At 74.4% G+C, this 109,379-nt stretch carries 106 protein-coding genes, 1 pseudogene and 1 riboswitch (2 of these 108 running past the window's edge); of the genes and pseudogenes, 50 read left to right on the top strand and 57 right to left on the bottom strand.

What is annotated here, in order from left to right:
• The gene (locus ABFY03_RS35595) for an IS5 family transposase (RefSeq protein WP_428838199.1) occupies positions 1-288 on the top strand; it begins 533 nt to the left of the window's first position. Within the gene, positions 1-288 belong to an annotated coding region that runs on past the window's edge; the region does not span the whole gene.
• Here ABFY03_RS35595 and ABFY03_RS35590 read toward each other — a convergent pair.
• Entirely contained in the window at positions 278-634 is a 357-nt protein-coding gene (locus ABFY03_RS35590) for a hypothetical protein (protein WP_346171672.1), read from the bottom strand. The two genes, ABFY03_RS35595 and ABFY03_RS35590, sit on opposite strands and share 11 nt — an antisense overlap.
• Before the next feature lie 195 nt (positions 635-829).
• Between ABFY03_RS35590 and ABFY03_RS35585 the strand changes: the two genes are divergently transcribed.
• Positions 830-1,501 (top strand): beta-glucanase, encoded by a 672-nt coding sequence (locus tag ABFY03_RS35585; RefSeq protein ID WP_319007758.1) that lies wholly within the window; start codon positions 830-832, stop codon positions 1,499-1,501.
• 30 nt (positions 1,502-1,531) lie between these two features.
• On the opposite strand, the gene ABFY03_RS35580 is transcribed toward ABFY03_RS35585, so the two are convergent.
• On the bottom strand, positions 1,532-2,224 hold the full coding sequence (locus ABFY03_RS35580; RefSeq protein ID WP_346171927.1) for a substrate-binding domain-containing protein: 693 nt from the start codon (positions 2,222-2,224) through the stop codon (positions 1,532-1,534).
• 177 nt (positions 2,225-2,401) lie between these two features.
• On the opposite strand from ABFY03_RS35580, the gene ABFY03_RS35575 reads away from it, so the two are divergent.
• From ABFY03_RS35575 to ABFY03_RS35535, 9 genes are all read left to right on the top strand, one after another.
• Complete coding sequence (locus ABFY03_RS35575) at positions 2,402-3,169, top strand: IclR family transcriptional regulator (protein ID WP_346171926.1); 768 nt, start codon at positions 2,402-2,404, stop codon at positions 3,167-3,169.
• Between the two features lie 114 nt (positions 3,170-3,283).
• The gene (locus ABFY03_RS35570; protein WP_346171925.1) at positions 3,284-4,498 is read left to right on the top strand and encodes a 4-hydroxybenzoate 3-monooxygenase; all 1,215 of its coding nucleotides are present in this window, start codon (positions 3,284-3,286) and stop codon (positions 4,496-4,498) included.
• 106 nt (positions 4,499-4,604) lie between these two features.
• Positions 4,605-5,636, top strand: coding sequence for an amidohydrolase family protein (locus ABFY03_RS35565; protein WP_346171924.1), 1,032 nt, complete (start codon positions 4,605-4,607; stop codon positions 5,634-5,636).
• Positions 5,637-5,661: 25 nt separating this feature from the next.
• Positions 5,662-6,351, top strand: coding sequence for a 4-carboxy-4-hydroxy-2-oxoadipate aldolase/oxaloacetate decarboxylase (gene ligK, locus ABFY03_RS35560; protein ID WP_319007763.1), 690 nt, complete (start codon positions 5,662-5,664; stop codon positions 6,349-6,351).
• Positions 6,352-6,353: 2 nt separating this feature from the next.
• Positions 6,354-7,271, top strand: a complete 918-nt coding sequence (locus ABFY03_RS35555) for an amidohydrolase family protein (RefSeq protein WP_319007764.1) — start codon at positions 6,354-6,356, stop codon at positions 7,269-7,271.
• Between the two features lie 26 nt (positions 7,272-7,297).
• Entirely contained in the window at positions 7,298-8,602 is a 1,305-nt protein-coding gene (ligA, locus tag ABFY03_RS35550; protein WP_346171923.1) for a protocatechuate 4,5-dioxygenase subunit alpha, read from the top strand.
• Position 8,603: 1 nt separating this feature from the next.
• The gene (locus tag ABFY03_RS35545; RefSeq protein ID WP_346171922.1) at positions 8,604-9,578 is read left to right on the top strand and encodes a Gfo/Idh/MocA family oxidoreductase; all 975 of its coding nucleotides are present in this window, start codon (positions 8,604-8,606) and stop codon (positions 9,576-9,578) included.
• Positions 9,575-10,606 (top strand): aldo/keto reductase, encoded by a 1,032-nt coding sequence (locus ABFY03_RS35540; RefSeq protein WP_346171921.1) that lies wholly within the window; start codon positions 9,575-9,577, stop codon positions 10,604-10,606. The genes ABFY03_RS35545 and ABFY03_RS35540 overlap by 4 nt, the downstream gene beginning before the upstream one ends.
• 158 nt (positions 10,607-10,764) lie before the next feature.
• Positions 10,765-11,409 carry a hypothetical protein gene (locus ABFY03_RS35535; protein ID WP_346171920.1) on the top strand — a complete coding sequence of 215 codons (645 nt, stop codon included), beginning with the start codon at positions 10,765-10,767 and terminating at the stop codon, positions 11,407-11,409.
• 206 nt (positions 11,410-11,615) lie between these two features.
• On the opposite strand, the gene ABFY03_RS35530 is transcribed toward ABFY03_RS35535, so the two are convergent.
• The 4 genes from ABFY03_RS35530 to ABFY03_RS35515 all read right to left on the bottom strand — a co-directional run bounded on the left by ABFY03_RS35530 (position 11,616) and on the right by ABFY03_RS35515 (position 15,477).
• A complete protein-coding gene (locus tag ABFY03_RS35530) occupies positions 11,616-11,933 on the bottom strand; it encodes an SH3 domain-containing protein (RefSeq protein WP_346171919.1) in 318 nt (105 codons plus the stop codon).
• Positions 11,934-11,988: 55 nt separating this feature from the next.
• On the bottom strand, positions 11,989-12,687 hold the full coding sequence (locus tag ABFY03_RS35525) for an aspartate/glutamate racemase family protein (RefSeq protein ID WP_346171918.1): 699 nt from the start codon (positions 12,685-12,687) through the stop codon (positions 11,989-11,991).
• Between the two features lie 124 nt (positions 12,688-12,811).
• The gene (locus ABFY03_RS35520; protein WP_346171917.1) at positions 12,812-14,272 is read right to left on the bottom strand and encodes an MFS transporter; all 1,461 of its coding nucleotides are present in this window, start codon (positions 14,270-14,272) and stop codon (positions 12,812-12,814) included.
• Positions 14,269-15,477, bottom strand: a complete 1,209-nt coding sequence (locus tag ABFY03_RS35515) for a M20 metallopeptidase family protein (protein WP_319008962.1) — start codon at positions 15,475-15,477, stop codon at positions 14,269-14,271. The genes ABFY03_RS35520 and ABFY03_RS35515 overlap by 4 nt, the downstream gene beginning before the upstream one ends.
• 79 nt (positions 15,478-15,556) lie before the next feature.
• On the opposite strand from ABFY03_RS35515, the gene ABFY03_RS35510 reads away from it, so the two are divergent.
• A complete protein-coding gene (locus ABFY03_RS35510) occupies positions 15,557-16,675 on the top strand; it encodes an Lrp/AsnC family transcriptional regulator (RefSeq protein ID WP_319008961.1) in 1,119 nt (372 codons plus the stop codon).
• Here the strand turns inward: ABFY03_RS35510 and ABFY03_RS35505 are convergent.
• Complete coding sequence (locus tag ABFY03_RS35505; RefSeq protein ID WP_346171916.1) at positions 16,658-17,266, bottom strand: ankyrin repeat domain-containing protein; 609 nt, start codon at positions 17,264-17,266, stop codon at positions 16,658-16,660. The two genes, ABFY03_RS35510 and ABFY03_RS35505, sit on opposite strands and share 18 nt — an antisense overlap.
• 125 nt (positions 17,267-17,391) lie before the next feature.
• Between ABFY03_RS35505 and ABFY03_RS35500 the strand changes: the two genes are divergently transcribed.
• Complete coding sequence (locus tag ABFY03_RS35500) at positions 17,392-18,261, top strand: maleylpyruvate isomerase N-terminal domain-containing protein (protein ID WP_346171915.1); 870 nt, start codon at positions 17,392-17,394, stop codon at positions 18,259-18,261.
• A 15-nt stretch (positions 18,262-18,276) separates the two neighbouring features.
• Here the strand turns inward: ABFY03_RS35500 and thpR are convergent, their stop codons facing one another.
• Both thpR and ABFY03_RS35490 read right to left on the bottom strand, forming a co-directional pair.
• A complete protein-coding gene (thpR, locus tag ABFY03_RS35495) occupies positions 18,277-18,858 on the bottom strand; it encodes an RNA 2',3'-cyclic phosphodiesterase (RefSeq protein ID WP_319008958.1) in 582 nt (193 codons plus the stop codon).
• 74 nt (positions 18,859-18,932) lie between these two features.
• The gene (locus tag ABFY03_RS35490; RefSeq protein ID WP_346171914.1) at positions 18,933-19,991 is read right to left on the bottom strand and encodes a hypothetical protein; all 1,059 of its coding nucleotides are present in this window, start codon (positions 19,989-19,991) and stop codon (positions 18,933-18,935) included.
• A gap of 113 nt (positions 19,992-20,104) precedes the next feature.
• On the opposite strand from ABFY03_RS35490, the gene ABFY03_RS35485 reads away from it, so the two are divergent.
• Both ABFY03_RS35485 and ABFY03_RS35480 read left to right on the top strand, forming a co-directional pair.
• A complete protein-coding gene (locus ABFY03_RS35485) occupies positions 20,105-20,476 on the top strand; it encodes a PadR family transcriptional regulator (RefSeq protein WP_319008956.1) in 372 nt (123 codons plus the stop codon).
• Positions 20,473-21,063 carry an HAAS signaling domain-containing protein gene (locus ABFY03_RS35480; RefSeq protein WP_346171913.1) on the top strand — a complete coding sequence of 197 codons (591 nt, stop codon included), beginning with the start codon at positions 20,473-20,475 and terminating at the stop codon, positions 21,061-21,063. The genes ABFY03_RS35485 and ABFY03_RS35480 overlap by 4 nt, the downstream gene beginning before the upstream one ends.
• A gap of 36 nt (positions 21,064-21,099) precedes the next feature.
• On the opposite strand, the gene ABFY03_RS35475 is transcribed toward ABFY03_RS35480, so the two are convergent.
• The 9 genes from ABFY03_RS35475 to ABFY03_RS35435 form a co-directional block, all read right to left on the bottom strand.
• Positions 21,100-21,270, bottom strand: a complete 171-nt coding sequence (locus ABFY03_RS35475) for a hypothetical protein (protein ID WP_319008954.1) — start codon at positions 21,268-21,270, stop codon at positions 21,100-21,102.
• A 76-nt stretch (positions 21,271-21,346) separates the two neighbouring features.
• Positions 21,347-22,753 carry a GH1 family beta-glucosidase gene (locus tag ABFY03_RS35470; RefSeq protein ID WP_346171912.1) on the bottom strand — a complete coding sequence of 469 codons (1,407 nt, stop codon included), beginning with the start codon at positions 22,751-22,753 and terminating at the stop codon, positions 21,347-21,349.
• An 86-nt stretch (positions 22,754-22,839) separates the two neighbouring features.
• Complete coding sequence (locus ABFY03_RS35465) at positions 22,840-23,931, bottom strand: DUF1996 domain-containing protein (RefSeq protein WP_319008952.1); 1,092 nt, start codon at positions 23,929-23,931, stop codon at positions 22,840-22,842.
• Between the two features lie 46 nt (positions 23,932-23,977).
• Positions 23,978-26,146, bottom strand: a complete 2,169-nt coding sequence (locus tag ABFY03_RS35460; RefSeq protein WP_346171911.1) for a discoidin domain-containing protein — start codon at positions 26,144-26,146, stop codon at positions 23,978-23,980.
• 89 nt (positions 26,147-26,235) lie between these two features.
• Positions 26,236-28,422, bottom strand: coding sequence for a discoidin domain-containing protein (locus ABFY03_RS35455; protein WP_346171910.1), 2,187 nt, complete (start codon positions 28,420-28,422; stop codon positions 26,236-26,238).
• Between the two features lie 213 nt (positions 28,423-28,635).
• Entirely contained in the window at positions 28,636-30,003 is a 1,368-nt protein-coding gene (locus tag ABFY03_RS35450; RefSeq protein ID WP_319008949.1) for a GH1 family beta-glucosidase, read from the bottom strand.
• 71 nt (positions 30,004-30,074) lie between these two features.
• On the bottom strand, positions 30,075-30,914 hold the full coding sequence (locus ABFY03_RS35445) for a carbohydrate ABC transporter permease (protein WP_346172360.1): 840 nt from the start codon (positions 30,912-30,914) through the stop codon (positions 30,075-30,077).
• A 34-nt stretch (positions 30,915-30,948) separates the two neighbouring features.
• Positions 30,949-31,941: a carbohydrate ABC transporter permease gene (locus ABFY03_RS35440; protein WP_319008947.1), complete on the bottom strand. Its 993-nt coding sequence runs from the start codon at positions 31,939-31,941 to the stop codon at positions 30,949-30,951.
• 11 nt (positions 31,942-31,952) lie between these two features.
• Complete coding sequence (locus ABFY03_RS35435) at positions 31,953-33,263, bottom strand: extracellular solute-binding protein (protein ID WP_346171909.1); 1,311 nt, start codon at positions 33,261-33,263, stop codon at positions 31,953-31,955.
• A gap of 171 nt (positions 33,264-33,434) precedes the next feature.
• Between ABFY03_RS35435 and ABFY03_RS35430 the strand changes: the two genes are divergently transcribed.
• A complete protein-coding gene (locus tag ABFY03_RS35430; RefSeq protein WP_346171908.1) occupies positions 33,435-34,787 on the top strand; it encodes an ROK family transcriptional regulator in 1,353 nt (450 codons plus the stop codon).
• An 18-nt stretch (positions 34,788-34,805) separates the two neighbouring features.
• Here the strand turns inward: ABFY03_RS35430 and ABFY03_RS35425 are convergent, their stop codons facing one another.
• Positions 34,806-35,573 carry an NPP1 family protein gene (locus ABFY03_RS35425; protein ID WP_346171907.1) on the bottom strand — a complete coding sequence of 256 codons (768 nt, stop codon included), beginning with the start codon at positions 35,571-35,573 and terminating at the stop codon, positions 34,806-34,808.
• A gap of 199 nt (positions 35,574-35,772) precedes the next feature.
• Between ABFY03_RS35425 and ABFY03_RS35420 the strand changes: the two genes are divergently transcribed.
• From ABFY03_RS35420 to argG, 4 genes are all read left to right on the top strand, one after another.
• On the top strand, positions 35,773-36,783 hold the full coding sequence (locus ABFY03_RS35420) for an endonuclease/exonuclease/phosphatase family protein (protein ID WP_386723800.1): 1,011 nt from the start codon (positions 35,773-35,775) through the stop codon (positions 36,781-36,783).
• A gap of 406 nt (positions 36,784-37,189) precedes the next feature.
• Positions 37,190-39,088 (top strand): ricin-type beta-trefoil lectin domain protein, encoded by a 1,899-nt coding sequence (locus tag ABFY03_RS35415; RefSeq protein ID WP_386723801.1) that lies wholly within the window; start codon positions 37,190-37,192, stop codon positions 39,086-39,088.
• A gap of 41 nt (positions 39,089-39,129) precedes the next feature.
• Positions 39,130-42,216 carry a glycoside hydrolase family 3 protein gene (locus ABFY03_RS35410; protein WP_346171906.1) on the top strand — a complete coding sequence of 1,029 codons (3,087 nt, stop codon included), beginning with the start codon at positions 39,130-39,132 and terminating at the stop codon, positions 42,214-42,216.
• Positions 42,217-42,325: 109 nt separating this feature from the next.
• The gene (argG, locus tag ABFY03_RS35405) at positions 42,326-43,774 is read left to right on the top strand and encodes an argininosuccinate synthase (RefSeq protein ID WP_319008942.1); all 1,449 of its coding nucleotides are present in this window, start codon (positions 42,326-42,328) and stop codon (positions 43,772-43,774) included.
• A gap of 154 nt (positions 43,775-43,928) precedes the next feature.
• Here argG and ABFY03_RS35400 read toward each other — a convergent pair whose 3' ends face one another.
• Positions 43,929-44,840 carry an SDR family oxidoreductase gene (locus tag ABFY03_RS35400; protein WP_346171905.1) on the bottom strand — a complete coding sequence of 304 codons (912 nt, stop codon included), beginning with the start codon at positions 44,838-44,840 and terminating at the stop codon, positions 43,929-43,931.
• 17 nt (positions 44,841-44,857) lie between these two features.
• A complete protein-coding gene (locus ABFY03_RS35395; RefSeq protein WP_346171904.1) occupies positions 44,858-45,637 on the bottom strand; it encodes an SDR family oxidoreductase in 780 nt (259 codons plus the stop codon).
• 78 nt (positions 45,638-45,715) lie between these two features.
• On the opposite strand from ABFY03_RS35395, the gene ABFY03_RS35390 reads away from it, so the two are divergent.
• The 4 genes from ABFY03_RS35390 to ABFY03_RS35375 are packed head-to-tail and all read left to right on the top strand — an operon-like array spanning position 45,716 to position 49,171.
• Complete coding sequence (locus ABFY03_RS35390; protein WP_319008939.1) at positions 45,716-46,474, top strand: enoyl-CoA hydratase family protein; 759 nt, start codon at positions 45,716-45,718, stop codon at positions 46,472-46,474.
• 14 nt (positions 46,475-46,488) lie between these two features.
• Entirely contained in the window at positions 46,489-47,340 is an 852-nt protein-coding gene (locus ABFY03_RS35385; protein WP_346172358.1) for a CoA transferase subunit A, read from the top strand.
• Positions 47,337-48,110 carry a CoA-transferase subunit beta gene (locus ABFY03_RS35380; RefSeq protein WP_346171903.1) on the top strand — a complete coding sequence of 258 codons (774 nt, stop codon included), beginning with the start codon at positions 47,337-47,339 and terminating at the stop codon, positions 48,108-48,110. The genes ABFY03_RS35385 and ABFY03_RS35380 overlap by 4 nt, the downstream gene beginning before the upstream one ends.
• The gene (locus ABFY03_RS35375; RefSeq protein WP_319008937.1) at positions 48,107-49,171 is read left to right on the top strand and encodes an NAD(P)H-dependent flavin oxidoreductase; all 1,065 of its coding nucleotides are present in this window, start codon (positions 48,107-48,109) and stop codon (positions 49,169-49,171) included. The genes ABFY03_RS35380 and ABFY03_RS35375 overlap by 4 nt, the downstream gene beginning before the upstream one ends.
• A gap of 71 nt (positions 49,172-49,242) precedes the next feature.
• On the opposite strand, the gene ABFY03_RS35370 is transcribed toward ABFY03_RS35375, so the two are convergent.
• From ABFY03_RS35370 to ABFY03_RS35355, 4 genes are read right to left on the bottom strand one after another with little or no spacing between them, the layout of a single operon-like run.
• On the bottom strand, positions 49,243-50,400 hold the full coding sequence (locus ABFY03_RS35370; RefSeq protein ID WP_346171902.1) for an acetyl-CoA C-acetyltransferase: 1,158 nt from the start codon (positions 50,398-50,400) through the stop codon (positions 49,243-49,245).
• A gap of 9 nt (positions 50,401-50,409) precedes the next feature.
• A complete protein-coding gene (locus ABFY03_RS35365) occupies positions 50,410-51,054 on the bottom strand; it encodes a TetR/AcrR family transcriptional regulator (RefSeq protein ID WP_346171901.1) in 645 nt (214 codons plus the stop codon).
• Positions 51,051-51,839 carry an SDR family oxidoreductase gene (locus ABFY03_RS35360; protein WP_319008934.1) on the bottom strand — a complete coding sequence of 263 codons (789 nt, stop codon included), beginning with the start codon at positions 51,837-51,839 and terminating at the stop codon, positions 51,051-51,053. The genes ABFY03_RS35365 and ABFY03_RS35360 overlap by 4 nt, the downstream gene beginning before the upstream one ends.
• Entirely contained in the window at positions 51,836-53,002 is a 1,167-nt protein-coding gene (locus ABFY03_RS35355; RefSeq protein ID WP_319008933.1) for an acyl-CoA dehydrogenase family protein, read from the bottom strand. Before ABFY03_RS35355 ends, ABFY03_RS35360 begins: the two co-directional genes overlap by 4 nt.
• 45 nt (positions 53,003-53,047) lie before the next feature.
• Between ABFY03_RS35355 and ABFY03_RS35350 the strand changes: the two genes are divergently transcribed.
• From ABFY03_RS35350 to ABFY03_RS35335, 4 genes are read left to right on the top strand one after another with little or no spacing between them, the layout of a single operon-like run.
• Positions 53,048-53,902 carry an enoyl-CoA hydratase gene (locus ABFY03_RS35350; RefSeq protein ID WP_346171900.1) on the top strand — a complete coding sequence of 285 codons (855 nt, stop codon included), beginning with the start codon at positions 53,048-53,050 and terminating at the stop codon, positions 53,900-53,902.
• Positions 53,902-55,071, top strand: coding sequence for an acyl-CoA dehydrogenase family protein (locus ABFY03_RS35345; protein ID WP_346171899.1), 1,170 nt, complete (start codon positions 53,902-53,904; stop codon positions 55,069-55,071). The genes ABFY03_RS35350 and ABFY03_RS35345 overlap by 1 nt, the downstream gene beginning before the upstream one ends.
• A complete protein-coding gene (locus tag ABFY03_RS35340) occupies positions 55,071-56,153 on the top strand; it encodes an acyl-CoA dehydrogenase family protein (protein WP_346171898.1) in 1,083 nt (360 codons plus the stop codon). Before ABFY03_RS35345 ends, ABFY03_RS35340 begins: the two co-directional genes overlap by 1 nt.
• Positions 56,150-57,259: an acyl-CoA dehydrogenase family protein gene (locus tag ABFY03_RS35335; RefSeq protein ID WP_346171897.1), complete on the top strand. Its 1,110-nt coding sequence runs from the start codon at positions 56,150-56,152 to the stop codon at positions 57,257-57,259. Before ABFY03_RS35340 ends, ABFY03_RS35335 begins: the two co-directional genes overlap by 4 nt.
• Here ABFY03_RS35335 and ABFY03_RS35330 read toward each other — a convergent pair.
• From ABFY03_RS35330 to ABFY03_RS35305, 6 genes and pseudogenes are all read right to left on the bottom strand, one after another.
• Positions 57,249-57,905 carry a DUF7691 family protein gene (locus ABFY03_RS35330; RefSeq protein ID WP_319008928.1) on the bottom strand — a complete coding sequence of 219 codons (657 nt, stop codon included), beginning with the start codon at positions 57,903-57,905 and terminating at the stop codon, positions 57,249-57,251. The genes ABFY03_RS35335 and ABFY03_RS35330 overlap by 11 nt on opposite strands.
• A 77-nt stretch (positions 57,906-57,982) precedes the next feature.
• On the bottom strand, positions 57,983-58,978 hold the full coding sequence (gene gap / locus ABFY03_RS35325) for a type I glyceraldehyde-3-phosphate dehydrogenase (protein WP_319008927.1): 996 nt from the start codon (positions 58,976-58,978) through the stop codon (positions 57,983-57,985).
• Between the two features lie 126 nt (positions 58,979-59,104).
• Positions 59,105-60,061 carry a GlxA family transcriptional regulator gene (locus ABFY03_RS35320; RefSeq protein ID WP_319008926.1) on the bottom strand — a complete coding sequence of 319 codons (957 nt, stop codon included), beginning with the start codon at positions 60,059-60,061 and terminating at the stop codon, positions 59,105-59,107.
• A gap of 60 nt (positions 60,062-60,121) precedes the next feature.
• Positions 60,122-60,420 (bottom strand): annotated as a pseudogene (locus tag ABFY03_RS35315) (NAD(P)-dependent alcohol dehydrogenase); the annotation flags it as partial.
• Between the two features lie 2 nt (positions 60,421-60,422).
• Complete coding sequence (locus ABFY03_RS35310; RefSeq protein ID WP_346171896.1) at positions 60,423-61,523, bottom strand: C45 family autoproteolytic acyltransferase/hydrolase; 1,101 nt, start codon at positions 61,521-61,523, stop codon at positions 60,423-60,425.
• Positions 61,524-61,639: 116 nt separating this feature from the next.
• On the bottom strand, positions 61,640-62,053 hold the full coding sequence (locus tag ABFY03_RS35305) for a Fur family transcriptional regulator (RefSeq protein ID WP_319008924.1): 414 nt from the start codon (positions 62,051-62,053) through the stop codon (positions 61,640-61,642).
• A 261-nt stretch (positions 62,054-62,314) separates the two neighbouring features.
• Between ABFY03_RS35305 and katG the strand changes: the two genes are divergently transcribed.
• From katG to ABFY03_RS35285, 4 genes are all read left to right on the top strand, one after another.
• Entirely contained in the window at positions 62,315-64,540 is a 2,226-nt protein-coding gene (gene katG / locus ABFY03_RS35300) for a catalase/peroxidase HPI (RefSeq protein WP_346171895.1), read from the top strand.
• 168 nt (positions 64,541-64,708) lie between these two features.
• A complete protein-coding gene (locus ABFY03_RS35295; RefSeq protein WP_346171894.1) occupies positions 64,709-65,416 on the top strand; it encodes a response regulator transcription factor in 708 nt (235 codons plus the stop codon).
• Between the two features lie 166 nt (positions 65,417-65,582).
• Positions 65,583-66,638 carry a glycosyltransferase family 2 protein gene (locus ABFY03_RS35290; RefSeq protein ID WP_346171893.1) on the top strand — a complete coding sequence of 352 codons (1,056 nt, stop codon included), beginning with the start codon at positions 65,583-65,585 and terminating at the stop codon, positions 66,636-66,638.
• 29 nt (positions 66,639-66,667) lie between these two features.
• On the top strand, positions 66,668-66,859 hold the full coding sequence (locus ABFY03_RS35285) for a hypothetical protein (protein ID WP_319012289.1): 192 nt from the start codon (positions 66,668-66,670) through the stop codon (positions 66,857-66,859).
• A gap of 23 nt (positions 66,860-66,882) precedes the next feature.
• Here ABFY03_RS35285 and ABFY03_RS35280 read toward each other — a convergent pair whose 3' ends face one another.
• Together ABFY03_RS35280 and ABFY03_RS35275 are read right to left on the bottom strand one after the other, a co-directional pair.
• Positions 66,883-67,719, bottom strand: a complete 837-nt coding sequence (locus ABFY03_RS35280) for a class II fructose-bisphosphate aldolase (protein ID WP_319012288.1) — start codon at positions 67,717-67,719, stop codon at positions 66,883-66,885.
• Positions 67,720-67,762: 43 nt separating this feature from the next.
• Positions 67,763-68,686: an SIS domain-containing protein gene (locus ABFY03_RS35275; RefSeq protein WP_319012287.1), complete on the bottom strand. Its 924-nt coding sequence runs from the start codon at positions 68,684-68,686 to the stop codon at positions 67,763-67,765.
• 309 nt (positions 68,687-68,995) lie between these two features.
• Between ABFY03_RS35275 and ABFY03_RS35270 the strand changes: the two genes are divergently transcribed.
• Positions 68,996-71,032, top strand: a complete 2,037-nt coding sequence (locus ABFY03_RS35270) for a phosphocholine-specific phospholipase C (RefSeq protein WP_319012286.1) — start codon at positions 68,996-68,998, stop codon at positions 71,030-71,032.
• A gap of 49 nt (positions 71,033-71,081) precedes the next feature.
• Here the strand turns inward: ABFY03_RS35270 and ABFY03_RS35265 are convergent, their stop codons facing one another.
• A complete protein-coding gene (locus ABFY03_RS35265) occupies positions 71,082-71,723 on the bottom strand; it encodes a DUF6197 family protein (RefSeq protein WP_346171892.1) in 642 nt (213 codons plus the stop codon).
• Positions 71,724-72,069: 346 nt separating this feature from the next.
• Positions 72,070-72,229, top strand: a riboswitch (cyclic di-AMP (ydaO/yuaA leader).
• A gap of 2 nt (positions 72,230-72,231) precedes the next feature.
• Here ABFY03_RS35265 and ABFY03_RS35260 point away from each other — a divergent pair.
• Complete coding sequence (locus ABFY03_RS35260) at positions 72,232-73,137, top strand: LysM peptidoglycan-binding domain-containing protein (protein ID WP_346171891.1); 906 nt, start codon at positions 72,232-72,234, stop codon at positions 73,135-73,137.
• On the opposite strand, the gene ABFY03_RS35255 is transcribed toward ABFY03_RS35260, so the two are convergent.
• The 3 genes from ABFY03_RS35255 to ABFY03_RS35245 form a co-directional block, all read right to left on the bottom strand.
• Positions 73,131-74,435, bottom strand: coding sequence for a phosphoribosyltransferase family protein (locus ABFY03_RS35255; protein WP_346171890.1), 1,305 nt, complete (start codon positions 74,433-74,435; stop codon positions 73,131-73,133). The two genes, ABFY03_RS35260 and ABFY03_RS35255, sit on opposite strands and share 7 nt — an antisense overlap.
• Before the next feature lie 130 nt (positions 74,436-74,565).
• On the bottom strand, positions 74,566-75,489 hold the full coding sequence (locus ABFY03_RS35250; RefSeq protein ID WP_319012282.1) for a universal stress protein: 924 nt from the start codon (positions 75,487-75,489) through the stop codon (positions 74,566-74,568).
• 141 nt (positions 75,490-75,630) lie between these two features.
• Positions 75,631-76,395: an alpha/beta fold hydrolase gene (locus ABFY03_RS35245; protein ID WP_319012281.1), complete on the bottom strand. Its 765-nt coding sequence runs from the start codon at positions 76,393-76,395 to the stop codon at positions 75,631-75,633.
• A 224-nt stretch (positions 76,396-76,619) separates the two neighbouring features.
• On the opposite strand from ABFY03_RS35245, the gene ABFY03_RS35240 reads away from it, so the two are divergent.
• Positions 76,620-79,130 (top strand): SpoIIE family protein phosphatase, encoded by a 2,511-nt coding sequence (locus ABFY03_RS35240; RefSeq protein ID WP_319012280.1) that lies wholly within the window; start codon positions 76,620-76,622, stop codon positions 79,128-79,130.
• A gap of 141 nt (positions 79,131-79,271) precedes the next feature.
• Entirely contained in the window at positions 79,272-79,526 is a 255-nt protein-coding gene (locus tag ABFY03_RS35235) for a type B 50S ribosomal protein L31 (RefSeq protein WP_319012279.1), read from the top strand.
• A gap of 85 nt (positions 79,527-79,611) precedes the next feature.
• Here ABFY03_RS35235 and ABFY03_RS35230 read toward each other — a convergent pair whose 3' ends face one another.
• The 4 genes from ABFY03_RS35230 to ABFY03_RS35215 all read right to left on the bottom strand — a co-directional run bounded on the left by ABFY03_RS35230 (position 79,612) and on the right by ABFY03_RS35215 (position 81,962).
• A complete protein-coding gene (locus tag ABFY03_RS35230; RefSeq protein ID WP_319012278.1) occupies positions 79,612-80,103 on the bottom strand; it encodes a peptidylprolyl isomerase in 492 nt (163 codons plus the stop codon).
• Positions 80,104-80,222: 119 nt separating this feature from the next.
• On the bottom strand, positions 80,223-80,441 hold the full coding sequence (locus ABFY03_RS35225) for a hypothetical protein (protein ID WP_319012277.1): 219 nt from the start codon (positions 80,439-80,441) through the stop codon (positions 80,223-80,225).
• Positions 80,442-80,564: 123 nt separating this feature from the next.
• Complete coding sequence (locus tag ABFY03_RS35220) at positions 80,565-81,428, bottom strand: YhjD/YihY/BrkB family envelope integrity protein (RefSeq protein ID WP_319012276.1); 864 nt, start codon at positions 81,426-81,428, stop codon at positions 80,565-80,567.
• A gap of 63 nt (positions 81,429-81,491) precedes the next feature.
• Positions 81,492-81,962, bottom strand: a complete 471-nt coding sequence (locus ABFY03_RS35215) for a winged helix-turn-helix transcriptional regulator (RefSeq protein ID WP_319012275.1) — start codon at positions 81,960-81,962, stop codon at positions 81,492-81,494.
• A 115-nt stretch (positions 81,963-82,077) separates the two neighbouring features.
• Between ABFY03_RS35215 and ABFY03_RS35210 the strand changes: the two genes are divergently transcribed.
• Positions 82,078-82,596: a PaaI family thioesterase gene (locus tag ABFY03_RS35210; RefSeq protein WP_319012274.1), complete on the top strand. Its 519-nt coding sequence runs from the start codon at positions 82,078-82,080 to the stop codon at positions 82,594-82,596.
• Positions 82,597-82,617: 21 nt separating this feature from the next.
• Here the strand turns inward: ABFY03_RS35210 and ABFY03_RS35205 are convergent, their stop codons facing one another.
• Both ABFY03_RS35205 and ABFY03_RS35200 read right to left on the bottom strand, forming a co-directional pair.
• Positions 82,618-82,983: a luciferase domain-containing protein gene (locus tag ABFY03_RS35205; RefSeq protein ID WP_319012273.1), complete on the bottom strand. Its 366-nt coding sequence runs from the start codon at positions 82,981-82,983 to the stop codon at positions 82,618-82,620.
• Positions 82,984-83,133: 150 nt separating this feature from the next.
• The gene (locus tag ABFY03_RS35200) at positions 83,134-84,258 is read right to left on the bottom strand and encodes a PP2C family protein-serine/threonine phosphatase (protein WP_346171889.1); all 1,125 of its coding nucleotides are present in this window, start codon (positions 84,256-84,258) and stop codon (positions 83,134-83,136) included.
• 188 nt (positions 84,259-84,446) lie between these two features.
• Here ABFY03_RS35200 and ABFY03_RS35195 point away from each other — a divergent pair, with 188 nt between their 5' ends.
• From ABFY03_RS35195 to ABFY03_RS35185, 3 genes are all read left to right on the top strand, one after another.
• Positions 84,447-85,316, top strand: coding sequence for an AAA family ATPase (locus tag ABFY03_RS35195; RefSeq protein ID WP_319012271.1), 870 nt, complete (start codon positions 84,447-84,449; stop codon positions 85,314-85,316).
• Entirely contained in the window at positions 85,313-86,710 is a 1,398-nt protein-coding gene (locus ABFY03_RS35190; protein WP_346171888.1) for a VWA domain-containing protein, read from the top strand. The genes ABFY03_RS35195 and ABFY03_RS35190 overlap by 4 nt, the downstream gene beginning before the upstream one ends.
• Positions 86,711-86,785: 75 nt before the next feature.
• Positions 86,786-87,373, top strand: a complete 588-nt coding sequence (locus ABFY03_RS35185) for a nucleosidase (protein WP_346171887.1) — start codon at positions 86,786-86,788, stop codon at positions 87,371-87,373.
• Positions 87,374-87,430: 57 nt separating this feature from the next.
• Here ABFY03_RS35185 and ABFY03_RS35180 read toward each other — a convergent pair whose 3' ends face one another.
• From ABFY03_RS35180 to ABFY03_RS35165, 4 genes are all read right to left on the bottom strand, one after another.
• A complete protein-coding gene (locus ABFY03_RS35180; protein WP_346171886.1) occupies positions 87,431-89,311 on the bottom strand; it encodes a CocE/NonD family hydrolase C-terminal non-catalytic domain-containing protein in 1,881 nt (626 codons plus the stop codon).
• A gap of 182 nt (positions 89,312-89,493) precedes the next feature.
• Positions 89,494-90,633, bottom strand: coding sequence for a PP2C family protein-serine/threonine phosphatase (locus tag ABFY03_RS35175; RefSeq protein WP_346171885.1), 1,140 nt, complete (start codon positions 90,631-90,633; stop codon positions 89,494-89,496).
• A 1-nt stretch (position 90,634) separates the two neighbouring features.
• Positions 90,635-92,068, bottom strand: coding sequence for an MFS transporter (locus tag ABFY03_RS35170; RefSeq protein WP_346171884.1), 1,434 nt, complete (start codon positions 92,066-92,068; stop codon positions 90,635-90,637).
• The gene (locus tag ABFY03_RS35165; protein WP_346171883.1) at positions 92,065-92,745 is read right to left on the bottom strand and encodes a TetR/AcrR family transcriptional regulator; all 681 of its coding nucleotides are present in this window, start codon (positions 92,743-92,745) and stop codon (positions 92,065-92,067) included. Before ABFY03_RS35165 ends, ABFY03_RS35170 begins: the two co-directional genes overlap by 4 nt.
• A gap of 292 nt (positions 92,746-93,037) precedes the next feature.
• Here ABFY03_RS35165 and ABFY03_RS35160 point away from each other — a divergent pair, with 292 nt between their 5' ends.
• From ABFY03_RS35160 to ABFY03_RS35150, 3 genes are all read left to right on the top strand, one after another.
• The gene (locus ABFY03_RS35160; RefSeq protein WP_319012264.1) at positions 93,038-93,622 is read left to right on the top strand and encodes a TMEM165/GDT1 family protein; all 585 of its coding nucleotides are present in this window, start codon (positions 93,038-93,040) and stop codon (positions 93,620-93,622) included.
• A 155-nt stretch (positions 93,623-93,777) separates the two neighbouring features.
• Positions 93,778-95,133, top strand: a complete 1,356-nt coding sequence (locus ABFY03_RS35155) for a M20 metallopeptidase family protein (RefSeq protein ID WP_346171882.1) — start codon at positions 93,778-93,780, stop codon at positions 95,131-95,133.
• Between the two features lie 52 nt (positions 95,134-95,185).
• A complete protein-coding gene (locus ABFY03_RS35150) occupies positions 95,186-95,506 on the top strand; it encodes a cupin domain-containing protein (protein WP_319012262.1) in 321 nt (106 codons plus the stop codon).
• Between the two features lie 99 nt (positions 95,507-95,605).
• Here the strand turns inward: ABFY03_RS35150 and ABFY03_RS35145 are convergent, their stop codons facing one another.
• Positions 95,606-96,940, bottom strand: coding sequence for a L,D-transpeptidase (locus ABFY03_RS35145; protein WP_346171881.1), 1,335 nt, complete (start codon positions 96,938-96,940; stop codon positions 95,606-95,608).
• Positions 96,941-97,086: 146 nt separating this feature from the next.
• Complete coding sequence (locus ABFY03_RS35140; RefSeq protein ID WP_319012260.1) at positions 97,087-97,575, bottom strand: SRPBCC family protein; 489 nt, start codon at positions 97,573-97,575, stop codon at positions 97,087-97,089.
• Positions 97,576-97,742: 167 nt separating this feature from the next.
• Here ABFY03_RS35140 and ABFY03_RS35135 point away from each other — a divergent pair, with 167 nt between their 5' ends.
• The 6 genes from ABFY03_RS35135 to ABFY03_RS35110 all read left to right on the top strand — a co-directional run bounded on the left by ABFY03_RS35135 (position 97,743) and on the right by ABFY03_RS35110 (position 102,268).
• On the top strand, positions 97,743-98,342 hold the full coding sequence (locus ABFY03_RS35135; protein WP_319012259.1) for a PadR family transcriptional regulator: 600 nt from the start codon (positions 97,743-97,745) through the stop codon (positions 98,340-98,342).
• An 89-nt stretch (positions 98,343-98,431) separates the two neighbouring features.
• On the top strand, positions 98,432-98,890 hold the full coding sequence (locus ABFY03_RS35130; protein ID WP_346171880.1) for a peroxiredoxin: 459 nt from the start codon (positions 98,432-98,434) through the stop codon (positions 98,888-98,890).
• A gap of 276 nt (positions 98,891-99,166) precedes the next feature.
• Positions 99,167-99,574, top strand: coding sequence for an SHOCT domain-containing protein (locus tag ABFY03_RS35125; protein WP_319012257.1), 408 nt, complete (start codon positions 99,167-99,169; stop codon positions 99,572-99,574).
• A 97-nt stretch (positions 99,575-99,671) separates the two neighbouring features.
• A complete protein-coding gene (locus ABFY03_RS35120) occupies positions 99,672-100,115 on the top strand; it encodes an RrF2 family transcriptional regulator (RefSeq protein ID WP_319012256.1) in 444 nt (147 codons plus the stop codon).
• 89 nt (positions 100,116-100,204) lie between these two features.
• The gene (locus tag ABFY03_RS35115; RefSeq protein ID WP_319012255.1) at positions 100,205-101,392 is read left to right on the top strand and encodes a globin domain-containing protein; all 1,188 of its coding nucleotides are present in this window, start codon (positions 100,205-100,207) and stop codon (positions 101,390-101,392) included.
• Between the two features lie 111 nt (positions 101,393-101,503).
• Complete coding sequence (locus ABFY03_RS35110; RefSeq protein WP_319012254.1) at positions 101,504-102,268, top strand: rod shape-determining protein MreC; 765 nt, start codon at positions 101,504-101,506, stop codon at positions 102,266-102,268.
• A 22-nt stretch (positions 102,269-102,290) separates the two neighbouring features.
• On the opposite strand, the gene ABFY03_RS35105 is transcribed toward ABFY03_RS35110, so the two are convergent.
• The 7 genes from ABFY03_RS35105 to ABFY03_RS35075 all read right to left on the bottom strand — a co-directional run bounded on the left by ABFY03_RS35105 (position 102,291) and on the right by ABFY03_RS35075 (position 108,479).
• Positions 102,291-102,662, bottom strand: coding sequence for a peptidase inhibitor family I36 protein (locus ABFY03_RS35105; protein WP_319012253.1), 372 nt, complete (start codon positions 102,660-102,662; stop codon positions 102,291-102,293).
• On the bottom strand, positions 102,659-103,375 hold the full coding sequence (locus tag ABFY03_RS35100; RefSeq protein WP_346171879.1) for a hypothetical protein: 717 nt from the start codon (positions 103,373-103,375) through the stop codon (positions 102,659-102,661). Before ABFY03_RS35100 ends, ABFY03_RS35105 begins: the two co-directional genes overlap by 4 nt.
• Positions 103,376-103,759: 384 nt before the next feature.
• Positions 103,760-104,542: a polysaccharide deacetylase family protein gene (locus tag ABFY03_RS35095; protein ID WP_346171878.1), complete on the bottom strand. Its 783-nt coding sequence runs from the start codon at positions 104,540-104,542 to the stop codon at positions 103,760-103,762.
• A gap of 223 nt (positions 104,543-104,765) precedes the next feature.
• The gene (locus ABFY03_RS35090; protein WP_319012296.1) at positions 104,766-105,143 is read right to left on the bottom strand and encodes a hypothetical protein; all 378 of its coding nucleotides are present in this window, start codon (positions 105,141-105,143) and stop codon (positions 104,766-104,768) included.
• Positions 105,144-105,218: 75 nt separating this feature from the next.
• On the bottom strand, positions 105,219-106,766 hold the full coding sequence (locus ABFY03_RS35085) for an ATP-dependent DNA ligase (protein WP_346171877.1): 1,548 nt from the start codon (positions 106,764-106,766) through the stop codon (positions 105,219-105,221).
• A gap of 50 nt (positions 106,767-106,816) precedes the next feature.
• Positions 106,817-107,938 (bottom strand): DUF6397 family protein, encoded by a 1,122-nt coding sequence (locus tag ABFY03_RS35080; RefSeq protein WP_346171876.1) that lies wholly within the window; start codon positions 107,936-107,938, stop codon positions 106,817-106,819.
• Positions 107,939-108,074: 136 nt separating this feature from the next.
• Positions 108,075-108,479, bottom strand: a complete 405-nt coding sequence (locus ABFY03_RS35075; RefSeq protein WP_319012248.1) for a roadblock/LC7 domain-containing protein — start codon at positions 108,477-108,479, stop codon at positions 108,075-108,077.
• A 169-nt stretch (positions 108,480-108,648) separates the two neighbouring features.
• Between ABFY03_RS35075 and ABFY03_RS35070 the strand changes: the two genes are divergently transcribed.
• Positions 108,649-109,074: a PPOX class F420-dependent oxidoreductase gene (locus ABFY03_RS35070; RefSeq protein ID WP_319012247.1), complete on the top strand. Its 426-nt coding sequence runs from the start codon at positions 108,649-108,651 to the stop codon at positions 109,072-109,074.
• Between the two features lie 30 nt (positions 109,075-109,104).
• Here the strand turns inward: ABFY03_RS35070 and ABFY03_RS35065 are convergent, their stop codons facing one another.
• A protein-coding gene (locus ABFY03_RS35065) for a GTP-binding protein (RefSeq protein ID WP_346171875.1) crosses the window boundary here: on the bottom strand, positions 109,105-109,379 show its 3' portion. 337 nt of this gene lie beyond the right edge of the window; 275 of the gene's 612 nt are visible here — the last part of the coding sequence; its start codon lies off the right edge, out of view; the stop codon is at positions 109,105-109,107.

Genomic DNA, 109,379 nt, shown 5'->3' with positions numbered 1-109,379 from the left:
CGTCGGAGGCCGGCGAAGCTGCACGCGGACAAGGGCTACGACTACGACCACCTGCGCCGATGGCTCCGCAAGCGGGGTATCCGCCACCGCATCGCCCGCAAGGGCATCGAGTCCTCGCAGCGGCTGGGCCGGCATCGCTGGGTGGTCGAGAGAACCGTGTCCTGGCTGGCGGGCTGCCGGCGCCTCCACCGGCGGTACGAACGCAAGGCCGAACACTTCCTCGCCTTCGTCGGCATAGCCGCGACCCTGATCGGCTACCGCCGATTGGCGGCCCTGCTCACGGCCTGAGCCGGTCCTGCTGCACGTCGAAGCAGACCAGTCCCATGGACTCCGCGACGGCCGCCGCGTAGGCCGACGCCTCCTCGGCCATGCTCCACCGCATGGCGAAGTAGATCAGCGGACCACTGGCCTCGTCGATCAACGGACCGGTCGACCAGGGCGAGGTGTCCTCCTCGTCCTCGGTGATGTCGCACCACCGCTCAAGCAGCGCGGCCACGTAAGCCGCAACGCGTTCGGACGGAGGCTCTTCCACCTCGCCGTCGATGTAGCGGTCGTAGAGGTCGCTGAAGACCTGGCCGGCGGTCTTGTCATCCGCCGGCCTCTCGCCTTCCCACACAGCAAGGTCATAGCTCATGACCGGAGACTCTCATGCCGCTCGGACAGCCATAAGAAACGACGTCTAAGGCGGCGGCCGCCAGCTCGTGTCGAGTTCTCGCCAGGGAGGCGGGGGTTCCGCATGTGAGGGGCGGGACGCGGGGAGCCATGGGGTGATCGATCTCGTCCCCCACCCCCGTCCGCGCGTTCGCCGCCTGATCCGTGAGGAGCCGCCATGGCCGCGCCACCCCTCCCCGACGATCCGGTCCTCACCGCCGACTTCGCGTCGCCCGCGCAGTGGGTCGCCGGCCGGAGCTGGGCCTATCCCGACGGCGGTCCGGTCAATCCCCTCGACAACAAGCTCGACCACCTCGTGGACGATCCCGCGTACAGCCGCTCCGGGGTCTTCCGCGCGACCCGCCGCCCGGACGGGTTGTGGGACAGCGGGCTGCTCACCACGGAGGGGAGCGCCGAGGGCTTCGAGGTGCGGACCGGTGACGTCCTGGAGGCGCGGGTCCGGCTGCCGGTGGAGGCCGGCGCCTGGCCGGCGATCTGGACCTGGCGCGACGGCGGTCAGGAGGTCGACGTCTTCGAGTACCACCCGGACAACCCCGACCTGCTCGAACTCTCCAACCGGGTACGGGGCACCCACCGCTACTACCGCTCCCCCGCCGTGCGTCCCGGCGGATGGGTGGACCTGCGGACGGAGTTCGGGGCACGGTCGGTGCGCTGGTGGGTGAACGGCTCCGAGGTGTTCGCGGACGGGCGGGGGGTGGGGCGGTCCTGGCACGCCTGCCTCATCGTCAACCTCTCGGTGTGCGCAGGCCGTTACCACCCGGCGCCCGACCCCGCGACGAACGAGATGTCCTTCGAGGTGTCCGGCCTGCGCGTCTTCCGCCCCGGCTGACCACCGCCGACCGCCCGGCGGAGCCTCAGCTCAGCGGGCCGGTGCCATCCCCCGGGCACCGGCGAGCCGCGACGCCTCCTCCGAGCCGAGGAGGCCGAGGACGGCGACGGCTGCTCCGGGGTCGGCGGCGGCGGTGAGGACGCCGCCGCTGAAGGCCGAGGTGATGGCCGTGTCGCCGGGCAGCGGGCCGAGGACGGTGACCCCCGGAAGGTCCATCAGTTCGCTGTGCTGCTGGAAGGCCAGGTCGGCGCGGCCGGAGGACAGGAGGCTGCCGGCGGGGACCCCGGGCGGGGCCTGGACGAGGCGGTCGGCGAGGGTGTCGGCCAGGCCGAGGCGGTCGATCAGGTCGAGCAGGGCCGTGCCGCTGGGCCCGGTGGAACAGGCGATGCCGCGCGCCGAGGTGAGGGCGGCGCGGAGGTCGGCGACGGTGCCGAGGGCGGGGGCCGGGGCGCCGGCCGGCACCGCGGCGACGACCTGGGAGATCCACAGCGGGCGGACGGAGCCGGCGCGCACGTGGCCCTCCCGCTCCAGGGCGGCCAGGGCTCCGGCGGCGAGGACGAGGAGGTCCGCCTCGGCGCCCTCGCGCACGCGGCGGGCGATCTCCACGCCGCCGGCGGACTCGAAGCGCACCGGCGTGCCGTGGGCGAGCCTGAGGTGCTCGGACAGGTCGGCGAGTATCGGGCGGGTGGCCATCGAGGACAGCCCTACGAGTTCACGGTGCACGTCGACTCCTCGGTCGTGATGGTCGTGATGGTCGTGATGGTCGTTTGGGTCGAACGGGTCGTACGGGGCGTACGGATCGTGAGGGGCGTGATGTCGGTGAAACGCCTGCAAGAGGCGGAAGGAGGTGGCCGGCACGCGCGGTCCGGTGGCTCGCCACCCGTCTGCGAGACTGACGGCGTGAGCACGACCCGGAGCACGGCGGCAGGAAAGGTCCTGGAGGTCCTCGCGGCCTTCGACCGCGAGCACCCCGCCCAGACACTATCCGAGATCGCCCAGCGGACCGGCCTGGCCCTGAGCACCGCGCACCGGGTGGTGAGCGAGCTGGCGGCCTGGGGGGCGCTGGAGCGGGGCGAGGACGGGTCGTGGCACGTGGGGCTGCGGCTGTGGGAGATCGCCGCCGGCTGTCCCCGGACGCAGATCCTGCGGGACGTCGCGCTGCCGTTCATGCAGGACCTGTACGAGGCGACCCACGAGAACGTGCAGCTGGCGGTGCGGGAGGGCACCGAACTCGTCTTCGTGGAGCGGATCGCCGGGCACCGCTCGGTGGAGCTCCTGACGGCGGTCGGGACCCGGTTCCCGGTGGGGTCCACCGGGATGGGGCGGGTGCTGCTCGCCCACGCGCCGCCGGACATCCAGGAGGAGGTCCTCGACGCGCCGCAGCGGGCGTGGACCCGGCACACCGTCACCGATCCGAAGACCCTGCGGACCCAGCTGGACAGGATCCGGCGCGAGCAGGTCTTCGTCAGCGACCGGCAGTTGTCGGAGAGCACGGTGGCGGTGGCCGCGCCGGTGCGGATCGGGCGGACGGGGCCGGTGAGCGCGGCGCTGGGGATCGTGATCACCGCACGGGGCGCGAGCAGGGCGCGGGCGCTGCGCGAACCGCTGCTGCGGGCCGCGTACGGGATCTCCGACGAGCTCGGCAGGCGGACCCGGACGACGGACTGAGTTCGGGACCGGCTTCCGCCTGACGGAAACACGGCAGACCAGGGGCCGGGCAGGCTGGCAGCGTTCGGGCCGTTCCGAACTGTTCGGATCGCTCACAGCTGCTTGGGAGATGCCATGGCCGACGCCCCCGTCGACTCCGTCGTCTCGGTTCCGGTCGCGGTGGTCGGTGCGGGGCCGGCGGGCCTCATGCTGGCGCACCTGCTCGGCCGCGCCGGGATCGAGACGGTCGCCGTCGACACCCGCACGCGTCACGAGATCGAGACGACCCAGCGGGCCGGCATCCTGGAGGCCGACGTCGCCCACGACCTGGTCGCGACGGGGGTCTCGGACCGGATCCTGCGGGACGGGCACGAACACGAGGGCATCGAGGTCCGCTCGGCCGGGCGGCCGTACCGGATCGACTTCAAGCAGCTCGTCGGCGCCTCGACCTGGCTCTATCCGCAGACCGACGTCTTCGTCGACCTCGCCGACGCCCGCGCACGCGACGGCGGCACCGTCCACTTCGGGATCCGCGACACCGAGGTCCTCGACGTCGCGACCGACGCCCCGCGGGTCCGCTACACGGCGCCCGACGGGACCCGGCACGAGATCCGGGCGCGGTACGTCGTCGGCGCGGACGGCTCGCGGAGCATGTGCCGCGACCTGGTGCCGGAGGACCGGCGGGTGCGGTACGGCACGGAGTACCCCTTCGCGTGGTTCGGGATCCTCGCCGAGGCGCCGACGAGCGCGCCCGAACTGGTCTACGCGCACTCCGCGCACGGCTTCGCCCTGATCAGCCAGCGCACCGAGGCGGTGCAGCGGATGTACTTCCAGTGCGCGCCGGACGAGTCCGCCGACGCCTGGTCCGACGACCGGATCTGGGAGACGCTCCAGGCGCGGGTGGCCGGCGAGGACGGCTTCCGGCTGATGGAGGGGCCGATCACCGAGAAGACGGTGCTGCGGTTCCGCTCCTTCGTGCAGGAGCCGATGCGCTGGGGCTCGCTGCTGCTCGCCGGCGACGCCGCGCACACGGTGCCGCCGACCGGCGCCCGGGGGCTCAACCTGGCGCTGCACGACGTGAAGGTGCTGGCCGAGGTGCTGCCGAGGGCGCTCGGCGGGGCGGGCGAGGCCGCGCTGGAGGAGTACGAGCCGCGGGCCCTCCGGCGGGTCTGGCGGGCGCAGCACTTCTCGTACTGGATGACGCGGCTGCTCCACACCGCGCCGGGGGCCTCCTCCTTCGACCTGCGCCGTCAGCTCGGGGAGCTCGACAACGTGGTGGGGACGCGCGCCGGACGCGCCTATCTGGCCGAGCAGTACACGGGCTGGCCCACCCGCGACCAGGCCCACTGACCCGGACGCCGCCCACCGCCCGGACGCTCCCCGCCCCGGTGGCTCACCTCCCCGGAGGCTCACCTCCCGGACGCTCACCTCCCCGGACGCTCACGAGGACGATTCCATGATCATCGATTGTCACGGTCACTTCACCACCGCCCCGCCGCAGCTGGCGGAGTGGCGCGACCGGCAGATCGCGGCGGCCGAGGGCCGCGCCCCCGCTCCCGACCCCGCCGAGCTGGTCATCTCCGACGACGACCTGCGGGCCGCGATCGAGGGCAACCAGCTGCGGCTGATGGACGAGCGCGGCAGCGACCTCACGATCTTCTCGCCGCGGGCCAGCTTCATGGCCCACCACATCGGCGACTTCGGCGTCTCCTCGGTGTGGGCACGGATCTGCAACGACCTGGTCCACCGGGTGAGCACCCTCTACCCGGGCCGGTTCGCGACCGGCGCGATGCTGCCGCAGTCGCCGGGCGTCGACCCCGCGACCTGCCTGCCCGAGCTGACCCGAGCCGTCGAGGAGCTCGGCGCGGTCACGGTCAACCTCAACCCCGACCCGTCGGGCGGCCGTTGGACGGCGCCACCGCTGACCGACCGCAGCTGGTACCCGCTGTACGAGGCGATGGTCGCGTACGACATCCCGGCGATGATCCACGTCAGCACCTCGTGCAACCCGGCCTTCCACACCACCGGCGCGCACTACCTCAACGCCGACACGACGGCGTTCATGCAGCTCGTCGAGGGCGATCTGTTCGCCGACTTCCCGACGCTGCGGTTCGTCGTCCCGCACGGCGGCGGCGCGGTGCCGTACCACTGGGGCCGGTTCCGCGGCCTGGCGATGGCGCTGGGCAGGCCGGATCCGGAGGCGCTGCTCGACAACGTCTTCTTCGACACCTGCGTCTACCACCAGCCCGGCATCGACCTGCTGACCGGCGTGATCCCCAGCCGGTCGGTGCTCTTCGCCAGCGAGATGATCGGCGCGGTGCGCGACGTCGACCCGCGCACCGGCCACCACTTCGACGACACGAAGCGGTACGTGGACGCCACCCCGCACCTGTCGGACCAGGAGCGCGCCGCCGTCTACTCCGGCAACGCGCTGCGCGTCTACCCCCGACTCGCCGCCCGCCTCGCCGCGGCCGGCGCCGGCCGCTGACCCCCGCCTCCCAGGAGAAGCACCCATGGAACACACCGAGATCGGCGTCGTCCACACGAAGATCGACCGGGCCGACCCGGAGGCCGTCGCGGAGCTGTCGCGGTTCGGCGTCGCGACCGTCCACGAGGCCATGGGCCGGGTCGGGCTGATGCGCCCCTACCTGCGCCCGGTCTACCCGAAGGCACGGACGTGCGGCACGGCCGTGACCGTGCTGCTCCAGCCCGGCGACAACTGGATGCTGCACGTCGCCGCCGAGCAGATCCAGGACGGGGACGTCGTCGTCGCGGCCTGCACGACGGAGAGCGAGGACGGCTTCTTCGGCGAGCTGCTCGCCACCTCCTTCCGGGCCCGCGGCTGCCGCGGCCTGGTCATCGACGGCGGCGTCCGGGACGTCGCCGACCTGGAGGGGATGGACTTCCCCGTCTTCTCCCGCGCGGTCAGCGCCAAGGGCACGGTCAAGGCCACCCTCGGCTCGGTCAACGTGCCCGTGGTCTGCGGCAACGCCCTGGTCCGCCCCGGCGACGTGGTCGTCGCGGACGCCGACGGCGTCGTCGTGGTGCCGCGCGAGCGCGCCGCCGAGGTGGCCGCCGCGTCGGCGGCCCGGGAGGCGAACGAGGAGGGCAAGCGCGCGCAGTTCCGCGCGGGGAAGCTCGGCCTGGACATGTACGGGATGCGCGGCCCGCTGGCCGAGCTCGGCCTGCGGTACGAGGACTGACGATGACCGCTTTCGAGAAGACCCCCGGCTGGCTGGACTGGTACGCCGGTCCGAGCCGTCCCGGGTTCCGGCTCCCCGAGGGCGCCGTGGACGCGCACTGCCACGTCTTCGGCCCGGGCACGGAGTTCCCGTACGCCCCCGAGCGCAAGTACACGCCCTGCGACGCCTCCAAGGACCAGCTCTTCGCGCTCCGCGACCACCTCGGCTTCAGCCGGAACGTCGTGGTGCAGGCGACCTGTCACGGCGCCGACAACACCGCCATGGTCGACGCGCTGCGGGCCTCCGGCGGGCTGGCCCGGGGCGTGGCGACGCTGCGGCCGGACGTCACCGACGCCGAGGTGCGGGAGCTGCACGAGGCCGGCGTGCGCGGGGTGCGGTTCAACTTCGTCCGGCGGCTCGTCGACGCGGCCCCGCGGCAGGACCTGCTGGACATCGTCGGGAAGATCGCGCCGTACGGCTGGCACGTCGTCGTCTACTTCGAGGCGGCCGACCTGCCCGACCTGCGGGACCTCTTCCTGTCGATCCCCGTGCCGCTGGTCATCGACCACATGGGCCGGCCGGACACTGCGAAGGACCCGGAGGGGCCCGACTTCGAGGCCTTCCTGAACCTCCTGCGGGCCCGGCCCGACATCTGGTGCAAGGTGACCTGCCCGGAGCGGCTGACGGTGAGCGGCCCGCCGGCCCTCGACGGCGAGCGGGCCGCCTACCGCGACGTGGTGCCGTTCGCCCGCCGCGTGGTCGAGGAGTTCCCCGACCGGGTGCTGTGGGGGACCGACTGGCCGCACCCCAACCTCACCGACCACATGCCCGACGACGGGCTGCTCGTCGACTTCGTCCCGCACATCGCGCCGACGCCCGAGCTGCGGCGGAAGCTGCTCGTCGACAACCCGACGCGCCTGTACTGGCCCGACGGCCACTGACCCCTTCCCTCGACAGGAGTGCCGACATGGCGCTGGACAAGACCTACAAGCTGGTTCCGGGGACGACCGTCTTCGACTCCGAGCAGTCGGCCAAGGGCTACCACCTCAACCAGTTCTGCATGTCCCTGATGACGGCGGAGAACCGGGCGGCGTACCTCGCCGACGAGCGCGCCTACCTGGACGCGTGGCCGCTGCGGGAGGAGCAGAAGCGCGCCCTGCTCGACCGCGACCTCAACGCGGCGATGCGCGAGGGCGGCAACATCTACTTCCTCGCCAAGTGGGGCGCCACGCTGGGCTTCTCGTTCCAGCAGATGGCGGGCTCGATGACCGGCATGACCGAGGAGGAGTACCGCGCCATGATGGTCGGCGGCGGCCGCTCCGTCGAGGGCAACCGCATCGACCACGCCGTCCTCGAAGCCGCCCACGCGCCGGCCCCGACGGCCGGGCACGCCACCGTCACCGGAGCCGTCTTCACCTCGCACGTCCCGGCGATCGGCGCGGCGCTCGACCACGGCAAGACCGACGAGCCCTACTGGCGGCCGGTGTTCGAGGGGTACGCGTACTCCAGGACGTGGGAGCGGGAGAACGTCCCCGACGTGATCTTGCTGGTCTACAACGACCACGCCAGCGCCTTCGACCAGTCGCTGGTCCCGACCTTCGTCCTCGGCACCGGCGCGTCCTACCCGATCGCCGACGAGGGGTACGGACCCCGTCCCGTCCCCGGCGTCGAGGGCGACCCCGACCTGGCCGCCCACATCGCGCACGCGCTGATCCGGGAGGACTTCGACCTCACCCTCGCGAACGAGATGGCCGTCGACCACGGGCTGACCGTGCCGCTGTCGCTGATGTTCGGCGACGTCGAGAAGTGGCCGTGCAAGGTCATCCCGTTCCACGTCAACGTGGTGCAGTACCCGGTGCCCTCCGGCGCCCGCTGCTTCCGGCTGGGCCAGGCGCTGCGCCGGGCGATCGAGTCGTACGACCGGCCGCTGAACGTGCAGGTCTGGGGCACCGGCGGCATGAGCCACCAGCTCCAGGGCCCGCGCGCCGGCCTGATCAACCGGGAGTGGGACAACGCCTTCCTCGACCGGCTGGTCGACGACCCGGCGGGGCTGGCCGAGGTCCCCCACCTGGAGTACGTCGAGGAGGCCGGCTCCGAGGGCATCGAACTGGTCATGTGGCTGATCGCCCGCGGCGCCCTGAGCGACGTCGACGGCTCGGGCGAGGTCGAGGTCAAGCACCGCTTCTACCACGTGCCCGCGTCCAACACCGCCGTCGGACACCTGATCCTGGAAAACCGCCCCCGGGCCGAAGAGCCCGCCGAGAAGGAGTGACATGACTGACGACCGGACCCTGCGGATCGCCCTGGCCGGCGGCGGCGCCTTCGGCGCCAAGCACGCGGCCGCGCTCCGCCGGATCGAGGGCGTCGAGGTGGCCGCCGTCGTGAGCAGCAGCCTCGAACGCGCCCGGAAGTTCGCCGCCGAGCAGGGCGTCGGGCGCGCCGTCGCCACGCTGGACGAGGTGCTGGCGATGGACGACGTCGACGCCGTCGTCCTCGCCACCCCCACCCAGATGCACGCCGCGCAGACCCTGGCCTGCCTGGAGGCGGGCAAGCACGTGCAGGTCGAGATCCCGCTCGCCGACTCGCTCGACGACGCCGAGGCGTGCCTGGCGGCGCAGGAGCGCACCGGGCTCGTCGCGATGGTGGGCCACACCCGCCGCTTCAACCCCAGCCACCAGTGGGTGCGGCGGCGGATCGAGGCGGGCGAGTTCCACATCCAGCAGATGGACGTGCAGACGTACTTCTTCCGCCGGCAGAACCTCAACGCGCTGGGCGAGCCCCGCTCCTGGACCGACCACCTGCTGTGGCACCACGCCGCGCACACCGTCGACCTGTTCGCCTACCAGGCGGGGGCGCCGATCGTGCAGGCGAACGCGATCCAGGGCCCGCTCCACCCCGAGCTGGGCATCGCGATGGACATGTCGATCCAGCTGCGGGCGGCGAACGGCGCGATCTGCACGCTGTCGCTGTCCTTCAACAACGACGGTCCGCTGGGCACGTTCTTCCGCTACATCGGCGACACGGGCACGTACATCGCCCGCTACGACGACCTGTTCACCGGCAAGGACGAGCCGATCGACGTGAGCGGGGTCGACGTGTCGATGGACGGCATCGAGCTCCAGGACCGCGAGTTCGTCGCCGCGATCCGCGAGGGCCGCGAGCCGAACTCCTCGATCGCCCAGGTCCTGTCCTGCTACCGGACGCTGGCGGGCCTGGAGGAGCAGCTGAACGCGGCCGCGGGCTCGTGACGGCGCCGAGCTCCGCCGGCGCGGGGCGCGCGGCCCCGCGCCGGATCGGGCCGTTCGAAGTGGCGGCGGTCGGCCTGGGCTGTATGAACCTGAGCCACGCGTACGACGTCCCGCCGACTCCGGAGGCCGCCGAGCGGCTGCTCCTGACGGCCGTCGAGGAGGGCGTGACGCACTTCGACACGGCCGCGCTCTACGGCTTCGGCGCCAACGAGGAGCTGGTCGGGCGGGTGCTCGCCGGGCACCGGGACCGGATCGTCCTGGCCGGCAAGTGCGGGATGACCGGGGTCGACGGCCGCCGGGTGATCGACGGGCGGCCGGAGACGATCCGGCGCACCGCCGACGCGGCGCTGGCCCGGCTGCGCACCGACGTCATCGACGTCTACTACCTGCACCGGCTCGACCGGGCGGTGCCCGTCGAGGAGAGCGTCGGGGCGATGGCGGAGCTGGTGGCGGCCGGCAAGGTGCGCGCCCTGGGCCTCTCCGAGGTGTCCGCCGCGACCCTGCGGCGCGCCCACGCCGTGCACCCGATCGCCGCGCTGCAGAACGAGTACAGCCTCTGGTCGCGCAACCCGGAGGAGGGCACGCTCGCGGCCACCCGTGAACTGGGCGTCGCGCTGGTGGCGTTCAGCCCGTTGGCCCGGGGCGTCCTCACCGGCGCGCCGCCGGACCCGGCGGGCCTCCCGGCCGCCGACATCCGCCGCGGCATGCCCCGCTTCGACGCCCGCCACTACCCGGCGAACCTGGCCCGCCGCGCCGAACTGGCGCGACTCGCCGAGCAGGCGGGCCTCGGGCTGGCGCAACTGGCCCTGGCCTGGGTCGTGTCGAGGGGCCCGCACGTCGTCGCCCTGCCCGGCACGCGGTCGGTGGACCATCTGCGGGAGAACCTGTCGGTGCTCGACCTCGACGTCCCCGACGAGGTCCTGGAGGCGGCGGGCCGGGTGCTGAACGCGTCGACCGTGCACGGCCCCCGCTACAACGAGGCGGCGCTCGCGGAGATCGACACGGAGCGGTGCGGGCGCGCGGGCTGACGGCGCCAGGTCCGCGTCCCGGCCGGGGAGGCCGTCCCCCTCCCCGGCCGGGACGCTCAGAAGTCGCTCAAGTCGCTTGCCGGACACGTCCGGTGAGCGGCAGAGTCGGTCACGCCATCGACCAGTGGCGATACGGGGGAACCACCACCATGAAGACCATGAAGAGCACGAAGCACTGGATGGCGGCGGGCGCCGTGGCCGCGCTGCTCGCCGGCACGGCCGCCTGCTCGTCCGGCGGCGACGCCCGGGCCACCGCGACCGCGCGGCCCACCGGGGCGACCGAGGGCGCGACGGCGACGGCGTGCGCGTCCGGCACGTACGTGTGGTTCAACGTCGACCAGCGGGACGTCCTGACCGGCATCGCCGAGAAGCAGGTCCTGGGCAAGGGCGGCGGCAAGCTCACCGAGCCGATCCGGCGCCTGCACACCCCGCGCGTCGCGGTCGACACGGAGACGGGCCCGAAGGTCGACGCGGCCGCGGCGCTGCGCTCCCTGGGCCGCCACATCGGGGGCGCGGGCGGGGACGCGGCCTTCTCCGAGGTCGGCCGGCCCGCGCCGGACGTCGACGGGAACGTCACCCACGTCGACGGGCCGGGGACGTTCGTGGAGTACACGTACGTACGGGAGGTCGTCGCCGACTTCCGCCTCACCTGCCCCGGCGGCGAGCCGTCCACCGGCCGCGCCCTCAGCCATCTCGTCGACGGCACGGGCATCCTCGACTGCGCCGAGCCGCAGAAGGCCCTCGAGGACGGCACGGTGGCGCAGGCGGCGGCCCGTCTGTCCTGCGGAGCCACGAAGGTCTGACCGGCCGGGCGCCCACGACCGGCTCGCGGGCCTCCCGGGCCGGGCTAGGTCGTTTCTTTCGGATCAGGCCGGATCAGGGAGCGGCGTCTGGTGCGTGCGCTCGCAAGGCGGAGGAGGGAGTCGACGCGGAGCGTCGGCGACTGACGACAACGCGGCGAGGGTGCGTGCCAGGCGTCGCGAGCCCGGCATGATCCGGAAGAGACGGCCTAGCCGTTCGGGCGGGGGCAGTCCCGCGGCCGGACGTGCCGCTGTGCGGTCCAGCCCTCCGTGTCGGCGCGGAGCCCCGAGCGGGAGCGGCGGTCGAGGCGCACGCGGTACCAGTCGCCGGACGCGCGGAGGACCGTGAGGTCGTCGCCGGCCCGGAGGAGTCCCAGGGACGGGCGGGCGGTGGCGGGGCCGGTGTGGAGCCGGGCCGTGCCGGTGGCCTCGTGGCCGCACGGATGGAGCCGCTCGGGGGCGGCGGGGGCGGGGGCGACCGCCGCCAGGAACACGGCGGTGAGCACCACCCCGAGCATCGACGTCATGCGCATGCCGAAGCAACGCGTCCCCCGGGCGGGTGTTACGGGTGCGGCGCGCCCGTCACCCCTTTGGCGTACCCCGCCGGGTCGGCTGTCCGAGCAGGAGCCGGAGCTCTCGCGCCGCGGCCGGGATCGGCCCGACGACCGGGACCGGGAAGCGGTGGCGGAGGGCTTCGGCGGCTTCGCCGAGCGGGCCGCCGCCGATGACGACGGCTTCGGCGCCGTCCTCGCGTACGCAGAGGTCGACCGCCTCGGCCAGACGCTCCGTCATGTCGGCCGGTCGCGCGGCGAGTCGGCGCGGGTCGCCGGAGGTGAGACGGAGGCCGGTGTACTGGGGAGACCAGCCCAAGGCGGTGACGCGCGCGTCGATCGCGGCGGCCAGCCGGGGCGTGGTGGTGGCGATGCCGAAGCGGCGGCCGTCCGCGCCGGCCGCCCGCAGGGCGGCCTCGGCGATGCCGACGACGGGGAGCGGGACGCGGGCGCGGAGTTCCTCGACACCGGGGTCGCCGAAGGCGGCGACGACGAGGGCGGCGACGCGGGCGCCGTCCGGGCCGGCGAGGAGGCGCCCGGCCGCGTCGAGGACGTGCCCGGCCGAGGCGCGCAGGGCCTCCTCGTCGACGAGCATCCGCGGGCCGGCCGCGACGGTGACGCCGCGGACGTCGTAGCCGTCCTCCGCGCGCAGGGTGCGGCGGGCGATGGCGGCCATCATCGCCGTGGTGGCCTCGTCGGTGTTGGGGTTGACGATCGCCACGAGGGTCATGCGTCGGCTTCCTTCCCGGTGGTGGCGTCGCCCGCCGTGGGCGTACCGAAGGGCTCAGCCGCGGGCGCGGTCGGTGGCGTGACCCGTCGTGAGCCGGGCGAACACGAGGTGTCGGGACATGGGGTCAGGGTGCCGGACTCGCGGCGGCGCCGCGAGCGGATTTCGCCGGGGCGCGCCGGGCGACGAGGGTGAGGGCGGCGGCCGCGGCGGCGAGGACCGCGCACAGGAGCCAGACCGTGACGTACGCCGATTCGCTCGGGGTGGCGCCTGCGTGCGGAGCCGAGCCGGCGAGGACGGCGGCCGTCACGCCGCCGGCCACCGCGCCGCCGAGCGTCTTGACGTTGTTGTAGAGCGCGGTGGTCACGCCCGTCCGGGAGGGGTCGCCGGCCTCCGCGATGACGGTGGGCATGGCGCCGAGGGCGACGCCCAGGCCGAGCCCCGCGAGGATCTTGGCGGTGACGAGCTGCCAGAGCGCGGTGTGCAGGGCGGCCGTGGTCAGGAAGCTCGCCGCGACGAGCGCGAAGGAGACGGCGAGGGCGGGGACGTAGCCGGTCCGGCCGGCGATCCGGGCGGTGAGGGAGGAGGTGACGACGGCGGTCGCCGCCGCCGGGAGCGCCACGAGGGAGATCGACAGGGCGGAGAGCCCGAAGCCGTAGCCGGTGGTGGCGGGGTCGGCGGCGAGGAAGGTGGCGTCGGGCGCCTGGCCGCCGAAGTAGACGACGCCGAAGACGAAGGCGCAGAAGAAGAAGGGGGCGACCCGGCGGTCGGCGAGGGCGCGGACGTCCACGAGGGGCTCCGGGGTGCGGAGTTCGACGCGGGTCCAGACGGTGCCGAGGACGGCGGCGAGGCCGAGCTGGGCGACGGCGGGGAGGCCGGGTCCGTCGTCCTTGGCGGCGGCGACGCCGGAGAGGAGCAGCAGCATCGTGGCGCTGAGCAGGACGGCGCCGGGCAGGTCGAGGCGGCCGGGGGCGAGGCGCCGCGTCTCGGGGATGGCGAGGAAGGAGACGGGGACGCAGGCGGCGGCGAGGGCGGCGGGGACGAGGAGGGTGAGGCGGACGTCGTCGGTGAGGGCGTGGACGGCCCCGGTGAGGACGCCGCCGAGGAGGGTGCCGAGGGCGAGGGCGCCGACCAGGCGGGCGATGGCGGAGCGGGCGGGGCCGAGCGGCAGCCGGTCGCGTACGAGGGCGATCTCCAGCGGCAGCAGGGCGGCGAGCGGGCCGGTGAGGACGCGGCCGGCGAGCAGCACCGGCAGGTTCGGGGCGAGGGCGACGAGGAGGCTGCCGACGGCGACGGCGGCGAGCGCCCAGCGCAGGACCTTGCGGTGGCCGTGGAGGTCGCCGAGGCGGCCGAGGATGGGGACGCTGACGGCGGCGGCGAGGAGCTGGGCGGAGATCACCCAGGTGAGGTCGGCGTCGGGGACGGAGAGCTCGCGGCCGATCTCGGGCAGCAGGGGCGCGATGCCGCCCTGGAGGAAGCCGCTGGTCAGCTCGAAGAGGACGAGGAGTCCGACGACGGCGCGGACGGATCCGGCCCCGCCGTCCCGGGAGGCGGCTTCGGGGGCGTCGGGGCGTTCGGTGGTGGTCATGCGGGCTCCTCGGCGGATTCCTGTAGGCGGCGGGCGGCGAGTTCGGCGAGCAGGACGGCGGCGTCGAGGACGGCGCGGTCGTCGAAGACGGCCTGGGGCGAGTGGTTCATGGGGGCGGTGGCCGGGTCGCGGTCGGGCGGGCAGGCGCCGATGCCGAGGTAGGCGCCGGGGACCTCGCGCAGCACGAGGGAGAAGTCCTCGGAGCCGGTGAGCGGGCGCGGTGCCTCGAAGGCCCGGTCGGGGCCGAGGAGCCCCTGGGCGGTGCGGAGCGCGAAGGCGGCTTCGGCGGGGTCGTTCGTGGTGACCGGGTAGTTCTCCCGGTAGTCGAGGTCGGCGTCGACGCCGTGGGCGGTGGCGATGCCGTGGACGACGCGCTCGAACCCGGCGCGGACGGCGGCCTGGGTGGCGGAGGAGAAGGAGCGGACGGTCGCCTCCAGGACGGCCTGCTCCGGGATGACGTTGCCGGCGGAGCCGGCGTGCAGGGAGCCGACGGTGAGGACGGCCGGGTCGAAGACGTCGACGGTGCGGGTCACCATCGTCTGGAGGGCGGTGACCATCTCGCAGACGGCGGGCACGGGGTCCTTCGCGGCGTGCGGCGAGGAGCCGTGGCCGCCGGAGCCGCGGACGGTGACGGTGACCGCGTCGGAGGCGGCGAGCATGGGGCCGGGGCGGACGGCCGCGTAGCCGGTGGGCAGCAGGGTCGAGGTGACGTGGAGGGCGTAGGCGGCGACGACGCGGGGGCCCGCCGCGTCGAGGACGCCCTCCTCGATCATCAGGCCGGCGCCGCCCATGCCCTCCTCGCCGGGCTGGAACATGAACACGACGTCGCCGGGGAGCTCGTCGCGGCGGGCGGCGAGCAGCCGGGCGGCGCCGACCAGCCCGGCGGTGTGCAGGTCGTGGCCGCAGGCGTGCATCCGGCCGGGGGTGCCGGAGGCGTACGGGACGCCGGTGTCCTCGTGGACGGGGAGGGCGTCCATGTCGCCGCGGAGCAGGACGGCGGGCCCGGGGCGGCCGCCGCGCAGGACGGCGGTGACGGAGGTGAGCCGCTTGCCGAGGGTGATCTCCAGGGGGAGTCCGGCGAGGGCGTCGAGGACCCGGCGCTGGGTGTGCGGCAGGTCGAGGCCGAGTTCGGGAGCGCGGTGGAGGTCGTGCCGCAGGGCGATGAGGGTGTCGGCGTGCGCCTGGGCGTCGCTGTGCGTGAACATGCCGGGTATAGTGCCGATCCGGCGGATGAACGGCGTCTGCTTGCAGGGATCCGCCGCGCGTGACTGATCGTTTGCGCGAATGAGCCGTTTCGGGAACGGGGTGGTGGGCGTGCTCGACGAGCTGGACTATCTGCTGGTGACCGCCCTCCAGGTGGCCCCGCGCGCCGACTGGCAGACCGTCGGAGAGGCCCTGGGACTCGACGCCTCGACCGTGGCCCGCCGGTGGGCGCGGCTGACCCGGGCGGGGAACGCGTGGATCAGCGTCCATCCGGCGGTACGGGCGCAGGCGCCGGCGGTGATCGCCTACATCGAGGTGGACTGCGCGGCCGGGCGGCTGCACGAGGTCGCGGCGGAGATCGCCGAGGATCCGCACGTGTTCAACCTGGAGCACGTCAGCGGCGGCCGGGACCTCCTGGTGACCGCCGTCTTCGCCGACCAGGCCGAGCTGGCCCGGTACGTGGGCTTCCGGCTGGGCGCGCTGGACGGGGTGGCGGCGTCCCGGACCCAGGTGGCGACCACCCTGCACACGGAGGGGAGCCGCTGGCGGCTCGACCGGCTGACCGAGGAGCAGCGGCGGCGGCTCGCCGGCCCCGACCGTCCGGTGCCGGCCCGGTCTGCGGGCGGGCGGGTCCTGGAGGAGCGCGATCTGGAGCTCGTGCGGGTGCTGAGCGAGGATCCGCGGCAGTCCGCGGCGCGGCTGGCGGAGCGGACCGGGCTCAGTCCGACGACGGTACGGCGGCGGCTCGACCGGCTGGAGGCCGAGCAGGCGCTGGTGTACCGCTGCGAGGTGGCGCGGGCGCTGTCCGGGTGGCCGGTGTCGGTGTCGCTGTGGGCGACGGTGCCGCAGAGCCGGGCGCCGTGGCTGGCGGAGCGGATCAGCGCGCTGCGGGAGATCCGGATGTGCGCCTCGCTGTCGGGGCCGTACAACCTGCTGCTCGCGGCGTGGCTGCGGTCGGTCGACGACATCGCGCCGTTCGAGTCGCGGCTCACCGAGCGGTTTCCCGAACTGGTGGTCACGGACCGGGTGCTGACGCTCTGGTCGATGAAGCTGGGCGGCCATCTCCTCGACCCCCGGGGCCGCCACCTGCGGGCGGTCCCGCTGGGCCGGTGGTCCGACGACCGCTCGGAGGCGTCCGAGGCGGCCCTCCTCGACCGGCTGCGCACACCGCGCCGGCCGGGGTCACCGGGCGGCGGCTGAGGCGGCCAGGGCGGCGACGATCTCCCGGAAGACGGCGACCCGCTCCGGGTTCCGCCCCGCTCCCCAGTGCACCGCGCGGTCCCGGGCCTCGAGGGTCGGGACGGCGCCGCGGGCGAGGAGGCGGCGGACGACGTCGGGGCGGGGCAGGCCGCAGGCCCATTCGAGCGGGGTCATGTCCCGCTGCCGTTCTTCGAGGTCAGCGCCGTGCTCCAGGAGCAGGTCGACGAGGGCGAGGGGGTCGCCGTGGGTGCCGGTGGCGGCGTGGACGAGGGGCACCCAGCCGAAGCGGGTCTGCGGGCCGGTGGGGGCTCCGGCGGCGAGCAGCAGCCGGACCACGTCGGTGTGGCCCCAGCCCACGGCGGCGGTGAGCGGGGTCTGGTCGCCGCCGTACGCGCCGATGGGCCGCCCGGGGTCCGCGCCGGCCCGCAGCAACAGCTCGACCACACGGGCGTGCCCGGCGTTCACCGCCCGGTCGAGGGCGGTGCGCCGCTCGGCGTCCGGGGCGTCGGCGTCGGCTCCTGCCGCCAGCAGCCGGGCCACCTCGGCCGTGTCGCCGTTCCGCGCCGCCCCGGCCAGTCGCTCCCCGTCCATGCGGATGATCATGCCCGAGGCGCGGCGCCCGGGACAGTGCCCTGTTCGTGAGGTGCGGAACTCTGTCCCCCGCACGCTACCGGGCGGTAATGTGCGGGCCCGTCCACAGCCTTGGGGGAGCGCGCATGGGTGCAGTCACGGCCTACGATCCGGCGGCCGAGCACGAGCGGACGCGGGTCGCGCTGGAGGCCGCGATCGGGCGGCTGGTCGAACTGGTCGGCGGGATCGACGACATGGAGGTGCCGTCCGGCGTCCCGCCGTGGTCCGTCGGGGACGTCGGCGCGCACCTCGCGGCGGTCTACCTCGCCTACGGCGCCGCGGTCCCCGGCGAACCGGGCGGCGAGGGCATCGACTGGGAGGCCGTACCGGGCGGGCAGGACGGGACGTTCGGCGAGCGGATCGCCGCCGTGAACGCCCTCTCCGTGGGCCTCATCGCCGGGGCGGAGCGGAAGCGGCTCGGCGCGATCCTCGCCGAGCGCGGCGCGGCCTTCCTGCGCGGGTCGGCCGGGCTCGCGCCCGACACCCCGGTCCCCGCGCCCTGGTACGGGCCGGGGCGCGCCGTACCGCTGGCGGCGGCCACGGGACTGATGCTCAGCGAGACCCTGCTCCACGGCCTCGACATGGCGCGCGGCGCGCGCCGGCCCTGGTCCCTCGGCGCCGAGGAGGCGTCGCTGGTGATCGGGCAGGCGATGGTCACGATGATGCCGCTCGCCCTCGACCCCGAGAAGGCGAAGGGCGTCCGGATCGCCTTCGACCTGGCCCTCAAGGGCGGCCCGCGCCTCGCCGTCGTGGTCGAGGACGGCGTCGCGACGGTGACGAGGGACGCGCCGCCGCGCCCGTACGACTGCCGCATCGCGGCGGCGCCGACGGCGTTCCTCCTCGTCTCCTTCGGCCGCATGCCGATCTGGAAGGCGATCGCCCTGGGCCGCATGCGCGCCGGCGGCCGCAGGCCGTGGCTCGCGACGCGCCTGAGCGAACTGATCACGGCGCCCTGAACCCACCGCCCGGGATCACGCTCCGGTGAACGGCCAGGAGGCGATGTCCTGGTAGCGGACCGGGGCCGGGCCGCGGGCGTCGTCGCTGCCGACGAGGTGGAGGCGGGCGGTGGGCCAGGGGCGGCCTTCGAAGCCGTCGAGGACGGTGGCGGCGTCCGGGACGCTGGTGAGGTCGCCGCGGCGGGCGCGGGCCAGGGTCAGGTGGGGGCGGAGCGGGCGGCCCTCGTAGGGGATGCCGGCTTCCTTCACGAGGGCGCGGACGTCGTCGGCGAGGCGGTGGAGGCCGGGCACGTCGCCGGCGATGCCGCTCCACAGGACCCGGGAGTCGAAGTGGCCGCCGCCCCGCAGGGCGAGTCCGAGGGGGCGGCGGGCCGCCGCCAGCGCCGCGAGGGGGGCGTGGAGGGCGGGTACGGCGGAGACGGGCAGTTCACCGAGGAACGCGAGGGTGATGTGCCAGTCCTCGATGCGGTTCCAGCGCATGCCGGGATGGGCCGCGTAGGCGGGCGCCAGGGCGCGGGCGAGTTCGTCCTTGGCGTCGTCGGGCGGTGCCAGGGCGATGAAGACGCGGATGGTGGCGGGCTGGGTCGAGTCGTTCACAGGGTCTTCGTACCGTGCCGGGGACGCGGCCGTGCGGGCGGGTCCCCGTCGGGCGTCCCCGGCACGGTACCGGGTCACCAGTCGCCGTCGGCGATCGGGGCGCCGGGCGGGGGCGGCGGCGGGCCGAGGGGCGTGATCTGGTGCGGGCCCGGCGGGGTCCACGGGTCGAGGTCGTCGCCCAGCCACTCCCCCACCGGCTTGACGTCGGCGAGGGTGCCGGACGGGGCGAGGTCCGTGCCGTCGGCGTCGAAGTAGTCGTACCAGGGCAGGCCCGCGCGCGTGTAGGCGGCGCGGTCGACGGGCGACGGCGGGGGCGCCTCGCCCGTGATGCGGCGCCACTCGGGCGGCGTCACCAGGTGGACGAAGACCCGCGCGTCGGCGGTGTCGGACCAGTCGCGGGCCGGCCGGTCGTCCCGGTACACCTCCTGCCGCATGGTGCCGCCGGCGCCGACGCCCATCGCCGCGCCGGCCGGCGGCGGGCCCGCCGGTGCGGCCATCGGCATCGGCGGCGGACCGCCGTGGCCGCCGAACCCCGGCCGGGCCGAGCGGGGCGCGGCGGCGAGCCGGCGGGCCCGCTCCTCGGCGAGGCGCCGCTGCTCCTCGCGCCAGGCGGCGCGGAGCTCCGGGGCGAGCGGGAACGCCTGGAGCTGGAGGCCGCCGACGGTCTCCTCCCCGGTGACCTGGCCCTCGACGGTGGCGCCCATGCCCAGCGGGACGGCGACGAACTGGCGCACGGTGCCCTTGCCGGAGTTGATGCCGTCGAGCCACGGCTGGCGGGGCAGCACGACGTAGTTCTGCGGGCGGCGCGAGAGCTTCCCCGTCCACTTCTCGCCGGAGATCGCGCAGACCTTGCCGACGCCGACCTGGAGCGCCGTGGGTTCGGGGCTCCCGGCGAAGCTGAGCCACATCGCCTCGCGGAGGTACACCGGCATCATCACGCCGCCCTTGGCGCGCCACTGCTCGGGCACGGTGTCGGGATGGTCCTCGACCCGGCGGAGCGGGAAGGTGCCCAGCCCCGGGGGCAGCCGGTGGGTGCCGGTCTCGGGCAGCCGGAGCGTGCGCATGAAACGCACCCGCACCCCGTCTCCCAGCAGCAGGGTGTCCCCCTCGATCCTCGCCTCGTTGGCGGCCACCACGTCTCCCCTCGTCTCGGCGTCTCCTCCCCCGTAACACGATCGGCCGGAGCGGCCGGTTCCCGTCGGGTCGCGGCTTGTCGGGGACGTCCCGCGGCGCTATCTTGCATTGCATGGTTCCTGGTAACGCAAGCAACGAGGCGGGGGGCAAGGTCTCCAGTCAGCTCCGCAAGGGAGTGCTGGAGTACTGCGTCCTCGCGCTGCTCAGGGACGAGCCGAAGTACGGCGTCGAACTCCTCGCCGAGCTGTCCGCGGTCAGCGTGATGTCCACCAGCCAGGGCACGATCTACCCCCTGCTGTCACGGCTGCGGCGGGAGGGCTTCGTCGACACCGAGCTGCGCGACTCCCCGAGCGGGCCGCCGCGCCGCTACTACGCGCTGACGGCCCTCGGGCGGACCGCGCTCGCCGAGTTCGCCGGGGCGTGGCCGCACTTCCGGAACGCCGTCGACCACTTCCTCAACGACCCACAGGGGGACACCGCATGAACGCCACCGACCACCCGCTCGTCGCGGCCTACCTCGACTCCGTGGCCCGCGAGACCGCCGAACTCCCGGCCGACCGCCGGGCGGAGCTGCTCGCGGACCTCCGCGAGCACATCGAGGTGAGTGAGGCCCAGGACGACGCCGGGATCCGCGCGGTCCTCGCCGAGCTGGGCGAACCGCGCACGGTCGCCGCCTCCGCCCTCGCCGAGGAAGGCCCGCAGACCCCCGCCACCGCACCCGCGCCCGCCGCCGCGCCCGCGCCGACCGGCCCGCTCGCCGGCCGGCAGGCGGCCCGGCTCGTCGCCGCGCTGCCCGCGCTCGGCGGCCTGACCGTCCTGGCCCAGCCCGTCCTCGGCGCCCTGGTCCTCGCGATCGGGCTGGCGCTGCTCTGGATGTCGCCGCTGTGGACGACCCGGCACAAGCGGATCGGCACCGCCACGGCGGTGGCCGTGCCGGTGGTCCTGCTGCTCGGCGGACTGATGCTCGCCGGAGGCCGGATCGGCCCCCTGGAGCTGCTGCTGATCGGCGTGTTCCTGGTCGCCGTGCCGGCCGTCGGCGCGGCGGTCCTGCTGCGGGCCCTCCGGGACTGACCCGGCGGCCCGGCGGAGCCGTCCGGGACGGCGGTGCTACTCCTCGCGCTGGAACTCGACTTCGGCGCGCTCCTCGTCGAGCGCCGCCTGCGCGGCGGTGTAGAGGTCGTGGACGAACGCCTTGGCGTCCTCCGGCGCGATGCCGGTCCCGAGGGCGAGCAGTCGTTCGGTCCAGGCGGCGAGCGGGTCGCCCCGGTCTTCGGCCATGACGTCTCCTCCGGTCCTTCTCGGCCCGCCCTTCCTCCATCGTCCGCCGCGCCGGGGCCGCCCGCAATCGCCGGGCTCACGCCCCTCCGCGCACCAGGAGGGCCGTGTCGCGGAGCCACCGGGCGCTGCGCTTGGGGATGCGCCTCCGGGTCGGGTAGTCGACGCGGACGAGGCCGAAGCGCTGGGCGTAGCCGTACGCCCACTCGAAGTTGTCGAGGAGCGACCAGGCGAGGTAGCCGCGGACGTCGGCGCCGGCCTCGCGGGCGCGGGCGACGGCGGCGAGGTGGGCGGAGAGGTAGGCGGTGCGGTCCCGGTCGTCGACGTAGCCGTCGGCGTCCGGGACGTCGTCGTAGGCGGCGCCGTTCTCGGTGACGACCATGGGGGTGCCGGGGTAGTCGCGGGCGATGCGGAGCAGGAGCGCGGTGAGGTCGTGGGGCATGACCTCCCAGCCGAGGCCGGTCACCGGCAGCCCGCCGTGCGGGAGGCCGCGGGTGATCGGGCGGCCCTGGGCGTCGGCGGTGGCGCCGTGCTCGTCGCTGCCCGAACTGCGCATCGAGCGGTAGTAGTTGACGCCGAGGGTGTCGATCGGGGTGGCGATGGCGGCGAGGTCGCCGTCGCGGACCGGGATCTCGACGCCGTGCGCGGCGAGGTCGGCGACGAGGTCGTCCGGGTAGCCGCCGCGCAGGATCGGGTCGAGGTAGCAGCGGAAGCCGAAGGCGTCGGCGCGGCGGGCGGCCTCGCGGTCGGCGGGGCTGTCGCCGGCCGGGGCGCTGGTGCCGAGGAGGTGGGTGACGGCGAGGTCGAGGGGGCGGCGGGCGTCGGCGCGCAGCCTGCGGGCGGCGAGGCCGTGGGCGAGGTGGAGGTGGTGCACGGCGGCGACGCCGTCGGCGAGGGACCGCCCGCCGGGCGCGTGGACGCCTTCGACGTGCCCGAGGACCGCCGAGCAGAACGGCTCGTTGAGCGTGGTCCAGTGGGTGACGCGGTCGCCGAGCCGGTCGTGGACGAGGGCGGCGTAGTCGGCGAAACGGTGGGCGGTGTCCCGGGCGGGCCAGCCGCCGGCGTCCTGGAGCTCCTGGGGCAGGTCCCAGTGGTAGAGGGTGAGCCAGGGGGTGATGCCGCGGCCGAGGAGTGCGTCGACGAGCCGGTCGTAGAAGGCGAGCCCCTTCGGGTTGGCCGGGCCGCGCCCGCCGGGCTGGACGCGCGGCCAGGAGACGGAGAAGCGGTACGTGTCGAGGGCGAGGTCCGCCATCAGGGCGACGTCCTCGGGCATCCGGTGGTAGTGGTCGCAGGCGGTGTCCCCGGTGTCGCCGTTGTCGACGGCTCCGGGCACGCGGCAGAAGGTGTCCCAGATGGAGGCGGTCCGGCCGTCCTCGGCCGCCGCGCCCTCGATCTGGTAGGCGGAGGTGGCGGCGCCGATGCGGAAGCCGGGTGGCAGGCGGGCGATCAGGGCGTCGTCGTCGGGGAAGCGGGCGTCGGCAGGCATCTGAGGAGCTCCGGTGGCGGCCGTACGGGGGGGCGGCCCGGGTGCCGCGGCGGGCGTCCGGGCCGCCCCGTACGGGGTGGGCGGGGTCAGGGCAGGACGTGGTCGGCGTTCAGCACCGCGCCGCGCTCGGGGCGGTACAGGTCGAAACCGCGGGTGTCGCACTGGAGGCCGCCGTTGATGCAGTGGTCGACCAGCGCCTTGAGGGTGCGCTCCTCCCACGCGTTGAAGAAGTCGTAATGGAAGGAGTAGCCGCGGCCGCTGGCCAGGCGGACCCGGCTCATGTCGCCGTTGACCGGCCACGCCATCTTGAACTCGATCATCGGCAGGGCGACCGGGTGCGAGGCCGGGCACATGTTGTCGTTGGTGCCGGGCTTCACGACCGGGTACGCCATGTGGCTCTTGTGGTCGGGGGTGTCGAGGTGCAGGCCGTTCCAGCAACTGGGCGCCTGCATGCGGAGGTTGAGCTGGACGTCGGGCCGGCTCGGACAGCTCGCCGGGAAGTCGGTGTTGAAGAAGCTGTCACCGCACTCCCAGCCCTCGACGAAGCCCTTGTGGGCGCGGAACTCCTGCTCGGTCTGCGTCGGGCTGCCGACGACGAAGCGAAGCCCCCTGGGGAAGGGGCGCACGCTGCGGTAGTCGGTGACGCCGGCCTTGTAGTAGATGACCTGCGGGCCGACGGGCAGGATCTTCCGGTCGCCGTCGTAGAGCGAGGGCATCCAGTACGCGGAGGCGTCCGCGGGCGCCTTGCAGGTGGTGGCGCCGCCGTAGAGGGAGGCGGTGGTGCTGGCGGCGTTCGTCGAGGTGTTGCCCATGAACGTGTGGTCGTGGGACGTGCCGAACTGGCCCGGGTAGACGATCGGGTCGTCGGGCGCGGTGTGGGAGGCCGCGCAGCCGGCCTGGAACTCGTGGTGGTAGGCCGGGGGCGGGACCTCCTGGGACGGCGTGACGCCGGTGACCGGCGGGTCGGCGGGGATGTACCCGTCGCCGTCGGCGTCGTCGCCCGACGCCTGCGTGGAGGCGGCCATCTGGTGGCCGGTGTGGTGGACGGCCGCGGCGACGGCGGGCGGGATGCCGCCGTCCGGGTCCGTGGCCTGGGCCATCGTGCCGATGCCGAGGGCGCCGGCGATGAGGGCCGTGCTGACGAGGAGTACGGAGAGCCGTTGCGGAGTCGATCTCATGGGGATCTCCTCAGGGGGGGGTGGGAGGGGGTGGTGCGGGCCGGTGTCAGGCGTGGACGCCGAACGTGTGGAGCGAGTAGCCCCAGCCGGTGCCGCGCGCGGTCATGTGCACGCGCACGTGCCGGGCGGTGGCCCCGGCCTCGATGGTGTCGACGTCGCCGTCGCCGGCGGTCTGGGTGTGGATCGTCCGCCAGTTCTGTCCGTCGTCGGAGACCTGGACCTCGTAGGCGCGGGCGTAGGCCGGGTCCCAGACGAGCTGGAGGCGGGAGAAGGTCCGGACGGAGCCGAGGTCCACCCGGATCCACTGGGGGTCGGACCAGTCACTGGCCCAGCGGGTGTGCGGGTCGCCGTCGGTGGCGTGCGCGGCCGGGCAGGGGCAGTCGCCGTAGGACGCCTGGAAGGAGGAGGCGGTGGTCGGGCGGCCCTGGGCGAGGTCGGTGCCGGGGACCGGCGGGGCGACGACCCGGACGGACTTCGTCTCGATGCCGGCGTTGCCGCGTCCGTCCTCGGCCTGGACGTAGACCTTCCAGACGCCGAGCTTCGCGGGGGCGGTGACGGTGAGGGAGCCGTCGGCGTTGCGGCGGTAGGGGGTGTCGAGGAGCCGCTTGTCGCCGTTGGCGTAGTTGCCGCTGAGGAAGACCTTCGTGGTGACGGGATCGCCGTCGGGGTCGCGGACGTCGGCCCGGACGGTGAACTCGCCGCCGGCCGGGGCCGATCCGGAGGGGGTGACGGTCATGTTCGTGATGACGGGCGGGGTGTTGTCGCCCGCGGTGCCGCCCGTGTACGCCTTCTTGAGGGCGTAGTACGAGAGCCGCTTGAGGCCGTCGGGCAGGAGGTTGAACCAGACGCCGCCGAAGTCGTGTTCGGTGCCGTAGTGGAAGACGGTGGCGCCGAGGGCGACGCCCCGGTGGCCGGTGACGCAGTTCCAGGCGCGGGTGTAGCCCTCCGCCTTCTGCACGTCGGTGGGTTCCTCGGCGACGCCGTTGGCGTCCTTCGGTGTCTCCCACTCCCCCGCCGGGCCGGTCTCGGTGATCAGGTAGGGCTTGGTGTAGCCGCCCTGTTCCCAGTCCTCGCGGACGCCGCAGATGTCGCCGTAGGCGTTCATCGCGTACAGGTCGAGGTCGGGTGCGTTGCGCTTGTAGTAGGGCCAGGCTCCGGTCCAGGCGTCGGTGGAGGTCACCGGGTGGTCGGGGTCGAGGGAGTGGATCTTCCGGGCGACGTCGTTGACGAAGCTCGTGTAGGCGTTGCGCTGGGCTTCGAGTTCGGCGCCCGCGTAGCAGTTCTGGAGGCCGAGGACGGACTCGTTGCCGACGTTCCACATCAGGGTGGCGGGGTGGGACCTGTACTCCTCGACCCACCTGGCGAACTCGTTCAGCATGTTCGTCTTGTACGTCGTGTCGGTGACGTAGTTCGCGCAACCGCCGGAGCCGGGGCCGCCGCCGGGCTGGAGCCAGAAGCCGTTCATGACGCGGATGCCCTGGGCGGCGGCCGCGTCGAGGAGCGTCCGGGTGGAGGCGTCGGTGCCCCAGGTGCGGACGGTGTTGGCGCCCAGCGCCTTCACGTCGGGCATGTACCGGCCGGCGTCGGCGACGGACGGGCCCCAGGTGACGCCCTTGACCGTGTACGGCTGGCCGCCGACGGTGAGCTGCCAGTTCCCCTGGCCGCCGGTGACGCGGACGGCGCCGCCGGGCGGCGGGGCGCCGCCCTCCTCGCCGTACACCTCGAACTCCCAGAGGGAGAGGCCGTATCCGCCGGAGCGGGTGACGCCCTTCAGTCGGACGTGCCGGCCGGTGCCGGAGACGGCGACCTCGTCGGTGCCGCCGTCGGAGCCGGTCACGGACCGCACGGTGCGCCAGGTGGTGCCGTCGTCGGAGAGCTGGAGGTCGTACGCGGTGGCGTGGGCGGCCTCCCAGTCCAGCACGATCCGGCTGACGGCGGCGGTGCGGCCGAGGTCGACCTGGAGCCACTGGCCGTCGGCCCACTGGCTGGCCCAGCGGGTGCCGGCGTCGCCGTCGACGGCGGCGGAGGCGGGGAAGGCGGGGCCTTCGGTGGAGGAGGCGGTGGCCGGCCTGCCCTGGGAGAGCAGGGTCTCGGCGGCGGAGGCGGGTGCGGCCGCGAGGGCGGTGAGGGAGGTGGCGAGCAGGGCGCCGAGGGTGGCGAGGGAGGTGGCGGTGCGGGTGCGCCGGAAGGGCGCCTGGGCGGTGCGCGGAGGCATGGCGGCTCCAGGACGAGGGGGGGGTTCCGGGCGGTGCGGGGCCGGGGGCCGGGGCGCGGCGGGGAGGTGCCGCGCCCCGGCCGGGGCGGTCAGGGGAAGTGGACGACGGTGGACGGGATGGTCGAGGTGCCCTCGGTGGGGGCGCCGACGTCGTTGATGACGTGGTTGAACTGGCCGTTGCCGCCGAGGGAGACGGTCAGCAGGCTGTGGAACCGCACGCCGGGCTTCACGGGGGCCTTGAAGCCGTGGTCCTGGCGGATGGTGGGGTCGACGTTGTAGTAGCAGTAGCTGCCGAGGCCCCAGCCCTCGTGGGTGTTCACCGAGTCGTCGACGCGGTAGGCGGCGTAGCCCTTGGTGGTGCCGTTCTGGATGGCGGCCTGGTTGGGGGCGTCGTACGCCTTCTCGTTCTGGAAGAAGATCGTGCGGCCGCGCTCGCCGTACCACTCGACGTCGTACTTGTTGAAGTGCTCGACGAAGAGGCCGGTGGCGAGGACGTCGTCGCCGTTGACGCGGACGCCGTAGTCGGCGCGGTTGGTCTCCCAGCCGACGCCCTCGCCGTGGTCGGCGCGCCAGACCCAGGTGTGGTCGACGATGACGTCGTCGCTGTTGACGACCATGCTGGTGGTGGCCTTGCCGGGGCCGGCGCCGCCGATGCGGATGTAGACGTCCTGGACGGTCGTCGGGTTGGCGGCGTGGTCGGCGCCGGAACCCTGCGGGCCGATTTCCAGGAGGACCGGGGAGTTGACCGGTCCGGCGTCGACGAGGAAGCCGGCGAGGCGGACGCCGTCCACGTCGGCCACCTTCATGGCGGCGACGCCGTTGTCCGGGATGATCGTGGCGAGGCCGAGGCCGAGCACGACGGTGCCCGCCCGGTTGATCTCGATCGGCCGGTCGACGTGGTAGACGCCGGGCGTGAAGAGCAGGTGGAGGCCCTGCTGGACGGCCTGGTTCATCGTCGCGGCGGTGGTGCCGGGCTTGACGACGTAGAACTGCGTGAGCGGGATCTTCTCGCCCTGCGGGGTGCCGTTCGCCCAGGTGGTGCCGCGGGCGTTGGTCCGCTTGGCCGGGGAGAAGACCTTGTACTGGTTGTCCTCCCAGATCAGGTAGGGCTTCTCGCGGGAGATCGGGGTGGTGTCGAGGGTGGTGTAGCGCGGCTCGGGGAAGGCGGTCGCGGGCGCGCCCTCGGTGCCGGAGAAGACCTGGTTCCAGACGCTGTTGGACCAGCCGCCGATCGAGCTGTCGCGGGTGTACCACTGCTGCTGCGAGTAGTTGCCGATCTGGCCGTCGATCTTGGAGTCGGCGATGTAGCCGCCGGAGGCCCAGCCGTAGCCGTTGGGGGCGAGGTTGAGGCCGCCCTTGACGTGCATGCGGCGGAAGGAGGACGCCTGGGAGACGGCCCAGCGGTCGGTGCCGTTCACCGGGTTGAGGGCGAGTCCCTCGGCGCCGCGCCAGAAGTTCTGGGTGGCGTTGCCGTTGAACCAGCCGGCGTCGACGGTGACGTCGCCGTTGATGGTGGTGTCGTCGGGGCGGACGCCGAGGCCGGCGATCTGGGTGTAGAAGCCGAGCTGGGCGTTGAGGCCGTTGTACGTGCCGGGCTTGAGGAGGAAGGCGTGGCGGCCGGCGCCGAACTGGGCCGACTCCTGCTCCTTGAAGACGGCGTCCAGCTTGGCCTGGAGGCCCGGCGTGGACGGGTCGAAGACGTGCACGTTGGGGCCGAGGTCGCCGCCGCCGGGCAGCTGCGGGCCGGTGGAGTCGGTGGAGCCGTACACCTGGAACTCCCAGAGGGAGTAGCCGTATCCGGTGCCCCGGGCGAGGCCGTTCATGCGGACGTAGCGGCCGGTGCCGGAGAGGGTGACCTCGTCGGTGCCGCCGTCGCCGGCGGTGACGGCGGTGACGGTGCGCCAGCTGGTGCCGTCGTCGGACGCCTGGATCTCGTAGCTCCGGCCGTAGGCGGCCTCCCAGGTGAGGACGGCCCTGCTGAGCTGCCGGCTCGCGCCGAGGTCGACCTGGAGCCACTGGGGGTCGGCCCACTGGCTGGACCAGCGGGTGCCGAAGTCGCCGTCGACGGCGGCGGAGGCGGGGAAGACGGCGCCTTCGAGGGTGGAGGCGGTGGCCGTCCTGCCCTGGGAGAGCAGGGTCTCGGCGGCCTGGGCCGCGGTGGTGGGGAGGACCGCGAGCAGGGTGCCGGCCAGGGCGGCGGCGAGCGCGCCGGCGGTGGGGCGGCGGAGTGCCGAGGCGGAGCGGCGGCGTGCGGGTGGGGACCCGGCGGAGGGCATGGGGATCTCCTCGGTGCGAGGGGCGGATGCGATGGGGGGAGCGCTCGCCGAAACCTTGCATGCGGCGCGAGTTGACGGTCAAGGCATGCGACACGACTTTTCTTTTGACTTGCATTAAGCATCGATCGCACCGGGCGCGGCCGGAACGCGGGCATGCCGAAGACCGGTCCGGGTGACCCGACGGACCGGTCTTCGGCAGGGGCGGGGCGGCGGCTAGCCGCGCTGCTCCCGGTGAGCACGGATGAGTTCGGCGTAGCGGCGGCCGCTGGTCTTCACCGTGCGGCGCTGGGTCGCGTAGTCGACGTGGACGAGGCCGAAGCGCTTGTCGTAGCCGTAGGCCCACTCGAAGTTGTCCAGGAGGGACCAGGCGTAGTAGCCGGCGAGCGGGGCGCCCTTGCGGACGGCGCTCGCGCAGGCGGCGAGGTGGCCCTCCAGATAGCGGGTGCGGTCGGGGTCGTGGACGGCGCCGTCGGGGCCGGTGGCGTCGGGGAAGGCGGAGCCGTTCTCGGTGACGTACAGCTCGCGGACGCCGTACTCCTCGGTGAGCCGCAGCAGCAGGCTCTCCAGGCCCGCCGCCTCGATCTGCCAGTCCATGCCGGTGCGCGGCACGTCGGGTAGGCGGACCTCGCGGGCGTACGGGACGGGGCCCCCGGGGTCGTCCTCGACGGTCACCGGGAAGTAGTAGTTGAGGCCGTGCCAGTCGAGCGGGGCGGCGATCGTCTCCAGGTCGCCGGGCCGCTCCGGGAGTTCGACGCCGTACAGCTCGCGCATGTCGGCGGGGAAGCCGCGGCCGTACACCGGGTCGAGCCACCAGCGGTTGCTGTGGCCGTCCATGCGGCGGGCCGCGGCGAGGTCCTCGGGGCGGCTGGAGGCGGGCTCGACGGTGGAGTGGTTGGTCACCAGGCCGACGCGGGCGCCGGGCGCGGCGGCCCGGATCGCGGCGGTGCTGAGGCCGTGGCCGAGGAGCAGGTGGTACGAGGCGCGGACGGCGGCCGTCAGGTCGGTGAGGCCCGGCGCCATCCGGCCCTCCAGGTGGCCGATCCAGGCGGAGCAGAGGGGTTCGTTGAGGGTGGCCCAGCGGGTGACGCGGTCGCCGAGCCGGCCGGCGACGACGGAGGCGTACGCGGCGAGGTGTTCGGCGGTCTCGCGGGAGGTCCAGCCGCCCCGGTCCTGGAGGGCCTGCGGCAGGTCCCAGTGGTAGAGGGTGACGTTGGGGGTGATGCCGGCGTCGAGGAGGGCGTCGACGAGCCGGTCGTAGAAGTCGAGCCCGGCGGCGTTGACGGGGCCGTCGCCGCCCGGCACGACCCGGGGCCAGGCGATCGACATCCGGTAGGCGTCGGTGCCGAGTTCCTTCATCAGGGCGATGTCGTCGGGCCAGCGGTGGTAGTGGTCGCAGGCCGTGTCGCCGGTGTCGCCGTTGTCGATCGCGCCGGGGACGCGGCAGAAGGTGTCCCAGATGGAGGGGGCGCGGCCGTCCGCGGCGACGGCTCCCTCGATCTGGTAGGCGGAGGTGGCCGTGCCCCAGGCGAAGGACGGCGGGAAGGCCGCCAGGTCGAGCGGGGCGGCGGTGGGGTCGGACACGGGGTGCCTTTCTGCGGTGTGGAGCCGGGTACGGGGCCGGGGGCGGGACGCGCCCGGGCGCTGGGGGGCCGTCACTTGACCGCACCCGCGGTGAGGCCGGCGACGAGGTAGCGCTGGAGGAGCAGGAAGCCGGCGACGACGGGGACGCTCACCACGAGGGAGGCGGCCATCACCTGGTTCCAGTAGACGTCGTTCTGGGTGGCGTAGCCCTGGAGGCCGACGGCGAGCGTGCGGGTGGTGTCGTTGGTCATGACGGAGGCGAAGAGGACCTCGCCCCAGGCGGTCATGAAGGCGTAGACGGCGACGGCGACGATGCCGGGCCGGGCGGCCGGCACGATGACGCGGAAGAGCGCGCGGATCGGGCCGCAGCCGTCCACCTTGGCCGCCTCGTCCAGCTCGCGCGGGATCGAGTCGAAGTAGCCGGTGAGCATCCAGATGGAGAAGGGCAGCGAGAAGGTCAGGTAGGTGAGGACCAGGCCCTCGCGGGAGCCGAAGAGGGCGATGCCGGTGGCGTTGCCGAGGTTGACGTAGATGAGGAAGAGCGGCAGCAGGAAGAGGATGCCGGGGAACATCTGCGTCGACAGGACGGTGACGGTGAAGACCCGCTTGCCGCGGAACGTGTGCCGGCTGACGGCGTACGCGGCGAGGACGGCGACGGCCACGGAGAGGACGGTGGCGGCGCCGGAGACGACGATCGAGTTCACGAAGTAGTCGGCGAGCGGGACCGTCTCCCAGATGTCCGCGTACGGGCGCAGGGTGACCCCGGAGGGGATCCACTCGAACTTCCCCGAGACGTCCTCCAGCGGCTTCAGCGAGCTGGACACCATCACGTACACCGGCAGCAGGACGAAGCCGGTGAGGAGGGTGAGGACGATCCGCCGGGTCCAGAGGAAGGAGCGGGGCGGGGCCATCGGGGAGCGCGGCCGGGCCGCGCGTGCGACGGTGTCAGACATCGGAGGTCTTCCTTCCGCGGGTGGTGAGCAGGAGGTAGACGCCCGTGACGAGGAGGAGGAAGAGCAGCAGGAGCGCGGACATCGCCGAGCCGGTGCCGAAGTTCCAGGTCTGGAACGACGACTGGTAGATGTGGAGCGAGATGAGGTCCGCCGCTTCCGGGGCCGCCTTGCCGAAGAGCACGAACGGCGTGTTGAAATCGTTGAAGGTCCACAGGAAGAGGACGAGGACGAGGACCTGGTTGACCGGGCGCAGCGACGGCAGGGTGATGTGCCGGATCTGCTTCCAGACGCCGGCGCCGTCGAGGGCGGCGGCCTCGTACATGTCCCGGGGGATGTTCTGCAGTCCGGCCATGACGGTGAGGAAGGCGAACGGCCAGCCCTTCCAGACGGAGACGGCGAGCAGGGCCCAGAAGCTGTTGTCGCCGATGAGCCAGAAGGCGGGGCTGTCGCCGATGCCCAGCTGGTCGTGGAGGACGTGGTTGATGAGGCCGTTGTCGCGCTGGAACATGAACGCCCAGGTGATGACGGCGGCGTAGACGGGCAGCGCGTACGGGACGAGGAAGAGGGTGCGCAGGACACCCCGGCCGCGGAAGTTCTCCTGGAGCAGGACGGCCGCGGCGGTGCCGAGGAGCCAGCACAGGCCCACCGAGAGCAGGGTGAACTGGCAGGTGGTCAGGAACGACCTGAGCAGGGACTGGCCGACGGCCGCGTCGAAGTCGAGCGCGACCGAGAAGTTGTCGAGTCCGGACCAGGGGGCGGCCGCCCAGTCGCGGATGTAGAACTGCGTGAGCTCCTTGAAGCTCATCGCGAGGCCCATGAGCATCGGCACGAGGTGCACGAGGAGTTCGAGGACCAGGGCGGGCAGGAGCAGCAGGTACGGCAGTGCGAGGCGGCGACGCCCGGAGCGGCGTGCGGTGCGCGCCCCTCCGGGTGTGGCCTTGCGCACCGCCGGCTCCCGTGCGGGGGTGACGGCGGTCTGGGTCATGGGTGCGGTGCCTACTTCTTCGGCATCTGCTGCTGGGCCTTGTCGAGCTTGGCCTTGACGGACTCGGTGGTGACGGGCCGGCCGGCGGCGGCGTCGGCGAAGAGCTCCTTGACGGCGGTGCCGACGACGGTCTCGAACTGGGACTCCTCCGGGACCTGCGGGAGGGCGGCGGCGCTGGAGGCGAGGGTGTCGCGGATGACGGCGAGGGACGGGCCGGAGAAGGCGGGGTCCTGCTGGGCGGTCTTGACCGGCGGCACGGAGCCGTAGGTCTTGTTGAGGGCGGTCTGCTCCTCGTCGCTGGTCATGAACTTCACGAACTTCAGGGCGCCGTCGAGGTTCTTGGTGTTCTTGAAGACGGCGAGGTTGATGCCGGCGACCATGGAGTTGGTGGCGGTGCCGGTGCCGGGCTTGCCGGCGGGGACGGGGGCGGGGACGACGCCCCACTCGTCCTCGGCCATGCCCTGGGAGGCGAAGGTCTGGGACGGGGTCTGCCAGAGGACCATGCCGGTGCGGTCCTTGGCGAAGTCGCTGAGGGACTGGTTCTGGGCGTACTCGGCGTTGCCGGGGGCGACGATCTTGTGGGTGGCCATGAGGTCGACGTACTGCTTGACGGCGGCGACGGCGCCGTCGGAGGTGAAGTCGGCCTTGCCGTCGGCGGTGAAGAAGTCGGCGCCGTGCTGCTTGCCGAGGACGAAGACCTGGTGGATGTTGTTGGACAGGTTGGAGCCCTCGACGCCGATGCCCCACTTGCCGTCCTTGCTGAGCTTCTTGCCGGCGGCGATCACCTCGTCCCAGGTCGTCGGCGGCTTGGCTATGCCGGCGTCCTTGAACATCTGCTTGTTGTAGTAGAGGGCGTACGCCATCGAGTAGAGCGGGACGGCGGCCGGGTCCTGGCCGGGGGCGCCGGTGGAGCCGAGCGCGGAGTCGACGAAGCGGTCCTTGCCGCCGATGGCGTCGAAGTTCTTCGCGTCCCAGGGCAGCAGGGCGCCGGTGGCCTGGAGGGAGGCGCTCCAGGTGTTGCCGATGTTGAGGACGTCCGGGCCCTGGCCGGAGGTGGTGGCGGTGAGGATGCGGTTGAGGAGGTCGGACCACGGGATCACCTCCAGCTTGACCTTGATGCCGGTCCGCCGCTCGAACTCGTCCAGCTCGGGCTGGAGGACCTTCTTGTCGACCTCCAGGCTGGAGCCCTGGTTGGAGGCCCAGTAGGTGAGGGTCTTCGTCGCCTGGCCGCCGCCGTCCTCTCCCCCGCCGCCGCAGGCGGTCGCGGTGAGGAGGAGGGAGAGGGTGACGGCACCCGTGACGGCGGCTCTGATTCTGCGCATGGCTCCTGGTCCCTTTCGGGGAAGGCGGGAGGACCGACAGGGGGAGCGCCCGGACCGCCCACCACCGCATCGGCTTAATTTAGGATGTGAGTTAAACCCCGTGAGAAGGTCGCGTCAAGGCTTGTCGTGCGGGTATGTTGCAGCGGACGACTACGACGGACAGGGGCGAGAGTGCACGCGAAGAGTGGCCGCACGGTGCGCGACCTGCGGCGCGAGAACCGGACGGCCGTGCTGCGCAGGCTCTATTTCGACGGCCCGATGAGCCGGCTCGCGCTGGGCCCGGCGACCGGACTCTCCTCGGGGTCGATCAGCAACGTGGTCGCGGAGCTGGTCGCCGAGGGGCTCGTCGAGGAGGCCGGCAGCGTCGACTCCGCGGGCGGGCGCCCGCGCACCCTGCTGCGGATCGCGCCGGACAGCGGCTGCATGATCGGCGTCGACGTCGGCGAGACCCGGGTCCGGATCGAGCTGTTCGACCTGGCGCTCACCGAACTGGCCCGCACCGAGCGTCCGCTGGCCCCGTCCGGGCCGAGGACCGCGCGGTACGAGGTGGCGGTGGTCGTGGACCACCTGCGGGACGGGATCGCCGAGGTGCTGCGGACCGCCGGTGTGCCCGCGGAGCGGCTGCTCGGCGTCGGGATCGGCGTCCCCGGCATCGTCGAGCGGACGGCGGAGCGCGGGGCGGTGGTGCACGGGCAGACGATCGGCTGGGACGCGGTGCCGCTGGAGCGGCTGCTGCGCGAGAAGGTCGCGCTGCCGGCGGAGGTCCCGTACCGGATCGAGAACGGCGCCAAGACCCTGGGCCAGGCCGAGATGTGGTTCGGCGCGGGGCGGGGGGCCGGCAGCGCCGTGGTCGTGCTCTTCGGCTCCGGCGTGGGCGCGTGCGTGGTGACGGACCCGCTGGGTCCGGGCCAGGCCCTGGAGTGGGGCCATCTGACGGTCCGGGTGCGCGGCCGCAGCTGCCGGTGCGGCGCCCAGGGCTGCCTGGAGGCGTACGCCGGTGCGGAGGCCCTGCTCGCGCGCTGGCGGGAGGCGGGCGGCGAACCCCCGGCCGGCGCGGACGAGGAGACGGCCCTCACCGCGATGCTCGCCGCCGCGTACCCGGCCGACGCCGGGGCCGCGGCCGGAGGGGGCGGGCAGGGCGAGGCCGGGCCGGGTGGGGTTGCCGGGGATCCGGTGGCGCTGGCCGTGCTGGACGAGACGGCCGAGTACCTGGGGGCCGGGCTGGCCGATCTGATCAACCTCTTCCAGCCGGAGCGGATCCTCGTCGGCGGCTGGGCCGGGCTCCAGCTCGGCAGCCGGTTCCTGGAGCCCGTGGCGGCGTACGCCCGCGCCTACGCGCTCCGCCACCCCGGCGGCCGTACGGAGATCGCGCTCGGCACGCTCGGGCCCGAGGCGGTCACCGTCGGGGCCGGACTGCTGCCGCTGGTGGACTTCTTCGCGCTGGGCGGGCGCCGCCCCGAGCGGGCGCCGAGCGTTCCGGCGCCCGCCTGGCAGACGGCGCTGCGCGACCGCGTCTCCACCTGAGGGACGGCCCCGCACCCGCTACGCGTACGGATCGAAGGGGATGCCGGACGGCTTCGCCTTGGCGAGGTGGTCGGCGAAGCTGCCGTCCTTCAGTCCGAAGTGGGCGCTGCCGAAGTCCGCCTGGCTCAGCTTCTCGCGGAGGCCCGGCGGGTAGCCGTTCCAGCCGACGAGGGCGGGGTACTGCCAGGTGCCCCGGTGGTTCTCGGGCGGCTCGTCGTTGGAGTTGGCGGCCCGGAAGCAGTGGGTGCCGATGCCGTCCTTGTGGTAGATGATCTTCGGGTGGGTGCCGTCCCAGCGGATCGCGCCGCGGCCGTGGACGGTGAAGGACCCGTGGTTCGAGGTGGAGACGTACTGCGCCTGCCCGTTCTGGATCCAGACGACGACGTGCTCCCAGTCGTGCCGGTGGCCGCCGAGGCCGCTGCCCCAGACGGCCTGGTCCTTCTCGAAGTAGAGGCCGTAGAGGACCGCGCACCAGCCGTTGTTGCAGAGCGCGCGGGCGTAGCCGTTGGTGTTGGCGAGGTCCCAGGAGTCGCGGCACTGGCTGCTGACCGTGCCGGACGGGTTCAGGCCGGGGTTGAGCGTGCCGTCCGTACCGATCGCCGGCGTCGGGTAGCAGCCGTCGGTGTCGTAGTCGTACGCGGGCTGGTACGTCTGCTCCAGGGCGTCCGCGTTCGCGGGAAGCGCCGGCGGCGGGGCGGCGAGGGCGGTGCCCGGGACCGCGAGGAGGAGGGCGAGGGCGCTGCCGAGCACGGCGGCCCCCTTCGTGACGCGACGCGAGGTCTTCAACTCCGGCTCCCTGCTGGGGTCGAGGGGGGTGGTGGGGCGGCGGTCGCGCCGTGTGCCCGACGCGACGGACGACCGCGCGCTGACATGCCCACTCCAAGCGACGGTCAAACGGCCGGCAACCGCGGGACGGGCGGAGACGTCCTGATCAGGAGTGCCGGGGGGGAAGACCGGCCGAAGGCCGGGGAAAGGACGGACGGCTGTGGCGGGGCGGGAAGGGAAACCGGGGGCGCGGCGGATCCGGTGGCCGTGGCGGACCCGGCGGACGCCGGAGGGCGGGCGGCCGCGCGGCCGGCTGCTCGCCGGACTCGGCGCGGCGACCGCCGCGCTCCTCGCTCTGCACCGGTTCGTGCCGAACACCCCGGGACGGCTGGGCAGTCTGCTGGAGACCTTCCTGTTCTGGCTCGGCCCCCTCACCGCGCTGCTGCTCCTCTGCGCGGCGGCGCGGCGCGCCCGCACGGCCCTGCTCGTCCTGCTCCTCCCCGCCGTGGTCTGGGCCGCCGTCCTCGGTCCACGGCTGCTGCCCGCGGGGCCGCCCGGTCCGCGCGAGCTCACCGTCGTCCAGCACAACGTCGCCGACGACAACGCCGATCCGGCCGGCACGGCCCGGGCGCTGGCGGACTCCGGCGCCGATCTGATCGCCCTCCAGGAGCTGGTCGATCCGGCGTCGGCCGTCTACCGAAGGGAACTCGCGCCCCGCTACCCGTACCACTCCGTGCGGGGCACGGTCGGGCTCTGGTCCCGCCATCCGCTCGGCACCACCCGGGCGCTGGACATCCGGCCGCGGGACATCGCGGAGCCGTGGCAGCGGGCGCTGCGGGCCGAGGTGCGGACACCGTACGGGGAGGTGGCGGCGTACGTCGTCCACCTGCCGTCGGTCCGGCTCGGGCCCGGCGGGCTCGGGTCCGCCCGGCGCGACGAGAGCGCCGCCCGCCTCGGACGGATCCTGGCGGCCGAGCGGGCGCGCCGGGTGGTCCTGGCGGGCGACCTCAACGGCACGGTCGACGACCGCGGTCTGGCGCCGCTGACCTCACGCCTCGGCGCCCCCGCGCGCGGCCTCGCCCTCAGCTACCCGGCCGCCCTCCCGGTGGCCCGGATCGACCAGGTCCTGGCGCGCGGCGGGCGGGTGCCCGCGATCCGCGCGCTCGCCGCCACCGGCAGCGACCACCTGCCGGTGCTGGCCCGGGTCGCGCTGGACGGCGCCGACGGCTAGGTCGTTTCTTTCGGATCGTGCCGGGCTCGCGGGTCACGCGGCGGCCCGGTGGAGGGCGTCCGGGGCGGCGCGCTCGCCCGTGCGCCGGGCGCCGCCCTCGGCCGCTCCCGCACGATGTCGCTGACCGCGCTCGACGCGCCCTCTCCACCACCGAACCGGCCCGCCGCACCGGGCTCTCCGGGGCCATCTCCACCTCCCGAACGCGGCGCGCACCGTCGGGTGTCGAGGGCGCCGCCAGGGCGGGCGGCCGCTTCGGGAGTTGTACGCGGGAGGGGTTGACGGGGACTCTGCGGCTCCATAAGTTCACAGCTTGATAAAAGGCTTGCCGCCTTGTGGGACACGTACGGATCCGGGCGGGCCGGAATCCGTACGGCAGCGCGGCACGCCTCGACGAAAGGGTTGTCAGGTGCAACTCAAGCTTCTCCGGGGTGCGCGCCCCCGCTCGCTCGCCGCGCTGCTCACCGGCGCCCTCGTGGCGACCGGTCTGGTCCTCACCGCGCCCGGCACCGCGCAGGCGGCCGGGGAGCGGGTGGACGTCTGGCTGACCACCACCTCCGACGCCGGAGGCCGTACCGTCACCCGGGGACTCGCCCCGCAGGCCCCGCTCGCCTTCGGACCGGCGGGCGGCGGCGCGAGCCACACCATCACCGTCGACGAGTCCACCACCTACCAGCAGTTCGAGGGCGGCGGCGCCTCGATCACCGACACCACCGCCCACCTGCTGCGCGGCGGCGCGGTCAGCGCCGCCACCCGCGACGAGGTGATGCGCCGGCTCTTCTCCCCCACCGACGGCATCGGGCTCTCCTTCGTCCGCAACCCCATCGGCGCCTCGGACCTCTCCCGCCCCGGCAACGTCTCCCTCGACGACACCTGCTGCGACCTGAACGACTTCGGCGCCAACGGCTACGACACCCCCGTGCGGCTGCTGACCGCGCAGGCCAAGCAGCTCAATCCGGCACTGCGGGTCAAGGGCGTGCCGTGGAGCGCACCCGGCTGGATGAAGGACAACGGCCGGATGGACCAGATGGGCTGGCTGAAGTGGGAGCACTACCCCACCTACGCGCAGTATCTGGTCAAGTACGTCCAGAGCTACCAGGCGGCGGGGATCAAGGTCGACTACCTCTCGGTGCAGAACGAGCCGAACTGCTGCCAGGCCGGCAACCCCACGGCGATGAACTACCCGGGCATGAGCTGGAACCCGTCCGGCCTGGTCGAGTTCACCAAGAACCACGTCTACCCGGCCTTCCGGGCCGCCGGGATCACCACCAAGGTCCTGGTCCACGACTGGAACTACGGCGACTACGCGAACTTCGGCGCCGCCGTGCTCGGTGACGCGGGGGTCAGGAACGATCCGCTGTTCGGCGGCATCGCCTGGCACGGCTACTTCGGCGACCCGGCCGTCGGCAGCCAGGTCCACGCCCAGTACCCGTCGGTGCGCCAGTTCTCGACCGAGCACTCCGGCGGCACCTGGATCGGGAACCAGCACAACGAGGACCTGAAGGACATCGTGTCCTACGCCCGCAACTGGAGCAGCAGCCTGGTGAAGTGGAGCCTCGCGCTCAACCAGGACATGGGGCCGCACAACGGCGGCTGCGGCACCTGCACCGGTCTGGTCACCGTGCAGGAGGGCGGCGCCCGGGCCGGGCAGGTCGACTACACGATCGAGTACTACACGACCGGTCACCTCACCAAGTTCGTGAAGCCGGGCGCGTACCGGATCGCCTCCACCGACAACGCGACCGTGCAGAACGTGGCCTGGCGCAACCCCGACGGCTCCAAGGCGCTGATCGCGCACAACGGCGGCGGCTCCGCGCAGTCCGTCCGCGTCGACTGGGGCGGCCAGTCCTTCACGTACACCCTCCCGGCCCGCACCACCGCCACCTTCACCTGGTCCGGGACGCCGGGCGCCGGGGCGCCCACCGGTCCGCTGACGGGGCTCGCCGGCAAGTGCCTCGACGTGGCCGGCGCGTCGAGCGCCGACGGCACCGCCGTGCAGCTCTACACCTGCAACGGCACCGCCGCCCAGCGGTGGACCCTCGCCGCCGACGGCAGCGTCCGGGCGCTCGGCAAGTGCCTCGACGCGACGGGCGGCGCGACCGCCGACGGCACCAAGGTGCAGCTCTACACCTGCAACGGGACCGGCGCCCAGCGGTGGACGTACGACCCGGTCACCCATGACGTGGTCAACACGGCCGCGGACAAGTGCCTCGACGTCACCGGCAACTCCTCCGCCGACGGCACCCGGGCCCAGATCTGGACCTGCACCGGCGGCGCCAACCAGAAGTGGACCCACCAGCCGTCGTGACCGTGCCCCCCTTTCCTCCTCCCCCGTCTCCAGGAGACCGCATGCCGCACCCGCGCCACCGCAGGAGAGCGCGCGCCCGAGGGCTCGCCGCCACCGCCGCCACCGCCCTGATCGCGGGGCTCGTCGGCGCCGCGCCCAGCTCCGCCGCGCCGGCCGCCGACGACCCGGCGCCCCGGATCGTCGACCGCTTCGAGGGCGAGGTGCCGTTCGCGGACCCGCCCGCCGAGGGAATCTTCACCTGGGGCAGCGACGCCGACGACCACCCGGCGCTCACGCTCGCCGAACGGGCCGACGCCCCCGAGGGCGCCAAGGTCCTCGAAGGCCGCTACGACATCAGCGGCTGGGGCGGCTTCACCCACGACTTCGCCTTCGACCGGCCCGCCCAGGACTGGACCGCGCACGGCGGCATCCGGTTCTGGTGGTACGGACAGAACACCGCACCGCTGCCGCCCGGCTCGGGCAAGCGGATCCACTTCGAGCTCAAGGACGGCGGCGCGAACGGCGAGGCGTCCGAGTTGTGGACGACCTCCTTCACCGACGACTGGGAGGGCTGGCACCTGGTCGAACTCCCCTTCTCCTCCTTCCAGTACCGCGCCGACTACCAGCCGGTCGGCGGCATCGACCACGTCCTCGGCCTGGACCGGATGTGGGGGTACGCGCTGACGCTGCCGACGGGCGCGCCGGGCTCCTTCGCGCTCGACGGGATCGAGCTGTACGGCAGGGCGGACCCCGCGCTGACCACTCAGGTCGTCACGGGGGCCGCCGTGCACCCGGTGGCGGAGGGGGCCGCCGCCCGGATCGACGTCACCGTGACCACCACGGGCGCGGCGCCGACCGACCGGCCCGTCACCGTCGCCTACGCGACGAAGGACGACGGGCCGGCCGAGCCCGGCGAGGACTACCGGCCGGTCGCCGGAACGCTCGTCTTCCCGGCCGGGACGCCCTCCGGCACCACCCGCTCGATCACCGTCGAGACGCGGGAGGACGGCGCGGGCGAGGCCGCCGAGACGATCCCGGTGGAGCTGACCGTCGAGGGCGCCAAGGCGCCCGCCGAGCACCCGGTCGTCGTGGTGAACGCGCACGGGCTGCCGTACCTGGACGCGCGGCTGCCGGTGAAGCGGCGGGTCGCCGACCTGCTGGCCCGGATGACCCTGGCCGAGAAGGCCGGGCAGATGACCCAGGCCGAGCGGAACGCGCTGCGGGCCCCCGGCGACATCGCCGGGTACGCGCTCGGTTCGCTGCTCTCGGGCGGCGGCTCGGTGCCCTCGCCCAACACGCCGGAGGCGTGGGCGCGGATGATCGACGGCTACCAGCTGCGCACCCGGGCGACCCGGCTCCAGATCCCGCTGATCTACGGGGTGGACGCGGTGCACGGGCACAACAACGTGGCCGGGGCGACCGTCATGCCGCACAACATCGGCATCGGCGCGACCCGCGACCCGGCGCTCGCCGCCCGGACCGGCGCGGTGACGGCGAAGGAGGTGCGGGCGACCGGAGTCCCGTGGGACTTCGCGCCGTGCCTGTGCGTGACGCGGGACGAGCGCTGGGGCCGGTCGTACGAGGCGTTCGGCGAGGACCCGGCGCTGGTGACCGCGATGGAGACGGTCATCCAGGGCATGCAGGGCGCGCGGAACGGCAAGGACCTCGACCGCAACGACAAGGTCCTGACCAGCGCCAAGCACTTCGTCGGCGACGGCGGCACGGAGTTCGGCTCCTCGACGACCGGCTCGTACACGATCGACCAGGGCGTCACCCGGGTCACCCGTGAGGAGCTGGAGGCGGTCCACCTCGCGCCGTTCGCGGAGGCGGTGAAGCGCGGCGCGGGCACGGTCATGCCCTCGTACTCCTCGCTCGACGTCATCGGGGACGAGCACGGCCCGGTGAAGATGCACGCGAACGCCGAGATGATCAACGGGGTGCTGAAGGACCGGATGGGCTTCGAGGGCTTCGTCATCAGCGACTGGCAGGCCATCGACCAGATCCCCGGTGACTACCCGAGCGACGTGCGGACCTCGGTCAACGCCGGCCTGGACATGATCATGGTGCCGACGAACTACCAGGACTTCACCCGGACCCTGGTGGCCGAGGTCGAGGCGGGCCGGATCCCGGTCTCCCGGATCGACGACGCCGTGGCCCGGATCCTCACCCAGAAGTTCCGCCTCGGTCTCTTCGAGAAGCCGTACGCGGACACCACCCACCTCTCCTCGGTCGGCTCGGCCGCGCACCGGGCAGTGGCCCGCGAGGCCGCCGCCGCCTCGCAGGTGCTGCTGAAGAACGAGGGCGGGCTGCTGCCGCTGAAGCCCTCGCAGAAGGTGTACGTGGCCGGCTCCAACGCCGACGACCTGGGCAACCAGGCCGGCGGCTGGACCATCAGCTGGCAGGGCTCCTCCGGGAAGCACACCACCGGCACGACGATCCTCGAGGGGATGCGGAAGAACGCGCCCGGGCTCACCTGGTCCAAGGACGCGTCCGCGCCGGTCGAGGGGTACGACGCCGGCGTCGTGGTGGTCGGTGAGACGCCGTACGCGGAGGGCGTCGGGGACGTCGGCAACGGGCACGACCTGGAGCTGAGCGCCGCCGACAAGGCGGCCGTGGACCGGGTGTGCGCGGCGATGCCGTGCGCGGTGCTCGTGGTCTCCGGCCGGCCCCAGCTGATCGGCGACCGGCTGCCGGGGATCGACGCCCTGGTGGCGTCCTGGCTGCCGGGCACCGAGGGCGACGGCGTCGCCGACGTGCTCTACGGGCGGGTGCCCTTCACCGGACAGCTCCCGGTGACCTGGCCGAGGTCGGAGGCGCAGCTGCCGGTGAACGTCGGCGACTCCTCGTACGACCCGCAGTTCCCGTACGGCTGGGGGCTCACCACCCTGACGGCGGTGCCGAAGGGCGGCGAGACGACGCTGAAGGCGCTCGGTCTCGCGGCCCGGGTGCTCCAGGCGGCCGGGCGGGGGGACTCACCCGAGGCGCGGCGCCTGGTGGCCCGGGCCCGGCTGCTGGTGCAGGATCGCATCGGGCAGCGGGTCACGGAGGCGGTGGCGAAGCCCTTCGCCGAGGCCGACCACCGGCTGCTCTCCGGTGATCCGGCGGGCGCGGTGGCGAGGCTGACCGCGGCCTACCGCGCGGCCGGCTGAGCGCGGGGCCCGGTGGAACGGCACCTCGCGGGGGCCGTTCCACCGGGCCCGTCCGGTCGCGCCCCGGCACGGCGTTGCATAGCCATGCAGATTAATGCATACTCTTTCCATGTCCAAGGTTCTCACCTCCCTTCCCGTCGGCGAGCGCGTCGGCATCGCCTTCTCCGGTGGTCTCGACACCTCCGTCGCGGTCGCGTGGATGCGTGACAAGGGCGCCGTCCCCTGCACGTACACCGCCGACATCGGTCAGTACGACGAGCCCGACATCGCCTCGGTGCCCGGGCGCGCCCAGACCTACGGCGCCGAGGTGGCCCGCCTGGTCGACTGCCGCGCCGCGCTGGTCGAGGAGGGGCTGGCCGCGCTCACCTGCGGTGCCTTCCACATCCGCTCCGGCGGCCGGGCCTACTTCAACACCACCCCGCTGGGCCGCGCCGTCACCGGCACGCTCCTGGTGCGGGCGATGCTGGAGGACGACGTCCAGATCTGGGGCGACGGCTCGACCTTCAAGGGCAACGACATCGAGCGGTTCTACCGCTACGGCCTGCTGGCCAACCCGCACCTGCGGATCTACAAGCCGTGGCTGGACGCCGACTTCGTCACCGAGCTCGGCGGCCGCAAGGAGATGTCGGAGTGGCTCGTCGCCCACGACCTCCCCTACCGGGACTCCACCGAGAAGGCGTACTCCACCGACGCCAACATCTGGGGCGCCACCCACGAGGCGAAGACCCTGGAGCACCTGGACACCGGCATCGAGACCGTCGAGCCGATCATGGGCGTGCGGTTCTGGGACCCGTCCGTCGAGATCGCCGCCGAGGACGTGACGATCGGCTTCGAGCAGGGCCGCCCCGTCACCATCAACGGCAAGGAGTTCGCCTCCGCCGTCGACCTGGTCATGGAGGCCAACGCCATCGGCGGCCGGCACGGCCTGGGCATGTCCGACCAGATCGAGAACCGGATCATCGAGGCCAAGAGCCGCGGCATCTACGAGGCCCCCGGCATGGCGCTGCTGCACGCCGCCTACGAGCGCCTCGTCAACGCGATCCACAACGAGGACACCCTCGCCCAGTACCACAACGAGGGCCGCCGGCTCGGCCGCCTCATGTACGAGGGCCGCTGGCTGGACCCGCAGGCGCTGATGATCCGCGAGTCGCTGCAGCGCTGGGTCGGCGCGGCCGTCACCGGCGAGGTCACCCTGCGGCTGCGGCGGGGCGAGGACTACTCGATCCTCGACACCACCGGCCCGGCCTTCAGCTACCACCCGGACAAGCTGTCCATGGAGCGCACCGAGGACTCCGCCTTCGGCCCGCTGGACCGGATCGGCCAGCTGACCATGCGGAACCTGGACATCGCCGACTCCCGCGCCAAGCTGGAGCAGTACGCCGGCATCGGTCTCATCGGGGCCGGCAGCCCGGCCATCGGCGCCGCGCAGGCCGCCGCCACCGGTCTGATCGGCGCGATGCCCGAGGGCGGCGCCGAGGCGATCGCCTCGCGCGGCGAGACCCCCGACAGCGAGGAGACGGCGCTGGACCGCGCCGCCATGGAGACCGGCACCGACTAGTCCCCGGCACTCCGAGCGACACCCGAGGAGGGGCGGCCCCGGCCGCCCCTCCTTCGCGTCGTCCCCCCGGCTCGCGGACCGGACCGCCGAGACGCACGGCGACGAGGAGACCCGTGTCTGTGGACGGCGCCCACCCGCTCCCCCGGGCGGCGCGTCAGCGGGCTCCGTACACCGGGTGCGGGGGTTCCGCGTTCGCGAGGAGCTTCAGGGCCGTGTCACCCGCGTCCGCGGGCGTGCGCCGGGCGCCGGTGTCGGCGGTGGGGCCGGGCCGCCAGCCCTCCATCACCGTGATCCGGCCGCCCTCCGCCTCGAAGACCCGCCCCGTCACCCCCGCCGACGCGTCGGACCCGAGCCAGACGACCAGCGGCGACACGTTCTCGGGCGCCATCGCGTCGAACGCGGCACCTTCCGGCACCGCCATCGCCTCGGCGAAGGCCGCCTCCGTCATGCGCGTCCGGGCCGCCGGCGCGATCGCGTTGACCTGTACCCCGTACCGCCCCAGCTCCGCCGCCGCGACCAGCGTCAGCCCGACGATCCCCGCCTTGGCGGCGGCGTAGTTGCCCTGGCCGACGCTGCCGAGGAGCCCCGCGCCGGAGCTGGTGTTGACGACCCGCGCCCGCGGCGTACGGCCGGCCTTGGCCTCGGCGCGCCAGTGCGCCGAGGCGTGCCGCAGCGGCAGGAAGTGGCCCTTGAGGTGGACGCGCACGACGGCGTCCCAGTCGTCCTCGTCCAGGTTGACGAGCATCCGGTCACGCAGGAAGCCCGCGTTGTTGACGAGGGTGTCGAGGCGCCCGTACGTGTCGACGGCGGCGGCGATCAGCGAGGCCGCCCCCTCCGTCGTGGCGACGTCCCCGCCGTGGGCGATCGCGTCCCCTCCCGCCGCCGTGATCTCGTCGACGACGTCCTGGGCGGGTCCGGCGCCGCCCCCGGTGCCGTCGAGGCCGACGCCGAGGTCGTTCACGACGACCTTGGCGCCTTCCGCCGCGAAGGCGAGCGCGTGGGCGCGGCCGAGGCCGCGGCCCGCTCCGGTGACGACGACGACGCGTTCCGCGCAGAGTCCGGTCATGTGAGGGTTCCTGCCTTTCAGGGGTGGTGGGCGGTCGCGGCGTCGAGGAACGCGGGGCGTTCGCCGCCGCCGTGGACGTGCAGGGCGGCGCCGCTGATGTACGCGGCGCGGTCGGAGGCGAGGAAGACGCAGGCGTCGCCGATGTCGGCGGGCGCGGCGAGCCGGCCGAGGGGCACGGTGCGGCCGACGGCGGCGATGCCGTCCTCGTCGCCGTAGTGCAGGTGGGACAGTTCGGTGCGGACCATGCCGAGGACGAGGGTGTTGACCCGGACGCGCGGCGCCCATTCCACGGCCATGGACCGGGCGAGGTTCTCGAGCCCGGCCTTCGCGGCGCCGTACGCGGCGGAGCCCGGCGACGGGCGGGTGCCGCTGACGCTGCCGACCATGACGATCGACCCGCCGCCGTCCTGCCGGCTCATCACCCGGTACGCGGCGAGCGAGGCGGTCAGCGGGGCGACGAGGTTCAGTTCGAGGACCCGCGCGTGCTGGGCGGGGTCGCCGTCGGCGAGGGTCCGGTACGGGGTGCCGCCGGCGTTGTTGACCAGCGTGTCGAGGCGCCCGTGCTCGTCCCGTACCCGGTCGAAGAAGGCGGTCACGGCGTCGGGGTCGCGCAGGTCGACGGGGAGGAAGCGGGCGGTGCGGCCGGCCGCCGCGACGGGTGCGCCGGGGGCCCGCCGGGCGCAGGTGACGACCTCCGCCCCGGCTTCGAGGAGCGCGCGGGTGACGCCGGCGCCGACGCCCCGGGTGCCTCCGGTGACGACGGCGACGGAGCCGGACAGATCGATGGTCACGGGCAAGGGGCACCTCCCGCAGCGGCCGTACCGCTGCTATCTTCCACCTAACAAACGTTTGGTGGAAAGGTAGCTGATCTGCCCATGGGTGTCTCCACCTCCGCCCCGGACGACGGCATCGCCGTCGTCACCGTCGACTTCCCCCCGGTCAACGCCCTCCCGGTCCAGGGCTGGTACGACCTCGCCGCCGCCGTCCGCGCCGCCGGCGCCGACCCGGAGGTGCGCTGCGTCGTCCTCACCGCCGAGGGCCGCGGCTTCAACGCCGGCGTCGACATCAAGGAGCTGCAGCGCGCGACCGGCCCCGAGGCGATCCTCGGCGCCAACCACGGCTGCGCCGAGGCCTTCTCCGCCGTCTACGAGTGCGAGGTCCCGGTCGTCGCCGCCGTGCACGGCTTCTGCCTCGGCGGCGGCATCGGCCTCGTCGGCAACGCCGACGCGATCGTCGCCTCCGACGACGCCGCCTTCGGCCTGCCCGAACTGGACCGGGGCGCGCTCGGCGCCGCCACCCACCTCGCCCGGCTGGTCCCCCAGCACCTGATGCGCGCCCTGTACTACACCTCCCGCACGGTCACCGCGGAGGAGCTGCACCGGCACGGCTCGGTCTGGCGGGTCGTCCCGCGCGCCGGACTGCGCGAGACGGCCCTCGGACTGGCCCGGGAGATCGCCGCGAAGGACGGCCGGCTCATCCGGCTCGCCAAGGCCGCGATCAACGGCATCGACCCGGTGGACGTCCGGCGCAGCTACCGCTTCGAACAGGGCTTCACCTTCGAGGCCAATCTCAGCGGCGTCGCCGACCGCGTCCGCGACACCTTCGGCAACGACAAGAGGGAGGAGCAGTCGTGAGCAAGGACAAGACGATGACCGCCGAGGAGGTCGTCGGCCGGCTCCGCAGCGGGATGACGATCGGCATCGGCGGCTGGGGCTCCCGGCGCAAGCCCATGGCGCTGGTCCGGGCACTGCTGCGGTCGGACGTCACCGATCTGACGGTGGTCTCGTACGGCGGTCCCGACGTCGGCCTGCTCGCCGCCGCCGGGAGGATCCGGAAGCTGGTCGCCGCCTTCGCCACCCTCGACTCCGTCCCGCTGGAACCGCACTTCGGCGCGGCCCGGCAGCGCGCCGCGTTCGAACTGGTCGAGCTGGACGAGGCCATGATGATGTGGGGGCTGACCGCCGCCGTGCACCGGCTGCCGTTCATGCCCGTCCGGGCCGGGCTCGCCTCCGATGTCATGACCGTCAACCCGGAGCTGCGGACCGTCACCTCACCGTACGGGGACCGCGAGGAGCTCGTCGCCGTCCCGGCGCTGCGCCTGGACGCCGCGCTGGTCCACCTCAACCGCGCCGACGCGCACGGCAACGGCCAGTACCTGGGACCCGACCCGTACTTCGACGACCTGTTCTGCGAGGCCGCCGACACGGCGTACGTCTCCTGCGAGCGGATCGTGGAGACCTCCGAGCTGCTGAAGGACGCGGGGCCGCAGACGCTCCTGCTCAAGCGGGCGTTCGTCGACGGGGTCGTCGAGGCGCCGAACGGCGCGCACTTCACCTCGTGCGCGCCCGACCACGAGCGGGACGAGGCGTTCCAGCGGCACTACGTCGACGCGGCCCGCGACCCGGAGGCGTGGCGGGAGTTCACCGCCCGGTTCCTCTCCGGCGGCGAGGACGCGTACCAGGCCGCGGTGGCGGCGTTCCACGGGGAGGCGGGGGCATGAGCGGCACCGACACGACCACGACGGCCACCCGCGCCGAGTACTGCGTGGTGGCCTGCGCCGAAGCCTGGCGGGACGCCGGCGAGATCCTCGCCGGCCCCATGGGTACGGTGCCGATGATCGGCGCCCGGCTCGCCAAGCGCACCTTCTCCCCCGACCTCCTGCTCACCGACGGCGAGGCGCTGCTCATCGGCGACGTCCCGGCGGTCGGCGCCGCGCCCGGGGTGGTGGAGGGGTGGCTGCCGTACCGGCAGCACCTGGCCCTGGTCACCACCGGCCGGCGGCACGTGATGATGGGCGCCAGCCAGCTCGACCGGCACGGCAACCAGAACATCAGCTGCATCGGCGACTGGGAGCGGCCCCGGCGCCAGCTCCTCGGCGTCCGCGGCGCCCCCGTCAACACGCTGAACAACCCGACGAGTTACTGGGTCCCCCGGCACTCGCCACGGGTCTTCGTCGAGCGCGTCGACATGGTCTGCGGCGTCGGCTACGACCGGGCCGCGGCGGCCGGCCCGTCCGCCACCCGCTACCACCGTATCCCGGACGTCATCACGGACCTGGGCGTCTTCGACTTCGAGACCCCCGACCGCACCATGCGGCTCCGCTCGCTCCACCCGGGCGTCACCGTCGACGAGGTCCGGGCGGCGACCGGCTTCGCGCTCCACGTGCCCGGGGAGGTGCCGTACACCCGGGACCCCTCGGCGGAGGAACTGCGGCTGATCCGCGAGGAGATCGACCCCCGGGGACTGCGGGACCGCGAGGTCCGGGCATGAGCGACGCCACGATCGCCACCCCCCTCACCGCGCTCGTCGGGGTGCGCCACCCGATCGTGCAGACGGGCATGGGCTGGGTCGCCGGCCCCCGGCTGGTCTCCGCCGCGGCGAACGCGGGCGCGCTCGGCATCCTCGCCTCGGCCACCATGGACGTGGACCGGCTGCGGTCCGCCGTGCGCGAGGTGAAGGCGCGCACCGACGCGCCCTTCGGCGTCAATCTGCGGGCGGACGCGGGCGACGCCGCCGAGCGGGTGCGGATCATCGTCGACGAGGGCGTGAAGGTCGCCTCCTTCGCGCTCGCGCCCTCACGGGAGCTGATCGCCCGCCTGAAGGACGCCGGCGTCGTCGTGATCCCCTCGATCGGCGCCCGCCGGCACGCCGAGAAGGTCGCCGCGTGGGGCGCGGACGCGGTCGTGGTGCAGGGCGGCGAGGGCGGCGGCCACACCGGCAGCGTCGCCACCACGGTCCTCCTCCCCCAGGTGGTGGACGCCGTGGACATCCCGGTGATCGCCGCCGGCGGCTTCCACGACGGGCGCGGCCTGGTCGCCGCGCTCGCCTACGGCGCGTCCGGTGTGGCCATGGGCACCCGCTTCCTGCTGACCTCCGACTCGACCGTCCCCGAGGCGGTCAAGGCCCGCTATCTGGCGGCGGCGGTGGGCGACGTCACCGTCACCACGAAGGTCGACGGGCTGCCGCACCGGATGCTCAGGACCGAGCTGGTCGACGCGCTGGAGCGCTCCGGCCGGACCGCGTCGCTGCTGCGGGCCGTCCGGCACGCGGCGGCCTTCCGGCGCGAGTCCCGCATGAGCTGGTCCCGGATGGTCCGGGACGGCCTGGCGATGAAGCACGGCAAGGAGCTGACCTGGAGCCAGGTCCTGCTCGCCGCCAACACCCCCATGATGCTCAGGGCGTCGATGGTGGACGGCCGCACCGACCTCGGGGTGATGGCCTCGGGCCAGGTCGCCGGCCTGATCGACGACCTGCCCTCGTGCACCGAACTCGTCGACCGGATCATGACGGAGGCGACGACGACGCTCCGCGCGCTGCCCCGCCCGGACTGACCCCGCGCACCCGACGACCGCCGGGGCGAACGCCCACCCCGGCGGACCCGCCTCCCGCCCCGGCCCATGCCCTACAGCCGCTCGATGATCGTCACATTCGCCTGGCCGCCGCCCTCGCACATGGTCTGGAGGCCGTAGCGGCCTCCGGTGCGCTCCAGTTCGTGGAGCAGGGTGACGGCCAGCTTGGTGCCGGTCGCGCCCAGGGGGTGGCCGAGGGCGATGGCGCCGCCGTTGACGTTCACCTTCTCCGGGTCGGCGCCGGTCTCCTTCAGCCAGGCGAGGACGACCGGGGCGAACGCCTCGTTGATCTCGACGAGGTCGATGTCTTCGAGGGTCATGCCGGCCTTCTTCAGCGCGTACGCCGTCGCCGGGATCGGCGCGGACAGCATCCGGATGGGGTCCTCGCCGCGCACGGAGAGGTGGTGGATCCGGGCGCGCGGGGTGAGGCCGTGCTCGCGCACGGCCCGCTCACTGGCGAGCAGCATGGCCGAGGCGCCGTCGGAGACCTGGGAGGAGACGGCGGCGGTGATCCGTCCGCCCTCCACGACCGGGTTCAGTCCGGCCATCTTCTCCAGGGAGGTGTCCCGGCGCGGGCCCTCGTCGCCGGTGACGTCCCCGTACGGGACGATCTCGCGGTCGAAGCGGCCCTCGTCGACGGCGCGGATCGCCCGCCGGTGCGAGCGGAGGGCGAACTCCTCCATGTCCCGGCGGGAGATGCCCCACTTCTCGGCGATGAGCTCGGCGCCGTGGAACTGGTTGACCGGCTGGTCGCCGTAGCGCGCCCGCCAGCCCGCGGAGCCCGCGTAGGGGCCCTCGGTGAGGCCCAGCGGGGCGGCAGCCTGGCGGCTGGCGAAGGCGATGGGGACCATGGACATGTTCTGCGTGCCACCGGCGACGACCAGGTCCTGGGTGCCGGAGAGGACGCCCTGGGCGGCGAAGTGCAGGGCCTGCTGGGAGGAGCCGCACTGCCGGTCCACGGTCACGCCCGGCACCTCCTCGGGCAGTCCGGCGGCCAGCCAGCAGGTGCGGGCGATGTCGCCGGCCTGCGGGCCGACGGTGTCCAGGCAGCCGAGGACGACGTCCTCGACGGCCGCCGGGTCGACGCCCGAGCGGTCCATCAGGGCCTTCAGGGCGTGCGCGCCGAGGTCGGCCGGGTGGACGGCGGACAGCCCGCCGTTGCGCCGGCCGACGGGGGTGCGGACCGCTTCTACGATGTAGGCCTCGGGCATGGTGACTCCTCATTCGTACGGTTCGTGCGTCCGTGGTGCGTGCGCCTGGTGTGCGCGCGCCCGTTGTCCGTTCCGGAGGGCGATGCCCTCCAGCACCATCGAGAGGTACTGGCGGGCGATCTCCTCCGGGCTGTGCCGTCCGCCCGGCCGGTACCAGGACGCGGCGACCCAGACGGTGTCGCGCACGAAGCGGTAGGTGAGCCGGACGTCGAGGTCGGTGCGGAAGTCCCCGGCGGCCACGCCAAACTCCAGGGTGCGGAGCCAGGCGTGCTCGAACCGCCGCTGGGCGTCGGCGAGGTAGCCGAAGCGCGGCTGGTCCCGCAGCCGGCCGGACTCCTTCTGGTAGATGGCGACGGCGGCGCGGTGCCGGTCGATCTCGCGGAACGACGCGGTGACGAGGGCCTCCAGGGTCTCCCGGGGGCGGAGGCCGGCGGCGAGCACGCGGTCGTACCGGGTCCACAGGTCGTCGAGGAAGCCGGAGAGGATCTCGTCGAGCATCGACTCCTTGGAGTCGAAGTGGTAGTAGAGGCTGCCCGCGAGGAGCCCGGCCGCGTCGGCGATCCGGCGGACGGTGGTGGCGTCGTACCCCTGGGCGGCGAACACCTCGGCGGCCGTGTCCAGGAGTTCGCGGCGCCGCTCGGGCGCCGGTCTCACGGGTGCTGGCTGCTGACCGAGAGGACCTCGCCGGTGAGGTAGGACGCGTACCCGCTGGCGAGGAAGACGATGACGTTGGCGACCTCCCACGGCTCGGCGTACCGGCCGAACGCCTCGCGGGAGGTGAGCTCTTCGAGGAGTTCGGGGGTGGTGACCTTCACGAGGTGGGGGTGCATGGCGAGGGACGGCGAGACGGCGTTGACGCGGACGCCGTACGCGGCGGCCTCCAGCGCGGCGCACCGGGTGAGGGCCATGACGCCGGCCTTGGCGGCGGCGTAGTGGGCCTGCCCCTTCTGGGCGCGCCAGCCGATCACGGAGGCGTTGTTGACGATGACGCCGCCGGTGCCGGCGGCCCTCATCCGGCGCAGAGCGGCGCGGGTGCAGCGGAAGGTGCCGTTGAGGGTGACGTCGAGGACCTTGTCCCACTGGTCGTCGGTCATGTCGACGAGGTCGGCGGTGCCGCCGAGTCCGGCGTTGTTGACGACGATGTCGAGGCGTCCGTGCCGTTCCTCGGCGAGATCGAGGAGGGCGGTCACGCGCGACTCGTCGGTGACGTCGCAGGGCAGGGCGGCCACCCGGTCGGCGCCGAACTCGGCGGCGAGCGCGGCCTCGGACTCCTTGAGGCGGCGGGCGTGGGCGTCGGAGAGCACGATCCGGGCGCCCTCCTCCAGGAGGCGGCGGGCGGTGGCGCCGCCGATGCCGGCGCCGGCGGCGGCGGTGACGACGGCGGAGCGGCCGGCGAGGAGGCCGTGGCCGGGGAGGTAGGGGGGTGGGGCGCCGGTCACGGGCGGGCCTCCTTGGGCAGGCCGAGGACGCGCTCGGCGATGATGGTGCGCTGGATCTCGTTGGAGCCGGCGTAGAGGGTGTCGGCGCGGGAGAAGAGGTAGAGGCGCTGCCAGTCGGTGAGGTCGTACGGTTCCCCGGCGGCGAGCATGCCGTCGGCGCCGCAGACGTCCATGGCGAGTTCGCCGAGTTCGCGGTGCCAGGTGGCCCAGAAGATCTTGTTGATGGAGGCTTCGGGCCCGGGGGCTCCGGCCGCGACGCCGCCGAGCATCCTGAGCGCGTTGAAGCGGATGGTCTCCAGCCCGGTCCAGGCGCGGGCGATCCGGTCGCGGACGAGGGGGTCGGCGGCGGCGCCGTTCCGCTTGGCCAGCTCGATGACGGCCTCCAGTTCGCGGCGGAAGCCGACCTGCTGGCCGAGGGTGGAGACGCCGCGCTCGAAGCCGAGGGTGGCCAGGGCGACCTTCCAGCCGTCGCCGGGGGCGCCGACCAGGTGGCCGGCGTCGGTCCTGGCCCCGTCGAAGAACACCTCGTTGAACTCGGAGGTGCCGGTGAGCTGGACGATCGGCCGGATCTCGACACCGGGGGCGGCCAGCGGGACGAGGAGGTAGGAGAGGCCGTGGTGGCGGGTCGAGCCGGGTTCGGTGCGGGCGACGACGAAGCACCAGTCGGCCTCGTGCGCGCCTGAGGTCCACACCTTCTGTCCGGTGACCACCCAGTCGTCGCCGTCGCGTTCGGCGCGGGTGCGGACGTTGGCCAGGTCGGAGCCGGCGTCGGGTTCGGAGTAGCCCTGGCACCAGAGTTCGTCGACGGCGACGATCCGGGGCAGGAAGCGGGCGCGCTGGGCCGGGGTGCCGAAGGCGATGAGGGTGGGCCCGAGGAGCTGTTCGCCGATGTGGCCGACGCGCGCGGGGGCGTCGGCGAGGGCGTACTCCTCGTGGAAGGCGACCTGCTCCTCCAGGCTCGCGCCGCGGCCGCCGTACTCCTTCGGCCAGCCGACGCAGGTCCATCCGTGGGCGGCCATGTGCCGTTCCCAGGCGAGGCGTTCGGTGTGCGCCTCGTGCTCGCGTCCGGGGCCGCCGCGGCCGCGCAGGGCCGCGAACTCGCCGGTGAGATGCGCCCGCAGCCAGCCGCGGGCCTCTCGGCGGAACTCCTCGACGTCGCTCATGGCCGTACGTTAACCTACCAAACACTTGTTAGGGAAGGAGGGCGGATGTCCGCTGCCCGCACCACGTCCGAGCCCGTCCGCTACGAACGGCGGGGCCCCGTCGCGGTCGTCACCATGGACCGGCCCGAGTACCGCAACGCCCAGAACTCCGCGATGACCTACGCCCTCGACCGCGCCTTCTACCGCGCGGCCGGCGACGACGAGGTCAAGGTCGTCGTCCTCGCCGGCGCCGGCGAGCACTTCTCCGCCGGCCACGACATCGGCACCCCCGAGCGCGACGCGCACCTGCCCTTCGAGCGCAGGGCCGGCCTCTGGTGGGACCACTCGGACAAGGAGGGCGCGGAGAGCCGCTTCGCCCGCGAGTCCGAGGTCTACCTGGGCATGTGCCGCCGCTGGCGCGAACTGCCCAAGCCGGTCGTCGCCTCGGTGCAGGGCGCCTGCGTCGCCGGCGGTCTGATGCTCGCCTGGATCTGCGACCTGATCGTCGCCTCCGAGGACGCCTTCTTCGCCGACCCGGTGGTCCGCATGGGCATCCCCGGCGTCGAGTACTTCGCCCACCCCTGGGTGATGCCGCCCCGGATCGCCAAGGAGTTCCTCTACACCGGCGACCGGATGAGCGCCCGCCGCGCCCACGAGGTCGGCATGGTCAACCGGGTCGTCCCCCGCGCCGAACTGGAAGCCAGGACCCTGGAGCTGGCGCACCGGATCGCCGAGATGCCGCGCCTCGGGCTCGCGCTCACCAAGCGGGCCGTCAACCAGGCCGAGGACCTCCAGGGCCTGCACACCGGCATGGACGCCGTCTTCGGCCTCCACCACCTCGCGCACGCGCACAACGCCGAGACCGCCCGCGACGCGCTCGGCGGCATGGACATCCACGCCATGAAGGCGGCGGGAGCCTGATGGACCTCGACTTCTCCGCGGCGGACGACGCCTTCCGGGCCGAGGCCCGCGCCTGGCTCGCCGACCACGTGCCGACCACGCCCCTGCCCTCCCTGGAAACCGCCGAGGGCTTCGCCGCCCACCGTGCCTGGGAGGCCGAACTCGCCGCCGACCGCTGGTCGGTGGTCTCCTGGCCCGAGGAGTACGGCGGCCGCGGCTGCTCCGTCCTCCAGTGGCTGGTCTTCGAGGAGGAGTACTACGCCGCGGGCGCCCCCGGCCGGGTCGGCCAGAACGGCATCAACCTGCTCGCCCCCACGCTCTTCGAGCACGGCACCGCCGAACAGCGCGCCCGCCTCCTGCCCCCGACGGCGTCCGGGGAGGTCGTCTGGGCCCAGGCGTGGTCCGAGCCCGAGTCCGGCTCCGACCTCGCGAGCCTGCGCTCCGCCGCCGTCCGCACCGAGGGGGGCTGGCTGCTCCGCGGCCAGAAGACCTGGTCCTCCCGGGCCGCCTTCGCGGACCGCGCCTTCGGCCTCTTCCGCAGCGACCCGGGGGCCGACCGGCCGCACCGGGGACTGACGTACCTCATGTTCCCGCTCGACGCCGAGGGCGTCACCGTGCGGCCCGTCGGCCGGCTCGACGGCAAGCCCGCCTTCGCCGAACTCTTCCTCGACGACGTGTTCGTGCCCGACGAGGACGTCATCGGCGCCCCCGGGGACGGCTGGCGGGTCGCCATGAGCACCGCCGGCAACGAACGCGGACTGACCCTGCGCAGCCCCGGCCGGTTCTCCGCCGCCGCCGACCGGCTCGCGGCGCTCTGGCGCGAGCGCGCCGACCCCGCCGACACCGCCGTCCGCGACCGGGTCGCCGACACCGTCATCGGCGCCCGCGCCTACCGCCTCTTCACCTACGCCAACGCCTCGCGGCTCGCCGCCGGCGGCTCCCTCGGCGCCGAGTCCAGCCTCAACAAGGTCTTCTGGTCCGAGCTGGACATCGCCCTCCACGAGACCGCCCTCGACCTCCTCGGGCCGTACGGCGAACTCTCCGACGAGGCCCCGGAGGCACCCGCGCACGGCGCCTGGGCCGAGGGCCACACCTTCGCCCTGGCCGGGCCGATCTACGCCGGGACCAACGAGATCCAGCGCGACATCATCGCCGAGCGACTGCTCGGCCTCCCGAAGGGACGCCGGTGATGCGCTTCCTGCTCGACGACGAACAGCGGGAGTTCGCCCGCACCCTGGACACCCTGCTGGCGGCCGCCGACACCCCCGCGACCGCGCGGTCCTGGGCGGCCGGCGACCACGCCCCGGGGCGCGCCCTCTGGTCCCGGCTCGCGGCGGCCGGCGTCTTCGCGCTGGCCGTGCCCGAGGCGTACGACGGTCTGGGACCGCTGCCGGTGGAGCTGGCCGTCGCCTTCACCGAGCTCGGCCGGCACGCCGTCCCCGGCCCGCTGGTCGAGACGGTCGCCGCGGCCGCCCTCCTCGACCGCCTCGGCGACAAGGCCGCCGCCGGCACGTGGCTGCCCCGCCTCGCCGCCGGCGAGGCGACCGCCTCCCTGTGCGTCCCGGACCTCACCGGCCCCTACGCGCTCGACGCGGACATGGCCGACGCGGTGCTCGTCTCCGACGGCGACACCGTCCGCCTCGCCGCCACGGCCGGTCCCGTCCAGCGCTCCGCCGACCCGGTCCGCCGGTTGTTCCGCCCCGCCGGCGGCACCGTCCTGGCCCGCGGCCCCGAAGCGGCCGCCGCGACCGGGTACGCCGCCGAGGTCGCCGCCCTCGCGACCGCCGCCCAGTCGCTGGGCCTCGGCCGGGCCCTGCTCGACCGGACCGTCACCCATGTCCGGCAGCGCACCCAGTTCGGCGTCCCCGTCGGCTCGTTCCAGGCCGTGAAGCACCGGCTGGCCGACACCCTCCTCGCCCTGGAGTTCGCCCAGCCCCTGCTCCACGAGGCCGCGCTGACCCTGGCCGCGCGCGGGACGGCGCCCCGCGAGATCGCCGCCGCCAAGGTCACCGCCGGCGAGGCCGCCCACGCCGCCGCCCGCACCGCCCTCCAGCTGCACGGCGCCGTCGGCTACACCGAGGAGCTGGACCTCTCCCTGTGGATCCGCAAGGCGCGCCCGCTCCGCGACGCCTGGGGGTCCCCGGCCTCCTGCCGCGCCCGCGTCCTCGCCGGGCCCACGGCCGAGACCCGGGGCCGGGACCTGTCCGGGGAGGACCCGCGGGCGCCGGGAAGTCCCGCCGCGCCCACCGTCGGGAAGGGAGCGGGGGCATGAGGTTCACCGAGGAGCAGGAGGAACTGCGCGCGGCGGTGCGGGCGTTGCTGCGGCGGCATCCCGGCGAGGCGGCCTGGCGGCCGCTGGTCGAGCAGATCGGCGTCGCGGGGCTGGCCGTCCCCGAGGAGTACGGCGGTGCCGGCTGCGGGGCCGTGGAGGTCCACGTGGTGATGGAGGAGCTGGGGCGGGAGCTGAGCCCCGTCCCGTACCTCGGCTCCGCCGTGCTCGCGGTGCAGGCGCTGCTGGCCGCCGGTGATCCCGGGGCGTGCGCCGCGCTGCTGCCGGGGCTGGTCTCGGGTGACGCGACGGCGGCACTGGCCTGGGCCGAGGGCGGCTCCTGGGAGCCGGAGGCGGTACGCACCGAGGCCGCCCCGGGGCCCGGGGGCTCCTGGCGGCTCACCGGCGTGAAGGAGCACGTGCTGGACGGGGCGCGCGCCGGGACGCTGCTGGTGGCCGCCCGTACCTCCGCCGGGGTGTCGCTCTTCGCGGTGCCCGGCGACGCGCCGGGCGCGGGCCGCGAGGAGTCGGTCCCGATGGACGCCACCCGGGCGCAGGCGCGGGTGGTGCTGGACGGGGCGGAGGGCCGACCGGTCGGCACCGAGGGCGACGGCGACCGGGTGCTGCGGCACGTCCTCGACCTGGCCTGTACGGCGCTCGCCGCCGAGCAGGTCGGGGCGGCCGCGCGGTGCCTCGAACTCACGGTGGCGTACGCCGGGGAGCGGGTGCAGTTCGGGCGCCCGATCGGCTCCTTCCAGGCCGTGAAGCACCGGCTCGCGGACGCGTACGTCCAGGTCGAGTCGGCCCGCTCCGCCGCGCTCGGCGCCGCCTTCGCCGCCGCGGACGGCGTGCGCGGTCCGGAGCTGACCCGGCTCGCCGCCACCGCCGCGTCGGTCTGCTCGGAGGCCTTCTCCGACGTGGCCGGGGAGATGATCCAGCTGCACGGCGGGATCGGCATCACCTGGGAGCACGACGCCCACCGCTACTTCAAGCGGGCGCACGGCTCGGGGCGGCTCTTCGGCCCGCCCCACTGGCACCGCTCCCGGCTGGCCACAGCGCTGGGCCTGCCTGATCCGGTCGCGGACGGCGGTCGGGCGGTCAGCCGTTGATGGAGAAGAAGAGGGTGTCGTGGGTGTACCAGTCGTAGCCCCGCGCCTTGGTCGACTCCCACTCCTCGTGCTCGAACTCCAGCTTCTCGATGAGGAGGTCGAGGTCGTACACGAAGTCGGGGTCGATCTTGTCGCGGACCGCCCGGTAGGCGTCGACGGCGGGCTTCGCCTTGGCGAGCGGCAGCATCCCGATGTCGGGGCCGTCGATCGCGTAGGGGATGTGGAAGGGGATCTCGTCCGGCGGGCCGGAGAAGAGGTAGCCGTGCGGCAGCAGGTCGGCCGGCACGCCGTGCTGCTTCAGCTGGTCGTCGAGGAGGCCGAAGAAGGTGCTGGGCTTGGAGTAGACGCCCAGGTCGGAGGGGTCGGAGCCGCAGTAGTCGATGATGTGCTGGAGCGCCCGGGCGTAGGCCTTGCCGGCGTACGTCCCCTTCGCGTCGGCGCGGCCCTCGATCAGGTGCTCCAGCGCCTCGGGAATGGTCAGGTCCCAGTCGAGGTCCTGGTGGTCGAGGTCGCGCTGGCTGGCCTCGGCCCGCTCGCGGATCATGGCGAGCACCCGCCGCTGGTCGTCGGTGAGGCGCTCCGCGGCGCCGAGGTAGCCGACGGCCTTGGAGCGGTCGCCGGTGGTGTACGAGATGATTCGGCTCATGATCGACATGCTGCCATCCGGCACTGACAACGCCCCCTCGGCCGAAGCCGAGGGGGCGTCGCGGGGGTGACGCGGGGTCAGCCGGCGAGCAGCTGAAGGGTGTCGATGACGCGGTTCGAGAAGCCCCACTCGTTGTCGTACCAGGCGACGACCTTCACGTGGCGGCCGTCGACCCGGGTGAGGGCGGCGTCGAAGATGGAGGAGTGCGGGTTGCCGGTGATGTCGGAGGAGACCAGCTCGTCCTCCGAGTACTCCAGGACACCGGCGAGCTTGCCCTCGGCGGCCTTGCGGTAGGCGTCGAGGATCTCGTCGCGGGTGACCTCGCGGGAGACGGTCGTGTTGAGCTCGACGATCGAGCCGACCGGCACGGGCACGCGGATGGAGTCGCCGGAGAGCTTGCCGTCCAGCTGCGGCAGGACCAGGCCGATGGCCTTGGCGGCGCCGGTGCTGGTGGGCACGATGTTGACGGCGGCGTTGCGGGCGCGGCGGGCGTCGCGGTGCGGGCCGTCCTGGAGGTTCTGCTCCTGGGTGTAGGCGTGCACGGTCGTCATGAAGCCGTGCTCGATGCCGGCCAGCTCGTCGAGGACGGCGGCGAGCGGGGCGAGCGCGTTGGTGGTGCAGGAGGCGTTCGAGACGATCGTGTGCAGCTCGGCGTCGTACGTGTCGCTGTTCACGCCGTAGGCGAGGGTGACGTCGGCACCGTCGGAGGGCGCGCTGACGAGGACCTTCTTGGCACCGGCGTCGAGGTGGAGGCGGGCGTCCTTGGCGCTGGTGAAGCGGCCGGTGGCCTCCAGGACGATGTCGACGCCCAGCTCGGCCCAGGGGAGGTTGGCCGGCTCGCGCTCGGCGAGGACCTTGATGCGGCGGCCGTCCACGACGAGGGTGTCGCCGTCGACGGAGACCGGGCGGCCGAGGCGGCCGGAGGTGGAGTCGAAGGCGAGGAGACGGGCGAGCGCCTTGGGCTCGGTGAGGTCGTTGACGGCGACGACCTCCAGCGTGGTGTCGCGCTCCAGGAGGGCGCGGAGCACGTTGCGGCCGATGCGACCGAAACCGTTGATGGCGATGCGAGTCATGATGCGGGGTCCCTTCCGTTTCTTCGTGACCCAGCCTCGCGCACCGCGCCGCCGCGCGGCAGGGGCGAGATCGCCATGGTCCGCAAGGATCGTGCCAAGATCTGGCGATCCGGCCCAGGTGGGGGCTCAGTCGCCCTGGGTGAAGGTGCGCCGGTAGTCGCTGGGGGTGGTGCCGAGGATCCGCTGGAAGTGCATCCGCAGGTTGGCCCCGGTGCCGAGGCCGGTCTCGGCGGCGATCTGCTCGACGCCGAGTTCGGAGCGTTCGAGCAGTTCGCGGGCGCGGTCGACGCGGGCGCGCAGCAGCCACTGCATGGGGGTGTAGCCGGTCTCCTCGACGAAGCGGCGGGAGAAGGTGCGCGGCGAGACGGCGGCGTGCCGGGCGAGGACGTCGAGGGTGAGGGGTTCGTCGAGGTGGTGCAGCACCCATTCGCGGGTGGTGGCGAAGCGTTCGCCGTGCGGTTCGGGGACGCTGCGGGGCACGTACTGGGCCTGGCCGCCGCTGCGGTAGGGGGCGGCGACGAGCCGGCGGGCGGCGTGGTTGGCGGCGCCGACGCCGAGGTCGCCGCGGAGGATGTGCAGGCACAGGTCGAGGCCGGAGGCGGCGCCGGCGGAGGTGAGGACGCTGCCCTCGTCGACGAAGAGCACGTTCTCGTCGACCTGGACCAGGGGCCACTTCTCGGCGAGGGCGCGGGCGTAGTGCCAGTGGGTGGTGGCGCGCCGGCCGTCGAGGAGGCCTGTGGCGGCGAGCGCGAAGGCGCCGGTGGAGATGGCGGCGAGCCGGGCCCCGCGCGCGTGGGCGGCGATCAGGGCCTCGACGACGGCCTGGGGCGGGTCCTCGCGGTCGGGGAAGCGGTAGCCGGGGACGAAGACGATGTCCGCCCAGGCGAGGGCGTCGAGGCCGTGGGCGACGTTGTAGGAGAGGCCGTCGCCGCCGGCGACGAGGCCGGGGGTGGCGCCGCAGACGCGGACTTCGTAGGGCATGCTCGCGCGGGTCGTGAACACCTGGGCGGGGATGCCGACGTCGAGGGGTTTGGCGCCTTCGAGGACGAGGACGGCGACGCGGTACAGACGGGTGGGTGGCACGTCACGAGCCTACGCGGCCCCGCTCCCGGTCCCTCAGCCGTTCGGGAGGACGACGGTCCCTCAGCCGTTCGGGAGGACGACCGCGCGCCCTTCGATCCGGCCGGCGTGCAGCCGCTCGTACGCCTCGGGGGCCTCGTCGAGGGAGCAGGTCTCGGTGTGGACGTCGACGGCGCCGGCGCGGGCCGGGTCGAGGACCTCGACGAGCTCGGCGCGGGTGCCCCGGTAGGGGAGGTGACGGAGACCTCGTACGGGAGGGTGCCGAAGCCGACCGGGAGGGTGCCGCCGCCGAGGCCGACGACGGTGACGTCGCCCTCGACCGCGGCCATCGCCCCGGCGGAGGCGGTGGTGGCGGGCCGCCCGGTCAGGCGCGCAGCGTGTACCAGGGGCGGTCGGCGTGCTCCGCCGGGGTGCCGTCGAGGATCCGCGCGGTGCGCTCCGCCGGGTCGAGGAGCACGGTCGCGAGGCTGGCCCAGCGGCGGCCGAGCGGCGCCGCCGGGTCGGGCACACAGGTGACGGGGGGCTCGCCCGGGCCGGTGACGAGGAGCCGCAGCAGTTCGTCGGGGCCGGCGGCGGGCGCGTGGTCGAGGCGGTCGCGGAGGAAGGCGTACCGCTCCCCCGAGTCCGGCTGGTAGAGCCAGGTCTTCTCGTGGCGCGCGGGCCGGGGGCTGAGGAAGTGGTTGGTGCGCAGATGGGTGGCGCCGGCCAGGGGCGGGACCTCGAAGACGCCTTCGGGGCTGAGGTCGAGGAGGACGGCGCGCGTCCGGTCGAAGAGGAGGAAGGAGCCGGAGGAGGAGAGCGGCGCCGAGCGGATCAGTGCGGCGGCGTGGGCGGCGTCGTCGGCCTCTTCGAGGACGAGGGCGGCGAGGACGTGCACGGGGAGGCCGCCGGCGCGGTCGTCGCGGTGGCCGAGGATGTTGAAGTGGAGGGCGAGGCCGGCGCTGTTGACGCCGATCTTGGCGAGGATGCCGTGCTCGGTGAGGCCGACGTACCGGTGGGTCCCGCCGGCGGAGTCGACGGTGTGCCAGGAGGAGCCGAGTTCGACGTGCCAGTCCCAGGTCTGGACGCCGAGGTGGGTGGTGCCGCCGCCGGGGGCGGCGACGCGGCGGACGACGGTGGAGCACTCGCCGGGCGGGACGGCGCGGCCGCGGGCCAGGATCTCGGTCCGGGCGTTGAGCGCGGCGACCCGCCACGGCTCGACGCCCGCGCCCCGCGCGATCCCCTCGATCTGCTCGCGCAGCTCGGGCCGGAAGGCGTCGATCGCGTCGAGGGCCCGGTGGGCGTCCTCCCGGACGGTCGCGCCGGGGATCTCCGCGAGGGCGAACAGCCGGTCGTACACGTCGAGCGCGGCCCGCAGCCCCTCCCCGAGCCGCGCTCCCCGCAGCCGCCCCCGCTCCCCCGGCTCGACGGCGTCGACGGCCACGTGGAGCCGGCGCTCGGGGCGGGGGAAGGCGGAGAGGGGCATGGACGGGCTCCCTGGACGGCGATCGGGACGAGACCTTTATTGGACACACGACCAATAATCTGGGCCCCATCCAACAACCCGCACCTCACCGCGTCAAGCGACCCCCACCCGGGCGCTCAGGCCGCGCAGGACGGGCAGCGGCCCCGGTAGGTGACGTCGACCTTCGAGACGGTGAAGCCGTAGCGCTCGGAGTCGGGGAGGGCGGCCAGCGGGTCGCCGGAGGGGCGGACGTCGCGGATGGTGCCGCATTCCGTGCAGACCAGGTGCTGGTGCGGCCGGCGGGCGTTGGGGTCGTAGCGCTTCGCGCGGCCGTCGGTGGAGAGCTCCACCACCTCACCGAGCGAGACCAGTTCACCCAGGGTGTTGTAGACGGTCGCGCGGGCGATCTCCGGAAGTCGCTCCACGGCGCGCGCGTGCACCTCGTCGGCGGTGAGGTGCACGTGCTCACCGGCGAGGACCTCCGCGACGACTCGCCGCTGCGACGTCATCCGCCAGCCTCGGGCCCGCAGCCGCTCCAGCAGGTCACTCATGGGGGCCTACCTGTTCCTCCTCGGCGAGGACCGGCGCGTACGGAGAGGCGTCCCCCGGGCCCGGCAACCCCACTTTGGCGTTGTTCTTGACTTGGACTTCGTCCATTGTAGGATCAGTTTTGTTGATGGCCAAGGGACAGGAAGAGTCCGACACGGCGGGAGACGAGGACGTGACGTACCACCCGGGGAGCGCCCGGGCGGTACCGCTTCGTCGGGTCTCCGTGTCCGCGACCTTCCCGCGCGTGTCCGGAAGGAATACCCATGTCTGAGAACCTCGATGCACCCGGCGGCGACGTGAAGGCCGAGGGCGCGGGCGGCTGCCCGGTCGCCCACGGACGTGCCGCGCACCCGACCCAGGGCGGCGGCAACCGCCAGTGGTGGCCGAACCGGCTGAACCTGCGGATCCTGGCCAAGAACCCGGCCGTGGGGAACCCGCTCGGCGAGGACTTCGACTACGCCGAGGCGTTCAAGTCGCTGGACCTCGCCGCCGTGAAGCGGGACATCGCCGAGGTCCTCACGACCTCCCAGGACTGGTGGCCGGCCGACTTCGGCCACTACGGCCCCTTCATGGTCCGGATGGCCTGGCACAGCGCGGGCACGTACCGCATCAGCGACGGCCGCGGCGGCGCCGGCGCCGGCCAGCAGCGCTTCGCCCCGCTCAACAGCTGGCCGGACAACGGCAACCTGGACAAGGCCCGCCGCCTGCTGTGGCCGGTCAAGAAGAAGTACGGCCAGTCCCTCTCCTGGGCCGACCTCATGATCCTCACCGGCAACGTGGCCCTGGAGTCCATGGGCTTCGAGACCTTCGGCTTCGCCGGCGGCCGCGAGGACGTGTGGGAGGCCGACGAGGACGTCTACTGGGGCCCCGAGACCACCTGGCTCGGCGACGAGCGCTACTCGGGCGACCGCGAGCTGGAGGAGCCCCTCGGCGCCGTCCAGATGGGCCTCATCTACGTCAACCCCGAGGGCCCCAACGGCAACCCGGACCCGGTCGCCGCGGCCCGCGACATCCGCGAGACCTTCCGCCGGATGGCGATGAACGACGAGGAGACCGTCGCCCTCATCGCCGGCGGCCACACCTTCGGCAAGGCGCACGGCGCCGGCCCGCACGAGAATGTCGGCGCGGACCCGGAGGAGGCCCCGATCGAGGCCCAGGGCCTCGGCTGGGCGAACAGCTACCGCTCCGGCAAGGGCGCCGACGCCATCACCAGCGGTCTGGAGGTCACCTGGACCACCACGCCCGCGCAGTGGGGCCACGACTTCTTCAAGCACCTCTTCGCGTACGAGTACGAGCTCACCAAGAGCCCCGCGGGCGCCCACCAGTGGGTCGCCAAGAACGCCGAGGCGATCATCCCGGACGCGTACGACCCGGAGAAGAAGCACCTCCCGACCATGCTCACCACCGACCTGGCGCTCCGCTTCGACCCGGTCTACGAGCAGATCTCCCGCCGCTTCCACGAGAACCCCGACCAGTTCGCGGACGCCTTCGCCCGCGCCTGGTTCAAGCTCACCCACCGCGACATGGGCCCGGTCGTGCGCTACCTCGGCGACGAGGTCCCGTCGGAGGAGCTCATCTGGCAGGACCCGCTGCCGGCCCGTACGCACGAGCTGGTCGACGCGGCGGACATCGCCTCCCTCAAGGAGCGCATCCTCGCCTCCGACCTGACGGTCACCCAGCTGGTCGGCGCCGCCTGGGCCGCCGCCTCCTCCTTCCGCGGCAGCGACAAGCGCGGCGGCGCCAACGGCGGCCGCATCCGCCTGGAGCCCCAGCGCGGCTGGCAGGTCAACAACCCGGACGACCTCGCCCAGGTCCTGCGCGTCCTGGAGGGCGTCCAGGAGTCCTTCAACGCCGGCCGGACCGACGGCAAGCAGGTCTCCCTCGCCGACCTCGTGGTCCTCGCGGGCTCCGCCGCCGTCGAGAAGGCGGCCAAGGACGCCGGCCGGGACATCGAGGTGCCCTTCACCCCGGGCCGTGTCGACGCCTCCCAGGAGCAGACGGACATCGAGTCCTTCGCCGCCCTGGAGCCGCAGGCCGACGGCTTCCGCAACCACCTCGGCAAGGGCGTCCGCCTCCCCGCCGAGTACCTGCTGATCGACCGCGCCAACCTGCTCACGGTCAGCGCCCCCGAGCTCACCGTCCTCATCGGCGGCCTGCGCGTCCTGGGCATCACCCAGCCGCAGACCTCCCTCGGTGTCCTCACCGACAAGCCGGGCACCCTGACGAACGACTTCTTCGTCAACCTGCTCGACCTGGGCACCACCTGGTCGGCCGTCTCCGGCGACGCGAACGTCTTCGAGGGCCGCGACGACGCGACCAACGAGGTCAAGTGGACCGGCACCCGCGCCGACCTGGTCTTCGGCTCGAACTCGGAGCTCCGCGCCCTCGCCGAGGTCTACGCGAGCGACGACGCCGCGGACAAGTTCGTGACGGACTTCGTCGCGGCCTGGGTCAAGGTCATGGAGCTGGACCGCTTCGACCTCCGCTGACCGCACCGCACCCCCGCCGGGGCGGCCGCCCAGAACCGGCCGCCCCGGCCCCCGGCGCCCCCGCGACCTCCCCCGGTCGCGGGGGCGCCCCCTTTCCGGCGCGCTCCCGCCCCGGACGCCCCGACCGGCCGAGCTGCCGGGCCCGCGGACCGGGGCTATCGTCCAGGCATGCAGCAGCCGACCGCCCGCCCCCTGCTCCTCTTCGCGCTGCGGGACCCGCGCGTGGTGGACGTCGTCGGCGGGATGCTGCGCGACCAGGGACACGAGGTGCTCCAGACCACGGACGGCCCCGCCACCCGGCGCGCCCTGCGCGCCCGCCGGCCGCAGGGTGTGCTGCTCAGCCTCGACCTGCCCCGCTCCGATCCCTGGCAGCTGCTCACCGAGCTGCGCGCGCACGACCACGGGATGCCCATCGTCGTCGCCGCGCCCGTGTACGTCGAGGTCGACGCGGCCCGCGCCTACCGCCTCGGCGCCGACGACTACGTCACCTACGCCCTCTCCCGGGAGCAGGGCCTCCCCCGGCTCGCGGCCCGTTTCCGCCGCCTGCTGCCCCGCCCCGGAGCACCCGCCGGCACGGCAGCGGCCGAGCGCGTCGTGATCGACCGGGCCGCGCACACCGCCACCGTGGCGGGCACGGCGCTCGACCTCAGCCCGCTGGAGTTCGACCTGCTCGCCGCCCTGGCCGCCCGCCCCGAGCAGGTGCTGAGCCACGGCCAGTTGCTGCGCGAGGTGTGGGGCGCGCACGCGGACGGCGACCCGGGCCGGGTGAAGTACACCGTGCTGCGGCTCCGCCGGAAGATCGCCGCCGCCACCGGAGGCCGTACCGGCATCTCCACCGTCCGGGGCGTCGGCTACCGCTACCACCCGGCCGACTGACCCGGCGCGGCCGGGACCTCCGCCACCCCCGGCCCGGGACCTCCGTCCCCTTCCGCGCCCGCCGCCCGCTCCGCAACCGAGCCGCACCGCTCGTACACCCCTCCCGCAACCCGGCCACGTCACCGTGAGGGGACGAAAAGGACGAACGGCACGCGAGGAGGGACCGATGCGTGTGGTGGCCGTGGTGCCCGCGCACAACGAGCAGGACCGGCTCGTCGCCACGCTCGCCGGCCTGTACCGGCAGCGGCGCGTCCCGGACCGGATCGTGGTGGTCGCCGACAACTGCACCGACCTGACCGCGGCGCTCGCGGAGCGCTGCGGCGCCGAGGTGTTCGTGCCGGAGGACAACCGGGACAAGAAGGCCGGCGCCCTCAACCAGGCGTTGCCCGGCCTCCTCGACGGACTGGGCGAGGACGACCTGGTCCTGGTCCAGGACGCGGACACGGTCCTGAACCCCGGGTTCGTGGCCTGCGCCGTCGACACCCTCGCGGAGGACGACGGCGTCGGCGCGGTCGGCGGCGTCTTCTTCGGCGAGGAGGGCGGCGGACTGCTCGGACTCCTCCAGCGGATGGAGTACGAGCGCTACGCCCTGGAGGTGCACCGCAAGGGGAACGAGGCCGTGGTGCTCACGGGCACCGGCACCGTCTTCCGAGCCCGGGTGCTGCGCGAGGTCCGCGCCGCCCGCCGCGCGGGGGTCATCGGCGGCGGGGACGGCCACTACAGCCTGGCCTCGCTCACCGAGGACGACGAGATCACCAAGGCGGTCAAGACGCTGGGGTACCGCACGGTCTCCCCCGACGCCTGCTGGCTCGTCACCGAGGTGATGCCGACGCTGCCCAAGCTCTGGCACCAGCGGATGCGCTGGCAGCGCGGGGCCCTGGAGAACCTGCGCGACTACGGCCTGAACCGGGTGACGCTGCCGTACTTCGGACAGCAGCTGATGCTGGGCGTCGGCGCCCTCGCCCTCGCGCTCTTCCTCACCTTCACGGTGCTGACGCTCGCGACCCACGGCTGGCAGGGCTTCTCGCCGTTCTGGACGGCGATCACCCTCCTCTTCGTGCTGGAGCGGACCCTGACGGTCCGTCGGGCGGGCCGCAGGGCCGTGCTCCTCGCCCTGCCGCTCGTCCCCGAGCTGCTGTACGACGCCTTCCGGCAGCTGGTGTTCGTGCGCTCGCTGATCGACCTGGCCCTGCGCCGGCAGGAACGCTGGGTCGCCACCTGACGGCCCCCCGGCCGAAGAAAGGAATCCTCATGTACGGAAAGCCCATCGGTGCCGGCGCGGTCGGCGGCGGAGGCGCCGGGCTCGCCGCCACCGGCGGCGGCCTCTCCCCGCTCGCCGTCCTCGGCCTCGTCGTGGCGGCGACCACCCTGATCGCCGCCGGCCTGGCCCTGCGCAGCCTGGTCCCGGTCATCCGCGGCGACGGCCCCGACCGGCGCCCCTGACCCCGGGGCGGAGGGGGCGGGGATCAGCGGGGGTCGAGGAGGCCCAGGAGGTGGCTGACCGCCTCGGTCACGGCCGTGCGGGCCGGGGTGAGGTAGCGGCGCGGGTCCACCTCCGCGGGGTGCGCGGTGAGGTGCTCGCGGACGGCGCGGGTGAACGCCTTGTTGAGGTGGGTGGACACGTTCACCTTGGTCATGCCGGCGGCCACGGCCCGGGCGAGCAGGGCGTCGGGGACACCCGAGGAGCCGTGCAGCACGAGGGGGACGTCGACGGCTGCGCGGAGCCGGGCGATCAGGCCGAGGTCGAGGACCGCGTCCCGGGTGACCATCTGGTGGACGCTGCCGACGGCGACGGCGAGGGCGTCGACGCCGGTGGCGGCGACGAAGGCGCGCGCCTCCTCGGGGTCGGTGCGGACGCCGGGGTCGTGGGCGCCGCCCTTGCCACCGATCTCGCCGAGCTCGGCCTCGACCCGGACGCCGTGCCGGTGGCAGTGCTCGACGATCTCGCGGGTGGCGGCCACGTTCTCGTCGTACGGGAGTCGCGCCGCGTCGAACATCACGGAGCCCAGGCCGAGTTCCACTGCCTCGTGGACGAGGCCCGGGTTCTCGGCGTGGTCGAGGTGGACGGCGACCGGCGTCTTGGCGGCGCGGGCGAGGGCGAGCGAGGCGAGCGCGACGGGTTCGAGGGCGCCGTGGTAGCGGACGGTGTTCTCGCTGATCTGGAGGACGACGGGCCGGTCGGCCCGCTCGGCGCCGGCCACGATGGCCTGCGCGTGCTCCAGCTGGAGGACGTTGAAGGCGCCCACACCGGCACCGGCGGCACGGGCCCGCCGGACGATCTCGTGGGTCTGGGTCAGTGGCATGGTCCTGCTCCGTACTCCGGGACGGGAAGGGGGGCGGTGCGGCTCAGGCGCCGGCGTCCGCGAGGACGACGGAGCGGGTGAGGTTGCGCGGGCGGTCCGGGTCGAGGCCGCGGGACTCGGCGACCGCGACGGCGAGCCGCTGGGCCAGGACGAGTTCGGCGAGCGGGTCGAGGCCGCCGGCGACGAGGGTGCCGCCGACCGCGCGGATCTCCTCGGCGAGACCGCCGGGCAGGGGACCGAAGCTCCAGGCGACCCGGCCGGGCCCGGTGATGCTGATGGGGCCGTGGCGGTACTCCATCGCCGGGTACGCCTCCGTCCACGCGCCGGCCGCCTCGCGCATCTTGAGCCCGGCCTCCTGGGCGAGCCCGTAGGTCCAGCCGCTGCCGAGGAAGGTGAACTGCTCGGCGTCCCGCACGGCGTCCTCCAGCGGCCGGACGAGGGCGAGTTCGGCGTCGTCGGCGGCCCGGGCGACGGAGCCGACGCCCTCGGGGAGGGCGTTCTCGGCCTCCAGGTGGGCGCGGAGGAGGGCGAGGGCGGTGGTGGCGAAGCGGGTCTGGACGACCGACTCCTCGTCGGCGAAGTCGAGGACGGCGACGGCGTCGGCGGCACGCATCACCGGCGTGGTGGGGTCGGCGGTGATCGCGCCGGTGGCGACGGTTCCGTCGAGGCGGTCGAGGACCGCGAGGACCTCGCTGGTGGTGCCGGAGCGGGTGAGGGCGACGACCCGGTCGTAGCGGCGGGCGAAGGGGAAGCGGGAGGCGGCGAAGGCGTCGGTCTCGCCGTGCCCGCCGGCCTCGCGCAGGTCCGCGTACGCCTGGGCCATGAACCAGGAGGTGCCGCAGCCGATCACCGCGACCCGTTCGCCGCGCCGGGGCAGGGCGGGCGCGTGCCGGGGCAGGGTGCGGAGCGCTTCGCGCCAGACGGCGGGCTGGGTGGCGATCTCGGCGGCGGTACGGGACGGGGCCATGCGCACTCCTTGCACGAAAGGGAGACACCAATGCGTGAAGCTGCTCAGAATGAGCATCATTCAAGCAGATGCACTCACCAGGCGACCAGAGCCCGGGGGCACCCCGGACCGCCCGACGGCCCCGGTCGACCCCCAGGTCACGCTTATTGGTCGAACCCCATACCAATTCCGGCACTGGTCACACCGAGGTGAACGAGGCTCTCCCACCGTTCACCAACCCTTACCGCACGGGTGTATACCTTTGAACCCCGCTCCCCCATCATGTCTGCCGATGTGCCGCAGGGGCACGCCGTGACAGGAGGGGCGGGGATGCTTCCCATCAGCCGCAGGGGATTCGTCGGCATCGGCGCGGGGCTCGGCGCCGGACTCGTCGCGGGGGCGGCGCTGCCACCGGCGACGGCCTCGGCCGCCGCGCGGGCCGCGACCGGCACGCTGACCGACGTCCGGCACGTGGTGATCCTCATGCAGGAGAACCGCAGCTTCGACCACTACTTCGGGACGCTCCGGGGCGTACGGGGCTTCGGCGACCGGGCGGCGGGCAACCTCCCCGGCGGCTGGAGCACCTTCCAGCAACCCGCCTGGGGCGGCCGGCAGTTCCCCTGGAAGCTCAGTGACACCCCTCCGGCCGGCGGGGTCGACGGCGAGACCCTCGCCCAGTGCAACGGCGACCTGCCGCACAGCTGGACCTCGCAGCACGCCGCCTGGAACAAGGGCCGGCTCGACAACTGGGTGACCGGCGTGGGCAACGTCCGGACCCTCGGCCACCTCGACCGCGAGGACATCCCCTTCCACCACGCGCTCGCCGACCACTACACCGTCTGCGACGCCTACTTCTGCTCCGCGCTCAGCGCCACCGGACCGAACCGCACCTTCCTCTGGAGCGGGCGGATCGACGCCTCCAGCAAGGACGGCGGCGACGAGTCGGGGCTGACCTGGGAGACGTACGCCGAGGCGCTCCAGCGGGCCGGGGTGAGCTGGCGGGTCTACCAGAACGCCCAGGACAACTACGGCGACAACGGCCTCGCGTACTTCAAGAGGTTCACCGACGCCCGGCCCGGCGACCCGCTGTACGACCGGGGCATGGCGTCGGTCCCGAAGGTCACCGGCTCGACCCCGGACGACATCGCCGCCGCGATCCGCGCCGACGTCGTCGCCGGCACCCTGCCGCAGGTCTCGTGGGTGGTGGCGAACGAGGCGTTCTCCGAGCACCCGTACGCGCCTCCCGGCGACGGCGCCCACTTCGTCGACCTGGTCTACCGCGCCCTCGCCGCGAACCCCGAGGTCTTCGACTCGACGGTGATGATCCTCAACTACGACGAGAACGACGGCTTCTTCGACCACGTCCCGCCCCCGGTGCCGCCGCCCGGCACCCCCGGCGAGTACCTGGACGGCGTGCCGATCGGCCTCGGCTTCCGCGTCCCCATGCTGGTCATGTCCCCGTGGACGCGCGGCGGCTGGGTCAGCTCGGAGGTCTTCGACCACACCTCGGTGCTGCGCTTCCTGGAGACCTGGACCGCCGCCCTCGGCACCCCGGCGGCCTGCCCGAACATCAGCGCCTGGCGGCGGAAGGTGACCGGCGACCTGACCGGCGTCTTCGACTTCGCCCACCCGGTGTACGGGGTCCCGGCCGGCCTGCCGTCGACGGCGAAGGTCATCGGCATGGCCACCTGCGGCCCGCTGCCGAACCCCGCGCCGCAGAACAACGCGCTGCCCGCCCAGGAGTCCGGCACCCGCCCGGCGCGGGCGCTCCCCTACCAGCCCAACGGCAACCTGGACCGCTTCGAGTTCGGCGCCGCCGGCAAGATCCTCGCCTGGTTCTCCATGAGCAACACGGGACCGCAGGCGCGGCGGGCCGCGCACTTCTCGATCCATCCGCACCAGTACCGCGACACGGCCGCCTGGCAGTACACGGTGGACCCGGGGACGACCGCGACGGACTACTTCAACATCGGGCTGGGCTCGGGCTCGGGGAAGTACGACATCTCGATGATGGGCCCGAACCGCTTCCTGCGCCGCTTCATCGGCGACGCCTCCAAGGCGGGCAGGGCGATCGAGGTGGCCGCCCGGTTCGCCCCCGAGGCCGGCACCGGCAAGACCGCGATCTGGTTCAAGCTGACCAACACCTCGGCCGGACCGGTGACGTTCACCGTCCGCGCGAACGCCTACCGCACGGACGGCCCGTGGACGTACACCGTCCCCGCCGGCTCGTCCCGGGAGGACTACTTCAACGCGGTGGCGTACGCCGACGGCTGGTACGACTTCACGATCCTGGCCGACATCGACGGCACCTGGTCGCGCCGCTACACCGGCCACATCGAGACCGGCGCGCCCAGCGTCACCGGCTGACCGCCCGCGCCCCGCCCGGCTCCGAGCGCCGGGCGGGGCAGGGCGGGGGTCAGCGCCCGGCGAGGGCCGCGCGCCGGATCGTGGCGTCGAGGAGCGCGAGCGCGTCCTCGGCGGTCCGGCCCGGGACGCGGTTCCAGGGCCCGATGAGCCCGTGCCAGCCGCGGGACCGCAGCTCGGTCATGATCCAGGCGCCGGCCTCGTTCATGGTCGAGGCGCTGCCGTGGCCGAGCCGGTGGGCGGCGAGCAGCGCGCCGCAGACGCACCGGGCGCCGCGCCTGTCCCGCAGCTTGTACGGGGTGTTCTGCCAGCCCCACTCGGTCAGGACCCGGCGGGCGTACGCCAGGTGGACGGAGGGGCGGACGTCCGGGCTGCCGATCCGGCGCCAGGCGTGCAGCCGGTCCGGGAGCGCGGCCCCGATCCTGCCGGGCAGCGGGCGTTCGGCGGGCGGGGCCGCCGGCAGCGCGTCGAGCGCCTCGGCCACGAGCCGGTCGACGGGGGCGGAGAGCAGCCTTCGCCACGCCTCGGGGGCAGGCTCCGGCGCGGCCGGCGCGGGGTCCGGGTCGGCCGGCACGGGCGCGAGCAGCCGCTCCCAGGCGGCGCTCTCGTAGAGCCGGGCCGCCTCGCGGTCGAGGGCGTCGGGGTCCGGGGCGGAGTCCGGCAGAGCGAGGGAAAGCGGGACAGGTGAGGACATTCCCCCATCATTGGCGATGAATGTCCGCTTTGCGGCGAACGCGCCTCGCATGTCACCCCCACCCTCGGGCATTACCACGCACTGTTCCGCGAAAGGAATCAGACGCCCTATTCGGACATTGCACACCCCGTGACGCGACTCACTTTCCCCCCGTCCCCCGCACGCCCCCTCCCGTCAGAATCCGCACGGCGCAAGGGATTCCGGGACGACCGCGGCGCCGCGCGATCTTGAATTCCGGCCCGGCGATCTTTCCCTTTCCCCTTCCCGCGTTTACGCGTCTTGTTCCCCGCCGCATTTCTCGCCTACGGTCACCTCCATTCGGGCGGACCGCCGAATCCTGCCACCGCCCGAAAGACCTCCCATTGCACCCGACGGCAGGAGCGGGGGACCCACCACACCGCCGGTCCGGACCTCCGGAACGGCTCGGGGTGAAGCCGCGTGCGCGCGGCCGGACACCTCCCGTCCGAACCCGACAGCTCACCTCGCAGGCGCCGGAGAGGAAACCGTCATGCCCGCTCACGGCAAGCACCGCCGCCCCCGACGCCGCCCCGTCTCCCGAGGTCTCGCCTTCGCGGGCACCGGCGGAGTCGCCCTCGCCCTGCCCCTGGTCGTCCCCGCCACCGCCGGCGCCGAGCCCGTCGCGCGGGCCGCCGCACCGGCCGCCGCCGTCGCCGCTCCCACCGCCGGGACCACCGCCGCCGCGCAGGCCGCCACGGCCGCTCCCACCGCGCCGGCCGCCACCCGCGCGTACACCGTGGTGAAGGGCGACTCGCTTTCCCTGATCGCCCAGCGAAAGGGAATTCAGGGCGGCTGGAAGGCGCTTTACCGGGCGAACAAGACGGCCGTCGGTGACAATCCGTCACTCATTCACCCGGGCCTCGAACTGACGATTCGTCGGGATTCCGCCAAGGTCGCTCCGGCGCCGGAGAAGAAGGCCCGCAAGAGCACCGCGAAGCCCGCCTCCGCCGGTTCCGCCGAACGGGCGAGCCGCTCCGCGAACCGCACCGCGACCCCCGCCGTCCAGACCCGGGCGGCCCAGCCCCAGGCGCGGCCCGCCGCCGTGACGGCCGCGCCCGCCGCCGCCACCCGGTACGCCGACAACCTCGACGGCTGGATCCGCGAGTCGCTCGACGTCATGGCCCGCTACGGCATCCCCGGCTCGTACGACGGCATCCTCCGCAACGTCATGCGCGAGTCCTCCGGCAACCCCCGCGCCATCAACCTGTGGGACTCGAACGCCGTCAAGGGCACCCCCTCCAAGGGCCTGCTCCAGGTCATCGACCCGACCTTCGCGGCGTACCACGTGCCGGGCACCTCGCTCGACCCGTACGACCCCGTCGCGAACATCACCGCCGCCTGCAACTACGCGGCCGACCGGTACGGCTCCATCGACAACGTCAACGGCGCCTACTGACCGTCCCCGCCGGCCGCCGGCCCGAAGCGGCCGGTGAACCAGGCGGTGGCCAGCTCCGCCACCTCCTCCAGGGCGCCGGGCTCCTCGAAGAGGTGGCCGGCGCCGGCCACGACCTCCAGCCGGCTCTCGCAGCGCAGCAGCTCCTGGGCACGCCGGTTGAGGTCGAGGACCAGGGAGTCGCTCCCGCCGACGATCAGCAGGGTCGGCGCCCGCACCGCGGCGAGCCGCTCCCCCGCCAGATCGGGCCGGCCGCCCCGGGACACCACGGCGGCCACGTCGTCGCCCGGCGCGGCCGCCGCCCACAGCGCGGCGGCCGCGCCCGTGCTCGCCCCGAAGTAGCCCCGCGGCAGCGCCGCGGTCTCGGGCCACGCGGCCGCCCAGGCGGAGGCCCTGGCCAGCCGTTCGGCGAGCAGCGGGGTGTCGAAGACCCGTGCCCGGTCGGCCGCCTCGGCCTCCGTGAGCAGGTCGAAGAGGAGCGTCCCGAGCCCCGCCCCGTTCAGCGCGGCGGCCACCGCCCGGTTCCTGGGGCTGTGCCGGCCGCTGCCGCTGCCGTGCGCGAACAGGACCAGCCCGGCGGCCCCGTCGGGCACCGCCAGATCGCCCGGCAGCTCCGGACCGCCGGTCTGGATGCGTACGGAGCTCTCCCGGACCACCGGGGCGCCCTCCGCCCTGCTGCGGTCGAGCAGGGCCACCACCTCGGCGTCCGGAGTCTGGTCGAACTCCCGGTAGAACTGGCCGACCGCGGTGAACCCCGCCGGGGTGTGCACGGCGACCGTCTCGTCGGCCTCGCCCCCGAGCCGCGCCGTCCAGTCCCGCGGCGCCACCGGCACGGCGAGCACGATCCGCGCGGCGCCCCCGGCCCGTACCGCCCGGCAGGCGGCCAGCGCCGTCGCGCCGGTGGCCAGCCCGTCGTCGACGACGACCACCGTCCGTCCCTCCAGCGGCACGGGGCGGCGGCTGCCCCGGTACTTCCGGGCCCGGTCGGCCAGGACCCGCCGCTCCCGCTCCTCGACCGCCTCCAGCTCCCGCGCGGTCACGCCGCCGCCCCGCACGATCTCGTCGTTGACGACCCGCACCCCGCCCTCCCCGATCGCCCCCATGGCCAGCTCGGGCCGGCTCGGCACCCCCAGCTTGCGGACGAGGCAGACGTCCAGCGGCGCACCGAGGGCCTCCGCGACCTCGGCCGCCACCGGGACGCCGCCGCGCGGCAGGCCGAGGACGACCACGTCGTGGTCCCTGAGGTGGCCGAGGCGGTCGGCGAGCTGCCGCCCCGCGTCGACACGGTCGGCGAAGTACATGGCGCGCCGCCTTCCCGATGGGCGATTCCCCCACGCGAGGACCGTCAGGCCCGGCCCGTACCTCCAGGGTCCCACCTGCCGCCCGGCCGGACCCGGGGCACCGCGGACCCGACGACGTCCGGGGTCCGCCTCAGCCCGCCGTGTTCCGCACGACCGCGACGGGGCAGCGGGCGTGGTGGAGCAGCGCCTGGCTCACGGAGCCGAGCAGCAGGCCGGCGAAGCCGCCGCGGCCCCGCGCACCCATGACGACCAGCTGGGCGCCCTCGCTCTCCCCCAGCAGCACCTCGCGGGGGCTGCCGCGCAGCAGCCGGGGCTCCGCCTTCGTCTCCGGGTGGCGCGCGGCGGCCCGGGCCAGCGCCGCGTCGAGGACGCGGCCGGCCTCCGCGTGCACCTCCTCGACGCTCTGGAAGAGCGGGGTGAGGTCCGCCGGCCCGGAACTGGGAGCCCAGGCGTGGACGGCGACGAGCTCCGCGCCCCGCGCCCGCGCCTCCGCGAAGGCGAAGTCGACCGCCGCGTCGGAGTCCGGGGAGCCGTCGACCGCGAGGACGACCGGACCCTCCGGCTCCTCCCGGCCGCGCACCACCAGGACGGGGCACTCGGCGTGCGCGGCGAGGTGGACGGCGACCGAGCCGAGCATCACGGCGCCGAAGGCCCCGGTGCCCCGGCTGCCGACGACCACCAGGTCCGCGCCCCGGGCCCGGGTGGCGAGGACCACCAGCGGTTCGCCGGAGATCAGCTCGCCGGAGACCTCCGTGCCGGGGGCGACCGCCCGGGCCCGGGCCACCGCCGTGTCCAGCACGATCTGCGCCTGCCGCCGCAGCCCGCTCTCGGTGGGCCCGTACAGGGAGGGCTCCAGGTCGACGCGGAAGAGCGGCCAGATGAAGGCGTGCGCCACGACCAGCCGCAGTCCGCGCTGCCCGGCCTCCCGCGCCGCCGCCTCCACGGCCCGGAGCGCCGACGGCGAGCCGTCCGTCCCGACGAGGACGAACGGCCCGCCGTCCGCCCCGGCGGGTCCGTTCCGCTCCGTCGTCGCCCGTTCCTCGCTGCGCCCCATCGCTTGCTCCGTCCTTCCGGTGGTGTTCCGCCGCTCGCGGCCGGCCTCGTGGTCGAGTACACCCGTCGACTGCCCGCCGGACCGGGCGCCACGCGGGCCGGAAGTCCCGCGCGGCCCCGCGAAAGGTCCCTTCGGACGGGGTCAGGCGGCGAGGAACGCCTCGATGGCCCGGGCCAGGTCCTTCGGCGCCTCCTCCGGCGGGTAGTGTCCGGCGTCCGCCAGGACCTCCATGCGGGCGTTGGGGTACCAGCGCAGCCAGGTCGCCTCCATCGCCTCCGCGCCGAGCGCCGGGTCGTGCGCGCCGACGACGAGCAGCACGGGCGTGGGGTTGTCGCGGACCCGCTCGTGGAAGTCGGCGCCGGACCAGGAGTCCAGATAGGCGCGGAAGGCGGCGGCGGAGGAGCGGCTCGTCGAACGGTCGACGACCGCGTCCAGCCACGGGCCGGCGTGCCGGCCGCCGGTGGTGTGGTCGATGATCACCCGGCGCAGCGCCGGGTCGTCGGCGGCCCCGGCGAACAGCTGCCGGCTCTCCTCGTCGAGGGGGAAGCCGGAGGCGGCGACGGGCGCGATGCCGACGATCGAGCGGACCCGGTCCGGCGCGTCGAGGAGCATCAGCTGGGCGGCCTTGCCGCCCATGGAGTGGCCGATGACGGAGAAGGAGTCCCAGCCGAGGTCGTCGGCGACGGCCAGCGCGTCCGCGGCGACCTCCTCCATGGTGAAGTCCCCTTCGGTGTCGCGGGCCTCGCCGTAGCCGCGGCAGTCGACGAAGGCGTAGCTGCCCGCCGAGGCGTCGAGGTGCGCGCGCAGCGGGTCGAAGGTGCTGCGGTCGCCGAACCAGTTGTGGAGGACGAGGGCCCTCCCGGGGCCGTCGCCGTGGACGTCGTACGGAAGGACCCGGCCGGTCATGGTGCCCCCTGCGCGCGAGGTGGTGACGAGGTTGGTGGTGCCCTCCGCCGCGGATGACGGGCGGTGGACGACGACCGAGTGTGACGGTCCGGAAGCGCGCGGTCAACAGGGGCGGGGCCGTCGGGGCGACGTCCGCACGGGCGCGTGGGCGCGTCCGGCGGATGCGCGCCCTCCCCGCGCGCGTGGACCCCGGCTCGCGGCGGCGCCGGTTCCCTTCCGCCGGGATGCGGCGGGTTTCACGGCGGGCGCATGCTGGCTGTGTGACCCCGCACGCCCCGCCCCCCGGCGCGCCGACGCAGGCCCTGACGCAGGCGCTGGCGGAGGCGGCGACGGATGCCGTCGAGGCGGTCGGCGGCTACGCCGGCGGGGTGTACCTGCGGTCCGGTACGGAGGGGCTGCTGCGGCTCTCGGTCCTCGCGGGCCTGCCGGGCGAGCTGTTCCGGCCCTGGTCGCGGATGCACACCAACCGCCCGTTCCCGGTCGCCGAGGTGCACCGCTCCGGGCAGCCGGTGCACCTGGCGGACGTCGAGGAGTCGATGCGGCGGTTCCCGCAGCTGGTGGCGAGCCTGCCCTTCCCGTTCGCGTCGCTGTACGCCCCGGTGGTGGCCGGCCGGGAGCGGTTCGGGGTCCTGGTGGTGCTGCGGCCGCCGACGCCCGGGCTGCCGGTGGGCGCGCGGGACCGGGAGCGGATGACCCGGGCCGGGCTGCGCCTCGGTGAGGTCCTGGCGGATCTCGTCGCGGGCGGGACGCCGGTGCGGTGGCCGGGCGAACCGATCTGCGTCCAGCTGCCGTCGGGCGCCGTGCCGCCGGTGCGGTTCGGCTCCTTCGACTGGGACCTGGCGGCGGGGACCGTCACCATGGACGACGGGCTGCGGGCCATCCTCGGCGTCGCGGACGCCTCCCCGCTGCCGATCGAGGCGCTCACCTCCCGGCTGGAGCCGGAGGACGGCTACGCGCTGTGGGCGGCGGCCCGCCGGACGGGCTCCGCGGACGGCGGTGGCTCGGTGCGGCGGCTGCGGCTGAAGGGGCCGGACGGCGGACTGCACCTGCTGGAGGTGTCGGCGCGCTCGCGGTTCGTCGGCGCGGACGGGCACGGGCATCTGACCGGCGCCCTGGTCGACCTGGGCACGGGGCTGATCGGCTCGGACGCCACCGACCGGCTGCCGCGCGCCATCCTGGCCGTCGACCGGCTCGGCCGGATCACCTACGTCAACGAGCGCACCGAGCGACTGCTCGGGCGCCCGCGCGGGGCGCTCGCGGGACGGCCGCTGTGGGAGGCGCTGCCGTGGTTCGCCCACCCGTTCCACGAGGAGCAGCTGAGGGCCGCGCTGCTGTCGTCGGAGCCGGTGCGGTTCCTGGCCCGCCCCGAGCAGGGCCGGTGGCTGTCGGTGTCGCTGCACCCCGGCCGGGACGGCGTGACCATGGTGCTGGTCCCGGAGGAGGCCCCGGAACCGGACGCGGTCCCGGCGCCGGAGCCCTCGCCGCGGGCCGGTGACGGGCTCGGCTCCGAGGGCACCCGCGGGTCGTCGCTGTACCGTCCGGTGGCGCTGGCGATCGCGCTCACGGAGGCGGTGACGGCGCGGCAGGTGTCGGCGGTGGTCACCGAGGAGCTGCTGCCGGCGTTCGGCGGGCGGCAGCTGGCGATCTACCTGCTCAGCGACCGGCGGCTCTATCTGGCGTGGGAGACGGGGTTCCCGCCGGGTTTCCTCGACCCCTTCGACGGGGTCGCGCTGGACGCCCGGGTGCCCGGGGTGGACGCGCTGACGAGCGGCCGGGCGCTGTTCTTCGAGTCCATGGAGACGCTGCGCCGGACCTATCCGGAGCTGCCTTTGGACGCGGAGACGGGCGCGCGGGCGTTCCTGCCGCTGATCGCCTCGGGCCGGCCGGTCGGTTCCTGCATCCTCGGCTTCGACCGGCCGCGCGACTTCGACGCGGAGGAGCGGGCGGTGCTCACCGCGCTGGCGGGGCTGATCGCCCAGGCGCTGGAGCGGGCGCAGCGGTACGACTCCGAGGCCGCGGTCGCGCGCGGGCTCCAGGACGCGCTGCTCCCTCACCGGCTGCCGGTGCGGGAGGGCGTCGAGACGGTGGGCCGCTATCTGCCCGGGACGCAGGGCATGGACGTGGGCGGTGACTGGTACGACGTGGTGGAGACGGCCCGGGGCGAGCTGGCGCTGGTCATCGGGGACGTGCAGGGGCACGGGGTCGCGGCGGCGGCGACGATGGGCCAGCTGCGGAGCGCGGTGCGGGCGTTCGCGCTGAGCGGGCTGCCGCCGCAGGACGTGGTGCGGGGCACCAACCGGCTGCTCATCGACCTGGACCCGGGGCAGTTCGCGAGCTGCTGCTACGTGGTCCTGGACGCGCGGACGGGGGACGCGCGGGCGGTGCGGGCGGGTCATCCGCAGCCGCTGCTGCGGCAGCCGGACGGGACGGCGGAGCTGGTCGACATCGCGGGCGGGGTGGTGCTGGGCGTCGACGGGCGCGCCGCGTATCCGGAGACGCGGCTGAGGCTGGCCGAGGGCGCCGTCCTGGCGCTGTTCACGGACGGGCTGGTGGAGCGGCCGGGCGCGGACATCGACGACGGGGTGGAGCGGCTGCGCCGGACGCTGGCGTCGACGGGTTCGCTGCCGCTGGCGGAGGCGGCGGACCGGCTGATGCACGAGGCGGTGCGGGCCTCGGACCGGCCGGACGACATCGCCCTGCTGCTGGCGGCCCGCTGGCCGCGGCGGGGCGGGTAGGCGGGGTGCCGGGGCTCACCCGGTCGGGTCAGCGGCGCTGGTCGGTGCGGGCGGGCCCGGCGAGGCTGGGGAGGGTCCGTGCCGTTCGGGCCGGACAGGACGGGGTGGCCGTGCGACGGCCGCCCGAGGCGAGGAGGTCCCGTGCAGCAGGACAAGCAGCCCGACTACCGGCCCGTGGTCTTCCGTGACCGCTCGGCGGGGTACGCGTTCCTGACGCGGTCGACCGCGACGAGCGAGCAGACCATCGAGTGGGACGACGGCGAGACGTATCCGGTGATCGACGTCGAGATCTCGTCGGAGAGCCACCCGTTCTACACGGGCAAGGCGCGGACCGTGGACACGGAGGGGCGCATCGCCAAGTTCGAGCGGCGGTACGGCGAGGGCGAGGGCGGCTGAGGCCGTCGCCGACAGGCCGGGGCGGTGGAGTGGTGTCCGGTGGACGCCGCTCCACCCGCCCCGTGCCGTAGGGGGCCGGTCGGTCCTAGACGGTGCCGGACTTGCTGATCGTGATCTTGGCGCTGGTGGCGCCGGAGCGGGAGCCGAGGGCCTCGATCTTCTTGACCAGGTCCTGGCCCTCGACGACCTCGCCGAAGACGACGTGCTTGCCGTCCAGCCAGTCGGTGACGATCGTGGTGATGAAGAACTGGGAACCGTTGGTGTTCGGGCCCGCGTTCGCCATCGAGAGCAGGAACGGCTTGTCGTGCTTGAGCTTGAAGTTCTCGTCCTCGAACTTCGCGCCGTAGATGCTCTTGCCGCCGGTGCCGTTGCCGGCGGTGAAGTCGCCGCCCTGCAGCATGAAGGCGGGGATGACGCGGTGGAACGAGGAGCCCTCGTAGCCGAAGCCGTGCTGGCCGGTGGCGAGCTCGCGGAAGTTCTGCGCCGTCTTCGGGACGACGTCGTCGTACAGCTTGAAGACGATCCGGCCGGCCGGCTCGTCGTTGATGGTGATGTCGAAGAAAACGTTGTTGCTCATGGGGACATCCTGTCATTACCCGCGCACCGGGCGCGCACGGGCCGCCTCTCGGCGGGTCATGACGCGCCGGTGCCCCGCGCCGGAAGGGGCGCGGGGCACCGGAGGCGAGGGGGCCGGGGTCAGCGGAGGCCCTGGGCGGAGCCGTCGGCGACGGTGTCCTCCACGGTCGTGACGGTCTCGTGGACGACGGAGGCGGCGCCGTCCTCCTGGAGGAGTCCGGTGGCCCCGCCGACACCCAGCGGGTTCTCCGCGGCGCTGGCCTGCGGCGGCGGCGTGACGAGGGCGGTGACGACGCCTGCGGCGAGGGAGGCGATGGCGAGCATGCTGCGCTTCTTCATGCCCTGGTCAACTGCCGGGACGGGAAAAGGGTTACGGCCCGACCACCAGTCCGTCGGCGACCGCGTCCCTCGCTTCGTGAGTCCGTCAGCTCGGGGCGACCGGCCCTGCAGCGCCGGGGCGGGTCAGGCGCGGCCGGTGCGGACGAGACGGCGGCGGAGGCGGGTCTCGTGGACGAGGCGGCCGACGAGGGCGCTGCCGTAGACGACGAAGCCGACGCCGACGAGCCAGGACTGGAGGACCAGGACGGTGCCGAACTGGCCGTAGGTGACGGCGTTGGAGGCGATCAGCGGGGAGAAGACGAGCTGGGAGAAGATCCGCAGCCCGAGGAGGCCCAGGGCGGTGAGGACGGCGCCGGGCAGGAGGGCGCGCCAGCGGATGCGGCCGCACAGGAGGAAGCGCTGGGACCACCAGAAGAAGAGGAAGGTGCCGACGAGGTCGCCGAGGGCGACGAGCACGGTGAGGGCGGCGGAGGCGTGTTCGGGGGCGGGGAAGGCGACGAAGAGGAGGAGGGCGGCGACGAGGACGGCGAGCCAGACGATGTGGCGCCACATGGTGTGCCAGCGGGCGGTGGGCAGGTCCCAGGCGCGTTCGTAGCCGGTCTGGACGGCGGAGCCAAAGGTGACGCCGAAGGCGGCCAGGGCGGCGAGGCCGAAGGCGGTGGTGCGCTGGAGGGCCTGACCGGGCTGGCCGAAGAGGAGTTCGACCTCTTCCTGGGAGACCTCGGTGACGCCGAGGCCCTGGATCAGCCAGCGGGCGAAGCCCTGGCCGCGGGAGAGGTCCGCGGCGGCCACCACGATGAGGAGGGGGACGAGGGTGAGGAGGCTGAGGGCGGCGAAGCCCATGGCGCGGTGCATGAGTTCCATGGCGCGGCCCCGGTTCCAGGCGAGCCCCACGGGTGACGCGAGCAGGCGGGCGTGCCAGCGCCGGAGCAGGTGCGCGTGTTCGTGCGGCGGCTGGTCGCGCGGCGTACCGGGGGTGGGGGGCATGTCTGGTCCGGTACCCGCCGGAGGGCCGGGTTCCGCAGCGATGCGGCCGAACGGGTGGGGCTGTCAGGGCAGGCGGCGGGCGCCGGGGCCCGGGGTCACGGTGACCTCGCGGGCGGTGAGGACCTCGGCGTCGTCGCCGGCGCACTGGACGACGACCCGGACGGGGGCTCCGCAGGCGGTGTGGCGGATGTCGAGGGCGGGGCCCTCGGGGTCGCCGGTGTGGGTGTCGCCCCACTGTTTGAGGGCGAGCAGCACGGGCCAGAGGTCGATGCCCTTGGGGGTGAGCCGGTACTCGTGGCGGGTGCGGGTGCCGGGCTCCCGGTAGGGGACGCTGCGGAGCACCCCGGCGGCGACGAGTTTGCGGAGCCGGTCGGCGAGGACGGCCTCGGAGAGGCCCAGGTGGCGGCGGAAGTCGTCGTACCGGCGGACGCCGTTGAAGGCGTCGCGCAGGATGAGCAGGCTCCACTTCTCGCCCACGAGGTCCAGGGTGCGGCGGACCGAGCAGTTCTCGGTGTCCGTCTCCAGCCACTTCATCGTCACACTCTAGCCAGCTGGCTGCGTCATTGACAGTCAGCCGACACGAGGTCTAGCTTCGCGGTACAGAGCCAGCCCTCGGGTCGGCGACGGGGAACGACGGAGCGGAGTGGTCATGGGCAGGTCGCGGACGGTCGAGTGGGAGGACGCCGGAGCCACGGCACGGGCGGCGGCGTCCATGGCGGGGCTGGACTTCCTGCGCGAGATGATCGCGGGCCGGCTGCCGGGCCCGCCGATCGCGGCGCTCCTGGGGTTCTCGCTGGAGGAGGTCGAGGACGGGCGGGCGGTCTTCGTCCTGGAGCCCGGCGAGGAGCACTACAACCCGATCGGCAGCGTGCACGGCGGCGTCTACGCCACGCTGCTCGACTCTGCGGCGGGGTGCGCGGTGCACACCACGCTGCCGCTGGGGACCGCGTACACCTCGCTCGACCTGCAGACCCGCTTCCTGCGGCCGATCACGATGGACACGGGCAAGGTGCGGGCCGTCGGCACGGTCATCTCGCGGGGGCGGCGCACCGCGCTCGCGGAGGCGGGCCTGTACGACGCGGAGGACCGTCTCCTCGCGCACGCCACCAGCACCTGCATGCTCTTCCCGGTTCCCGGCCGGGAGACGGGCGACGGCGCTCGCGCCTGAGCCCCGCCCGCGCCCGTCCGGTCAGTGCCTGCCCACCACCGGGCGGGCGCGGGTGCACCGGTCGGGGGCCGCGTCGGGAGACGCGGTGGCCTGGAGGGCCGCGCTGACCAGGGTGGCGAGCAGGTCGATGTCGGAACCCGCGTCGAGCCGGACCGTCACCCAGCCGGAGCCGGCCCGGAGCCGTACGGCGGTCGAGTTCTGGAGCGCGGGCCGCAGCCGGGCGACCATCGCGCGGGTGAGATGGACGTCGGCCTCGTGCTCGCCGTGGAAGTGGACGATCTCCTCCGTCGCCGTCCCGAGGCCGAGTTCGGCACCGCAGTGCGCACGGCCACGGATCAGCGAGGGCCAGCTCATCAGACGTTCACTGGCATGCCTGGCCGTGTTCATACGAGGAGCGTGCCGGGCCGCGGGTCCCGGCACAAGCGTCCTGGCGAAAGAATCCCGTCGAGGCCGGAAACCGACGTCCACGGAGGGCGAGATGACGACATGTCACCACCCTGGGTGGGACGGAAGGAGCGCTGTGTCACCGGCGGCGGTTCAGCCCGCCGGACGGACCCGGACGCGCGCCGCGAGGACGGCGACGTCGTCCTCCGCGTGATGCGCGTCGAGCCGGCCGAGGACCTCGTCGACGACCCGTTCGGGTCCGGGTTCCGGCGGCAGCCGCAGCCCGGCCAGCCGGGCCAGCGAGGCGTCGATGTCCTCGCCCCGGCGCTCCACCAGTCCGTCGGTGAAGAGCAGCAGGGTGTCGCCCTGCCCGAGGACGCGGGTGGCCGGCTCGTATCCGCCGACACCGGTGCCGAGCGGCGGACCGACGGGCAGGTCCACCAGCTCGGCCGAGCCGTCCGGACCGAAGACCGCGGGCGGGAGGTGGCCGGCGCTGGCGAAGGTGGCGGTGCCGCGCCCGGGGTCGACCCGGACCAGCAGACAGGTCGCGGGGCGGCGGGCGCCGTCCTCCGCGACGACCGCGTCCAGATGGCGCAGCACCCGGTGCGGCGGGAGGTCGGTGGCGGCCACCTCACGGAGCGCCGAGCGGTAGGCGTTCATGTCGACGGCCGCTTCGAGCCCGTGGCCCATGACGTCGCCGACGACGAGCAGGCTGCGGCCGAAGTGGAGCCGTACCGTCTCGAACCAGTCGCCGCCGACCAGGGTGCGCGGCCCGGCCGGCAGATAGCGGCCCGCGATCTCCAGGTTGGGGTGGGGCCGGCCAGGCTCCGCGACGAGGGCCCGCTGGAGGTGGAGGGCGACGTCCTCGGTGGCGGCGAGCCGCCGGGCGTGCCGGATGTGGCGGGCCGCGAGACGCGCCGCCTGCCGCAGCACCACCAGGTCGTCGTCGCCGTACGGGGGCGCGGCCCGGGTGAGGGTGACGGTGCCCAGCGGGCGCTCGCGGTCCACGGCGAGCGGGACGGTGAGCGCGGTACGGGCCGCCGGGGCGGCGGCGGTCGGGGCGGCGTCCGGCGGGGTGCGGTCGCCCTTGCCCGGTGTCAGCTCGATCGTCGCGGTGCCGCCGGGGTGGCGTGCGAGGAAGGCGATGAGCTCGCGGCAGGTCACGGTCTCGTCGAGGGTGGTGCCGATCAGGCCGATGGCCGCCTCCAGAGCGGCCGGCAGGCGCCGCTCGGCCGCGCCCCGCTCCGCGCTCTCCGTGCTCCCCCTGTTCTCCGCCACGACACCTCCACCGCCGTGCGGCCACCGGGCGGGCGGCGGCCGCCCGCTCACCCCCATTGCACCAGCGGGAGCCGTCCCGCGCGCGGCGCGCGCCGGCGCGGAAACGGTTGTGCGGGGATGCGGGATCTGATCGAGTACGACCAGAGGCTACCGGCCGGTACGACACTTCGCTCCCTGGGGGGACTGCCATGACGAACGGGTTCTTCGGCTCCGTCGACGAGGTCGCCGAGCGGCTCGCCGCGACCGGATATCTGGCCTCCCCCGCCATCGCGACCACGGTCTTCCTCGCCGACCGGCTGGGCAAGCCGCTCCTCGTCGAGGGCCCCGCGGGCGTCGGCAAGACGCAGCTGGCCAAGGCCGTCACCGAGGCGACCGGCGCCCGGCTCGTCCGGCTCCAGTGCTACGAGGGCGTCGACGAGTCCCGGGCGCTGTACGAGTGGAACCACGCCAAGCAGCTGCTGCGGATCACGGCCGGGCGCGGCGAGTCCTGGGACGAGACCCGCACCGACATCTTCAGCGAGGAGTTCCTGCTGGCCCGGCCGCTGCTGACGGCGATCCGGTCCGAGGAGCCGACCGTGCTGCTGGTCGACGAGACCGACAAGGCCGACGTCGAGGTGGAGGGCCTGCTCCTGGAGGTGCTCGGCGACTTCCAGGTCACCGTGCCCGAGCTCGGCACCCTCACGGCCGCCCGGCGCCCCTTCACCGTCCTCACCTCCAACGCGAGCCGCGAGCTGTCCGAGGCGCTGCGGCGGCGCTGCCTCTTCCTGCACATCGGCTTCCCGGAGGAGGAGCTGGAGCGCCGGATCGTCACGCTCAAGGTCCCCGGCCTCGACGCGGCCCTCGCCGCCTCGGTCGTCCGGACCGTGGGGGCGCTGCGCGCCATGGACCTGCGGAAGGTCCCCTCGGTCTCGGAGACGATCGACTGGGCGCGGACGCTGCTCGCGCTCGGCGCGGAGCGGCTGGACGAGCGGGTGGTCCGGGAGACCCTCGGCGTCCTGCTCAAGCACCAGGACGACATCGTGCGGGCCGGGGCCAAGCTCGACCTGGACGCGGTGTGAACGCCGACGGCGCCGCCCCGGCGGCCTCCGACGGGCCCGTCGCACGGCTGACCGGGCTGGTGGCGGCGCTGCGCGACCACGGCTTCGGGATCGGCACCGGCGAGACCGTCGACGCCGGGCTCGCCCTCGAAGCGGTCGGGTTCGCCGACCGGGAGCGGATGCGGGAGGCCCTCGCCGCGACCCTGCTGCACGGCGAGCGGCAGCGCCCCGTCTTCGACCGGGTCTTCGACCTGTACTTCCCCGCGCTCGTCACCGACCCCGGGCAGCCCGCACAGGAGCCGGGTGACGCCGCCAGCCTGGCCGGGCTGCGGACGCGGATCGCGGAGGCGCTCGCCGTCGGCGACACCGCCCTCCTGGACCGGCTGGCGGCCGAGGCGGTCGCCGGATTCGGCGGCTACGGCTCCGGGCCCGGGACCGACGGCTGGTCCTCGTACCAGACGCTCTCCCGGCTCCGCCCCGAGACCCTGCTGGCCCGGGTGCGCGCGGCTCGCACCGCGGACGGCGGCGAGCCGGACTTCGCCGACCGGCTGCTCGACGACGAGATCCGGCGGGCGATCGAGGGCTTCCGCGAGCGAGTGCGGACCGAGGCACGGCGGCGGGTCGCCGACCGGCAGGGCCGCGACGAGGTGGCCCGGCGGGCCGTGGCCGGGACGGCGGACCGGGTGGACTTCCTGCTGGCCGGCCGCGAGCAGCTGGACGAGCTGCGCCGCACGGTGCGGCCGCTGGCGCGGAAGCTGGCCACCCGGCTCGCGGCCCGCAGGCGCCGGGCCGCGCGCGGCGAGATCGATCTGCGCAGGACCCTCAGGGCCTCGCTGTCCACCGGCGGCGTCCCGGTGCGGCCGGTACTGCGCCGGCGCCGCCCCGGCCGCCCGGAGCTGGTGCTGCTGTGCGACGTCTCCGGGTCGGTGGCCGGCTTCGCGCAGTTCACGATGTCGCTGGTGCAGGCCCTGCACGACCAGTTCAGCCGGGTCCGGGTCTTCGCCTTCGTCAACCGGGTCGACGAGGTCACCGGCCTCCTCGCGCGGGGTGCGGCGGACCCGGCGGGGCTCGGCGAACGGATCCTCGCGGAGGCCCGGCTGACCGGTTGGCACGGCCAGAGCGACTACGGGACGGCGCTGGACGAGTTCGTCGAGCGGTACGCGGACGCGCTCGGCCCCCGCACGGTCGTCTTCGTCCTCGGCGACGCCCGCACCAACCAGGCCGACCCCCGGACGGAGCCCCTGCGGCTGATCGCGGAGCGCGCCCGACGGGTGCACTGGCTCAACCCCGAGCAGCAGGCCCTGTGGGGCACGGGCGACTCGGTGGCCCCGCTCTACGCGGAGCTGGTCGACATGTGGCCCTGCCGCAACGCCCGCCGGCTCGGCGAGCTCGTCGGACGCCTGCTCCCGGTCTGACGCGCGACCGCCCCCGGGACCGGCCTCCCCGGCCCTGGCTGTACGGTCCCGGGGCGGGGAATTAGCGTGGGGTCCATGGAACTCCTGGGAGACATCACCCCCGACCGTCCGCTGCTCGTCCTCGCCGTCAAGGAGGAGGCGCAGTTCTTCGACACCTCCCTGCCCGTGCTCCTCACCGGGATGGGCAAGGTGAACGCGGCGACCGCGCTCGCCACGGTCCTGGCCCGCGGCCCGCGGCCCTCGGGCGTCGTCAACCTCGGCACCGCCGGCGCCCTGCGCCCCGAGTGGACGGGCACGCACGTCGTCGGCACGGTCCTCCAGCACGACCTGGACGGCGAACTCCTGGCGACGCTGACCGGTGAGACGTACGGGGCTCCGATCGCGCTCCCCGACGGCGGCGACGTGGTGCTCGCCACCGGGGACGCGTTCATCTCCGACGAGGCCGCCCGTGCGCGGCTCGCCGAGCGGGCGCCGCTGGTCGACATGGAGGGCTACGCCCTGGCCGCCGCCGCGGAACGGGCCGGGGTGCCGCTGCGGATCGTGAAGCACGTGAGCGACGAGGCCGGCGAAGGCGCCGACCGCACCTGGCGCGACTCGGTCGCCGCCTGCTCGCGCGAGCTGGCCGACTGGGCGGCGGCGCACGTCCCGGGGTACCGCGCCTGACCGGAGCCGCGCCCGGCCGGCGCGGCCTCCCCCGACTCGGGCGCGGCCCGGTCCGGCTCAGCCGAGGGGCAGTTCCAGGAAGGACGCGGCCCCGGGCGGCGAGCCCAGCTCGGTCTGCGTCCAGGTGACGGAGGCGTCCCCGTACAGCGGGTCCTTGCTGTCGACGACGAGCATCAGACGGTGGCCGGCGGGGACGTCGTACGCGGCGGCCTGGAGGTTCCACGTGACGGTGGTGTCCTGGTCGGCCGTCAGGTCGTAGGCGTTCAGCGGCTCGTGGGTGATGATGTGCGCCGTGCCGTCCTCCGCCACGTCGAAGAGATGGGCGACGAGCCCGGCCGTGGTGACGGTGGAGCGGACCGTGAGGCGGAGCCGGGGGATGCCGCGGACACGCCGGCCGACGGGGCCGCCGTCGGCCGGGACGAGGGGTTCGGTGGTCCAGGCGAGGGCGTGCCGCCGGTCGATCTTGTGGGTGTCGTAGGTCTTGGGGTCGCCCTTCCACTCGGCCTGGCCGGTGCGGAGCAGTTCGCCCATCGCGGTGGCCTCGGTGTCGACGCCGGCGAGGAAGGTGCGGCGCCAGCCGGTGGTCTCCGCGTCCGCGTCCGCCGGGACGAGCCGGCCGTCGGTGCCGCCCGCACCCTCGCCGGTGAGGCCCAGGACCTCGTGGCCGACGGTGACGTCGCCCCAGGTGGGACGGGACTCGCGGACGGCCGGTTCGACGATCCGCCGGGCGCCGGTAGGACGGCCGGTGACCGGGTCGAGGGCGGGCTCGGTGACGTAGGTGAACATCACCTGGCCGCAGACCTCGTCCCAGTCCTCCACGCCGTTCCGCTCGCCCTTCAGGTGGTGGTCGAGCCAGGCGTACGCCTCGTCGAGCACCGGGTCGGGCGTGCCGGGCGAGGTGCCGAGCAGTCCGGCGCCCTCGGGGGCGGCGTGGTCGCCGATCCAGAGGTTGAGCCGCTTGGGGACGCGGAGCCGGTCGAAGGTGTCGACGGTCTGGTTGACCGCGAAGAGGCTCTCGTGCCAGGTGTGCGAGTAGAAGGTGGGGGTGCCGTGGTCGTCGGTGAGGTCCGCGTACGTCCGCGGTGAGCGCCGCTCGCCCCAGCGGACGACGGCGTCGAGGTTCCGGTCGTTGAGGAAGTCGTCGAGGATCCGCCGGTTCTCGTCGTCGAACTTCTCCTCCACGGGTCCGCCGGTGAAGCCGATGAGCGCCTTCACCGCGGCGAGGTGGCGGGTGCGGTTCTCGTAGAGGCTGGCGGCGAGGTCGCCCCAGGTGCTGAGGGCGACGACGGCGGCGACGCGTTCGTCGTGGGCGGCGACGAGCTGGCTGATGCCGGAGCCGTAGGACTCGCCCAGGAAGCCGATGGCGGAGGGGGCGAAGCGTTCGACGCCGAAGTCGACGAGGGTCGAGCCGTCGGCCACGTCGAGCGGACCGGCCACGTCGACGTACCCCTCCGAGGTGGTGGGGAGGCCGGGGATGCCGAGGCCGCGCGGGGTGTAGGCGAGGACGTGGTGGCCGCGCAGGGCCAGGGCGAGATAGGCGCCGGGGAACAGGCCCCAGCCGAAGGGGGTCCAGCCGGAGGGGACGACGACGAGGGGGTGCGGACCGGGGGCCAGCTGCCGGAGGCTGAAGGCGGAGAGGCGGTGGCCGTCGGAGGTCTCGACGCGGTGGTACCCGGGCAGGGCGAGGCCGCGCACCAGGTCGATCCGCTCGGCGAGCGCCCCGGGCAGCTGTCCCTCGGGGAGCGGCCCGTCGGCGAGGAGGGCGGTGACGACGGTCTGGCCGAACCGGACGGCCTCCGGGTGGACCGTGCCGCCGGAGGCCCAGAGGCCGTCGGCCGCGACGCGTTCCGTGTCGGCCTCGGTGAGGGTGGTCCTGAGCCCGGGGAATCCCGGGAACTCCTCGGACGAGCCGTCGGTGGTGGCGTGGGGCTGGGGCACGTGCACCCGTTCCTCTCGACTGGGGTGTGACCGTCCGTCATGCGGACGCACGCAAGCCTCACGTATCGGGAAGGGAGCGGCCAGAGCGCACGAAGGGCGCATGGATCACGCAACGGGGCGGTAACGACCCAGGCCGCCTCGAAGTCGACGTTTGGGAGCGGACGGAACCGTTCCGGACGCGGTCAGCGGGGGCCTGCCGCCGGTGCCGCGGCCCCTCCGGTGCGGGCGATCACCAGGGCGGCGACGTCGTCGTCCAGTCCGTCGGCGCCGTAGGCGGCGAGGTCCTGGTGGAGCAGTTCGGGGATCCGGTCGGAGGGGGCGTCGGACCAGAGGCGGGCGCGCTCCTCCAGCGGGTAGAAGACGCCGTCGCGGTCGCGGGTCTCGCTGACGCCATCGGTGTACAGCAGCAACCGGTCCCCGGGTCCGAGGGGGAACTCCTCCACGTGGTGGCGGGAGTCGGCGAGGCCGGCCAGGTTGAGGGGCAGCGAGGGCTCGGCGACCTCGATCGTGGCGATGCGGGAGCCGTGCTGGAGGAGCGGGGCGGGGTGGCCGCAGTTGAGGAGGCGGCCGGTGTCGCCGCCGTCGGGGAGTTCGACGAGGACGACGGTGGCGAAGCGTTCGGCGGCGTCCGAGTCGGGGTCCCAGGCGGCGTAGCGGGCCAGGCCCTCGTCGAGCCGGTCGGCGAGGGCGGGGAGGTCGGGGGCGTCGTAGGCGGTGGAGCGGAAGGCACCGAGGAGGACGGAGGCGGTCTCGACGGCCCCGAGGCCCTTGCCCTGGACGTCGCCGAGCATGATCCGTACGGCGCCGGGGATCTGCACGGCCTCGTAGAAGTCGCCGCCGATCCGGGCCTTGGCCGCGGCGGCGACGTACAGCAGGTGGAGGTCGACGGGGCCGAGGCGGGGCGGGAGCGGGCGGAGCACGACCCGCTGCACGACGTCGGCGACGGCGGTGACCTCGGCGAGGTCCCGCACGTAGCGGCTGCGGACCGCGCTCACCCAGGCAGAGGCGGCGGTGATGCTGAGGATGAGGCCCTCGCTGGCGAGGAGCTCCTCCGCGGCGGGTTCGCCGCGGCCCACGACGAGCAGCGCCCGCAGCGCCATCGCGACGACACCGATGCCGATGGTGCCGTACACGCTCCAGGTGGCGGCCGCGAGCGCGGGGACGGTGAACAGGAGCCGGTCGACGCGCTCCGAGTCGGGCGTGACCAGGTCCACGACGACGACCACGGCCATGACCAGGACGGGCAGGGCGCGGCCGAGGTTGAACTGGGTCCGCTTCGCGGCGGCGGGTCGGGGCCGGGGCCGGGGGCCGGCTGCGTGCATTTCATGATCGTACGCAGAACGGGCGGCGGGAGCGGCGTGCGGCGGGCTGGCGTGTCCCGCGCCCCGGACCCCCGGATCCCGCCGCGGGGAGGGCGAGGGCGGCCGGCAGGGTGAGGGCGGCGACGAGCGCGAGGGCCGGGAGCGCGGCGCCGTGCGCGGGGACGAACCCGCCGCCGGGGACGAGGGCGAGGAGCAGGGCGGCCAGGGCCAAGCCGAGGGCGGGTCCGGTGTTCATCGCGGTCTGCTGGAGCCCGCCGGCGACCCCGGCGTGCGCCTCGGGCGCGTGCCGGACGATCGCGGCGGTCGCGGTGACCATCAGGGTGACGAACCCGGCGCCGAGGAGCGCCGCGCCCGCGCCGGTCGCCACGGCTCCGGCGTCGGCGTCGAGCCGGGCCAGCACCAGGACGCCCGTGGTGAGGAGCAGCCCGCCGGTGAGGGCCGCGCCCCGGGGGCCGAGGCGGCGCTGGAGGAGCGGGCAGCAGGCGGCGCCGAGCACCATCAGGACGGCGAGCGGCAGGAAGCGGAGGCCGGCGGCCAGCGGGTCGAGGTGCTGGACGTCCTGGAGGAAGTACGTGGTGACGAAGAGGGTGCCGGAGAGGGCCGCGGAGGCGGCCAGCAGCGCGCCGAGCCCGGCGGCCACCGGGCGGCCCGCGAGCAGCGCGGGCGGCAGCAGCGGGTGCGGGGCGCGCCGCTCGTGGCGGACGAGGGCGAGGGCGGCGGCCGCCGATCCGGCGAGGGCGACGGCGGCCCGACCGGCCGCGCCGGGGTGCGGGAGGGTGACGAGCCCGTGGACGAGGAGGCCGAGCGCGCCGGCGAGCAGGAGGGCGCCGAGGGGATCGCCGCCGGCACGCGCGCGTGCGGGCGCGGGGCGACGGGGGGCGCGGACGGTGAGGGCGAGGAGGCCGACGGCGAGCGTCGGCGGCACGCCGAGCAGGAAGACGGAGCGCCAGCCGTACGCGGAGACCAGGGCGCCGCCGAGGAGCGGGCCGGCCGCGGCGGCGAGCCCGATGGCGCCGGTGCGCACGGCGATGGGGGTGGTGAGCCGGTCCGGCGGGTAGGCGGTGCGGAGCATGCCGAGGGTGGCGGGCTGGAGCAGCGCCCCGCAGGCGCCCTGGACGATCCGGAGGAGGACGACGGCGCCGATGCCGGGGGCCAGCGCGATCGCGGCCGACGCGGCGGCGAAGCCGAGGGAGCCGGCGGCGAAGACCCGGTGGTGGCCGTGGCGGTCGCCGAGCCGCCCGGCGAGGACGAGGAGGCTCGCGACGGCGACGAGGTAGCCGGTGCTGGTCCACTGGACCTGGGCGACACCGGCGTGCAGGCCGCGCTGGAGGGCGGGCTGGGCGAGCGTCAGGACGGTGCCGTCGAGGGCGACGACGGCGGCCCCGGTGACGCTGCAGGCGAGGGTGCGGCGGCGGGCGCCGGGAGCGCCGCTCATCGCGCGGGCCCGGCCGGGCCGAGGTGCGCGTCGAGGGTGGCGCGGACGAGGGGTGCGGGGTCGTCGGAGCCGGTGGCCAGGGCGAGGCTGCCCCAGTGGCCGAGCTGGGCGAGGCCGTGGAGGTTCGCCCAGAGCGCGCCGGCGGCGGTGACGGGATCGACTCCGGTGGCGGCGGCGGGGCGGAGTTCGGCGACGACGCCGGTGAGCCGGGCGAACAGCGGCAGGCTCGTCTCCCGCAGCCCCAGGCGGCCGCTCTCCAGCAGGTCGTGGCGGAACATCAGCTCGTACATGCCGCGGCGCTCCGCGGCGTACGCGAGGTAGACGCGGGCGAGGATCTCGGCCCGCGCCCGGGGCCCGGCGTCGGTGCGGTCCGCCTCGGCGACGCGGGCGGCGAGTTCGGCGAATCCCTCGCGGGCGATGGCCGAGAGCAGGTCGAGGTGGGTCGGGAACCAGCGGCGGGGCGCGCCGTGGGAGACGCCGGCCCGGCGGGCGATCTCGCGGAGGGTGAGGGCCTGGGCACCCTCGGCGTCGACGAGGGCGACGCCCGCCCTGACGAGCCGTTCGCGCAGCCCGCCGCGATCGCCCGCGGTCGCGTGGGCGTCCGCGGCGGCCCTCGCGTCGGCGCCGTGACCGTCGACCGGAGCGTCAGGGTGATCCTGAGGTGCAGGGTAAGACATAGACACTGTCTACCACGGCGCGTAGACAGTGTCTACGCGCCGGGTGACCCATCGGCTACACTGGGGGACAGCGAAGGGGAGTAGCCCTGCGAACCGGTCGTCGACACACTGGAACCCCCGGGTTCCCGGTGACCGGGTCCGCGCACGACGCGGACGGGCGAGACCTTCGGCCAGGCATCACCGCGTCCACACTCCGTGGGCGTGGTCCGTCATGCCGGGCCGAGTGGTCCTCCCGTCGCCCACCGAGGTGCCGTGCGGAGCCACGGGCCCGGACCGAGCAGAGAGCGCCGGTATGCACCTCGACCCCTTGGCGATCGTCACCGCCTTCGGGCTCATCTTCCTCGCCGAGCTTCCCGACAAGACGATGTTCGCGTCGCTCGCCATGGGCACGCGCATGCGTCCCCTCTACGTGTGGTTCGGCACCTCCGCGGCCTTCGCGGTGCACGTCGCCATCGCCGTCGGCGCCGGCAGCCTCCTCGGGCTGCTCCCCGGCTGGATCGTCAAGCTCGTCTCCGCGCTGATGTTCGGCTTCGGCGCCTTCGTCCTGCTGCGCGCCGGGGGCGACGACGACGAGGAGGACACGGCCGGCAAGACGGTCACCGGCTTCTGGCCGGTCTTCTCGACCGCGTTCATGGCCGTCTTCATCAGCGAATGGGGCGACCTGACCCAGATCACCACCGCCAACCTCGCCGCCACCAACGGCACCGCGTCGACCGCGGTCGGCTCCTTCCTGGCGCTCACCTCGGTCTCGGCGCTGGCCCTGGTCGCCGGCCGCTTCATCGCCAAGCGCGTCCCGCTCAAGACCGTCCAGCGCGTCGGCGGCGTCTGCATGGCGGGCCTCGCGATCTGGTCCCTCGTCGAGGTCTTCACCGGCTGACCCGCCCGGCCGCTCCACCCTTCCGGGGGCGTACCCGTGCTCCACGGGTACGCCCCCGGTGCCATGGCCGCCGGGGCGCACCGGTGCGACCATGCGGCCATCGGCCCACGGCCCGTCCCGGACCGAGCCTCGGACACCGCCCCGGAGGGAAGCCCATGACGCACGATCCCGCCGCCACCGACCCCGTCCGACCCGCGCCCATCCCCACCGACCCTGTCCACACCGACCCCGTCCACGCCGAGCTCGACCGGCTGGCCGAGAAGACCGCCGCGCAGGTGATCGCCTGGCGCCGCCACCTCCACCGGCACCCCGAGCTGTCCAACCGGGAGGAGGGCACGGCCCGGCTGATCGCCGGCCATCTGCGCGCCCTGGGGCTCGACGAGGTCCGCACGGGGATCGCCGGACACGGCGTGGTCGGCGTGCTCCGTGGCACGGCCGCCGGGGGCGACGGCCGGGTGGCGGCCCTGCGCGCGGACACCGACGCGCTGCCGGTGAGGGACCTGTGCGGGGAGGACTTCGCCTCGCGGGTGGTGGACGCGGACTACCCCGGCGGCCCGTTCCCCGTCTCCCACGCCTGCGGCCACGACTGCCACACGGCGATGCTGATGGGGGCCGCGACGGTCCTCGCCGGGGTGCGCGACCGGCTGCCGGGCACCGTCGTCCTCGTCTTCCAGCCCGCCGAGGAGGGACCGCCGGTGAACGAGACCGGCGGCGCGCTCGCCATGGTCGAGGCGGGCGCCTTCGTCGACCCGGTGCCGACGATGGCGTTCGGCATGCACGTGACGCCGTACCCGAAGGGGTACGTGGGCTACCGGGTGGGCAACCAGTACGGGGCCTCCGTACTGGTCCGGATCACCCTCACCGGCAGGCAGGTGCACGGCTCCACCCCGTGGCAGGGCGTCGACCCGATGCCGGCCGCCGGGGCGGTGCTCACCGGGATCGGGCAGCTGTACCGCCAGGTGTCGGCCTTCGACCCGGTCACCGTCACCATCGGGCACGTCGAGGACGTCGGGCGCTTCAACATCATCGGCGAGACGGTGACGCTCTGGGGCACCGTCCGCTGCGCCGTGGAGTCCGACATGGCCGAGGTGCGGGACCGGCTCCGGCGGCTCGCCGAGCACTCGGCGGCGGCGTACGGGGCGACGGCCGAGGTGGACTACCTCCAGCCGGTGCCGCCGGTGCACAACGCCGAGCCGTGGGTGACGGCGGCGCTGCCGACCCTGCGGCGGGTCGCGGGCGCGGAGCGGGTCACCGAGACCGGGGCGACCCTCGGCTACGACGACGTCTCCGAGTTCATCGCGCGCTTCGGCGGGCTGTACGTGATGCTCGGCGTCCAGGACGCCGTCCTGGACGCCGACGGGATGCCGGTGCCGGAGGAGGGCGGGCGGGGTCTCGTCACCAACCACCATCCGCGCTTCTACGCCGACGACGACACCCTCGTCACCGGGGTCCGGCTCCACGCGCACGTGGCGTACGACCACCTCAGGGGGGCGCTGCTGCCCGCCGGGTGAGCCGGAGGGCGGCCCGAGTTGCGTCCGCGCGCGCGGCGCGGAGGCTGGGGGTATGAACCTGGACCTCACCGCCCTCGCCGACGAGCACCTGGCCGCCGCCCGCACCGCGCCGCACGGGCGCAGCGCCCATCTGGTCCTCCACGACGGGGTGCTGCGGCAGACCGTGATCGCGCTGAAGGCCGGTACGGCCCTGGACGAGCACACCTCTCCCCCGGCGGCCAGCCTCCAGGTGCTCAGCGGCCGGGTACGGCTGACCGCGCCCGGCTGGACGGACGAACTGGCCACGGGGGTGCTGCGGATGCTCCCCAAGGAGCGCCACGGCCTGACCGCCGTGGACGACTCCGTGGTGCTGCTGACCGCCGTGAACGACTGAGGCCGGGTCGCCGGCACACTCCCTGTCACGGTTCACCGGGCCCTCGGCGTGCTCGTGGGCGCCGGACTCCCGCGCCGGGGGCGGGGGGCTGAGCCGCCGTCAGAGACCGGGCCGCAGCGGGCTTCCGGCGGCGGCCCGGACCGCCGCGGGGCCGAGGGCGCTGCCGCGCAGCCACCCGGGCCAGTCGAGGTTCCAGTCGCCGTAGCCGTTGCCGAACGGCGCCATCGTCTCCCCGTACCCGTTGACGACCCGGACCAGGTCGCCCTCGCGGACCGTGCGGTAGAACCAGTGGGCCGCCTCGGTGGACATCCCGGTGCAGCCGTGGCTCACGTCGGCGCTGCCCTGCGCGTCCACCGACCAGGGGGCGGCGTGCAGGTACTCGCCGCTCCATGTCACCCGGGTGGCCCAGCGGACCTTCAGGTCGTAGAACTCGCGGCTGCCGCGGGCGATGCCGATCGAGTCGCCGCGCATCCGGACCGTCCGCTCCTTGCCGAGGACGACCTTGGTGCCGACCCGGGTGCGGAAGCCGCGCTTGCCGGTGGTGACGGGGATGACGCGGAGCAGCCGGCCGTCCCGGTAGACCCGCATCTCGTGGGCGGCGACGTCGGTGACGGCCTCCACCCGGGCGCCGGTGCTGAAGGTGAGGGGCCGTGACGGGCCGCCGTACAGCCGGTCGGTGACGCGGGCTCCGGCGAGCGCCGAGCGGACCCGGACCGTGGCGCCGGCCGGCCAGTAGGCGCGCGGCCGGTAGTGCAGGGTGTCGGCGTCCACCCAGTGCCAGGCGCCCACCGCGCGCGGCTCGCTGCGCACCTCCAGGGCGCGTTCGACGACCCGGCGGGCGGCCGGGGCGTCGGCCGGGACGGGATGGCTCAGCTCCGCGGTGACCGGCTGGCCCACCCCGTACGTACGGGCTCCGCCGCCGTCTCCGGGGCCGAACGCGACCGTCAGCCGCTCCCCCGCGGGCGCCCTGTCGGTGCGGACGGCGAGCCGCACGACCCGGCGCCGGAGACCGGCCGGGCCGGTGTCCTCCAGGACGAGTCGTGCGGTGTACGCGTCTCCGGCGGGCAGCGCGGCCTCGCTGGTCCAGCGGGTGCCGCCGGTGTCGGTGTGCCCGGCGATCCGGCGCCCGCGGCGGTCGGTGACGGTCACGTCGGCGAGCCGCCCGGGGGTGCGCAGGGCGAGGTCGAGGGGGCCGGTGGCGGCGGCCGGCAGGGTGACGGCGGCACGGCCGTCCAGGGCCAGGGTGGTGCGGGGCACCCGGCAGAGGCCGCCCGCGCCGGCACAGGCGTCGACCGTCACGACGGCGGCCTCCGGGACGTTCGCGGCGTGCGCGCCGCTCGCCGGCGGGGCCTGGCCCGCGGCCGTGGTGACGAGGACGGCCCCGACGGCGAGGGAGAGCGCGCCCCACCCCTGTACGTATCGGCGTGACGGCACGTCGGACACCCTCCCCTTTCGTCGCCGGCCGGACGGCGGGCCGGCGGACGGACACCGGTCACGTCATCAGAACCGACGGCAGGAGGAAACGATGATCACAGGGGCGGGCGTGGCGGGCGAGAGGCCCGGGAGACGACTCGAATGGGTCAGCGGGGCGGTTCCGGAAGCTCTTCGCCGGTCTCCAGGAGCGACTTCAGGCTGGAGACGATCGCGGGCCAGCCCTCCCCGATGAGCCCCCGCATGATGCCGTCCGGTTCCAGGCCGCCGTGGGTGACGGTCAGCTTGACCATGTCGTCGCCGGAGGGTTCGAGGTCGAAGGCGACGGTGGACCGGCGCTCGCCGGAGAGGAGCCCGTACACCTCGTCGTCCAGCCGGACCGCCTTCGCCCATTCGGGGGTGAAGGTGTGCCAGGTGTACGCGAGCCGGCGGCCCGGCACGGCCTCGACGACCACCTGCTCGGGGTCGGCGGTCCGCCGGCCGCCCTCGTCCCACACCATCTCCGCGCCGGGGGTCCACTCCGTCTCGAAGGCCACGCCCCAGTAGCGCCGGGTCAGTTCCGGCTCCGTCAGCGCCTTCCAGAGGTCGTCCGGGGACGTCCTGATGTAGCTGGTGTAGACGTACGCGTCGGTGTCCATGGCGCTGCTCGCTCCTCCGGCTCCCCCGGTCGTCTCCCCGTGGTGTCTGGTGATCCAGCGTAGGCAGGCCCCGGGCCGGGTGCCACGCAGGACCGCGCGGACCGGCGGGCCCGTGGCCGTTGAATAGGTGCGGAGGAAACTATTCAACGGACTGCTAGCGTGTCCGGATGTCCCTCAAGCACGCCGTCCTCGCAGCTCTTCTGGAGGGCGAGGCATCCGGATACGACCTCGCCAAGATCTTCGACGTGTCCGTCGCCAATTTCTGGGCCGCCACCCCCCAGCAGCTCTACCGCGAGCTCGACCGCCTGTCGGAGGCCGGTCTCATCACCGCGCGGGTCGTCGAGCAGGAACGCCGCCCCAACAAGCGGATGTTCAGCCTCACCCCGGAGGGGCGCCGGGACCTCGACGGCTTCACCTCCGTGGCACCGCGGCCGACCGCGGTCCGCGACGAGCTGATGGTGCAGGTGCAGGCGTGCGACGGCGGTGACACCGAGGCCGTGCGGAGCTTCGTGGCGCAGCGGATGGACGTCTCCCGGGAGAAGCTCGCCCGGTACGACCGGCTGCGGCAGTGGCTGCTCGGCGACCGGGACGAGGAGACGTATCTGCGCGAGTCCGAGCGGGTCGGGCCGTATCTGACGCTGATGCGCGGCCGGTTGCTGGAGGAGGAGAACCTCCGGTGGGGCGAGCGGGTGCTGGCGATCCTCGACGCGCGGATCGCGGCCGGCCGGGGCGGCGGCGGGGTGACGGCGGCTCCTACGTTGCGGTAGAACTCTCGGGTAGTCCGCCGGGCAGGCCGGCGGGCGCGGCCAGGGCGGACACCGGGAGGCCGGGACGCCCGACGAAGGGGGCGGACCGCATGAACGTCGGTGATCTCGTCGAGGACTTCACCCTGCCGGACGAGACCGGGACCCCGCGCTCCCTCTCCGGGCTGCTCGCCGAGGGGCCGGTCGTCCTCTTCTTCTACCCGGCGGCGATGACGCCCGGCTGCACCGCCGAGGCGTGCCACTTCCGCGACCTGGCTGCCGAGTTCCGCGCGGCGGGCGCGCAGCCCGTGGGCGTCAGCGGCGACGACGTGGAGAAGCAGCGGGAGTTCACCGAGCGCCACTCGCTGGGCTATCCGCTGCTCTCCGACCCCAAGGGCGCGGTCCGCGAGCGCTTCGGCGTGCGGCGCGGCTTCTCGCTGGCCCCGACGAAGCGGGTCACCTTCGTCATCGGCCAGGACCGGCGGGTGCGCGAGGTCGTCCGCAGCGAGCTGCGGATGAGCGCCCACGCGGACCGTGCGCTGGCCGCGCTCGCGGCGCTGCGCGCGTCCTGAGGCGGGCCGTCGGCACCGGTGCGGCCCGCGGCGGCGCGGGCGGGGCTCCTCCGGACGGGGGAGCCGGCCCACTCCGCCGGGCCCGTGGCGCTCCGGCCCTCGTCGTCCTCGCGGATCGCCGTCCGCGTACGGGTGTTCCCATCCGAACACGGTGGCGGGCGGCCCGCACGCGGAGCCCGGGGCGGGCCGCCACGACATGCGGGCGCGGGCCGGACGGGTGAGACTCGCTCCAACGCACGGCCCTCCCGGCCGGGCGACGGATCGGAGTGTGCAGGAATGGACGACTACCCCCTCCTGAACGTCTTCTGGACGATGCTGTGGTTCTTCCTCTGGATCATGTGGCTCTTCCTGCTCTTCAAGGTCATCACGGACATCTTCCGGGACCACGAGCTGGGCGGCTGGGGCAAGGCGGGCTGGCTGATCTTCTGCATCCTGCTTCCCTACCTCGGCGTGCTGGTCTACGTGATCGCGCGCGGCAAGGGCATGGGCGCGCGTGACGTGAAGCAGGCGAAGGACGCGGAGGCCCGCTTCCAGGAGTACATCCGGCAGACCGCCGGCACCCAGGCCGCCGCGGGCGGCACCCCGAGCGCCACGGACGAGCTGGCGCGGCTCGCGGACCTCAAGGAGAAGGGCGCGATCTCCGAGCAGGAGTTCCAGCAGGCGAAGGCCAAGGTCCTCTCCTGACCCCTCCCGCCCCGCCCCGCCCGGTCGAGGCGGCCCCGTGTCCCGGACTCCGCACCCTTAAGGCGAGTCCGGGATACGTCTTTGGTACGGTCATGCCGTGAGGTTGACCAAGTTCACCGACCTGGCCCTGCGCGCCGTGATGCGCCTGGCGGTCACCGACGACGCCGAGCCCGTCACCACCCGCGTGGTGGCGGAGGAGATGGCCGTGCCGCACGCCCACATGGCGAAGGTGGTCACCCGACTCCAGCACCTCGGCGTGGTGGAGGCCCGACGCGGACGCGGGGGCGGGCTCGCCCTCACCGACTTCGGCCGGCGCTCCTCGGTGGGCTGGCTGACCAGGACGCTGGAGGGCGAGGAGGAGGTCGTCGGCTGCGAGGCCGATCCGCCGTGCCCGCTGCGGGCGGCCTGCCGGCTGCGGGGCGCGCTGCGGGAGGCGCAGGACGCCTTCTACCGCACGCTCGACCCGCTCACGGTGGCCGACCTCGTGGGGGCGCCGACCGGCCCCGTGCTGCTCTCCCTCACTCCGCGCCCCCCTTCCTGACCCGGCGCCCGTCGGCCCGGGCGGTTCGCGCCGCCCGGGACTCCGCGTCGATTTAAATACGTAGATCATCTACCAGATTGAGAGTTCCGATGCTGTCCGAGCAGGCCGTACCCGTCGTCCGCGCCACGCTGCCCGCCGTCGGCGGGGCCCTCGACGAGATCACCGAGCGCTTCTACGGGCGGCTCTTCGCCGCCCACCCCGAGCTGCTGCGCGACCTCTTCAACCGGGGCAACCAGGCCAGCGGCGACCAGCGCAAGGCGCTGGCCGGCTCCATAGCCGCCTTCGCCGTCGCCCTCCTGGAGCACCCCGACACCCGCCCCGACACACTGCTGTCCCGCATCGCGCACAAGCACGCCTCGCTCGGCGTCACCGCGGACCAGTACAAGATCGTTCACGAGCACCTCTTCGCCGCGATCGTCGAGGTGCTCGGCGAGGCCGTCACCCCCGAGGTCGCCCAGGCGTGGGACGAGGTCTACTGGCTGATGGCGAACGCGCTCATCGCCCTGGAGAGCCGCCTCTACCAGGAGGCGGGCGTCGAGGACGGTCAGGTCTGGCGCCCGGTGCGGATCGCCGAGCGGCGCGAGGAGACCCCGGACACCGCCTCGTTCGTCCTCACCGACCCGGACGGCTCCCCGCTCCCCGTCTTCCGGCCCGGCCAGTACGTGAGCGTCCGCGTGACGCTGGCGGACGGCGCCCACCAGATCCGCCAGTACAGCCTCTCCTCCGCGCCGGGCCGTCCGGCGTGGCGCATCACGGTGAAGCGGGTCGACGGCGACCCGGCCGGCGAGGTCTCCCACCGGCTCCACGCCCACGCGGCCGCCGGAGACCTCCTGGAGGTCTCCGCGCCCTTCGGCGACCTGGTGCTGCCCGAGGGCGACACTCCGCTGCTGCTCGCCTCCGCCGGCATCGGCAGCACCCCGATGCTCGCCATGCTCGACCACCTCGCCGCCACCGGCTCCCGCCGCCCGGTCGTGGTCGTGCACGCCGACCGCTCCCCCGGCACGCACGCCCACGCCGAGGAGCTGCGCGAGCTCGTCGGCAGGCTCCCGCAGGGCAGCCTGCACCTCTGGTACGAGGAGCCGGGCACGTCCGGCGCCCGCGAGGGCCTCGCCGACGTGACCGCGCTGGAGCTGCCGGCCGGCACGAGCGCCTACCTGTGCGGCCCGCTCCCCTTCCTGCGGTCGGTCCGGGGCGACCTCGTGGCCTCCGGTGTCGCCGCGGCCGACGTCCACTACGAGGTCTTCGGCCCGGATCTCTGGCTGGGAGCCTCTGCCTGACCATGATCCTTGGATCCTGAAGCACCGTGGCGTTCCCGTTGCGGATCCTGCATAGTGTGGGCGCGGATCGGCCTCGTAATCAGTGGGCCGACAGGACCTGGACGGACATCGATGGGATCGTACGGAGCGGGTGGCACCCACCGGGACGCGCGACGGCCGGTGCGCGGGATAGCCCTCGACATCGGCAGCTCGCGCACGCGGGCCTGGGCCCCGGGCGCGGGCGTCTTCGCGGACGTGCCGAGCGCGGCGGTCCGGCGCGGCCGGATCGCGGACACCCCCTCGCAGCAGCTGCTCCTGAAGCGACTGGCCGCCTCCGCCCCCGGCGGCGAGAGCCACGACACCGTCGTGATGCTGACCCACCCGGTGCTCGCCGCCCCCGCGGAGCGCGAGGCGGCCCGCCGCGCCGTCGCCGGACTCGGCCCCCTCCGGGTGATCGCCGTCGACAGCGCCCGGGCCGCGGCCGCCTACGCGGCGCCGCCCGGCGGGGGTCCCCTGCTCGTGGTGGACCTCGGCGCCCGGCTGACCGAGGTCACGCTCGTCGTCGACGGCCAGGTGCAGGACGCCCGGCTCGCCGAACTCGGCGTGGACGACCTGCCGGCGCACGGCGGACTGCCCGACGCGGTGGCGGGGACCGCCGCCGACATGGTGAGCGACATGTGGCGCGCGGACGGCACCGGCGCCGTCCGCGGGGCGCTGCGCCGGGGCGTGCTGGTGACCGGCGGAGGCGCGCTCCGGCTCGATGTGACGGCGCGGCTCGCGCAGGTGCTGCGCGGCCGGGTCCGGCTGGCCAACGATCCGGCGACCAGCGTGGTCCGGGGCGCGGGCCTGATGCTGGCCTCGGCGCTGCGGCACCCGGGGGCCCGGCGCACCCCGTGACCGGGGCGCGCCGGGGCCGGGGTCAGCAGCCGGTGGCCCAGATGTGGGAGTCGCCGCGGTCGTTGGCCGCGGCGAAGTAGCCCACCTCCTGGCCGGGAGCGAGGCAGATCGTCATGCTGCCGCCCTGCCAGGCGCTCTCGTAGACCCGCACGTGGTCCTTGATGCCGGGGCCGGAGATGCCGTGGTTCGCCCACGAGGAGTCGGTGTCGGAGATCCAGCTCTCCCACCAGCCGTCGTCGCCGCTCCAGTTGGCCCGCTGTCCGCCGAAGTTGGCGTCCTGCCAGACGCAGAAGTGGCCGGAGGGACATTCGGCGGCGGTGGCGGAGCCGGCGACGGCGAGGCCGCTGGTGAGGGCGAGCAGGGCGGCGGCCGTGGTGGCCAGGATGCGCTTCACGAGGGTGTGTCGCCTTTCGGTGGTGAGGTGGACGCGGGCAGCCGGACCGCCCGCAGCAGCGCGCGGTCGCGCAACTGCCGGTAGGTGGTGAGCTCGTCGTGGTGCAGGGCGCGCACCTCGGCCAGCTCGACGCGCTCCAGTCGGGCGCGGGTCTCGTCGAGGCCGCTCTCCCGCGCGCAGCGGGCGGCGTCCTCGGGGTCGGGCCGCTCCGGGCGGGGCCGGCCCGCCGGTGCGACGCAGGCGGTCCAGCGGGCGAGGGCGGCCCGGTGGTCGGGGTCGTCCCGGTAGCGGGCCTGGGCCTCGGCCCGGAGGTTGTCGACGACGACCTGCACCCGGAACCAGCGGTGCTGGTCGCCGTAGAGCCGGTCGCGGGCGGCGGCGACGCAGCCGTCGCTGTGGGCGGTGACCGTGGCGCCGGTGGCGAGCGTCACGGAGAGTTCACGCGGCCCGGTGCCGAAGAGGGCGGCCTGGAGGGCCCGGTCCTCGGCGGGGGCGCGCGGTTCGGCGGTGGTCCGGATGCCGCGCGCGGCGAGGCAGTCGTCGGTGAACCGCCGCTCCGCCGCCTTGAGGAGCGCGTCCTGCGCGGCGCGCGCGGACGGTACGGCGGGCGGTCCCGGCTGGTCGGAGCGGACGGAGGCGCAGCCGGTGAGCAGGGCCAGCGCGGCCGCGGCCGGCAGGGCCCGGCGGGCGAGCGGTGTGGTGGCGAGCGGCATGGGTCCCCCTTCGCACGATGGCGCGGTGCCGGGTCGGCGGTGGGCCGGAGGATGATCACCCGCGACCCGAGCGATCACTGCCCGTGACGAGACGGGTCATGCGCGGCCTCACTCGAACGGGTCGAACGCGCCGTTGTGCGCGCCCCTCGTGCGCCGTGCGAGCCTCCCCGGACATGGCGAGGCCCCGGCTGGACGGGGGGTTCCAGCCGGGGCCGTTCGCCGTGACGGGCGAAGGGCGGTCACCTCCGGGGGGGACCTGGGGACCGGGCCCCTTCGCCGTCACATAAGGGAGAACGGCGAACCTTTTCCCGATGTTCCGGGCAGTACGGGGTGAAGGGTGTGAGTCGGGTCACCCGCGCCGAGGCGGCGGGCCCGCCCCTGCGTTCAGTCCTTCTCGGGCCGGTAGACCTCGCCGGCGCGGGCGGTGCCGGGGGCGAGGAGTTCGGGGACGGTGACGAAGGTGTAGCCGCGCTCCTTGAGCTCGTCGATGATCCCGGGCACGGCGGGGACGGTGCCGTCGTAGATGTCGTGGAGGAGGATGACGCCGTCCCGGTGCGCCTGGGTGAGGACGCGTTCCCGTATCAGGGCCGAGTCGGTCGTGGAGTAGTCCTTGGCGGTGATGCTCCAGAGAATCTGCGCGAGACCGAGCTCGCGGCTGACGTCGGCGACGGTGGAGTCGGTGCGACCCTGCGGCGGGCGCATGAGGACGGGCTTGCGGCCGGTGATCCTCTCGATGGCGCCCTGGGTGCGGGAGAGTTCCTCGCGGACCTCGTTCTCCTCCAGGTCGGTGAGGATCCGGTGCGACCAGGTGTGGTTGGCGACCTCGTGCCCCTCGTCCGCGATGCGCCGCACGACCTCGGGGTAGCGCTCGACGTGCTTGCGGCCGAGGAGGAAGAAGGTGGCGGGGACGTGCTCCTTCTTGAGGACGTCGAGGAGGCGCGGGGTGTCCTCGCCCGGGCCGGCGTCGAAGGTGAGGGCGATGCACTTCGCCCGGGCACAGTCGACCCGCCGGGGTGTCGCGCCCGCCTTGCCGTCGTCTCCCGACTCGGCCCGCGCGTCCTGTGGGGTGAGGGGGTCCACGCCGCAGCCGCTCAGCGTGAGGAGGAGCGTGGCGGCGAGCAGGACGGCGGTCCTCCCACCGCGGCGGCCCGGCCTGGATCGGAACATGGTGGTACCCGCTTTCCCCGGTTTCGTGTGTGACGCGGCCATCTCCACGCCTGGTCAGGGCGGGTGTACCGATGGCCGCCGTGAACTCTACACACGGTGTATACCGGGGTCGGGAAGGGGGGTACCAGCGTCGTCTTCCGCGGGCACGACCAAGCCCCGGGCGGGGCCCGTCCGCTCCACCCGGGGTGTCCCGTACCGTCCGTGCCGGCTCGCCCCGGAGCGATCAGCGGGAGGCGAGGAGCAGGCGCGCCTCGGTCTCCTGGTCGCCCGAGACCGCCTGCAGGGACTCGATGTCGAAGCCGGCCGCGAGCACCCTCTCGACCTCGCCGACGGCGTGGTAGCCGCCGGTCAGCAGGGCGCCGACCTTGCCGGTGAGCCGCGGGGGCCGCGACGGCTCCTCGCGCTGCCCGCCGGAGGTGTCGAACGTGGCCATCCACACGGTGGTGGCCGGTCCCGTGCCCGCCGGGCTCGGGGGCTCCATGTCCTCCAGCCGGTAGTAGTGATCGAGGACCTCGAACACGGCCCGCGCGTCCTCCTGCCGGCAGTCGCTCAGCTGGACGGTGACGTCGGTGTCGATGTGCAAGTCGTACACGTCGCTCATCTCCTCGTGGCAGCGTGCCACTCTTCCAGCATCCCCCTTCCGCCGCGCCGCGTCGACGGCTCCCGCCCGCCGGACTCAGCCGGCGGCGAGCAGGGACTCGACGGTGTCGGCCTCGGCGGCGGTCTTGTCCGGGCGGTACCGCAGCACGCGGGCGAAGCGGAGGGTGATGCCGGCCGGGTAGCGGGTGGAGCGCTGGAGGCCGTCGTAGGCGATCTCCACGACCAGCTCGGGGCGGACCCTGACGGTGAACCCGTCGTCCTCGACGGCCAGTCCCCGGAGGCGGTCGGTCTGCCACCGGAGCATCTCGTCGGTGAGTCCCTTGAAGGTCTTGCCGAGCATCACGAAGCCGCCGCCCTCCGCCCGGGCGCCGAGGTGCAGGTTCGACAGAAAGCCGGTACGGCGGCCGTGGCCCCGTTCGGCGGCGAGGACGACGAGGTCGACGGTGTGGACGGGCTTCACCTTGAGCCAGGTCCGCCCCCGCTTGCTCGCCACATAGGGCTCGTCGAGCGCCTTCACCAGCACGCCCTCATGGCCCCGGGCGAGGGTGTCGGCGAGGAACCGCTCGGCCGCCTCCACCTGGGCGGGATCGTCGGGGGCGGCGACCTCGACGCGGCGCACCCTGCGCTCCTCGGGCAGAAGGCGGGCGAGGACCGCGTGCCGGGCGCGGCCGGGGCGGTCGACGAGGGGGTCCCCGTCCGCGGCGAGGACGTCGAAGAAGACCGGGGTGAGCGGCAGCGCGGCTCGGGCGCCGGTGACGTCCGCGGGGGAGCCGACGCGGCCGGCGATGGACTGGAACGCGACCGGACGGCCGGTGCCGGGGTCGAGGGCGATCAGCTCGCCGTCGAGGATGAACGACTCCGACGGCACGTCGAGGGCGACGGCGACGACCTCGGGCAGCCGGGCCGTGATGTCGTCGAGGGAGCGGGTGTGCACCCGCACCGCCGCGCCGTCGCGATGCACCTGGATCCTGATGCCGTCCAGCTTCTCCTCCACCGCGCACGGCCCGAGCGCCGCCACCGCCTCGGTGACGGAACCGGCCGTGTGCGCCAGCATCGGCTGCACGGCCCGGCCGACGCGCAAGGTGAACCGGTCGAGAGCGGTACGCCCTTCCGCGAGGACCGCCTGCGCCACCGGCGGCAGCGAGCCCTCCAGCATCACGGCCCGCCGCAGCTCCGCGGCCGGCACGTCCGCCGCCTTGGCCACGCCCTCCAGCGCGACCGCGTCGAGCGCCCCCTGCCGCACCTCCCCGGAGAGCAGCCGCACCAGCAGCTCCTGCTCCTCGACGGTCGCCGCCGCGCACAACTCGTGGACTCTGCGCGCCCGTTCCGCCTGGGAGCCGGGCCCGGCCACGGCCGCGAGCGCCTCCATCGCCGCGTCCACGTCGGCGAGTGTCAGCGCCGGCTCGGCCGCCGGAGGCACGGCCGGCGGCACCACCTGTCTGAGCGTGCTCCAGCCGACGCCGATCCGGCCCTGCGGCAGCCGACCCGAGAGGTAGGCGATGACGAGCGGGCTCTCCTCGGGGGTGGCCTCGGCGAACAGTTCGGCGAGCAGGGCGGTCTTCCGCGACCGCGCCGAGGCGGCGGCGACCTGCCGGGAGACCTCCGCGACACGGGCCAGCAACATGTCCCCATCGTCACCGGGCACCCTCACCGCCGCACCCGCAACCGGCGTCGTCACGCCCAGTCACGCCGCACACCCCACCCCGCACCGGACGCCCGCCGCCCGGGGAAGGAGCGCCGCATCCGCGCCAGAAGCCCCGGCCTCCGGGTCCCCGGCGCCCGGCCCGGCGGCCGCGCCACCCGGCCGCGCGGACGGCCGCACGGACGGTCGGACGGACGAGCGGGTGGCCGAGCGGGTGGGCGAACGGTCGGCCGCTCCGGAGCCTCCGGCACCTCGGGCGCCCGCGCCACGAACTCCCGCGCCCCGAGCTCCCGCACCGCCGGTGCCGGTTCCGCATCCGGCCGGGCACGCTCTCCCGGGTAGGGCGCCTGCCGGGCGGCACGGGCCTCGTCCAGGGCGAGAGCGAGGCTCATCCGGTGCCACAGGATCTCGTCGGGGTCGTCGGCGCGGACCAGCCGGTCGGCGACCTCGCGGCCTGCGCCCGAGACCGGGAAGCCCGGCGGCGGGGCCGGCCGCAGCCGGTCCAGATGGGCGCGCTCGTAGGGGTCGTCGACCACCTCCGCGATCTGGACCGGGTCGAGCAGCGAGGCGATCGCCGCCGCCCGGGCCCACGGGTCGTCGCTGCCGCGCAGCAGCAGCGCCAGGTGGCGGGTGCGCCAGTTCCTGGCCCGCAGGTCCTCCCCCGCCGCCTCCCGCTCCCGCACCGCCGCCGGCATCCGGCCGGAGAGCAGGGCGGGGTGGTCCTCGCCGAAGGCGGTGACCTCGGCCGCCACGTACAGCCAGATCACCGTCCGGTAGCGGTTGAGGTAGAAGCGCACCGGGCTCAGATGGCCCGTGCGGGCCAGGCGGCCGAACCGGCCGGCGGTGATGCCGAGGAGCCCCGCCGCCTCCGCCGCGCCGACCGTCCGGACGCGCTCGCGCAGACCGGCGGGGAAGTCCGGCGCCGCCTTGAGCCGGTCGATCTCGGCGCGCTCGACCGGGCGCCGCTCGGGCGGCCGGTCCCGGCCGCTCCCCCGGCCCCGGAGCATGCCACCGGGATCCGGCGCCGGGCCCGTCCTGATCAGTCCCATCCGCACGGCGAGCCGGAACTCCTCGCGCTTCAGCTCCAGCTCCTCCGCGGCCCGGGCCGCCGATACCGTCCGTGTCGTCACGTCCACCGTCATGGCGTCCGCCACCTCTCCGCTCCTCCTCCGGCCGGTCGGCCGACCGGGACGGGTTCCGGTGAACCCGACACCCACGAAGGTAACGGAGAGTGACGAAGGGTGGGCGCCCTGTGGACAACCGCCTGTGGACAACCGCGCGCCGCGACCGTCAGACCGCCGGACCGCCCGGTTGCCGCGCGGAGACGCCGAGGTGCTCACCGACCCGGTTGACCAGCAGCGTCATCTCATAGGCGACCTGGCCGACGTCCGCCTCCGCGTCACTCAGCACGCAGAGGCAGCTGCCGTCGCCCGCCGCCGTGACGAAGAGCAGCGCCTCGTCGAACTCGACCATCGTCTGCCGGGCCCGGCCCGCCCGGAAGTGCCGGCCGGAGCCGCGCGCCAGGCTGTGCAGGCCGGAGGAGACGGCGGCCAGGTGCTCCGCGTCCTCCCGGGCGAGTTCGCTGCTCGCGCCGGTCACCAGTCCGTCGTTCGACAGCACCAGTGCGTGCCGTATCGGTCCGACCCTGCGGGTCAGATCGTCCAGGAGCCAGTCGAGCCCCTTGTCCAGCGCCATGTGGTCCTCCCCCTCGTCGTTGCGGCCGCGCCGGCCGGGCCCCGTGCCCGCGTGCGCCGGTACGGACCGCGTGTCGCGGCAAGCCTTACGCACTGTCGTGGACAGGGCAAGCACCCCGGTCGGCCCGGGTGTGCCGCCGTCAGGCCACCGCGTGCCGCACGATGGGCGCATGACGAGAATGAGCGAGGAACAGTGGCGGGACTTCGTGTCCCGGGGGACCCGTACCGGCAAGCTCGCGACCGTGCGCGCGGACGGCAGCCCGCACGTCGTGCCGGTGTGGTTCGTACTGGACGGCGACGCCTTCGTGTTCAACACGGGCAAGGACACCGTGAAGGGCCGCAACCTCGCCCGGGACGGCCGCGTCTCCCTCTGCGTCGACGACGACGCCCCGCCGTTCTCGTACGTCACCCTCAGCGGTGTGGCCGAGCTCAGCGAGGACCCCGAGGAGCTGGTCCACTGGGCCACCCGGATCGGCGGCCGCTACATGGGCGAGGACCGCGCCGCGGAGTTCGGCGCCCGCAACGGCGTGCCGGGCGAGCTCGTCGTCCGGGTGAAGATCGAGAAGGTGACGTCGGCGGGCGGGGTGTCCGACTGACCTCCCGGCGGGGGCCGGTCGCCCGCCGGTTCAGCCGACCGTGTCGAGGAGCCGGGCGGTGTGCATCCGCCCGGCGTACTCGACGACCCGGATGAGGACCTCCTTGCCGGAGTCCCGGTCGCGCGCGTCGCACAGCACCACGGGCGTCCCCCGGTCCAGGTCCAGGGCGCGGGACACGTCCTGCGCCCCGTAGGAACGGGCGCCCTCGAAGCAGTTGACGGCCACCACGAACGGGATCTTGCGGTGCTCGAAGTAGTCGACCGCCGGGAAGCAGTCCTCCAGCCGCCGGGTGTCGGCGAGCACCA

Source organism: Streptomyces roseofulvus (genome assembly GCF_039534915.1).
Classification (GTDB): Bacteria; Actinomycetota; Actinomycetes; order Streptomycetales; family Streptomycetaceae; genus Streptomyces; species Streptomyces roseofulvus.
The sequence above is the reverse complement of the archived record's forward strand: the minus strand, read 5'-3'. Positions and strand labels throughout refer to the sequence as shown.

What these genes read in the sequence shown, in the direction of transcription:
- ABFY03_RS35590 (WP_346171672.1), bottom strand. Translation starts at nt 634, where the DNA reads ATGAGCTATGACCTTGCTGTGTGGGAAGGCGAGAGGCCGGCGGATGAC.
- ABFY03_RS35585 (WP_319007758.1), top strand. Translation starts at nt 830, where the DNA reads ATGGCCGCGCCACCCCTCCCCGACGATCCGGTCCTCACCGCCGACTTC.
- ABFY03_RS35570 (WP_346171925.1), top strand. Translation starts at nt 3,284, where the DNA reads ATGGCCGACGCCCCCGTCGACTCCGTCGTCTCGGTTCCGGTCGCGGTG.
- ABFY03_RS35565 (WP_346171924.1), top strand. Translation starts at nt 4,605, where the DNA reads ATGATCATCGATTGTCACGGTCACTTCACCACCGCCCCGCCGCAGCTG.
- ligK (WP_319007763.1), top strand. Translation starts at nt 5,662, where the DNA reads ATGGAACACACCGAGATCGGCGTCGTCCACACGAAGATCGACCGGGCC.
- ABFY03_RS35555 (WP_319007764.1), top strand. Translation starts at nt 6,354, where the DNA reads ATGACCGCTTTCGAGAAGACCCCCGGCTGGCTGGACTGGTACGCCGGT.
- ligA (WP_346171923.1), top strand. Translation starts at nt 7,298, where the DNA reads ATGGCGCTGGACAAGACCTACAAGCTGGTTCCGGGGACGACCGTCTTC.
- ABFY03_RS35545 (WP_346171922.1), top strand. Translation starts at nt 8,604, where the DNA reads ATGACTGACGACCGGACCCTGCGGATCGCCCTGGCCGGCGGCGGCGCC.
- ABFY03_RS35535 (WP_346171920.1), top strand. Translation starts at nt 10,765, where the DNA reads ATGAAGAGCACGAAGCACTGGATGGCGGCGGGCGCCGTGGCCGCGCTG.
- ABFY03_RS35530 (WP_346171919.1), bottom strand. Translation starts at nt 11,933, where the DNA reads ATGACGTCGATGCTCGGGGTGGTGCTCACCGCCGTGTTCCTGGCGGCG.
- ABFY03_RS35525 (WP_346171918.1), bottom strand. Translation starts at nt 12,687, where the DNA reads ATGACCCTCGTGGCGATCGTCAACCCCAACACCGACGAGGCCACCACG.
- ABFY03_RS35520 (WP_346171917.1), bottom strand. Translation starts at nt 14,272, where the DNA reads ATGACCACCACCGAACGCCCCGACGCCCCCGAAGCCGCCTCCCGGGAC.
- ABFY03_RS35515 (WP_319008962.1), bottom strand. Translation starts at nt 15,477, where the DNA reads ATGTTCACGCACAGCGACGCCCAGGCGCACGCCGACACCCTCATCGCC.
- ABFY03_RS35510 (WP_319008961.1), top strand. Translation starts at nt 15,557, where the DNA reads ATGAGCCGTTTCGGGAACGGGGTGGTGGGCGTGCTCGACGAGCTGGAC.
- ABFY03_RS35505 (WP_346171916.1), bottom strand. Translation starts at nt 17,266, where the DNA reads ATGGACGGGGAGCGACTGGCCGGGGCGGCGCGGAACGGCGACACGGCC.
- ABFY03_RS35500 (WP_346171915.1), top strand. Translation starts at nt 17,392, where the DNA reads ATGGGTGCAGTCACGGCCTACGATCCGGCGGCCGAGCACGAGCGGACG.
- ABFY03_RS35485 (WP_319008956.1), top strand. Translation starts at nt 20,105, where the DNA reads ATGGTTCCTGGTAACGCAAGCAACGAGGCGGGGGGCAAGGTCTCCAGT.
- ABFY03_RS35480 (WP_346171913.1), top strand. Translation starts at nt 20,473, where the DNA reads ATGAACGCCACCGACCACCCGCTCGTCGCGGCCTACCTCGACTCCGTG.
- ABFY03_RS35475 (WP_319008954.1), bottom strand. Translation starts at nt 21,270, where the DNA reads ATGGCCGAAGACCGGGGCGACCCGCTCGCCGCCTGGACCGAACGACTG.
- ABFY03_RS35470 (WP_346171912.1), bottom strand. Translation starts at nt 22,753, where the DNA reads ATGCCTGCCGACGCCCGCTTCCCCGACGACGACGCCCTGATCGCCCGC.
- ABFY03_RS35465 (WP_319008952.1), bottom strand. Translation starts at nt 23,931, where the DNA reads ATGAGATCGACTCCGCAACGGCTCTCCGTACTCCTCGTCAGCACGGCC.
- ABFY03_RS35460 (WP_346171911.1), bottom strand. Translation starts at nt 26,146, where the DNA reads ATGCCTCCGCGCACCGCCCAGGCGCCCTTCCGGCGCACCCGCACCGCC.
- ABFY03_RS35455 (WP_346171910.1), bottom strand. Translation starts at nt 28,422, where the DNA reads ATGCCCTCCGCCGGGTCCCCACCCGCACGCCGCCGCTCCGCCTCGGCA.
- ABFY03_RS35445 (WP_346172360.1), bottom strand. Translation starts at nt 30,914, where the DNA reads ATGGCCCCGCCCCGCTCCTTCCTCTGGACCCGGCGGATCGTCCTCACC.
- ABFY03_RS35440 (WP_319008947.1), bottom strand. Translation starts at nt 31,941, where the DNA reads ATGACCCAGACCGCCGTCACCCCCGCACGGGAGCCGGCGGTGCGCAAG.
- ABFY03_RS35435 (WP_346171909.1), bottom strand. Translation starts at nt 33,263, where the DNA reads ATGCGCAGAATCAGAGCCGCCGTCACGGGTGCCGTCACCCTCTCCCTC.
- ABFY03_RS35410 (WP_346171906.1), top strand. Translation starts at nt 39,130, where the DNA reads ATGCCGCACCCGCGCCACCGCAGGAGAGCGCGCGCCCGAGGGCTCGCC.
- argG (WP_319008942.1), top strand. Translation starts at nt 42,326, where the DNA reads ATGTCCAAGGTTCTCACCTCCCTTCCCGTCGGCGAGCGCGTCGGCATC.
- ABFY03_RS35400 (WP_346171905.1), bottom strand. Translation starts at nt 44,840, where the DNA reads ATGACCGGACTCTGCGCGGAACGCGTCGTCGTCGTCACCGGAGCGGGC.
- ABFY03_RS35390 (WP_319008939.1), top strand. Translation starts at nt 45,716, where the DNA reads ATGGGTGTCTCCACCTCCGCCCCGGACGACGGCATCGCCGTCGTCACC.
- ABFY03_RS35385 (WP_346172358.1), top strand. Translation starts at nt 46,489, where the DNA reads ATGACCGCCGAGGAGGTCGTCGGCCGGCTCCGCAGCGGGATGACGATC.
- ABFY03_RS35380 (WP_346171903.1), top strand. Translation starts at nt 47,337, where the DNA reads ATGAGCGGCACCGACACGACCACGACGGCCACCCGCGCCGAGTACTGC.
- ABFY03_RS35375 (WP_319008937.1), top strand. Translation starts at nt 48,107, where the DNA reads ATGAGCGACGCCACGATCGCCACCCCCCTCACCGCGCTCGTCGGGGTG.
- ABFY03_RS35370 (WP_346171902.1), bottom strand. Translation starts at nt 50,400, where the DNA reads ATGCCCGAGGCCTACATCGTAGAAGCGGTCCGCACCCCCGTCGGCCGG.
- ABFY03_RS35355 (WP_319008933.1), bottom strand. Translation starts at nt 53,002, where the DNA reads ATGAGCGACGTCGAGGAGTTCCGCCGAGAGGCCCGCGGCTGGCTGCGG.
- ABFY03_RS35350 (WP_346171900.1), top strand. Translation starts at nt 53,048, where the DNA reads ATGTCCGCTGCCCGCACCACGTCCGAGCCCGTCCGCTACGAACGGCGG.
- ABFY03_RS35345 (WP_346171899.1), top strand. Translation starts at nt 53,902, where the DNA reads ATGGACCTCGACTTCTCCGCGGCGGACGACGCCTTCCGGGCCGAGGCC.
- ABFY03_RS35340 (WP_346171898.1), top strand. Translation starts at nt 55,071, where the DNA reads ATGCGCTTCCTGCTCGACGACGAACAGCGGGAGTTCGCCCGCACCCTG.
- ABFY03_RS35335 (WP_346171897.1), top strand. Translation starts at nt 56,150, where the DNA reads ATGAGGTTCACCGAGGAGCAGGAGGAACTGCGCGCGGCGGTGCGGGCG.
- ABFY03_RS35330 (WP_319008928.1), bottom strand. Translation starts at nt 57,905, where the DNA reads ATGAGCCGAATCATCTCGTACACCACCGGCGACCGCTCCAAGGCCGTC.
- gap (WP_319008927.1), bottom strand. Translation starts at nt 58,978, where the DNA reads ATGACTCGCATCGCCATCAACGGTTTCGGTCGCATCGGCCGCAACGTG.
- ABFY03_RS35310 (WP_346171896.1), bottom strand. Translation starts at nt 61,523, where the DNA reads ATGCCCCTCTCCGCCTTCCCCCGCCCCGAGCGCCGGCTCCACGTGGCC.
- ABFY03_RS35305 (WP_319008924.1), bottom strand. Translation starts at nt 62,053, where the DNA reads ATGAGTGACCTGCTGGAGCGGCTGCGGGCCCGAGGCTGGCGGATGACG.
- katG (WP_346171895.1), top strand. Translation starts at nt 62,315, where the DNA reads ATGTCTGAGAACCTCGATGCACCCGGCGGCGACGTGAAGGCCGAGGGC.
- ABFY03_RS35295 (WP_346171894.1), top strand. Translation starts at nt 64,709, where the DNA reads ATGCAGCAGCCGACCGCCCGCCCCCTGCTCCTCTTCGCGCTGCGGGAC.
- ABFY03_RS35290 (WP_346171893.1), top strand. Translation starts at nt 65,583, where the DNA reads ATGCGTGTGGTGGCCGTGGTGCCCGCGCACAACGAGCAGGACCGGCTC.
- ABFY03_RS35285 (WP_319012289.1), top strand. Translation starts at nt 66,668, where the DNA reads ATGTACGGAAAGCCCATCGGTGCCGGCGCGGTCGGCGGCGGAGGCGCC.
- ABFY03_RS35280 (WP_319012288.1), bottom strand. Translation starts at nt 67,719, where the DNA reads ATGCCACTGACCCAGACCCACGAGATCGTCCGGCGGGCCCGTGCCGCC.
- ABFY03_RS35275 (WP_319012287.1), bottom strand. Translation starts at nt 68,686, where the DNA reads ATGGCCCCGTCCCGTACCGCCGCCGAGATCGCCACCCAGCCCGCCGTC.
- ABFY03_RS35270 (WP_319012286.1), top strand. Translation starts at nt 68,996, where the DNA reads ATGCTTCCCATCAGCCGCAGGGGATTCGTCGGCATCGGCGCGGGGCTC.
- ABFY03_RS35265 (WP_346171892.1), bottom strand. Translation starts at nt 71,723, where the DNA reads ATGTCCTCACCTGTCCCGCTTTCCCTCGCTCTGCCGGACTCCGCCCCG.
- ABFY03_RS35260 (WP_346171891.1), top strand. Translation starts at nt 72,232, where the DNA reads ATGCCCGCTCACGGCAAGCACCGCCGCCCCCGACGCCGCCCCGTCTCC.
- ABFY03_RS35255 (WP_346171890.1), bottom strand. Translation starts at nt 74,435, where the DNA reads ATGTACTTCGCCGACCGTGTCGACGCGGGGCGGCAGCTCGCCGACCGC.
- ABFY03_RS35250 (WP_319012282.1), bottom strand. Translation starts at nt 75,489, where the DNA reads ATGGGGCGCAGCGAGGAACGGGCGACGACGGAGCGGAACGGACCCGCC.
- ABFY03_RS35245 (WP_319012281.1), bottom strand. Translation starts at nt 76,395, where the DNA reads ATGACCGGCCGGGTCCTTCCGTACGACGTCCACGGCGACGGCCCCGGG.
- ABFY03_RS35240 (WP_319012280.1), top strand. Translation starts at nt 76,620, where the DNA reads ATGCGGCGGGTTTCACGGCGGGCGCATGCTGGCTGTGTGACCCCGCAC.
- ABFY03_RS35230 (WP_319012278.1), bottom strand. Translation starts at nt 80,103, where the DNA reads ATGAGCAACAACGTTTTCTTCGACATCACCATCAACGACGAGCCGGCC.
- ABFY03_RS35225 (WP_319012277.1), bottom strand. Translation starts at nt 80,441, where the DNA reads ATGAAGAAGCGCAGCATGCTCGCCATCGCCTCCCTCGCCGCAGGCGTC.
- ABFY03_RS35220 (WP_319012276.1), bottom strand. Translation starts at nt 81,428, where the DNA reads ATGCCCCCCACCCCCGGTACGCCGCGCGACCAGCCGCCGCACGAACAC.
- ABFY03_RS35215 (WP_319012275.1), bottom strand. Translation starts at nt 81,962, where the DNA reads ATGAAGTGGCTGGAGACGGACACCGAGAACTGCTCGGTCCGCCGCACC.
- ABFY03_RS35210 (WP_319012274.1), top strand. Translation starts at nt 82,078, where the DNA reads ATGGGCAGGTCGCGGACGGTCGAGTGGGAGGACGCCGGAGCCACGGCA.
- ABFY03_RS35205 (WP_319012273.1), bottom strand. Translation starts at nt 82,983, where the DNA reads ATGAACACGGCCAGGCATGCCAGTGAACGTCTGATGAGCTGGCCCTCG.
- ABFY03_RS35195 (WP_319012271.1), top strand. Translation starts at nt 84,447, where the DNA reads ATGACGAACGGGTTCTTCGGCTCCGTCGACGAGGTCGCCGAGCGGCTC.
- ABFY03_RS35185 (WP_346171887.1), top strand. Translation starts at nt 86,786, where the DNA reads ATGGAACTCCTGGGAGACATCACCCCCGACCGTCCGCTGCTCGTCCTC.
- ABFY03_RS35175 (WP_346171885.1), bottom strand. Translation starts at nt 90,633, where the DNA reads ATGCACGCAGCCGGCCCCCGGCCCCGGCCCCGACCCGCCGCCGCGAAG.
- ABFY03_RS35170 (WP_346171884.1), bottom strand. Translation starts at nt 92,068, where the DNA reads ATGAGCGGCGCTCCCGGCGCCCGCCGCCGCACCCTCGCCTGCAGCGTC.
- ABFY03_RS35165 (WP_346171883.1), bottom strand. Translation starts at nt 92,745, where the DNA reads ATGTCTTACCCTGCACCTCAGGATCACCCTGACGCTCCGGTCGACGGT.
- ABFY03_RS35160 (WP_319012264.1), top strand. Translation starts at nt 93,038, where the DNA reads ATGCACCTCGACCCCTTGGCGATCGTCACCGCCTTCGGGCTCATCTTC.
- ABFY03_RS35155 (WP_346171882.1), top strand. Translation starts at nt 93,778, where the DNA reads ATGACGCACGATCCCGCCGCCACCGACCCCGTCCGACCCGCGCCCATC.
- ABFY03_RS35150 (WP_319012262.1), top strand. Translation starts at nt 95,186, where the DNA reads ATGAACCTGGACCTCACCGCCCTCGCCGACGAGCACCTGGCCGCCGCC.
- ABFY03_RS35140 (WP_319012260.1), bottom strand. Translation starts at nt 97,575, where the DNA reads ATGGACACCGACGCGTACGTCTACACCAGCTACATCAGGACGTCCCCG.
- ABFY03_RS35135 (WP_319012259.1), top strand. Translation starts at nt 97,743, where the DNA reads ATGTCCCTCAAGCACGCCGTCCTCGCAGCTCTTCTGGAGGGCGAGGCA.
- ABFY03_RS35130 (WP_346171880.1), top strand. Translation starts at nt 98,432, where the DNA reads ATGAACGTCGGTGATCTCGTCGAGGACTTCACCCTGCCGGACGAGACC.
- ABFY03_RS35125 (WP_319012257.1), top strand. Translation starts at nt 99,167, where the DNA reads ATGGACGACTACCCCCTCCTGAACGTCTTCTGGACGATGCTGTGGTTC.
- ABFY03_RS35115 (WP_319012255.1), top strand. Translation starts at nt 100,205, where the DNA reads ATGCTGTCCGAGCAGGCCGTACCCGTCGTCCGCGCCACGCTGCCCGCC.
- ABFY03_RS35110 (WP_319012254.1), top strand. Translation starts at nt 101,504, where the DNA reads ATGGGATCGTACGGAGCGGGTGGCACCCACCGGGACGCGCGACGGCCG.
- ABFY03_RS35100 (WP_346171879.1), bottom strand. Translation starts at nt 103,375, where the DNA reads ATGCCGCTCGCCACCACACCGCTCGCCCGCCGGGCCCTGCCGGCCGCG.
- ABFY03_RS35095 (WP_346171878.1), bottom strand. Translation starts at nt 104,542, where the DNA reads ATGTTCCGATCCAGGCCGGGCCGCCGCGGTGGGAGGACCGCCGTCCTG.
- ABFY03_RS35090 (WP_319012296.1), bottom strand. Translation starts at nt 105,143, where the DNA reads ATGAGCGACGTGTACGACTTGCACATCGACACCGACGTCACCGTCCAG.
- ABFY03_RS35085 (WP_346171877.1), bottom strand. Translation starts at nt 106,766, where the DNA reads ATGTTGCTGGCCCGTGTCGCGGAGGTCTCCCGGCAGGTCGCCGCCGCC.
- ABFY03_RS35075 (WP_319012248.1), bottom strand. Translation starts at nt 108,479, where the DNA reads ATGGCGCTGGACAAGGGGCTCGACTGGCTCCTGGACGATCTGACCCGC.
- ABFY03_RS35070 (WP_319012247.1), top strand. Translation starts at nt 108,649, where the DNA reads ATGACGAGAATGAGCGAGGAACAGTGGCGGGACTTCGTGTCCCGGGGG.